The 113,989-nt window shown below is 69.3% G+C and carries 99 protein-coding genes and 3 tRNA genes (1 of these 102 cut by a window edge); 42 read left to right on the top strand and 60 right to left on the bottom strand.

Annotation, left to right across the window (positions count from 1 at the left end; translation table 11 throughout):
* The 3 genes in view from B2515_RS04560 to B2515_RS04550 are tightly spaced (at most 51 nt apart) and all read left to right on the top strand, a layout consistent with a single transcriptional unit that may run on beyond the window.
* Positions 1-1,023 carry the 3' portion of an efflux RND transporter periplasmic adaptor subunit gene (locus tag B2515_RS04560; RefSeq protein ID WP_293874207.1) on the top strand. It extends 231 nt beyond the left edge of the window, so the window shows 1,023 of its 1,254 coding nt (coding positions 232-1,254); the start codon falls outside the window, past its left edge; the stop codon is at positions 1,021-1,023.
* Between the two features lie 51 nt (positions 1,024-1,074).
* A complete protein-coding gene (locus B2515_RS04555) occupies positions 1,075-4,257 on the top strand; it encodes an efflux RND transporter permease subunit (protein WP_293874204.1) in 3,183 nt (1,060 codons plus the stop codon).
* Positions 4,258-4,269: 12 nt separating this feature from the next.
* On the top strand, positions 4,270-5,664 hold the full coding sequence (locus B2515_RS04550) for an efflux transporter outer membrane subunit (protein ID WP_293874201.1): 1,395 nt from the start codon (positions 4,270-4,272) through the stop codon (positions 5,662-5,664).
* Positions 5,665-5,730: 66 nt separating this feature from the next.
* Here B2515_RS04550 and B2515_RS04545 read toward each other — a convergent pair whose 3' ends face one another.
* From B2515_RS04545 to B2515_RS04515, 7 genes are read right to left on the bottom strand one after another with little or no spacing between them, the layout of a single operon-like run.
* Positions 5,731-8,178 (bottom strand): glycoside hydrolase family 95 protein, encoded by a 2,448-nt coding sequence (locus tag B2515_RS04545; protein WP_293874199.1) that lies wholly within the window; start codon positions 8,176-8,178, stop codon positions 5,731-5,733.
* An 11-nt stretch (positions 8,179-8,189) separates the two neighbouring features.
* Complete coding sequence (locus B2515_RS04540; protein ID WP_293874197.1) at positions 8,190-9,005, bottom strand: rhamnogalacturonan acetylesterase; 816 nt, start codon at positions 9,003-9,005, stop codon at positions 8,190-8,192.
* A gap of 34 nt (positions 9,006-9,039) precedes the next feature.
* A complete protein-coding gene (locus B2515_RS04535; protein WP_293874195.1) occupies positions 9,040-11,661 on the bottom strand; it encodes a glycoside hydrolase family 3 C-terminal domain-containing protein in 2,622 nt (873 codons plus the stop codon).
* Positions 11,658-13,274 (bottom strand): family 43 glycosylhydrolase, encoded by a 1,617-nt coding sequence (locus B2515_RS04530; protein WP_293874192.1) that lies wholly within the window; start codon positions 13,272-13,274, stop codon positions 11,658-11,660. The genes B2515_RS04535 and B2515_RS04530 overlap by 4 nt, the downstream gene beginning before the upstream one ends.
* The gene (locus tag B2515_RS04525) at positions 13,271-14,530 is read right to left on the bottom strand and encodes a family 43 glycosylhydrolase (protein ID WP_293874189.1); all 1,260 of its coding nucleotides are present in this window, start codon (positions 14,528-14,530) and stop codon (positions 13,271-13,273) included. The genes B2515_RS04530 and B2515_RS04525 overlap by 4 nt, the downstream gene beginning before the upstream one ends.
* A 34-nt stretch (positions 14,531-14,564) precedes the next feature.
* Positions 14,565-18,128 (bottom strand): TonB-dependent receptor domain-containing protein, encoded by a 3,564-nt coding sequence (locus B2515_RS04520; protein WP_293874187.1) that lies wholly within the window; start codon positions 18,126-18,128, stop codon positions 14,565-14,567.
* A 29-nt stretch (positions 18,129-18,157) separates the two neighbouring features.
* Positions 18,158-19,231 (bottom strand): pectinesterase family protein, encoded by a 1,074-nt coding sequence (locus B2515_RS04515; protein ID WP_293874186.1) that lies wholly within the window; start codon positions 19,229-19,231, stop codon positions 18,158-18,160.
* A gap of 139 nt (positions 19,232-19,370) precedes the next feature.
* On the opposite strand from B2515_RS04515, the gene pelA reads away from it, so the two are divergent.
* From pelA to B2515_RS04500, 3 genes are all read left to right on the top strand, one after another.
* Entirely contained in the window at positions 19,371-20,654 is a 1,284-nt protein-coding gene (pelA, locus tag B2515_RS04510; RefSeq protein ID WP_293874184.1) for a pectate lyase, read from the top strand.
* Positions 20,655-20,812: 158 nt separating this feature from the next.
* The gene (locus tag B2515_RS04505; RefSeq protein ID WP_293874180.1) at positions 20,813-21,751 is read left to right on the top strand and encodes a fatty acid desaturase; all 939 of its coding nucleotides are present in this window, start codon (positions 20,813-20,815) and stop codon (positions 21,749-21,751) included.
* Between the two features lie 6 nt (positions 21,752-21,757).
* The gene (locus tag B2515_RS04500) at positions 21,758-22,561 is read left to right on the top strand and encodes a phosphate/phosphite/phosphonate ABC transporter substrate-binding protein (RefSeq protein WP_293874177.1); all 804 of its coding nucleotides are present in this window, start codon (positions 21,758-21,760) and stop codon (positions 22,559-22,561) included.
* 22 nt (positions 22,562-22,583) lie between these two features.
* On the opposite strand, the gene glsA is transcribed toward B2515_RS04500, so the two are convergent.
* Entirely contained in the window at positions 22,584-23,528 is a 945-nt protein-coding gene (glsA, locus tag B2515_RS04495; protein ID WP_293874175.1) for a glutaminase A, read from the bottom strand.
* Between the two features lie 266 nt (positions 23,529-23,794).
* On the opposite strand from glsA, the gene yghU reads away from it, so the two are divergent.
* Entirely contained in the window at positions 23,795-24,688 is an 894-nt protein-coding gene (gene yghU, locus B2515_RS04490) for a glutathione-dependent disulfide-bond oxidoreductase (protein WP_293874173.1), read from the top strand.
* A 733-nt stretch (positions 24,689-25,421) separates the two neighbouring features.
* On the opposite strand, the gene B2515_RS04485 is transcribed toward yghU, so the two are convergent.
* From B2515_RS04485 to B2515_RS04475, 3 genes are all read right to left on the bottom strand, one after another.
* Positions 25,422-26,627 (bottom strand): glycerophosphodiester phosphodiesterase family protein, encoded by a 1,206-nt coding sequence (locus B2515_RS04485; protein ID WP_293874171.1) that lies wholly within the window; start codon positions 26,625-26,627, stop codon positions 25,422-25,424.
* Positions 26,628-26,721: 94 nt separating this feature from the next.
* Positions 26,722-27,846 carry a hypothetical protein gene (locus tag B2515_RS04480; protein ID WP_293874169.1) on the bottom strand — a complete coding sequence of 375 codons (1,125 nt, stop codon included), beginning with the start codon at positions 27,844-27,846 and terminating at the stop codon, positions 26,722-26,724.
* Complete coding sequence (locus B2515_RS04475) at positions 27,843-30,554, bottom strand: TonB-dependent receptor (RefSeq protein ID WP_293874167.1); 2,712 nt, start codon at positions 30,552-30,554, stop codon at positions 27,843-27,845. Before B2515_RS04475 ends, B2515_RS04480 begins: the two co-directional genes overlap by 4 nt.
* A gap of 168 nt (positions 30,555-30,722) precedes the next feature.
* Here B2515_RS04475 and B2515_RS04470 point away from each other — a divergent pair, with 168 nt between their 5' ends.
* A complete protein-coding gene (locus B2515_RS04470) occupies positions 30,723-31,838 on the top strand; it encodes an ROK family transcriptional regulator (RefSeq protein ID WP_293874164.1) in 1,116 nt (371 codons plus the stop codon).
* 1,769 nt (positions 31,839-33,607) lie between these two features.
* Here B2515_RS04470 and B2515_RS04465 read toward each other — a convergent pair.
* A tRNA-Ser gene (locus tag B2515_RS04465) sits at positions 33,608-33,697 on the bottom strand.
* Positions 33,698-33,875: 178 nt separating this feature from the next.
* Between B2515_RS04465 and B2515_RS04460 the strand changes: the two genes are divergently transcribed.
* Positions 33,876-34,613 (top strand): DUF1134 domain-containing protein, encoded by a 738-nt coding sequence (locus B2515_RS04460; protein ID WP_293874161.1) that lies wholly within the window; start codon positions 33,876-33,878, stop codon positions 34,611-34,613.
* Between the two features lie 103 nt (positions 34,614-34,716).
* Here B2515_RS04460 and pyrC read toward each other — a convergent pair whose 3' ends face one another.
* Entirely contained in the window at positions 34,717-35,742 is a 1,026-nt protein-coding gene (gene pyrC, locus B2515_RS04455; RefSeq protein WP_293874158.1) for a dihydroorotase, read from the bottom strand.
* 71 nt (positions 35,743-35,813) lie between these two features.
* Between pyrC and B2515_RS04450 the strand changes: the two genes are divergently transcribed.
* The gene (locus B2515_RS04450; protein WP_293874155.1) at positions 35,814-36,542 is read left to right on the top strand and encodes a folate-binding protein; all 729 of its coding nucleotides are present in this window, start codon (positions 35,814-35,816) and stop codon (positions 36,540-36,542) included.
* Here the strand turns inward: B2515_RS04450 and B2515_RS04445 are convergent.
* From B2515_RS04445 to B2515_RS04415, 6 genes are all read right to left on the bottom strand, one after another.
* Positions 36,521-37,834, bottom strand: coding sequence for a UDP-glucose dehydrogenase family protein (locus B2515_RS04445; protein ID WP_293874152.1), 1,314 nt, complete (start codon positions 37,832-37,834; stop codon positions 36,521-36,523). The genes B2515_RS04450 and B2515_RS04445 overlap by 22 nt on opposite strands.
* A 524-nt stretch (positions 37,835-38,358) precedes the next feature.
* Entirely contained in the window at positions 38,359-39,480 is a 1,122-nt protein-coding gene (locus B2515_RS04440) for an OmpA family protein (RefSeq protein ID WP_293874150.1), read from the bottom strand.
* A 114-nt stretch (positions 39,481-39,594) separates the two neighbouring features.
* Complete coding sequence (locus B2515_RS04435) at positions 39,595-40,098, bottom strand: DUF2793 domain-containing protein (protein ID WP_293874335.1); 504 nt, start codon at positions 40,096-40,098, stop codon at positions 39,595-39,597.
* Positions 40,099-40,100: 2 nt separating this feature from the next.
* Positions 40,101-41,498, bottom strand: a complete 1,398-nt coding sequence (locus B2515_RS04430) for a phage tail baseplate protein (RefSeq protein WP_293874148.1) — start codon at positions 41,496-41,498, stop codon at positions 40,101-40,103.
* Positions 41,499-42,069: 571 nt separating this feature from the next.
* Complete coding sequence (locus B2515_RS04420; protein WP_293874146.1) at positions 42,070-43,398, bottom strand: DNA-packaging protein; 1,329 nt, start codon at positions 43,396-43,398, stop codon at positions 42,070-42,072.
* Entirely contained in the window at positions 43,395-43,901 is a 507-nt protein-coding gene (locus tag B2515_RS04415; RefSeq protein WP_293874144.1) for a hypothetical protein, read from the bottom strand. Before B2515_RS04415 ends, B2515_RS04420 begins: the two co-directional genes overlap by 4 nt.
* Positions 43,902-44,187: 286 nt before the next feature.
* Here B2515_RS04415 and B2515_RS04410 point away from each other — a divergent pair, with 286 nt between their 5' ends.
* Entirely contained in the window at positions 44,188-44,892 is a 705-nt protein-coding gene (locus tag B2515_RS04410; protein ID WP_293874142.1) for a PAS domain-containing protein, read from the top strand.
* 27 nt (positions 44,893-44,919) lie between these two features.
* Here B2515_RS04410 and B2515_RS04405 read toward each other — a convergent pair whose 3' ends face one another.
* The 4 genes from B2515_RS04405 to B2515_RS04390 all read right to left on the bottom strand — a co-directional run bounded on the left by B2515_RS04405 (position 44,920) and on the right by B2515_RS04390 (position 47,147).
* A complete protein-coding gene (locus tag B2515_RS04405; protein WP_293874140.1) occupies positions 44,920-45,207 on the bottom strand; it encodes a hypothetical protein in 288 nt (95 codons plus the stop codon).
* 64 nt (positions 45,208-45,271) lie between these two features.
* Entirely contained in the window at positions 45,272-45,499 is a 228-nt protein-coding gene (locus B2515_RS04400; protein WP_293874138.1) for a hypothetical protein, read from the bottom strand.
* A gap of 106 nt (positions 45,500-45,605) precedes the next feature.
* On the bottom strand, positions 45,606-46,598 hold the full coding sequence (gene dapF, locus B2515_RS04395) for a diaminopimelate epimerase (RefSeq protein ID WP_414711360.1): 993 nt from the start codon (positions 46,596-46,598) through the stop codon (positions 45,606-45,608).
* 87 nt (positions 46,599-46,685) lie between these two features.
* Positions 46,686-47,147: a DUF6456 domain-containing protein gene (locus B2515_RS04390; protein ID WP_414711359.1), complete on the bottom strand. Its 462-nt coding sequence runs from the start codon at positions 47,145-47,147 to the stop codon at positions 46,686-46,688.
* A gap of 99 nt (positions 47,148-47,246) precedes the next feature.
* Between B2515_RS04390 and B2515_RS04385 the strand changes: the two genes are divergently transcribed.
* The 3 genes from B2515_RS04385 (at position 47,247) to B2515_RS04375 (ending at position 50,115) form a co-directional block, all read left to right on the top strand.
* Positions 47,247-47,810: a helix-turn-helix domain-containing protein gene (locus B2515_RS04385; protein WP_293874135.1), complete on the top strand. Its 564-nt coding sequence runs from the start codon at positions 47,247-47,249 to the stop codon at positions 47,808-47,810.
* Positions 47,811-47,840: 30 nt separating this feature from the next.
* A complete protein-coding gene (locus tag B2515_RS04380) occupies positions 47,841-49,685 on the top strand; it encodes an ABC-F family ATP-binding cassette domain-containing protein (protein ID WP_293874133.1) in 1,845 nt (614 codons plus the stop codon).
* Between the two features lie 115 nt (positions 49,686-49,800).
* A complete protein-coding gene (locus B2515_RS04375) occupies positions 49,801-50,115 on the top strand; it encodes an ArsR/SmtB family transcription factor (RefSeq protein ID WP_293874131.1) in 315 nt (104 codons plus the stop codon).
* A gap of 87 nt (positions 50,116-50,202) precedes the next feature.
* Here the strand turns inward: B2515_RS04375 and B2515_RS04370 are convergent, their stop codons facing one another.
* From B2515_RS04370 to B2515_RS04355, 4 genes are all read right to left on the bottom strand, one after another.
* Positions 50,203-50,478: a DUF3297 family protein gene (locus B2515_RS04370; RefSeq protein ID WP_293874129.1), complete on the bottom strand. Its 276-nt coding sequence runs from the start codon at positions 50,476-50,478 to the stop codon at positions 50,203-50,205.
* Between the two features lie 94 nt (positions 50,479-50,572).
* Positions 50,573-50,944, bottom strand: coding sequence for a hypothetical protein (locus tag B2515_RS04365; RefSeq protein WP_293874127.1), 372 nt, complete (start codon positions 50,942-50,944; stop codon positions 50,573-50,575).
* Positions 50,945-51,150: 206 nt separating this feature from the next.
* Positions 51,151-52,995: a translational GTPase TypA gene (gene typA / locus B2515_RS04360; protein ID WP_293874125.1), complete on the bottom strand. Its 1,845-nt coding sequence runs from the start codon at positions 52,993-52,995 to the stop codon at positions 51,151-51,153.
* A gap of 214 nt (positions 52,996-53,209) precedes the next feature.
* Positions 53,210-54,091, bottom strand: a complete 882-nt coding sequence (locus tag B2515_RS04355) for an AraC family transcriptional regulator (protein WP_293874123.1) — start codon at positions 54,089-54,091, stop codon at positions 53,210-53,212.
* Between the two features lie 537 nt (positions 54,092-54,628).
* Between B2515_RS04355 and B2515_RS04350 the strand changes: the two genes are divergently transcribed.
* The 3 genes from B2515_RS04350 to B2515_RS04340 all read left to right on the top strand — a co-directional run bounded on the left by B2515_RS04350 (position 54,629) and on the right by B2515_RS04340 (position 58,421).
* Entirely contained in the window at positions 54,629-55,852 is a 1,224-nt protein-coding gene (locus tag B2515_RS04350) for a toxic anion resistance protein (protein WP_293874121.1), read from the top strand.
* Positions 55,853-55,856: 4 nt separating this feature from the next.
* Positions 55,857-56,594, top strand: a complete 738-nt coding sequence (locus B2515_RS04345; protein ID WP_293874118.1) for a hypothetical protein — start codon at positions 55,857-55,859, stop codon at positions 56,592-56,594.
* Between the two features lie 84 nt (positions 56,595-56,678).
* Positions 56,679-58,421, top strand: a complete 1,743-nt coding sequence (locus B2515_RS04340; protein ID WP_293874115.1) for a histidine kinase famiy protein — start codon at positions 56,679-56,681, stop codon at positions 58,419-58,421.
* Between the two features lie 7 nt (positions 58,422-58,428).
* Here the strand turns inward: B2515_RS04340 and B2515_RS04335 are convergent.
* The 7 genes from B2515_RS04335 to B2515_RS04305 form a co-directional block, all read right to left on the bottom strand.
* Positions 58,429-58,504, bottom strand: a tRNA-Val gene (locus B2515_RS04335).
* Between the two features lie 58 nt (positions 58,505-58,562).
* A complete protein-coding gene (locus tag B2515_RS04330; RefSeq protein WP_293874112.1) occupies positions 58,563-59,555 on the bottom strand; it encodes a MarR family winged helix-turn-helix transcriptional regulator in 993 nt (330 codons plus the stop codon).
* Between the two features lie 132 nt (positions 59,556-59,687).
* The gene (locus B2515_RS04325) at positions 59,688-61,187 is read right to left on the bottom strand and encodes an NAD(P)(+) transhydrogenase (Re/Si-specific) subunit beta (RefSeq protein WP_293874109.1); all 1,500 of its coding nucleotides are present in this window, start codon (positions 61,185-61,187) and stop codon (positions 59,688-59,690) included.
* A 43-nt stretch (positions 61,188-61,230) separates the two neighbouring features.
* Complete coding sequence (locus B2515_RS04320; RefSeq protein ID WP_293874106.1) at positions 61,231-61,530, bottom strand: NAD(P) transhydrogenase subunit alpha; 300 nt, start codon at positions 61,528-61,530, stop codon at positions 61,231-61,233.
* A 9-nt stretch (positions 61,531-61,539) separates the two neighbouring features.
* Positions 61,540-61,989: an endonuclease domain-containing protein gene (locus B2515_RS04315; protein ID WP_293874104.1), complete on the bottom strand. Its 450-nt coding sequence runs from the start codon at positions 61,987-61,989 to the stop codon at positions 61,540-61,542.
* Positions 61,986-63,107 (bottom strand): NAD(P) transhydrogenase subunit alpha, encoded by a 1,122-nt coding sequence (locus B2515_RS04310; RefSeq protein ID WP_293874101.1) that lies wholly within the window; start codon positions 63,105-63,107, stop codon positions 61,986-61,988. Before B2515_RS04310 ends, B2515_RS04315 begins: the two co-directional genes overlap by 4 nt.
* A gap of 11 nt (positions 63,108-63,118) precedes the next feature.
* Entirely contained in the window at positions 63,119-63,241 is a 123-nt protein-coding gene (locus B2515_RS04305; protein WP_293874098.1) for an aa3-type cytochrome c oxidase subunit IV, read from the bottom strand.
* A 157-nt stretch (positions 63,242-63,398) separates the two neighbouring features.
* Between B2515_RS04305 and B2515_RS04300 the strand changes: the two genes are divergently transcribed.
* Both B2515_RS04300 and B2515_RS04295 read left to right on the top strand, forming a co-directional pair.
* Positions 63,399-64,820: a sigma-54-dependent transcriptional regulator gene (locus B2515_RS04300; RefSeq protein ID WP_293874096.1), complete on the top strand. Its 1,422-nt coding sequence runs from the start codon at positions 63,399-63,401 to the stop codon at positions 64,818-64,820.
* 38 nt (positions 64,821-64,858) lie between these two features.
* The gene (locus tag B2515_RS04295; RefSeq protein ID WP_293874093.1) at positions 64,859-65,605 is read left to right on the top strand and encodes an SDR family NAD(P)-dependent oxidoreductase; all 747 of its coding nucleotides are present in this window, start codon (positions 64,859-64,861) and stop codon (positions 65,603-65,605) included.
* Between the two features lies 1 nt (position 65,606).
* Here the strand turns inward: B2515_RS04295 and B2515_RS04290 are convergent, their stop codons facing one another.
* The 7 genes from B2515_RS04290 to glmM all read right to left on the bottom strand — a co-directional run bounded on the left by B2515_RS04290 (position 65,607) and on the right by glmM (position 72,277).
* Positions 65,607-66,491, bottom strand: coding sequence for a bestrophin family protein (locus B2515_RS04290; protein WP_293874090.1), 885 nt, complete (start codon positions 66,489-66,491; stop codon positions 65,607-65,609).
* 71 nt (positions 66,492-66,562) lie between these two features.
* A complete protein-coding gene (gene folP, locus B2515_RS04285; protein ID WP_293874328.1) occupies positions 66,563-67,612 on the bottom strand; it encodes a dihydropteroate synthase in 1,050 nt (349 codons plus the stop codon).
* 35 nt (positions 67,613-67,647) lie between these two features.
* Complete coding sequence (locus B2515_RS04280) at positions 67,648-68,802, bottom strand: site-specific DNA-methyltransferase (RefSeq protein WP_293874087.1); 1,155 nt, start codon at positions 68,800-68,802, stop codon at positions 67,648-67,650.
* 174 nt (positions 68,803-68,976) lie between these two features.
* Positions 68,977-69,645 carry a ribonuclease HII gene (locus B2515_RS04275; RefSeq protein WP_293874084.1) on the bottom strand — a complete coding sequence of 223 codons (669 nt, stop codon included), beginning with the start codon at positions 69,643-69,645 and terminating at the stop codon, positions 68,977-68,979.
* A 3-nt stretch (positions 69,646-69,648) separates the two neighbouring features.
* Entirely contained in the window at positions 69,649-70,413 is a 765-nt protein-coding gene (gene thiD, locus B2515_RS04270) for a bifunctional hydroxymethylpyrimidine kinase/phosphomethylpyrimidine kinase (RefSeq protein ID WP_293874081.1), read from the bottom strand.
* Positions 70,414-70,712: 299 nt separating this feature from the next.
* On the bottom strand, positions 70,713-70,937 hold the full coding sequence (locus B2515_RS04265) for a DUF1272 domain-containing protein (RefSeq protein ID WP_293874079.1): 225 nt from the start codon (positions 70,935-70,937) through the stop codon (positions 70,713-70,715).
* On the bottom strand, positions 70,937-72,277 hold the full coding sequence (gene glmM, locus B2515_RS04260) for a phosphoglucosamine mutase (protein ID WP_293874077.1): 1,341 nt from the start codon (positions 72,275-72,277) through the stop codon (positions 70,937-70,939). Before glmM ends, B2515_RS04265 begins: the two co-directional genes overlap by 1 nt.
* A 57-nt stretch (positions 72,278-72,334) precedes the next feature.
* Between glmM and B2515_RS04255 the strand changes: the two genes are divergently transcribed.
* Positions 72,335-73,564 (top strand): dicarboxylate/amino acid:cation symporter, encoded by a 1,230-nt coding sequence (locus B2515_RS04255; RefSeq protein ID WP_293874074.1) that lies wholly within the window; start codon positions 72,335-72,337, stop codon positions 73,562-73,564.
* Positions 73,565-73,616: 52 nt separating this feature from the next.
* Here B2515_RS04255 and B2515_RS04250 read toward each other — a convergent pair whose 3' ends face one another.
* Entirely contained in the window at positions 73,617-75,218 is a 1,602-nt protein-coding gene (locus B2515_RS04250) for a peptide MFS transporter (protein WP_293874071.1), read from the bottom strand.
* A 127-nt stretch (positions 75,219-75,345) separates the two neighbouring features.
* On the opposite strand from B2515_RS04250, the gene B2515_RS04245 reads away from it, so the two are divergent.
* Positions 75,346-75,924 (top strand): nitroreductase family protein, encoded by a 579-nt coding sequence (locus tag B2515_RS04245; RefSeq protein ID WP_293874326.1) that lies wholly within the window; start codon positions 75,346-75,348, stop codon positions 75,922-75,924.
* Between the two features lie 51 nt (positions 75,925-75,975).
* The gene (locus B2515_RS04240; protein WP_293874069.1) at positions 75,976-76,332 is read left to right on the top strand and encodes a GntR family transcriptional regulator; all 357 of its coding nucleotides are present in this window, start codon (positions 75,976-75,978) and stop codon (positions 76,330-76,332) included.
* A gap of 41 nt (positions 76,333-76,373) precedes the next feature.
* Here the strand turns inward: B2515_RS04240 and B2515_RS04235 are convergent, their stop codons facing one another.
* Positions 76,374-77,192 carry an arylamine N-acetyltransferase family protein gene (locus B2515_RS04235; protein ID WP_293874066.1) on the bottom strand — a complete coding sequence of 273 codons (819 nt, stop codon included), beginning with the start codon at positions 77,190-77,192 and terminating at the stop codon, positions 76,374-76,376.
* Between the two features lie 80 nt (positions 77,193-77,272).
* Positions 77,273-78,991 carry an acyl-CoA dehydrogenase gene (locus tag B2515_RS04230; protein WP_414711358.1) on the bottom strand — a complete coding sequence of 573 codons (1,719 nt, stop codon included), beginning with the start codon at positions 78,989-78,991 and terminating at the stop codon, positions 77,273-77,275.
* Between the two features lie 33 nt (positions 78,992-79,024).
* Here B2515_RS04230 and B2515_RS04225 point away from each other — a divergent pair, with 33 nt between their 5' ends.
* Positions 79,025-79,951: an L-threonylcarbamoyladenylate synthase gene (locus B2515_RS04225; RefSeq protein ID WP_293874060.1), complete on the top strand. Its 927-nt coding sequence runs from the start codon at positions 79,025-79,027 to the stop codon at positions 79,949-79,951.
* Positions 79,952-80,056: 105 nt separating this feature from the next.
* On the opposite strand, the gene B2515_RS04220 is transcribed toward B2515_RS04225, so the two are convergent.
* From B2515_RS04220 to B2515_RS04210, 3 genes are read right to left on the bottom strand one after another with little or no spacing between them, the layout of a single operon-like run.
* Complete coding sequence (locus B2515_RS04220) at positions 80,057-80,452, bottom strand: acyl-CoA thioesterase (RefSeq protein WP_293874057.1); 396 nt, start codon at positions 80,450-80,452, stop codon at positions 80,057-80,059.
* Complete coding sequence (locus B2515_RS04215) at positions 80,449-81,015, bottom strand: DedA family protein (RefSeq protein WP_293874055.1); 567 nt, start codon at positions 81,013-81,015, stop codon at positions 80,449-80,451. Before B2515_RS04215 ends, B2515_RS04220 begins: the two co-directional genes overlap by 4 nt.
* Positions 81,016-81,019: 4 nt before the next feature.
* Positions 81,020-83,095: a S9 family peptidase gene (locus B2515_RS04210; RefSeq protein WP_293874053.1), complete on the bottom strand. Its 2,076-nt coding sequence runs from the start codon at positions 83,093-83,095 to the stop codon at positions 81,020-81,022.
* Positions 83,096-83,233: 138 nt separating this feature from the next.
* Between B2515_RS04210 and B2515_RS04205 the strand changes: the two genes are divergently transcribed.
* The 4 genes from B2515_RS04205 to B2515_RS04190 all read left to right on the top strand — a co-directional run bounded on the left by B2515_RS04205 (position 83,234) and on the right by B2515_RS04190 (position 86,486).
* A complete protein-coding gene (locus tag B2515_RS04205; RefSeq protein ID WP_293874051.1) occupies positions 83,234-84,163 on the top strand; it encodes a DUF808 domain-containing protein in 930 nt (309 codons plus the stop codon).
* 148 nt (positions 84,164-84,311) lie between these two features.
* Positions 84,312-86,114, top strand: a complete 1,803-nt coding sequence (locus B2515_RS04200; protein WP_293874049.1) for an aminopeptidase P family protein — start codon at positions 84,312-84,314, stop codon at positions 86,112-86,114.
* Positions 86,081-86,221, top strand: a complete 141-nt coding sequence (locus B2515_RS04195) for a hypothetical protein (protein ID WP_293874047.1) — start codon at positions 86,081-86,083, stop codon at positions 86,219-86,221. The genes B2515_RS04200 and B2515_RS04195 overlap by 34 nt, the downstream gene beginning before the upstream one ends.
* Positions 86,222-86,411: 190 nt before the next feature.
* Positions 86,412-86,486, top strand: a tRNA-Thr gene (locus B2515_RS04190).
* A 64-nt stretch (positions 86,487-86,550) separates the two neighbouring features.
* Here the strand turns inward: B2515_RS04190 and B2515_RS04185 are convergent.
* Entirely contained in the window at positions 86,551-86,820 is a 270-nt protein-coding gene (locus tag B2515_RS04185) for a hypothetical protein (protein WP_293874045.1), read from the bottom strand.
* Positions 86,821-86,873: 53 nt separating this feature from the next.
* Positions 86,874-88,457 carry a Na+/H+ antiporter gene (locus B2515_RS04180; protein ID WP_293874043.1) on the bottom strand — a complete coding sequence of 528 codons (1,584 nt, stop codon included), beginning with the start codon at positions 88,455-88,457 and terminating at the stop codon, positions 86,874-86,876.
* Positions 88,458-88,643: 186 nt separating this feature from the next.
* Here B2515_RS04180 and B2515_RS04175 point away from each other — a divergent pair, with 186 nt between their 5' ends.
* Positions 88,644-89,021 (top strand): response regulator, encoded by a 378-nt coding sequence (locus tag B2515_RS04175; protein ID WP_293874041.1) that lies wholly within the window; start codon positions 88,644-88,646, stop codon positions 89,019-89,021.
* A 34-nt stretch (positions 89,022-89,055) separates the two neighbouring features.
* Here the strand turns inward: B2515_RS04175 and B2515_RS04170 are convergent, their stop codons facing one another.
* On the bottom strand, positions 89,056-89,778 hold the full coding sequence (locus tag B2515_RS04170) for a Crp/Fnr family transcriptional regulator (protein WP_293874039.1): 723 nt from the start codon (positions 89,776-89,778) through the stop codon (positions 89,056-89,058).
* A 181-nt stretch (positions 89,779-89,959) separates the two neighbouring features.
* Between B2515_RS04170 and B2515_RS04165 the strand changes: the two genes are divergently transcribed.
* The gene (locus B2515_RS04165) at positions 89,960-90,235 is read left to right on the top strand and encodes a hypothetical protein (RefSeq protein WP_293874036.1); all 276 of its coding nucleotides are present in this window, start codon (positions 89,960-89,962) and stop codon (positions 90,233-90,235) included.
* 51 nt (positions 90,236-90,286) lie between these two features.
* On the opposite strand, the gene B2515_RS04160 is transcribed toward B2515_RS04165, so the two are convergent.
* Positions 90,287-90,664, bottom strand: a complete 378-nt coding sequence (locus tag B2515_RS04160; protein ID WP_293874034.1) for a hypothetical protein — start codon at positions 90,662-90,664, stop codon at positions 90,287-90,289.
* Positions 90,665-90,755: 91 nt separating this feature from the next.
* Between B2515_RS04160 and B2515_RS04155 the strand changes: the two genes are divergently transcribed.
* From B2515_RS04155 to B2515_RS04145, 3 genes are all read left to right on the top strand, one after another.
* Positions 90,756-90,932, top strand: coding sequence for a hypothetical protein (locus B2515_RS04155; RefSeq protein ID WP_293874032.1), 177 nt, complete (start codon positions 90,756-90,758; stop codon positions 90,930-90,932).
* Between the two features lie 100 nt (positions 90,933-91,032).
* The gene (locus B2515_RS04150; RefSeq protein WP_293874030.1) at positions 91,033-91,782 is read left to right on the top strand and encodes an outer membrane beta-barrel protein; all 750 of its coding nucleotides are present in this window, start codon (positions 91,033-91,035) and stop codon (positions 91,780-91,782) included.
* A gap of 167 nt (positions 91,783-91,949) precedes the next feature.
* Positions 91,950-92,408, top strand: coding sequence for a hypothetical protein (locus B2515_RS04145; RefSeq protein ID WP_293874028.1), 459 nt, complete (start codon positions 91,950-91,952; stop codon positions 92,406-92,408).
* 48 nt (positions 92,409-92,456) lie between these two features.
* Here B2515_RS04145 and B2515_RS04140 read toward each other — a convergent pair whose 3' ends face one another.
* The gene (locus B2515_RS04140) at positions 92,457-94,259 is read right to left on the bottom strand and encodes an ABC transporter ATP-binding protein (protein WP_293874026.1); all 1,803 of its coding nucleotides are present in this window, start codon (positions 94,257-94,259) and stop codon (positions 92,457-92,459) included.
* Between the two features lie 247 nt (positions 94,260-94,506).
* Positions 94,507-95,397, bottom strand: a complete 891-nt coding sequence (locus tag B2515_RS04135) for an EamA family transporter (protein WP_293874024.1) — start codon at positions 95,395-95,397, stop codon at positions 94,507-94,509.
* Positions 95,398-95,480: 83 nt separating this feature from the next.
* Here B2515_RS04135 and B2515_RS04130 point away from each other — a divergent pair, with 83 nt between their 5' ends.
* Complete coding sequence (locus B2515_RS04130) at positions 95,481-95,963, top strand: Lrp/AsnC family transcriptional regulator (protein ID WP_293874022.1); 483 nt, start codon at positions 95,481-95,483, stop codon at positions 95,961-95,963.
* Between the two features lie 26 nt (positions 95,964-95,989).
* On the opposite strand, the gene B2515_RS04125 is transcribed toward B2515_RS04130, so the two are convergent.
* A complete protein-coding gene (locus B2515_RS04125; RefSeq protein WP_293874020.1) occupies positions 95,990-96,898 on the bottom strand; it encodes a LysR family transcriptional regulator in 909 nt (302 codons plus the stop codon).
* A gap of 96 nt (positions 96,899-96,994) precedes the next feature.
* On the opposite strand from B2515_RS04125, the gene B2515_RS04120 reads away from it, so the two are divergent.
* Complete coding sequence (locus B2515_RS04120) at positions 96,995-98,158, top strand: MFS transporter (protein ID WP_293874018.1); 1,164 nt, start codon at positions 96,995-96,997, stop codon at positions 98,156-98,158.
* Between the two features lie 15 nt (positions 98,159-98,173).
* Here the strand turns inward: B2515_RS04120 and B2515_RS04115 are convergent, their stop codons facing one another.
* Complete coding sequence (locus tag B2515_RS04115) at positions 98,174-99,238, bottom strand: LLM class flavin-dependent oxidoreductase (RefSeq protein ID WP_293874016.1); 1,065 nt, start codon at positions 99,236-99,238, stop codon at positions 98,174-98,176.
* Between the two features lie 191 nt (positions 99,239-99,429).
* Between B2515_RS04115 and B2515_RS04110 the strand changes: the two genes are divergently transcribed.
* Together B2515_RS04110 and B2515_RS04105 are read left to right on the top strand one after the other, a co-directional pair.
* A complete protein-coding gene (locus B2515_RS04110; protein ID WP_293874013.1) occupies positions 99,430-99,648 on the top strand; it encodes a hypothetical protein in 219 nt (72 codons plus the stop codon).
* Entirely contained in the window at positions 99,645-100,226 is a 582-nt protein-coding gene (locus tag B2515_RS04105; protein WP_293874010.1) for a hypothetical protein, read from the top strand. Before B2515_RS04110 ends, B2515_RS04105 begins: the two co-directional genes overlap by 4 nt.
* Positions 100,227-100,233: 7 nt before the next feature.
* Here B2515_RS04105 and B2515_RS04100 read toward each other — a convergent pair whose 3' ends face one another.
* On the bottom strand, positions 100,234-101,331 hold the full coding sequence (locus B2515_RS04100; protein WP_293874007.1) for a PLP-dependent cysteine synthase family protein: 1,098 nt from the start codon (positions 101,329-101,331) through the stop codon (positions 100,234-100,236).
* A gap of 154 nt (positions 101,332-101,485) precedes the next feature.
* Between B2515_RS04100 and B2515_RS04095 the strand changes: the two genes are divergently transcribed.
* On the top strand, positions 101,486-102,757 hold the full coding sequence (locus B2515_RS04095; RefSeq protein ID WP_293874005.1) for a dicarboxylate/amino acid:cation symporter: 1,272 nt from the start codon (positions 101,486-101,488) through the stop codon (positions 102,755-102,757).
* Between the two features lie 34 nt (positions 102,758-102,791).
* Here the strand turns inward: B2515_RS04095 and B2515_RS04090 are convergent, their stop codons facing one another.
* Positions 102,792-103,385, bottom strand: coding sequence for an NADPH-dependent FMN reductase (locus tag B2515_RS04090; protein ID WP_293874003.1), 594 nt, complete (start codon positions 103,383-103,385; stop codon positions 102,792-102,794).
* A gap of 148 nt (positions 103,386-103,533) precedes the next feature.
* Here B2515_RS04090 and B2515_RS04085 point away from each other — a divergent pair, with 148 nt between their 5' ends.
* Entirely contained in the window at positions 103,534-105,708 is a 2,175-nt protein-coding gene (locus B2515_RS04085; protein WP_293874001.1) for a transglycosylase domain-containing protein, read from the top strand.
* Positions 105,709-105,781: 73 nt separating this feature from the next.
* A complete protein-coding gene (locus tag B2515_RS04080; RefSeq protein ID WP_293873999.1) occupies positions 105,782-106,492 on the top strand; it encodes a hypothetical protein in 711 nt (236 codons plus the stop codon).
* A gap of 7 nt (positions 106,493-106,499) precedes the next feature.
* Here B2515_RS04080 and B2515_RS04075 read toward each other — a convergent pair whose 3' ends face one another.
* Positions 106,500-108,302: a DUF885 domain-containing protein gene (locus B2515_RS04075; RefSeq protein ID WP_293873997.1), complete on the bottom strand. Its 1,803-nt coding sequence runs from the start codon at positions 108,300-108,302 to the stop codon at positions 106,500-106,502.
* A 92-nt stretch (positions 108,303-108,394) separates the two neighbouring features.
* On the opposite strand from B2515_RS04075, the gene B2515_RS04070 reads away from it, so the two are divergent.
* Positions 108,395-109,396, top strand: a complete 1,002-nt coding sequence (locus B2515_RS04070; protein ID WP_293873995.1) for a threonine aldolase family protein — start codon at positions 108,395-108,397, stop codon at positions 109,394-109,396.
* The gene (locus tag B2515_RS04065; protein WP_293873993.1) at positions 109,393-110,310 is read left to right on the top strand and encodes a DMT family transporter; all 918 of its coding nucleotides are present in this window, start codon (positions 109,393-109,395) and stop codon (positions 110,308-110,310) included. Before B2515_RS04070 ends, B2515_RS04065 begins: the two co-directional genes overlap by 4 nt.
* Here the strand turns inward: B2515_RS04065 and B2515_RS04060 are convergent.
* Positions 110,220-111,038 carry an NAD(P)-dependent oxidoreductase gene (locus B2515_RS04060; RefSeq protein ID WP_293873990.1) on the bottom strand — a complete coding sequence of 273 codons (819 nt, stop codon included), beginning with the start codon at positions 111,036-111,038 and terminating at the stop codon, positions 110,220-110,222. The two genes, B2515_RS04065 and B2515_RS04060, sit on opposite strands and share 91 nt — an antisense overlap.
* Positions 111,039-111,155: 117 nt before the next feature.
* The gene (locus B2515_RS04055) at positions 111,156-112,889 is read right to left on the bottom strand and encodes a M28 family metallopeptidase (protein WP_293873987.1); all 1,734 of its coding nucleotides are present in this window, start codon (positions 112,887-112,889) and stop codon (positions 111,156-111,158) included.
* Positions 112,890-113,014: 125 nt separating this feature from the next.
* Here B2515_RS04055 and B2515_RS04050 point away from each other — a divergent pair.
* A partial coding sequence (locus B2515_RS04050; protein ID WP_293873984.1) for a M1 family aminopeptidase occupies positions 113,015-113,989 on the top strand: 975 nt, incomplete at its 3' end.

The raw sequence follows: 113,989 nt of genomic DNA, 5'->3' as shown, positions 1-113,989 counted from the left end.
GAACCGAGCCGCAGCGTCGAGGTGCGCCCGCGCGTCTCCGGCGCGGTGACCGCGATCCACTTCACCGACGGCGCGATCGTGCGGCAGGGGCAATTGCTCTTTACCATCGATCCGCGCCCCTTCGCCGCTGCATTGGCAGAGGCGCGCGCCGGCCTCGCCAGCGCGCAGAGCGACGTCGCGCTCGCCCGCGCCAACCTCGACCGCGCCAACCGGCTGGTCGCGGACGATGCGGTATCGAAGAGCGACGTCGACCAGCTCAACGCCCGGCTGCGTGCCGCCACCGCCTCGCTCGCCGCGGCGCAGGCGCGGGTGCGGGCGCGCGCGCTTGACATGGAGTTCACGCAGGTGCGCGCGCCGATCGCGGGCCGCATCTCCGATCGCCGCATCGATGCGGGCAATCTGGTCGCGGCGGGCGACGCCAACGGCACGCTGCTGACCACAATCAACGCGCTCGATCCGATCTACTTCAGCTTCGACGGGTCGGAGGCACTGTTCCTCAAGACCAGGCGCGCCGCCGCCTCGGGCGCCGACGTGACCCCGGTCGAGGTCCGCCTGCAGGACGAAGGCGATTATCGCTGGAAGGGCCGGCTCGATTTCACCGACAACGGGCTCGATCCCAAGTCCGGCACGATCCGCGGCCGCGCGGTGCTCGCCAACCCGGACTTGTTCCTGACGCCGGGGATGTTCGGCAACATGCGGCTCGGCAGCGGCGGCACGGTGCGTGCGCTGCTGGTCCCCGATTCGGCGGTACAGACCGATCAGGCGCGCAAGACCTTGCTCACCGTCGCGCAGGACGGGTCGGTGACCGCCAAACCGGTGCAGCTCGGCCCGGTCCTCGGCGGCCTGCGCGTGATCCGCGCCGGCCTGTCGCCGAACGACCGCGTCGTCATCAGCGGCACGCAGATGGCGATGCCGGGGGCGAAGGTCACCGCAAAGCCAGGCCGCATCGCCCCCGTCGGCGACGTGGCGCCCCCCGGCGGCGGCACCGCGCCGGCCGCGGGCGAGGTCACCTTCGCACCGTAACGGCCGATCGCCCTCGCCTGCCGAACTCCATCCTCTTCCGGGGAGCATATCATGCGCTTTTCGCGCTTCTTCATCACGCGGCCGATCTTCGCCGCGGTCATCGCGGTCATCATCACGATCGTCGGCGCCATTGCCTATTGGGGCCTGCCGGTGTCCCAATATCCCGACATCGTGCCGCCGACGGTGACCGTCACCGCGACCTATCCCGGCGCGTCGGCGGAAACCGTCGCGGAGACGGTCGCCGCCCCGATCGAGCAGGAGATCAACGGCGTCGACAACATGCTCTACCAGAGCAGCCAGTCGACCGGCGACGGCACGGTGACGATCACCGTCACCTTCCGCCTCGGCACCGATCTCGACGCCGCGCAGGTGCTGGTGCAGAACCGCGTCGCGGTCGCGGTGCCGCGCCTGCCGCAGGAGGTGCAGCGCTTGGGCGTGGTGACGCGCAAGACCTCGCCCGACTTCCTGATGGTCGTCAATCTGATCTCGCCCGATCATAGCCTCGATCGCGGCTATATCTCCAACTATGCGCTGACGCAGGTCCGCGACCGGCTGGCGCGGATCGAGGGCGTCGGCGACGTGCGGCTGTTCGGCGCGCGCGACTATGCGATGCGGGTGTGGATCGATCCCGGCCGCGCCGCCGCGCTCAACCTCACCGCGGGCGACATCGTCCAGGCGTTGCGCGCGCAGAATGTACAGGTCGCCGCCGGCACGCTCGGCCAGCCGCCCTATGCCAATGGCAGCGCCTTCCAGCTCAACGTCGAGACGCAGGGTCGCCTCGTCGATCCGGCGCAATTCGGCCAGGTCGTGATCCGCACCGATGCCGACGGCCGCCAGGTCCGCGTCGCCGATGTCGCGCGGGTCGAACTGGGTGCCGCCGATTACGCCTCCAACACCTATCTGTCGGGCGAACCCACGGTGATCGCCGCGGTGTTCCAGCGTCCCGGCTCGAACGCGCTCGCCGCCGCCGAGGCGGTCAGCGCCGAGATGGAGGCGATGGCGAAGGACTTCCCCAAGGGGCTCGCCTATCGCGTTATCTACAATCCCACTGAATTCATCGCCCAGTCGATCGACGCGGTGAAGCATACGCTGATCGAGGCGATGATCCTCGTCGTGCTCGTCATCCTCGTCTTCCTGCAGAAATGGCGCGCGGCGATCATCCCGATCGTGGCGATCCCGGTGTCGCTGATCGGCACCTTCGCGGTACTGGCGGCCCTAGGATACAGCCTCAACAATCTGTCGCTGTTCGGCCTCGTCCTCGCAATCGGCATCGTCGTCGACGACGCGATCGTCGTGGTCGAGAATGTCGAGCGCAACCTCGAACGCGGGCTGACCCCGCTCGAGGCGGCGCGCACCTCGATGGACGAGGTGTCGGGCGCGCTGGTCGCGATCGTGCTGGTGCTGTGCGCGGTGTTCGTGCCGACGCTGTTCCTCACCGGCCTGTCGGGTGCCTTCTACCAGCAGTTCGCGGTGACGATCTCGACCGCGACGATCATCTCGCTGCTGCTGTCGCTGACGCTGTCGCCGGCACTCGCCGCGCTGCTGCTCAGGGCGCACGACCGCGACCATACCGGCAATCGCCTGACGCAGGCCGTGCGCCGCGCCGGCGACGCGTTCAACCGCGGGTTCGAGCGGATGAGCGCGGGCTATGCCACGCTGACCGCGGCGCTGGTCGCGCGCCCGAAGCGGATGATGACGGTCTATGTCGGCCTGATCGCCGCCACCGGTGCCCTGTTCTGGGCGACGCCCTCGGGCTTCATCCCGGCGCAGGACCAGGGCTATTTCCTCACCGTCGTCCAATTGCCCTCCGGCGCCTCGGTCGAGCGTACCGACGCGGTCGTGCAGAAGGTCGCCAAGCGCATCCTGCCGCTCGCGGGCGTCAAGGGCGCGGTCATGCTCGCCGGCTTCGACGGCCCGTCGCAGACGCTCGCCCCCAATGCCGCCGCTGCCTATATCCCGCTGAAATCGTTCGAAGAGCGCGAAGCGCTTGGCGTCACCCTCGCCAGCATCATGGCGGAAGCACAAAAGGCGACCGCCGACATCGACGAGGCGCGCATCTTCGTGATTCCGCCGCCGCTGATCCAGGGCATCGGCTCGGCCGGCGGCTATCGCCTGATCGTGCAGGACAAGAATGGCGGCAGTTACCAGAAGCTCGGCGAGGAGACAGGCAAGCTGATCGCTAAGGCGAACCAGACCGAGGGGCTGGCGCAGGTCTTCACCTTCTTCGATTCCGCCACGCCGCGCATCTTCGCCGATATCGACCGGGCCAAGGCCGACATGCTCGGCGTCCCCCCGGAACGCGTGTTCGAGGCATTGCAGGTCTATCTCGGCTCGGCGTTCGTCAACGACTTCAACCTGCTCGGCCGCACCTATCGCGTCACCGCACAGGCCGATGCGCCATTCCGCGCGACCACGGCGGACATCGCCAACCTCAAGACGCGGTCGAACTCCGGCGCGATGGTGCCGATCGGATCGGTGTCGACCTTCCGCGACAAGACGGGGCCGTATCGCGTTACCCGCTACAACCTCTTCCCTGCGGTCGAGGTGGATGGCGACACCGCGCCCGGCTATTCCTCCGGCCGGTCGCTGGTCGCGATGGAGAAGGTCGCCGCCGAAACGCTGCCTGCGGGATACGGCACCGAGTGGACCGGCATCGCCTTCCAGCAGAAGGCGGCGGGCAGCACCGCCGCCATCGTCTTCGCGCTGGCGGTGGTGTTCGTCTTCCTCGTGCTGGCCGCGCAATATGAAAGCCTCGTGCTGCCGCTGTCGATCATCCTGATCGTGCCGATGTGCCTGCTCGCGGCGATGATCGGCGTGAACCTGCGGGGCATGGACAACAATGTCCTGACCCAGATCGGCCTCGTCGTGCTCATCGCGCTCGCCGCGAAGAACGCGATCCTCGTCGTCGAATTCGCCAAGCAGGCGGAGGAGCAGGACGGGCTATCGCCAGTCGAGGCCGCCGTCCGCGCCGCGCAGGACCGGTTGCGGCCGATCCTGATGACCAGCTTCGCCTTCATCCTCGGCGCGGTGCCGCTGCTGATCGCGACGGGCGCCGGCGCGGAACTGCGGCAGGCGCTCGGCACCGCGGTGTTCTTCGGCATGATCGGCGTCACCGGGTTCGGCCTGCTGTTCACGCCCACCTTCTACGTCGTGTGCCGCGCGCTGGGCGATCGCCTCGCCCGCCGCCGGCACGCCGCCGCCGCCGCCGCGCCCCACGCGCTGCCGGCGGAATAAGGAGCTTCTGATATGCGTGCCATCCTTGCCACCGTCTCCGCGCTCGCCCTGGCCGCCTGCGCGACCGGACCCGATTATGTCGCCCCGCCGACGCCGTCTGCCGCCGCCGGGCCGTTCCTCTCGACCAGCATCGCGGTCGATCCCACGGCCCCCGTGGCGGCCCGCTGGTGGCAATTGTACGACGATCCCGTGCTCGACGGCCTCGTCACCGACGCGCTCGCGGCCAACACCGACCTGCGCGTCGCCGCCGCCCGCCTCGCCCGGGCGCGCGCCGCGCTGCGTGAGGTCCGCGGCGACCGCCAGCCGCAGGGCGAGGTCAGCGCCAGCGGCAATTACGGCCGCGTCGCCGCGATCCAGACCGTCCCCGGCGTCGATCGCGAGGGCTGGCGGATCGATGGCGGCCTCACCGTCTCCTATGAAGTCGACCTGTTCGGCCGCATCAGCCGCAACGTCGAGGCGGCGCGCGGCGACGTCGGCGCGGCGCAGGCCGATCTCGACGCGGTGCGCGTCTCGATCGCCGCCGAAACCGCGCGCGCCTATGCCGACGCCGCTTCCGCTGCGGAGCGGATCGCCGTCGCCGAACGCATCGTCGCGCTGATCGACCGATCGTTGACCGTGACGGCGCACCGGGCCGACGTCGGCCTCACCACCCCGCTCGACACCGCGCGCATCGCCGCGTTGCGCGACCAGCGCCGCGCCGACATTCCGGCGATCCGGGCGCAGCGGCAGGCGGCGCTGTTCCGCCTCGCCACGCTCACCGGCCGCGCGCCCGCGGCGTTGCCGCCGATCGCCGCCGAACGCACGACGACGCTGCGGCTCGACCGTCCGATCCCGATCGGCGACGGTGCCGGCCTGCTCGCCCGCCGCCCCGACGTGCGCGCCGCCGAACGCCGCCTCGCCGCCGCGACCGCGCGGATCGGCGTCGCGACCGCGGACCTATACCCGAAGATCAGCCTCGGCGGATCGATCGGCCAGACCAGCACCGGCCTCGGCGACCTGTTCGGCGGCGGGCCGCTGCGCTGGCTGCTCGGACCGCTCATCAGCTGGAACGCCAACCCGACCAAGGCGCGCGCGCGGATCGCCGGGGCGGAGGCGGACACGCAGGCCGCACTCGCGACCTTCGATGGCACCGTGCTGCAGGCGCTGGAGGAGAGCGAAACCGCGCTCTCCGCTTATGCCAACGCGCTCCAGCGCCGCACCGCGCTGCAATCCGCGCGCGACCAGGCCGCCGCCGCCGCGCGCATCACCCGTGCGCAGCAGCGCGAAGGCCAGATCGACAGCCTCGTCGCGCTCGACGCTGAACGCACGCTGGCGGACACGGAGGCGACGCTGGCGCTGGCGGACGCGCAGATCGCCGACGCGCAGGTCGACCTGTTCCGCGCGCTGGGCGGGGAATGGAGCACCTGACGGTACGCGCCGGCCATGACGCGAATCCGCATGCCGCTCCATCGTAGCGCCGACCGACAATTCGCCTCAGGCTATCGACAGAGTCGGCCCGGTTAACCGGACGGGCCGGCGCGCCGTCATCAGTACGGTTCGCACCAGGCTGCCCAGACGAATGGCGACCGTTCCGTCATGGGTCGGGGTGATCGTCGCCGACACCAGCCGGCCGCCGGCCCAGGACAGAGCGACTGTATGCCCGCCACGCGCGCGCAGGCCGGTAACCTGCCCCGTCGGCCATGCATCGGGCAGCGCGGGCAGCAACGCTATCTCGTCCCGGCGGCTGCTCACCAGCATCTCGGCGATGGCCGCGGCACCCCCGAAATTGCCGTCGATCTGGAACGGGGGGTGGGCGTCGAAGAGGTTGGGGTAGGTGCGCTTGTGACCAATCAAGTATTGCATGATGCGGTGGGCGCGGTTGCCGTCGCGGAGGCGGGCCCAGAGCGCGACGCGCCAGGCGGTTGCCCAGCCCGTCGCCTCGTCGCCGCGGGTGTCGAGCGAGCGGCGCGCGGCGGCGGCGAGCGCGGGCGTCGCGACCGTATCGATCTGATGCCCCGGGAAGACGCCGTAGAGGTGGCTGACGTGACGGTGGTGGAGGTCGTTCGCACCCGCGTCCCAGTCGGCCTGCCATTCCTGCAGCTGCCCCTGCCCGCCGATCCGGTACGGCGCCAGCCGGTCGCGCGTGGCGAGGAACTGCCGCGCGAGATCGGGGTCGCGGCCGAGGATCGTCGCCGCCTCCGCCGCCTGACCGAACAGGTCGCGCAGGATCGCCATGTCCATCGTCGGGCCGGCACAGATCGATGAGCCGTGGCCATGGTTGTTCTCGGGCGACAGCGACGGGTTGGTCACCAGAAAACCGGTGTTCGGGTCCTGCTGCAACGTGTCGACGAAGAACAGCGCGGCATCGCGGATCAGCGGATAGACCGAGGCGAGGAAGGCCGTGTCGCAGCCATAGTCGTAATGGTCCCACAGATGCGTGCACAGCCACGCCCCGCCCGTCGGCCACATGCCGAACGCAGGGCCGTCGATCGGCGCCGTCGCCCGCCACAGATCGGTGTTGTGATGGCAGACCCAGCCGCGCGCGCCGTACATGACGCGGGCGGTGCGCGCGCCGGTGACGGCGAGGTCGCGCACCATCGCGACGAGCGGCTCAACGCATTCGGGCAGGTTGGCCGGTTCGGCCGGCCAATAGTTCATCTGGGTATTAATATTGATCGTGTATTTGCCGCCCCAGGGCGGGTTGGTGCTGTCGTTCCAGATGCCCTGCAGATTGGCCGGCTGGCTGCCCGGGCGCGAACAGGCGATGAGCATGTAGCGCGCATAATTGAAGTAGAGCGTGGCGAGCGAGGGATCGTCGCTCGTCTCGCCGCCACGGATGCGGTGGTCGGTCGGCAGCTGCGCCGCCGCGCCGCGGCCGAGATCGAGCGAGACGCGGCGGAACAGCGTGCGATGCGCCGCAGTCGTGTCGTGCGCGATGCGGCGATAGCCGCGCCGGGCGGCGGCATCGATCTGGCCGCAGGTGATCGCGGTCGGATCGCCGCCGACGTCGTCGAAGCGGCGATAGCTGGTCGCCATCGCGACGAGGACGACGAGTTCGCGCGCGCCGCGCACGACGAGGCGCCCGCCGTCGCGCCGCACCTGCCCACCGCTCGCGGACACGCGGACCCGCGCCTCGTAGCGCAGCGCGCCGGGGATGCCGTGCGCCGCCTCGTTGCGGCCGGACAGAAGGATCTCGCCATCGCCGCGGCCGGCCGTCACCTGCGCCTGCTTGACCGGCGTCGTCAGCGACAGGTCGACGTCGATCGTGCCGCCGGGCGCGGCGGTCAGCCGGATGGCGATGACCTGATCGGTCGGCGAGGCGATCACCTCGCGCCGGTACGCGACGCCGCCCGCCGACCAGCGGGTGCTGGCGATCGCGGTGTCGAGGTCGAGTTCGCGGCGATAGCCGGCGACGGGGCGGGAGGGTTCGGCGGGGGTGACCTCGCTCCGCAATCCCTTGGGCGCAGGGGCAGGCGCGGCGGCCGCGGGCGCACCGGCGCGGTCGATCACGAGCGTGCCGATGGTGCCATAGGGCATCTGCCGGAGCGGGCGCGCCATCACCGCCTCGCCGACCAGCGCCTGCGCCCTGGCAAATTCGCCGGCGAAGACCAGCCGCCGCACCTCGGGCAGGGCCGCGAGCGCGTCCGGACTGGCGGGCGCATACGGCCCGCCCGCCCACAAGGTATCCTCGTTGAGCTGGATATATTCGTGGTCGATACCGCCATGGACCATCGCGCCGATCCGGCCATTGCCGACGGGCAGCGCCTCGACCCAGCTGGCAGCCGGCTGCGCATACCACAGGATGGTCGAGGCGGGATCGCTCGCCGCGGGCCGCGCGGCGGCAGCCGCGGCGGTGGCGGCGGGGACGGCGAGCGTGGCGCCCGCCGACAGACCCGCGATCGCGTCGCGGCGGCTGATGCCCGGTCCTGTGTCTCGCGTCATCATTTTGTCCTTCATGGAACCAGCAGCGGGCGCATGTCGGGCACCGCGTCCGCCAGTTCCTTCGTCACGATCGTCGCGAAGAAGGCGGCGCCCTGTTTGCCGAGGTGGGTGTTGTCGAAGGACAGTTTCGGCACCGCGAGCGGCTGCACCTGCACCTCTGTCGCCGCCGGCGGCGTGGCGGCGGGTGCGAGCGGCTGCGATCCGGCGGGCAATTGCGCGAACATCTGCGATGCCGCCGGCCCCATCGCCTGGACGATCGCGGCGCTGTCGGCATGGAGGTCGAGCAGCGGCACCTTGAGCTCGGCGGCGACCTGCCGGGTCGCGGCGGCCCAGGGCGCGAGATCGTCGACCAGCCGGCCGTCGGCGAAGATGCGCCGGGTCAGCGGCGTCACGAGGATCGGCTTCGCACCGAGCGCGCGCGCCTCGCGCACGTAGCGGCGCAGGTTTTCGGGGAAGCCGGTCGCAAGGTCGGTCGAGCGGCCGGGCTTACCCGGCTGGTCGTTGTGGCCGAACTGGATCAACACCCAGACCGTACGATAGCCCGGCACGCGCATTTCGTTCCGCGCGACGTCCCACGACCCTTCCCACCGGTAATTGCCCGAGCTGCGCCCGCCGCGCGCGAGGTTGATGCAGGCAAGGAACGAGGTGACGTGATCGGCACAGAAGGCAGGCCCCCAGCCGCCGATCACGGCCGTGGTCGAATCGCCGACGAGGATGACCTTCGACGGTTCGATCCGGCGCACCGGCGGGCTGCCGGGCGGCGGCGTCATCTGCGCGGACGCCGCGCCGGCGGTCGCCCATGCGAGCAGAGCAAGAAAACGGATCATGGGACGATATCCTCTCTGCGGCCGTGCCGGCCGGTCAGTCCAAAGCCCGCGTGCCGGCGATCGTCAGGCGCGCGGCCGCGCCGGGTGCGGCCTTGCCTGCGCCCGCCGCGGGCGGCTGACCGCCGCCGATCCACAGGTCGACGACGCCGGGCGCGACGCGGCGACGGCCCGCCGGATCGACGATGCTCATCGCCCGCGGATCGATGGACAGCGCCACGTCCCGGCTCTCGCCCGGCTTCAGGTGGATGCGCTGGAAGCCCATGAGCGCGCGCAGCGGTGCGCCGGGCGCGGCCTGCGACCCGTAGAGCTGGACGACCTCGTCGCCGGCGACCGCGCCGGCGTTGGTGACGCGGACGGTGAGCGTCGCCGTCTCGCCGGCACGGATCCGCGACCGGGCGAGCCGCGGCGTGCCATAAGCGAAGCGCGTGTAGCTGAGCCCGTGACCGAAGCGGTACAGGGGATCGCCGGCGAAATAGCGATAGGTCCGGCCCGCCATCGCATAGTCCTTGAACGGCGGCAGCTGCCCGGCGTCGCGGTAGAAGGTCACCGGCAACCGGCCGGCGGGGCTGAAGTCGCCGGCGATCAGCTCCGCCACCGCCTGCCCGCCCTCGCCGCCCGGATACCAGGCCTCGACGATCGCGGGGACGTGGCGGTCGGCCCATGTGACACCGAGCGCGCTGCCGTTCATCAGGACGAGCACGAGCGGCTTGCCCGTCGCCTGCACCCGTTCGAGCAGATCCTGCTGCGGCGCGGGCAGGTCGAGACTGGTGCGATCGCCCCCGGCGAAGCCCGGTGCGCGGACGCGCATCTCCTCGCCCTCCAGCCGGGCGGTCAGGCCGGCGACGAACACGACGAGGTCGGCATCGCGCGCCGCGGCGACCGCCGCTTCGCCCCGCGCGCCGAAATTGCTCCAGCTCAGGCTCTGGTCGCCGCGCGGGCCGGTCTGGATCGCCTCGACGACGATCGGATAGCGCTGGCCGGCGGTGAGCGTGATCTCGCCGTCCGCGATCGACGCGGGGTCGGCCGCATCCCATGCATCGACGACGGTGCGGCCGTCGACGCGGATGCGATAGCCGCCGTCGCCGTCGAGGCGGAAGCGGTAGGGGCCGGTTTCGTCCGCGGTCAGGAAGCCGGTCCAGCGGATCGAACTGGCGCGCTCGCGCCGTTCGGGCCGGCCCCAGCCGAAGCGGACGGCGGGCGTGGTTTCGGTCCGTACCGCCCGGCCCGCCAGCGCGGTGCCGGCGAATTCCTCGACGCGCAGGCCGCGGGTGGTGCAGGCGCGATCGACGCACAGCGCCCCGGCGGGAATCGCCTTGAGCGGCGCACCGATCAGGCCGGTGCCCTCGACGACCTGAACCCGCGCATCGGGATAGCGACGGCGCAGCCCGGCGACGACGGTCACCGGTTCGGAGGGCGTGCCGTTGTAATTGCCGACCAGCGCATCGGTGGAATCGGCGTTGGGACCGATGACGGCGATGCGGCGGGGCGTGCCCTTGATCGGCAGCAGGCCGTCGTTCTTGAGCAGCACCAGCGACTTGCGCGCCGCATCGAGCGCGGCGGCGCGATGCGCGGGGGTATCGAAGTCGGTCGCGACGATCGTGCCGAAGCGACCGCCGTCGAGCAGGCCGAGACGGATGCGCGCCTCGAACAGGCGCGTCACCGCGCGGTCGAGCGTGGCGGGGTCGAGCATTCCCTGCTCGACCGCATTGACGACGACCTGCGGGTCGGCGCCCTTGTCGCGGCTGAATTCGGCGCAGATCAGGTCGGTGCCCGCGGTGACCGCGGCGGCGACCGCGCGCTCCGGCGTCGGCACCCAGGCGTGCGAGGTCGGCAGGAACAGGTCGGCGATCGCGGCGCAATCCGACACGATATGGCCGGCAAAGCCCCATTGCGTGCGCACCCGGCTCTGCATGAGCGGGCTGGCACAGGCCGGCACGCCGTCCACGGCGTTATAGGCGCACATCAGCCCCTGTACCTTCGCCTCGGTCACCGCCGCACGGAAGGCGGGGAGATAGGTATCCTCCAGATCGTGCGCGCTCGGGTGGATATCGTCGCGATGGCGGTCCGCCTCCGGCCCGCTGTGAACCGCGAAATGCTTGACCACCGCGAGCGTCTTGGGCCGGGCGGGGTCGCTGCCCTGCAGGCCGGTGATGAACGACACGCCGAGCCGCGACGTCAGATAGGGGTCCTCGCCGAACGTCTCCTGCCCCCGCCCCCAGCGCGGGTCGCGGAAGATGTTGACGTTGGGGGACCAGACGGTGAGCCCGCGATAGCGGTCGGAACTGCCGTCCGGATGCCGGGCGGCGAGATATTTGGCGCGGAATTCGGTGGCGATGATGTCGGCGGTGCGATGGACGAGCGGCGCATCCCATGTCGCCGCCAGCCCGATCGCCTGCGGGAAGACGGTGGCGTTGCCGGCGCGCGCGACGCCGTGCAGCCCCTCGCTCCACCACGCATAGGCGGGGATGCCGAGCCGCGGGATGGCGGGGGCATTGTCCTTCAGCTGCGCCGCCTTTTCCGCCAGCGTCATCCGCGCCACCAGATCGGCGGCGCGTCGCTCCGCGGGCAGGCGTGCGTCGCGCCAGGGCGCGTCCTGCGCCGCGACGCCCGCCGCCGATGCCGCCGCGAGCAACAGCGCACATGCCAGCCGCCTCACAGCGCGCGGAACCGGAAGTCGCGGAAGCGCGCCTCGCCCGTGCCGGCCGAATAGAGGCCGGGCCGCAGCATCAGGAAGCCGCCGCGGACATTGTGGTGATAGCCCGACACTTCCATGCCGCGGTCGAAGCGCTGCCACGTCCTGCCGCCGTCGCCGGAGGTGTGGATCGCGACGATATGCCGTTTGTTGGCGATGCGGATCAGCATGCGGCGGCCGTGCGGGTTGGCGGGACGGCCGCGTTCGATGCCATATTGGTGCGTGACGAAGCGCGTCTCGTCGAAGCCGAGGCCGCAATAGAGCTTGTCGTCGTAGAACAGCACGAGGCCGGCGGTGCCGCCCGGCGCGATTTCGATATCGCACTGGAATTCATAGGCCCGATCGCCGGCGATGAGCATCAGCGGTGCGGAATCGACCGGCGCCTTGCCGCTGGCCTTCAAGACCAGCGCGCCCTTGTCCAGCCGGATGCGATCGCGCTCGGCGGGGCCGGGGCGGAAGAAATTCCATTTGGCGCCGAGCTTGAGCGGCTGCGTGAAATCGTCGCTGAGCGGCTGGCCGTGGGCGCCGCTTTGTCCGCCCTTCGGTTTCGGCAATGGCTTCGACAGGTCGCCGCCGGTCATCCGGAACCAGCCGTCCGCGGTCCAGCGGACGGGATCGAGCAGCACCTGCCGCCCCAGCGTCCAATAGCCGTTCTCATAGCCGTGATAGACCGACCACCAGCTGCCGTCCGGCGCCTCGACCAGGCTGGCATGGCCGCGCGACCACCATTTCTCGTCGTTCGAGACGGTGCGGACGATCGGGTTGCCGGGATCGTTGACCCACGGCCCATGGATCGAGCGCGAGCGGGCGACGATCACCATATGGCCGGTGGGCGGGCCGGCGGTGCCGCCGACCGCGGTTATCATGTAGAACCAGCCGCCGTGGCGGTGGATCTTGGGGCCTTCGGGGCTGAACCCCTCGACGTCCCAGTCGTCGGGATAGCGCCAGGGATCGTAGACATGCTCGACCTTGCCGACCGTCTTCAGCCCGTCGTCGGACAGGCGGATGCGGTCGCCGCCCGACAGGAACAGCCAGCGCGAGCCGTCCTCGCCGACCGCGTGGCAGGGATCGATATGGCTGTGCAGGCCGAGGCTGACCGGGTCCGACCACGGGCCGTCGATATGGTCGGCGTGGATGACGAAGATGTCGTTCTTCGGGCTCGCCTTGACCGGGATGTAGAGGAAATAGCGGCCGTCGTGCTTTTCGAGGCTGACCGCCCAGACCGAGCCGATGTTGCGGGTCAGCGCGGCGGTGCGCGGGCGCCAGTTGACGAGGTCGCGGCTGTGCCAGATCGTCAGCCCGGGGTAGCTGTCGAAGCTGGAGAAGGTCATGTAATAATCCGCGCCGTCCTTGAGGATGGCGGGATCGGGCCGGTCGCCGCCGATCAGCGGGTTGAGGAAGCGCCCGTCGCCGAGGTCGGCGATCCGCTGCCCCTCGAAGCCGCGGCGCCAGCTGGCGTCGAACGGGCGGACGCAGCCCTTGTCGGCGACGGCGGCCTGCGCAGGCGCGCCGGGGATCAGCGCAGCGCCGCCGGCGAGCGCCAGCCCGAAGGCGTCGCGCCTGTTGAACTCGGTCATGCGGGCTCCTGGATCAGAAAGGGCTGGTCGCGGTGGACGACGACATGGCCGCGCGCGTCGAAGTCGATGCGGACGAGGCCGGGCTTTTCGCGGAAATGGCTCGCCTCGTCGTTGCCGAAGAAGGTCTGCCACCAGCGGCCCTGCCGGTCGCGGAAGATGTTGCCGCCGCCGCAGCAGGGCGCGCCCTCGTGCGGTTCGCGCCACGGACCGGTGGGGGCGTCGCTCATCCAGATGCGGAAGGAATAGCGGCCCTCGTAGCGGTCGACGACGCCGAGATAATAGATGCCGTCGCGGGTGAACATCGTCGCGCCCTCGTAGCCGAGCTTGCGACAGCCCTCCGGGGCGCAGGGGGCGCGGTGGTGGCGCGGGTCGTTGTCCCATTCGGTCGCGGTCATCGGCTGCCAGTCGCCGGCGAGGCCGGACAGATCGTCCTTCAGCCGGACGATCTCGTTCGCCGAGCCATAGGTCAGCCAGACCGCCTTGCCGTCGTCGAACAGCGTGGCGTCGATGCTGCGCCGGATCGGCGCGTCGGGCGAGAAGGCGTGGACGTACGGTCCCTCCGCCTTGCCGGTCGTGCTGCGCAGCACCGCGAGGCCGGCGCGGCTGATCGAATGGCAGATGTAGTAATTGCCGCGGATGAAGTGGATTTCGGGCGCCCAGAGCGCGCGGAACGGCACGCCGGCGCGCATCCGCCAGCTCTTTTCCCATGTGCCGTCGCGCTCGATTCCCCAGACGAGACCGCGATACTCCCAGCTGTCGAGGTCCTTCGACCGCCACAGCTCGACGCCGTCGTTGACCGCCCAGATGTTGTCGCCGGTCGATCCGGTCATGTAATAATAACCGTCGCCGCCGGGGCAGACGATCGTGTCGCGGATATGGACGTCATGGAGCGGGCGGATGCGCGGGAGAAGCCCCGCCTTGACCGCAGTGCCGGCGTCGGAGGCGTTCCACGGCGCGACCGGATAGCGCGGGCGGCCCGGCCCCTTGTAGCGGACGTCGGGCATGCCGCTGGTCCAGCCGCCGCTGGCGCTGGCCGCGGTGGCGCGGCGGCCGGGGCCGCTGACGCCGCTGAACGACCAATAGTCCTTCGGCGGCGGCGGCACGATGCGGCCGCTGTCGTCGGCATCGGCCGCCCGTTTGGTGCCGGGCAGCGGCGCCGGGCCATAAGGCAGGCCCGACGCCGTCTGGAGCAGCGGCCGTGCCGCCGCACTGCCCGCGATCGCGAGCCCCCCGATCAGCAGATCGCGTCGTTTCATGATCGTCCCCCGGGGAATGCGCCGCGAACCGGCATCAGAAGCTGAACCGCGCGCCGAGGCGATAGACGCGGCCCGAGCTGCCATATTGCGACACCGCCTCCTGACCGTCGTAGGCGTAGCGGTTGCTCGTCTGGTTGGTGAGGTTGAGCCCTTCCGCCGAGATCGACAGGCCCTGCATCAGGTTGATGTTGATCGAGGCATCGACGTTGGTGGTCGAGCGGCTGAAGCCGAAGTCGTTGATGAGCGGGCTGTCGCAGCCCACCGTCTCGACGACCGCGCCGTTGACGACGTTGCCGCCGACGGTGGTGAGGCCCGGGCTGCACGACCCCGCCGCGAGCGGATAGGTGGTGCTGTACCCGGCACGCTGCGCCACCGAGACGCGGGCGCGGAACGCCTTGGTCTCGTAGAACAACGTCGCGTTGATCGCGTCCGGCGACACGCCGAGGAACGGCCCCTGCCCCAGCACCTGCGGCCGGGTCTGCACGCCCGCGGCGCTGACCGCACCCGGATCGAGGATGTAGTTCAGCTCCGACTTGATGTGCGTGTAATTGAGCAGCACGCCGAGGTTGCGGAACGTCCAGGGCAGGAAGGTGAGGTTCTGCTGGAAGTTGACCTCGATCCCCTTGATGTAGCCGCCCGGCGCGTCGCGATACTGGCGGGCGATGAACGGGAAATTGGCGTCGAGATAGGCGAGCTGGTTGACGTTGGTATATTGCGCCCGGATCGCGGCGCGGGTGGCGTCGTCGACGAATTGCGACAGTGGCGCGGCGAACAGCACCGTCTGCGGGAAGTTGGCGATATCCTTCTGGAACGCCGCGACCGAGAACAGGCTGCTGCGGGTGAAATACCATTCGGCGCTGAGATCGATGTTGCTCGAGCGGAACGGCGCGAGCTGCGGATTGCCGATGGTGAACGAGGCGCCCTGGTTGTCGCCGTTGTTGGGGATCGAGATCGAGGTGATCGTCGGCGACAGGTTGCCGAGCAGCGGCCGCGCCATCACCTTCGACGCGCCGAGGCGCAGGATCAGGTTCGGCACGATCTCGTAGTTGAGGTTCAGCGACGGCAGCCAGTCGGTATAGTTGTTCCGGCCGACGATCGGGCGGCCCGCCTGCGAGGTGCCGTTCGAGGTGACGCCGGTGAAGGCGACGCGGGTGCCGGCATTGCCGCGCAGCGACCGGCCGAAGATCTCCGTGTTGAAGTCGAACTGGAGGTACAGGCCCTTGTCGTATTCATCGACGCCGAACGTCGCCGAGCCGCCGTTGCGCTTGGTGGTCAGGCGCCAGTCGCCGTATTTGTTGATGCAGTCGCACTGGAAGCCGAGCAGGTTGTTAAATTTGGCGAGGTCGGGGACGAGGAAGCTCGACACCGTGCCCGCGGGCGTCTGCAGCCCCTGTCCGAACGGCACCACCTTGCTGTTCGCCGCGGTGGTCGAGCCCGCCTCGAGCAATGTCGGGTTGAGCGTGTCGGTGTTGCGTTCGCCCTGCGAGGTGGAGAAACCGAAGCGGCGCAGCGTGCCGCCGAAGCCGATGTTGAACTGGTCGTTGACCCGCCAGTCGAAATCGGCGCGCACCGATTCATAGGTGTTGCTGACGTAGCGCTGATAGTGACGGATCGCCGAAAAGCCCTTCACCGTCTGCCAGTTGGCGGGATCGGCGACGTCGAAACCGAAGTCGAGCAGCGGCATGTTGCCGCCGGCGCGATCGTCGAAGGTGAAGGTCTGCGGCGAATCCATCCGGTTGAATTCGACCAGCAGGCCGGTGGAGCGGTTCACCGACTTCGACCGGCCGTAGATTGCCGTCATCTTGAAATTGTCGGCGAATTCGTGGTCGAGGCGGAAGGTCCCCTGCCAGAACTTGGTCGTATATTCCGAATAGTCGACCGCCGAGCGCATATCGACGTTGCGCAGCTTCAGATAGTCGGCGAGCCCGTTGGTGACGTTGGCATCGAGCACGTCGACGCCCGGCCGCCCGATCAGCTGGCCGCGATAGGCGAGGCCGTTGCTGGACGGGATGTAGCCGACCGAATTGGGGTTGTTGTAGTAATCGTACGGATCGAGATTGAACGGGTTGGTCGAGAAGATGTTGGCGTTGGCGGGATTGACGCCGCCCGGCACGATCGCCGCATTGCCGAGCACCGACGGCACCAATTGCCCCTGCGCGTTGAGCGCGGTGCCGAAGGCCGGCGTGGTGCCGTAGAGCGACTGGCCGCAATCCTGCGACACCGCGATGTCGCTGCCCGCGGCGGGCGTGCAGAGGCCGGGATAGGCGGCGCGGGCGTTGATCGGGGTCAGCCGGCCGCTGGCGGTGTTGTAGGCGGCATTGGTGTTGTTGCGGTTGAGGCCGACCGGCGACAGCTGGTTGTTCTCGCTCTCGTTATGGAAGCGCGAATAGAGGCCGTCGATCGAGACGCGCGTCTTGTCGGTGACGTCCCATTGATAGGCGCCGGTGAGGCCGAGGCGCTGGTTGCGCACCACCTGATGGGTCAGCGCGGGGAGCGCGGGGATGCGGACGGTGGAATCGTCGAACCGGCCCGGCGTGTTGTACGGCGCGCCCGGATACAGCTTCGCATAAGCGGCGGGATCGGAGCCGGTCTGGAAGGCGGTGGCATCCGGGTTGGCGTAGTTGAGCGTGCCGACGGGTGCGGAGAAGCCGGCGCGCTGCGTCGCGCCCTCGCCGACGAACTGGCTGCTGCGATACAGATAATCCGAGGCGCCGACGCCGCGGTTATACTGGTCGATGATGTTGACGGTCTTGTTGTACGCCCCCGAGAACAGGAACCCCATGCGCTTGTCCGCGCCGAAGCGGAACGAGGCGAGGCCGGCGAGGCGCGGGTTCGTCTTCTTGCTGTTCTCATTGTAGCTGGCGGTCGCCGAACCGCCGATGCGGGTGCCCTTGAAGTCGAACGGGCGGCCGGTTTCGAGGTCGATCGTCGCGCCGAGCGAACCCTCGTCGGTTTCCGCCATCGGCGTCTTCTGCACCTTGAGCGAGCTGAACAGTTCGGAGGCGAAGGTCGAATAGTCAAACGAGCGGCTGCGGTTGGGGCTGGTGCCCGAATCGTTCGATCCGGCGGTCGACAGCGCCTCGATGCCGTTCAGGCGGGTGCGGTTGAAGTCGCCGCCGAGGCCGCGGACGGTGATGCCGCGCCCTTCGCCATTGTCGCGGTCGATCGACACGCCGGGCAGGCGCTGGAGCGATTCGGCGAGGTTGGCGTCGGGGAAGTCGGCGATGTCCTGCGCATTGATCGCATCGATCTGCACGTCCGAATAGCGCTTGTCGTTGAGCGAGCTCTGGATCGACGCGCGGAAGCCGGTGACGACGATGTCCTGCGCGCCGTCGGCCGCATCGGTATCGACCGCGCTGTCCGCGGTCTGCGTCGTCGCGGGACCGGTCTCGACCGCGCGCGACGGGCCGTCGGCCGCCGGCGTCAGCGTCGGATTGCCGCTGGTATCGACCGCGGGGTCGGAACCGGCGGGGCGCGCCGGGCTCGCCTGTGGCGCGGTCTGGTCCTGCGCCAGCGCGGCGGGGGCGAACAGGCTCGCCAGCGCCAGTGCGCCGAGCGAGGTGCCCAGCTTCGCCAGCGCGGTCGTCGAATAGGTCATGATGCTCTCCCTTGGATTGGCCGGTGCGTTCACGACGCCCAGCCTTGTAGAATGGCGGTCGGGGTGAAGGCCGCGGCCTCCCCGTCGGTCAGCCGGCGGCGCGTCGGCCCGGCGGGCGCGGCGCCCGGCCCGGTCGAGCGCCATTCGAACAGGCGCGCCTGTTGCGGCTCGAGCATGCGGCGGATGCGGGCGGGATCGGTGAACCCCATCGCGGTCCAGCCCGCCGCCTTGATATGCGCGTCCATCCGGCAGCGCAGGAACACCGCACTGCCGAGGATCGCCATGTTGCCGCCGGCACGCCATGGCCGGCCGAGCCAGGTCGATCCGTCCGGCACGCCCGCCTCGCGCGTCAGGTGGCAGCGATCGAACACCAGCCCGAACCGCTGGTCGGCAAGCGTGCTCGGCGCGGCGATATAGCCGGATTCGAGCGCGCCGGGGACGTGGCGGGTGACGATCGTGCAATGGTCGAACAGCGCCGCCGCGCCGCCGAAGATGAAGTCGACGCCACCGACGATCCGGCAGCGGCGGAAGTGCGAGCGGGCGTTGACGTAGAGCGTGTCCTGATAGCCCTCGATCGTGCAGCGATCGACGCGGATACGGTCCGCGGTGCGCGCGAGTGATAGCGCTACTGCCTGCGCACCGTTGCTGGCGTGGGAGACGGTGTCGGCGATGAAGTCGAAATCGTTGGCGATGGTGAGGCCGCGCAGGGTGACGCCCGTAGCCTCGACCGTCAGCGTCGCGGTGCGGCCGGTACCCCAGGGCTTGCCGTCGGGCGCGATATGGCCCGCCGCGACGCCGTAGACGATCGTCACGCCGGGCGCGGCGGCCGCGAGCGTGACGTCGGGCACCGTGACGGTCAGCTTTTCGCGATAGACCCCCGGCGCGATCGCGATGACGACCGGACCGGGCAGCGTCGCCGCCTTTGCCAGCGCCTCCGCGATGGTCGTGATACCGGTATCATTTTTGGCGACCCGGAGCGTCGTTTTGCTCGGTGCGGCAATGGCCGGACCGGTGGCGATCAGCGCTCCCGTCGCGCCCAGCAGCGTGACGGACTGTCGCCGCGATTGGATAAGCCCCAGATTAGACGTCGAAAATACCGACACATCCCCTCCCTGTCCCACCGGTTCTATCGAACTCTGTGATAGCGCTAAATTTACGCGATTTCTTGCCACTGGCAAGCGGATATTGCTACCGGTGTCATCAGCGGTGCGACGATGCCGTGTTTGAGGGAAGGATGCGCTGATGCGACGGACGACGGGCTTTCTTTTGGGTGTGGCCGGCCTTGCCGCGCCGGTTGCGGCAGCGGTCGTCGGGCAGATGACGCCGCCGCCCTCGCTGACCGTACAACGACTCGCCGTGCTGCCGGCGGCGGCGCGGCCGGCGTGGCAGGCCTATATCGGGCGCTCGACCGCGGCGATGGCGCGCGACAAGGCGGCGCTCGCCGCGGAACGCCGGGGCCTCGCGACAATCCCCACCCCGCCCCCCGAATCGAAGGCGGAGACGATGCCGCTCGACCGCGATCCCGCCTGGTATGCGGGGCCGGAGGCGCAGGCGATCGCCGACAATATCGTCAGCTATCAAACGCCGACCGGCGGCTGGGGCAAGAATCAGGATCGCAGCGCACCGCCGCGGGTCCGGGGCCAGATGTACCTGCCGTTCGACGGCAAGGCGGGCATCTATGCCGCGCAGGACGGCGCGGGCGGCTGGAGCTTCATCGGCACGCTCGACAATGATGCGACGACCAGCGAACTCGCCTTCCTCGCGCGGGTGCAGGCGGCACGGCCGGGCGCGGCGGGCGAACGCTATCGCACGGCATTCGCCAGGGGCCTGCGCTATCTGCTCGCCGCGGAACTGCCCGGCGGCGGCTGGCCGCAGGTCTATCCGTTGCAGGGCGGCTATCACGACGCGCTGACGCTCAACGACGACATGATGGTGAAGGCGACCGCACTGTTGCAGAAGACCGCGGCGGGCGACGGCGACTATGGCTTCGTGCCGACGGATCTGCGCACCGCTGCGCGCGACGCCGCGGCGCGATCGGTCGCGACGATGCTGGCGACGCAAGTGCCGTCCCAGGGGCGCCCGTCGATCTGGGCGCAGCAATATGATCCGCTGACGCGCACGCCGGTCGGCGCGCGCAACTTCGAACCGATCGCGCTAGCGACCGCGGAGAGTGCGGCGCTGCTGCGTTTCCTGATGGCGCAGCCCGATCCGAGTCCTGCGGTGAAGCAGGCGATCGCCAGCGGTGCCGACTGGTTCGCCACGCATGCGCTGCGCGACGTGGCGTGGACGCGGCCGGCGGGCGCGGACGGGCGGCGGCTGGTGGCGGCGCCGGGTGCGGGGCCGCTGTGGGCGCGCTTCTACGATCCGGCGACCGGCAAGCCGATCTACGGCGACCGCGACCGGTCGATCCGCGACGACGTCAACGACGTGAGCCTGGAGCGGCGCAACGGCTATTCCTGGTTCAGCACGTCGGGGATCGGCGTCGCGACCGCCTATGCCAAATGGCGGCAGCGCCACGGCGGGTGATCGCGCCGCATGCCCCCGGACGCGCCGCTGTTCCGCGACGGTCCGGGGGACGATGCCGCTGAACCGGCGAGACAATCCTAACTCCTATCGATATAGTATAGATTTGCCCGGTACGGGGCGGCTGCGCATCCTGCCGCCATCCCCGCCCGGGCGAGGACATGTACTTCGCGGCGGAGGGACGGCAGTTGGTCCAGCAGGCAGTGCGCGACACCGGCGCTTCGCGGTCGATCGAATGGCCGACGATGGCGCTGGCGGTGGTGATCTACGCCGGCTGGCTGCTGCTCATCGCCCTGCACGCGCGGCTGCCGGCGCCGGTCGTGATCGCGGCGGGGGCGTGGCTGATCGCGTGGCACGGGTCGCTCCAGCATGAGACGATCCACGGCCATCCTACCCGCTGGCGCCGGATCAACGCGCTGATCGGCGGCGTGCCGCTGGCGCTGTGGCTGCCGTTCGCCTGTTACCGGCGCGACCATATCGCGCATCATGCGACCGATCATGTCACCGATCCGCTGCGCGATCCCGAATCGCGCTATGCCCGGCGCGCGACCGGCATGCGGGGCAGGATCCGGCTCGCGCTGACGGCAGCGCAGGCGCCACTGCTCGGGCGGCTGATCCTGGGGCCGGCGGTGGCGATCGGCGGCTTCCTCGCCGGCGAGATGCGCCGTGCGGTGGCGTCGCCCGCCATGGTCCTGCGCGACTGGAGCGTGCATCTGCTCGGCGTCGTCGCGATCCTCGCCTGGCTGCGGCTGTGCGGCATGGGCATCGGCAGCTATCTGCTGATCGTCTATGCGGGGACGTCGCTGACGCTGCTGCGGTCCTTCGCCGAACATCGCGCCGCGCCGGTATCGGATCACCGCGTCGCGGTGGTCGAGCAGGCCGGGCTGTTCGGCATCCTGTTCCTCCACAACAATCTGCACGCCGCGCATCATCGCGCCCCCGCCCTGCCCTGGTATGCGTTACCGCGTTTCTATGCGGACCACCGGACCGACCTGCTGCACGACAATGGCGGGCTGCTCTATCGCGGCTATGGCGAGGTGTTCCGCCGCTATGCGCTGCGCCCGCACGACGTGCTGGTGCATCCCGACCATGCGCATTGACCGGTCATGAGCCGGGTCGCCTCGCTGGGGATGTACGACCAGCCGCCGCTCCACGCCGCGAACGACCGGCTGTGGCGCGCGATCGCGGAGCGACTGCGGCAGGCGGGGGTGGCGGGGGTTCCCGACCGGCTGGACCGCGACCGGTCGCTCGAGGCGATCTGGGACGATCCGACGCTGCTGCTCGCGCAGACCTGCGGCTATCCGCTGACGACGCGGTGGCGTGATCGGCTGACCTATGTTGCGACGCCGCTCTACGCGGCGCCGGGGTGCGAGGGCCATTGCCACCGCAGCCGCTTCGTCGTCCGCCGCGACGATGCCGCCACCGACCTCGGCGCGCTCGCCGGGCGCCGCGCCGCGATCAACGACGCGACATCGAACACCGGCATGAACCTGTTGCGCCGGGCGGTGGCGCCGCTCAGCGTCGGCCGCCCGTTCTTCGCCGGCGTCGTCGTGACCGGGTCGCACGCATCCTCGCTGGACGCGGTGGCGCAGGGCGCGGCGGACGTCGCCGCGATCGACGCGGTCACCTTCGCGCATCTTGCAGAGCAGCAGCCCGCTAGGACGGCGCGGGTCCGGACGATCGGGTGGAGCGTGCCGGTCCCCAACCTGCCGTTCGTCACCAGCCGGTCGACCGACCCGGCCCTGGTCGACCAGCTAAGACGCGCCGTGGACGACAGCATCCTGGCCGAACCCGAAGCCGCACGGGCGCTGCGGCTGCGCGCGAGCCGGGACATCGGCCTTGCCGCCTATGATCGTGTTACCGAAATCGAGGAAGCGGCGTGCCGGCTCGGCTATCCGGCCCTGCAATGACGCGGGCGACGCTCCCCAAGCGTCAGCCGACACCGTCCGTCAGCGGCGGGCCGAACACCGACCAGCCGGTCCGGTCGCACAGCATCTCGAGCGCGCGGACGCCGAGGATGCTGTTGCCGTGCTGGTCGAGGTTCGGCGACCAGACTGCGACCGAGGCGATGTCCGGCACGATCGCGAGGATGCCGCCGCCCACGCCGCTCTTCGCCGGCACGCCGACCCGCAGTGCGAAATCGCCGGAGCCGTCGTAATGGCCACAGGTCATCATCAACGCGAGCACCCGTCGCCGGCGGCGCGCGACGGCGTCGGCGTCCGCGTCCTCCGGATGGCGCCGCGTCGCGCTGAACGGCAGGCCGGCCCGCGCCAGCCCGCAGCAGTCGAGGACGATGGCGCATTGCTGCACATAGGCCTCCATCACCGCGTCCGGGTCGGAGTGCAGATTGCCGTGGTGGCGCATGAAGCTCATCATCGCGCGATTGAGGTCACCGCCCTCCTGTTCGGAGGCGAGCACCTTCGCGTCGGCGACGATCCGGTCGAGCCCGGCGCGGCGGCGCACGTCCTCCGCCACCGCGCTCGCCTGCCAGTCGTCGGCAAGCGCCTCGACCAGCATGTCGACCACGACCAGCGCGCCGGCGTTGACGAACGGATTGCGCGGGATACCCTCGGTCCGCTCGAGGTCGACGATCGAGTTGAACGGATCGCCCGACGGCTCGCGCCCGACGCGGTCGAACAGCGCGTCGCCCTTTGCGCCAAGCGCCATGTCGAGCGCGAAGACTTTGGAAATGCTCTGGATGGGAAAGCCGGTCTCCGCGTCGCCGGCGGTGACGATCGCCCCGGAAGCCAGTGCGACGGCGATGCCGAACGGCCCGGGCGCGACGTCCTCCTTGCGATCCGCCGCGGCCTCGATGGCGGCGGCGTCCCGGCGGATCGTCGCGGCGATATCGGTGACGATCCCGGCCAGCGCACTCATCGTCGCGCCGCCGCGCCGCGGGTCGACGGACCATCCGACGGGGCATCGCCCCGACCGCGTTCCCTATGCACTGCCATCATGTCTCCCGGTGCCGCGGCAGACGTCCGCGGTGTCCGCAGAAAGCCCGGGCCATGGCGCATGTTCCCGCGCGGCTGCCGGCTCGCGCGTGATCCGCACCTTGCCGATGGCAAGCCTCTCCCTAGATCGGCCCTGCCCCGAGCGGATGGCCGCATGTCGTCCGACCCTGCCCCAACGAAGGATCACCGATGAGCAACGATCCCTACACGCCCCCCGCCGTCTGGACCTGGGACCGGGAGAGCGGCGGCCGCTTCGCCAACATCAACCGGCCCATCGCCGGCGCGACGCATGACGCGCCGCTACCGGTCGGCCGGCATCCGTTCCAGCTCTATTCGCTGGGCACGCCGAACGGCGTCAAGGTCACGATCCTGCTCGAGGAATTGCTCGCGGCCGGCCATGCGGAGGCCGAATATGATGCCTGGCTGATCCGCATCGGCGAGGGCGACCAGTTCGGCAGCGGCTTCGTCGCCGCCAACCCCAATTCCAAGATACCGGCGCTGGTCGATCGCCGCAGCGCCGAGCCGGTGCGCGTCTTCGAATCCGGCGCGATCCTGGTCTATCTTGCCGAGGCGTTCGGCGCGTTCCTGCCGCCGGCCGGCCCGGCGCGCGCCGAATGCCTGTCGTGGCTATTCTGGCAGATGGGCAGCGCCCCCTTTCTCGGCGGCGGCTTCGGCCATTTCTATGCCTATGCACCCGAAAAGCTCGCCTATCCGATCGACCGCTATGCGATGGAAACGAAGCGCCAGCTCGACGTCCTCGACCGCCGCCTCGCCGAAAGCGCATTCGTCGCCGGCGCAGACTATACGATCGCCGACATGGCGATCTGGCCCTGGTACGGCCAGCTCGCCCAGGGCGCACTCTATGGCGCAGGCGACTTCCTCGCGGTGCAGGACTATCGCAACCTCCAGCGCTGGACCGAACAGATCGCCGCCCGCCCCGCCGTCCAGCGCGGCCGGATGGTCAATCGCGTGACCGGCGAACCGTCCAGCCAGCTCCACGAACGCCACGACGCGAGCGATTTCGCCTCGCGGACGCAAGACAAGGTGATTGGCGCCCACCCTGCACCGGTCGGAGGAGCGTAGGCATCTCGGTTCAGGACAATGTCCAGCAAAGCCACTTTGGCGTCAGAACGCGGCGCATACGGGGCTGTCCACCGAAGAGCCAATGACTCTGCTATTGGTCTTGTACCGGATAGCGGAATATTGCCTGCTGGCTAAACTAGAGGCCAAGTCGTCCCGGGACAAATATTCTGGCCGACATGAAGGTGAAGGCCATCAACCCCACCAGACAACGGCAAAATCGGAACTTCGTCAGAGCCATCCAAGGGTCTCCCATACTGGCCCCCGAACATCCTGGCAGGCCTAAAGACATTCCATGACAGGTCACGGGGCCCAGGCGGGCGGCGTAGAATCCGACGAGGCGGTCGGTACGTCCGAAAGCGTTTGCGTCGGCGGTACGGCCATGCCCTGCCGCCGTTCCAAGCTCCGCCGACGGCTGTTCGCGACATCGTCCTCCAGCAGACGGCGGAGGCGGGTTTCCAACTCGGGATCGGGCGTCTCGACCGGGACATCAGCATCTGCGATCGGCGCCGGCGTCGGGGCCCCCTGCTTCGCGTCTGCCCCGGGAACGACGCGGACCGCCCCGGTCTGCCGTCCCGGCGTGCTGTCGCGGCGTGCATGCCAGACAAGGGCGCCGACGCCCGTACACGCCGCCGCGACGCCCGCGCCCCCGATCAGGATCGTCCGTCTGTTGTGCAATGGGGTCATCCCCGATGGTCCTTGTCCGGACACGGATTGCTCCGTGTCCGGCAAATGTTCAGCACAGATTGGCGGTGTAGGTGGCGAAATCGGCGTGATAGGTGTTGCGGGCGTAATCGCCCATCACGTCATATATGACATAGTCCGGCCTGACCGACGGATCGGCGGCGAATCCCGCCTTGGATTGACGGGCGCGCATCGGAAACTCGATCGCACTGACGTCGTTGGCCTGGAAACTGAACAGGGCGCAGCCGCCGTTTATCAGGCGACCGGCATCGGGATTGGGAACGATCGTCATCGTCTTGCGGCCATGCGTCTGCGCCCAGCGGATGGCAGTATGGGCGCCGGCCGTCGCTGCGGCCGTGGCCCGGCCGTTGTCCGCGGGAACGCTGGCGCTGACGATCGGCATCTTTGCGGCATCGGCATGTTGCGCCTGCGCATCCGCCCAGCACTGCAGATATTGATCGATCGTCAACCGTGTCTGAAAGGCAAGGATGCCGGCGTTGTCATTCTCGTTGATGTCGAGTTCGCCGTCGTTGACCTGTGGAATGACGTTCAGCCCGGTCAGATTCTGGTCCTTGGCGTAGACGTAGCAGGTATCGGCGCCATTGTAGCGGTACTTCGGAGCGTTATACAGCGCCTTGGTTGCGAAGAATTTCAGATAGAAATGGTTCTCAACGCCGAACGCCTTGATCTGGTCGGCGGCAAGCTTCAGGATCTTGGGGTCCTGAATGTCGAGCACGACCATGAAGCCGGCGTCGTCCAGGATCTGCCTGCGATAGTTCTTCAGGTTGTTGAGCAACGAATACAGGCTCTGGATATGCGCGATATCGCCGGTCACGCGCGTGTTGTTGATGAGCTGCGCGTTGCGACCATAGTTCTTGAGGTAGACATTGCCCCACGTCGCCGACGGGTGCGCCGCGAAATGGACCGCCGGGGGCGGCGACTGAAGGCGGAGCCGGACGTCCACCGCGTTCATCTTCCCGCCCGCGCCGTCATAGGTGGTCGCACGGTTCGCCACGAAATCATGCACGACGAGCAGATTGTCGCTGGCATCCAGACGCAGGTCCAGCTCGATGCCGCGCAGCCCCATCTCGTGCGCGCGCACGACCGCGTAATAGGAGTTTTCCGACAGCGTCTGGTTGGTATCGACGTCGTGATAGACGCCGCGGTGGGCGATCACCTCCGATGCCCATCCGGCACTCGGCACCAGCATGGCCGCGACGCAGGCGAAGATACCGGTCATTCTCGTCAGCAATGTCATCCGTCAGTCCTTCATCGATGGTGTCGCATGGCGTTGGCAGGCGCAGGTCATCAGCCGCTGGGCATGCCGGCCTCCTCTCGCAGCGTCGAAGGGTTCAGCGTTCGGGGACGAAGACCGAGGGGACGGGCGGTGGCGCGTCCCGCGGTGCTATCAGCGCGCCGGTGTCGGGGTCGTAGCGGAAGGTTTCGCGGATCGTGTCGGTATCGACGGTGAGGATGCCGTGCGCGATATCGTCGTCCACCGTGATGCGCCGCACGGAATGGCCGGGGCAGGCGATTGTGGCGCCGGCGTCGAACCCGCCCGTGCCGATCGGCCGGATCAGGCACGGCGCCTCCCCCGCGCGGCCGAGATCGAGCCAGCCTTCGGGCGTGATGCGATGGGTGTAGAACGCCCGACCGTCCGGCGCGATCGTCGTGAAAGGCTGTCCGCGATCGTAGCGGAGCGGTGCGCCGGCAAGACCGCTGGCTCCGGCGAGATTGTGCGTCAGCAGGCCGTCGGCGCCGATATAGTAATGGCCGATCTGCGTCCCCGTATTGGCCGGCCAGCGCAGGTGCATGTGCATGTGCGGCGGGGAATCGATGTGGGCATGGGGGGCATTGGTGTCGAAGCCCATGATCTGGATCCGCCCCAGATGTTCGCGTTCGGCCTCTTCGCCGAGGCCGAGCGTCCGCACCACCTCGCGCTGCGCGAATTCCAGCGCGTTCGCCGCGCGGCGCTGGACGACGGGGAAATCACCGGTGGCATAATCGCCGGCCCGCCGCGCGGGATCGGCATGTTCGAAGCGCAGCACCATGCCCGGTTCGACGATATGCGTCGCGACTTCCGCCGCAGTGATGGCATCCCGCGCGAGCGGTGGCAGCGGCACGATCGTGCGGTCGCCCTCGCTGCGGAAGGCGATGTCGCCGCCCTCCAGTATCACGCGGCGAACGGACGCGGGCGATCCGGTGAACGCCAGTTCCAGCGACCGCCGCCGTGGTACGCTGAGCGCGATCACCGTCTCGCGCGCGTTCTCGGCATTGAACAGCGGCGTCGCGATCGGCGTGCACGCGGCACAGGACGCCGGGTCGAAGCGCGCGACCGGCCGCCCGGCCGATCCGCGCTTCACGAACTTGAGCACGACGCGCACGCGATCGGCGGGCGCGCCCTGTCCGGCCGAAGCCGGTGCGGCGGAGAGGCACAGCATTGCTGCGATCGCGGCGATAACGGCGGGCGCCCTCACAGCTTCGGCTTCCACGACAGGCCCAGCCACAGGGTGCGGCCGACGGGGAAGAAGTAGTTGAGGTATGCGCGGCCCGGCCCCTGACGGACGACGAACGGTTCCTTCGTCAGATTCTGCACCTGTCCGACCAGCTCGACACCCTCCTGCACCGTGAACCGGGCCTGCACGTCGACCTGCTGGCGGGGCTGCTGATACAGATCGCGCGTCGGCGTATCGCCGTCCGCCGATTGCAGCGCGCGGCCGATCCGGTTGTACGATGCGCGCAGCTCGACCGGACCGGTCGCATAGAACAGCGTCATGTTGGCGATATAATCCGGCTGCTGGATCAGCCCGCTGGTCTTGCGCGTGGCGGACAGGCCCGATGCGATGCCGGCGGCGCTGACCGGCTGACGATAGGAGCCGTCAAGCAGGGTGAAATTGGCGTTGAAGCCCAGCCCCGGGACCGCGGCGATGCGGTCCATCGTATAGCCGACCTCCAGCCCCTTCACCTTCGCCCCGGCGGCGTTGCGCGGGGTGCTGACGAACACCGTCTGGTAGGTGACGCCTTGAAAGGTCGTCGCCGGGCCCTGCTGGCTGCTCGTGAAGATCTCGTTCCGGATGTCCTTCGCGAAGGCCGCGACCGAGATCATGCCGGCGGGCATGTACCATTCGTAGGAGAGGTCGTAGTTCCACGCCTCGCGCGGCTTCAGGTCGGGATTGCCGGTGCTGACCGTCAGCGTGCCGTCGGTGCCGATCCCGAACGACGTGCGCGCGGCATATTGGCTGTAGTCGGGCCGGCCGATCGTCTTCGAGATACCCGCGCGCACCCGCATGCCGTCGCCGAGTTGATAGGTGGCAAGTGCAGAGGGCAGCCAGTAATCATAATCGGTCTTCCGCCGAACCGCCTCATAGGCCGTCGCGCCGCGGATGGTCGGCGCCTGGTTGGTATCGATGACGAGCTTCGTCGCGTCGTAGCGCACGCCTGCCTGCACATCGAAACGGTCGGCGCGGAACAGCGCCTGGGCATAGGCGGCTTTGGTCGTCTCCAGATCGCGGAAGTCGTCTGCCGCATTGTTGGCGATCTGGTTGGACATGGTGAATGCGCCGCGGTTCGCCCCGAACCGCTGCCATGCCGCCTGCCGGTCGATCAGCAGATACGGCACCGCCGGCGTCAGATAGGCGGGCGGCTGCTTGCCGTGGAGGATGCCGCGCATCGTCCCGATCGTCGCGAGGCCGGCGGCATTGGCAGAGACATATTCGGCATAGCGCTGGTCGTAGGACAGATCCGTGCGCGTCACCGCCGCGCCCATGTTCGCGCCAAAACCGCGATCCTCGGCCGCCGCGTTGATGCCGAGATTGACCTTCGCGAAATCGACGGTGAAATCGAGGTCGCGATTGATACTGCGGAAGTAGAGCGCGCGATAGCTGTCGGGATTGCTCGCCGCCGCGGTATCGTTGAGCGTCAGCCGCGGGCGCCCGTCGGCGATGGTGTAGCGATATCCGAATGCCGGCAGGAACCCGGCCTGCGCGGTGCCGGGGCGCGGGTTGGTGTCGTATTTTATCATCTCGCGCAGTTCGCGATATTCCGCCTTCGAGCGTGCCAGCGTCGTGTCCAGCACCACGCCGCCCCCGAAATCGTGCCGCCCCCTGGCATCGATCAGCCAGGTGTCGCGCGTGACCGGCTGATAGGTCAGCCCCTGTTGCAGGTCGCCCTGCGCGAACGCGCCGCTCGTGGCGGTGACGGCGGTCGGCGCGCCGGTCGGCAGCGTCAGGATTTCGTACCGGGTCTCGGTATCCTTGTCGTGGTAATAGCCGCCGAACAGCGACAGCTCGGTCGCGTCGTCGGGCCGCCATTCCAGCTTCAGATTGCCGCTGAGCCGGGTGCGCATATTCTCGAAGAAATAATCCTGGTTGCGCACCGGCATCAGCAGGCCGGTCGACCGGTTCGGGAAGGGCGTGCGGGCGCCGGTGGCGGTGAAGTAGGACCAGCCTGCGCCGTTGCTGTCGCCGGGCAGCTCGGCACGCGCGGTGGAGGGCAGGCGCTGATATTCGACCGAAGCGACGATGCCGAAATCCCGGTTCGCACCGAACCGCATCGCGCCGGTCGCATCCGCGCGGATCGCGGGGCCGCCACTGCGGACCAGCTTGCCGGCGGTGTCGTTGTAACCGCCATTGGCGTTGACGACGAAGAAGCGGTCGTCACGCCCGTCGAACGCGCTTTTCGACACGATGTTGATCTGCCCGCCCAGCGCATGGGGATCATATTGCGCGGTGACGCTCTTGATCGCCTCGATCCGCGAAACCAGCGAGGAGGGCAGCATGTCGAGCCGTGCGCCGCGGAACACCCAGTCGGGCGAGGCGAGCGGGATGCCGTCGATCGTCACCAGATTGTATTTCGGGTCGAGGCCGCGGATCGTTGCGCGCTGGTAGATATCGCGATTCTTGGTCGGATCGGCCCCGCCGACCACCGACACGCCGGTGATGCGCCGGCTTGCCTCGACGATGTTGAGGTCGGGCAGCCGGCCGACGTCATCCTGCGACACCGCGTCGAGGATGACCGCCGACTGCCGTTTTGCTTTCGTCGCCGACCGCTGGGACGAGCGGAAACCGGTGACGACGATCTCGCCGCCTTCGTCCGTGGCGTCCGGTTGCTCCGGCATGGCCGTGGTGGCGGTCACCTGCGGCCGGGCCGATGCGGGTGCAACGATCAGCAGCGTTCCTGCGAGCATCGTGCCGGTGAGCAGGCCGCGCTTACGTGTCGAATATAGCATATCGAGTCGATTCCCCCTGTACGGGGCCTTTATATACCCTCTTGTATGATATTAATTTGACAGTCGGCGATCATTGGCGGAATTTGATCGCGGCCGTTAATCACGGCGGATGAAAAGGGACCTTCGATGAAGACCGCCTCCGTTTCCGCCCGGGCGCGTATTGTTCTCGCTGCGATCCGGCGACACGGCAGCGTGTCCCGATCGGTCCTGATCCGCGAGAGCGGCCTGTCGGGCACCGCGATCTTTCGTGCGACCGAGGAACTGGAGGCTGCCGGACTGGTGCGGACCGGCGATACCGTCGCCATCGGGCGGGGACAGCCGAGCAACGTCATCCATATCGTGCCGGACGCCGCCTTCGCGCTCGGCTTGTCGGTGATGACCGATCGCGCCGACGTCGTGTTGCTCGACCTGGCGGGACAGGTGCGGGCGCGGCGTGAAATCACGCTACCGGGGATGCCGCGCGCGGCCCTGCTGGATGCCGCGGTCGCGTTCGGCACCGCGACGGTCAGGAATCTGGGTGTGGAACCGGCGCGGCTGCAGGGATTGGGCGTCGCGGTCGCCGGCTATTTCGTCGCGCCCGATACGGTCAATCCCGCCGCCGAGCTGGACGACTGGGCGCTGGTCGACCTGCAGGCGGCGGCCACCCGCCAGATCGCACTGCCGGTCGCCATCGAGAATATCGCCAGTGCCGCGGCGGTAGGCGAACGGTTGCTGGGCACCGGATCACGCTACGCCAGTTCCTGCTACGTCAACGTCGCGGCCGGCTTCGGCGCGGGGATCATCGTCGACGGTGCGTTGATGCGCGGACGGCATGGCAATGCCGGCGAGATAGCCGGCCTGTTCGCCATGACGGGACGCGCCACCCCGAACCTGACGACCTTGCGCGACACGCTGACGGATCACGGCGTCGTGACCAACGGGATCGCCGACATGGTGGCGCGGTTCGATCCGGCATGGCCCGGCGTCCAGCAGTGGCTCGACCGGCATAAGGCCAGCTTCTCCTACCTGTTCGGCGCCTTGCGCTACACGCTGGACTGCGAGGGGATCATTCTCGGCGGCCGGCTGCCCCGCGTCCTGGCGCACCGGATCATCGAGGCGGTCGATTGGCCAGAGCGGCAGTTGCCGGTCCGCCGCGATCGACCGGCACCGGCAACAATGCTCGACGTCGCCGTTCTGGCCCCCGATCTTGCCGGCCCTCTTGGCGCCGCCGCCCTCGTATTTCATCGCAACCTGTTCGACTGACGCGCGGTAACAGCACCAATACCAGCGCAATGCCCCCGATCGCCACGAGGGACAGGACCATCAGCACCGATACGGGTGAATGCGGATCGGCCAGGGTCGTGCGATAGGACGAGCCCGTCAGCGCCCGGCCGAGCACCAGCATCGCCGTCGCCTGCGAGAGCTTCGACACGGCGGTGAACGATCCCACATAACCGGTCGCCCGCCCCGCGGCGGCATGGTTCATCATCGCCGCCCACAGGATGAGCGACAGGCCGCCGGTCGCGATGCCGAACCCCAGGCCGGCCAGCACCACACCCGGCGCGGCGGGCCAGAGCAGTCCGGCTCCCGCCACGCCCGCTACGACGGTCATGAGGATGAGGGTGCCGGTCGCCGGCACCCACCGCCGCGCGACCAGCCACAGCGGCTGGCTGGTGATGCCTCCGATCGCCGCCCACAACATCAAATCCGCGCCGTGGCGGGTAAATGCGGAATAATAGGGCTCCAGCGTCCTGAACAGGGCGACGGCCGTCGTCAGGACGACCAGCGCGGCGAGTACGCCGACGAACGACAGGGACGGATCGGGCTCCCGTATGGCCGTCCGCGTTCCGTTCATGACGACGGTGCGGTATCGCGTCAGCCACCATGCCGTGCCGCACGTCGCACCGGCAGTACCTGCGGACCAGATCAGCCAGGCCATCGGATTCCACATGCGAACCAGCATCGGCGCGACCATGCCCGCAACGGTGACGGCCGCGAGACCCGAGACGACGTTTCGCCAGGCAAGCAGCGCGAACCGTTGGTCATCCGTCAGGTCGGATTGGGCCACCAGCGCGTTTTGCGCCACATCGATCAGCGGATAGCTCGCCCGGAAGCCCAGCAGCATCGCCAGCGCCCAGAACGGCCGAACGACAATGCCGACCACCGGCGTCGCACAGAACAGGAAAAAGAACAGGCCAGTGATCGCCGCGCCCCACACCTGGAGGCGAAGGGTGACGTCGGGACCGACCCGGCGGCCGCTCCAGCGCCGACCCAGGACGGCGTCGATCAAGCCGTTGAGCGCCAGCGAGGCGGCGAGAATGACGCCCATCGCCGCAGCGCCGATCATACAGATCTCGGTCAGGAAAAACGCAAACAGCAAGGTACTGGCATGCCAGATCTGGCTCTTGCAGAAATGCGCCGCAAGATAACTGATCTGTGACGCGACCGGCCATCTTGCGCCTGCCAGGGCCGACAGGGCACGCATTCTCATCGGCTTCTGCCGGGAGTGGTCCGCCGTGTCGCCCATCATCACCCAAGCATTAGCGCCATTGTATGCCGGTTTTGTGAAGGCTTCGGTCTTTGACGCCATTGATCGTCACCGTTCCCCTCTGTCCGACAGGCGATCTTCGTGTTGCGTGTTTCGGCCGGCCGTCACGTCAGGACCGGTCGCTGCGCGCGTCGCGATCTGCGCGTGTCGACGTACCCCGCCTCGCTATAGCGCCTCACCGCCGCGGGAGACGGCGGAACCACGCACCGGACGCTGGCAGGGGCTTCAAGATCGAACGGTCCGCTGCCTGACCGTCAGGGTCCGGAGACACGCCTGCGGTATTGTTGCCAGCCCGCCATTCCATCGATGGTTCGCGCCCTCCAGTCTGCGGCTTTACTGATTGTGCTGGCGCCAGCTTCCGTTGCCGGTGGTGGCCAAGAGGAAGCGGTTGGCGTCGATCAGCTCGCAGGATGTCTCACGCGGCCGTCGGGACCCCGGGGAACGTCGATATCGATGGACTTCACGGACCCTGCGGCGGGACCAATGGCGGAGACGGAGGGATTCGAACCCTCGGTACGGTTTCCCGTACGACGCTTTAGCAAAGCGTTGGTTTCAGCCACTCACCCACGTCTCCGGTGCGGCAGAAACGGGGCTATAGCGGCGGTCGGCGGCCCGATCAACCGGGCTGGCACCTGCGATCGAACGTAATTTCGCGGCACATCGGCGTTCGTTCATTGCCGGGCAAGCGCGAGGCTGGTTAACGTCGCCCCGCCGGCGCGGTCGCGGGGGCCGGAGTTGCGAAGGGGGACGGCATGCGTGTGATCGGATTCGGGATAGCCTTGGCGGGCCTGCTTGCCGGGAGCGCGCCGGCGCAGGTGACGACGATCGATCCCAATCGCGCGATCGACGGCGACCTGTCCGCCCCGGTCCGCCCGGCGCCGCGCGCCACCACGCCCGCGCCGGACCGGCAACAGCCGCCCGCCCCCGCCTTCGAATCGGCCCCCGTCCCCACCGTCGCCTCGCCCGCGCAGCAGGAGGCGCGCGCCGAGGCGACCAGCCAGGCCGCCGCGACCTATCAGCGCGAGGACCTGCTCGCCGCGGGCGAGGGCGTGTTCGGCAAGGGCGCCGCCGGGCTCGCCGGCATGCTCGAAAAGGTGCTGAAGGATCAGGGCCAGCCCAATGCCTATATCGCCGGGCGCGAGGCGGCGGGCGCGTTCGTCATCGGCCTGCGCTACGGATCGGGCATCATGAGCCACAAGGTCGAGGGGCAGCAGCCGGTCTACTGGACCGGCCCCTCGGTCGGCTTCGACGTCGGCGGCGACGCCAACAAGGTGTTCGTGCTGGTCTACAACCTCTACGACACCGAAGAGCTGTTCCATCGCTTCCCGGCGGCGGAAGGACGGCTGTACCTCGTCGGCGGGTTCGCCGCGACCTATCTGCGACGCGGCAACATCGTGCTGATCCCGATCCGCCTCGGCGTCGGCTATCGCGCCGGCGTCAACGTCGGCTATATGAAGATCACCCACACCGCGAAATGGATGCCGTTCTAGGCTGAGCGCCAGGGCGGCCACGTCCGCCCGCCCGGCGCCAGCCCGGCCGGCGGGCAAGGCCCGTCCGACGACGCGGGCCTTGCCCGCGGCGCCACCCCCACCTCTACCCCGCGAACCGCCACCCCAGCGTCTCGCCCGCCAAAAACGGCACCACCTCGCCGATCCGGTCCGGCACCACGACCGTATCGCGCACCAGCGTCACCGTGCCGTCGTTGAGCGGGAGCCCGTAGAAGCGCGCGCCATGTTCCGCGGCGAACCCCTCGAACCGGTCGAGCGCGCCCTCCTCGTCGAACACGCGCAGATACGCCTCCAGCGCGAACGGCGCGTTGAAGATCCCCGCGCAGCCGCAGCCCGATTCCTTCGCGCCGACCACGTGCGGCGCGCTGTCCGTGCCCAGAAAAAAGCGCGGACTGCCCGACACCGCCGCGCGCCGCACCGCCAGCCGATGCGCCTCGCGCTTCAGCACCGGCAGGCAATAGGCATGCGGCCGCAGCCCGCCGTCGAAGATCGCGTTGCGGTTGATGAGCAGATGCTGCGGCGTGATCGTCGCCGCGATCGGATGCGCCGCCTCGGCCACGAACGCCGCGGCTTCCGCGGTGGTGATATGCTCGAGCACGATCTTCAACGCCGGATAGTCGCGGGTCAGCGGGGTCAGCACCCGCTCGACGAACACCGCCTCGCGATCGAAGATGTCGATGCTGCGATCGGTCACCTCGCCATGGATCAGCAGCGGCATGCCGATCCGCTGCAGCGTCTCGAGCACCGCGGTCAGCGTCAGGATATCGGTGACGCCGTGCGCGGAATTGGTCGTCGCATGCGCCGGGTACAGCTTGCACGCGGTGAACACCCCCGCCGCATGGCCCGCGGCGATCTCCGCCGGGTCGCTGTGATCGGTCAGGTAACAGGTCATCAGCGGGGTGAAGTCGATGCCCTCGCCCACCGCCGCGCGGATGCGATCCCGATACGCCGCCGCCATCGCGACGTCGGTTACCGGGGGCGTGAGGTTGGGCATGATGATCGCCCGGCCGAACTGGCGCGCGGTATGGCCCGCCACCGCCTGCAACATCGCGCCGTCGCGCAGGTGGACGTGCCAGTCGTCGGGGCGGCGGATGGTCAGGCGGTCGGTCATGGCGCCCTCCTACCGATCGCATCGGCGCACCGCCACCTTGGAAAATGCGCCGCGACACCTAGGTGCAGGACATGCACGCCACCACGCTCACCGATCGCGCGATCGTCCGCCTGTCCGGAGAGGACGTCCGCGGCTTTCTCCAGGGCCTCGTCACCAACGACGTCCTCGGGCCGCTGCCGGTCTGGGCGGCGTTGCTGACCCCGCAGGGCAAGGCGCTGTTCGACTTCATCGTCTGGGCGGACGGGGACGACGTGCTGCTCGATGCCGAGGCGGCGCAGGCGGACGCGCTGGCTCGTCGCCTCACCCTGTACCGGCTGCGCCGCGCGATCGCCATCGCCCGCGACGACACGCTGGCGGTGCACTGGTCGCGCGACGGCGACGAAGGCGTACCAGACCCGCGCCTGCCCGCGCTCGGCCGCCGCTGGATCGCCCCCTCCTCCGCCCCGGCGCAGGGCTGGCGCGAACACCGCCTGTCGCTCGGCGTCACCGAAGGCGTTGGCGAGCTCGGCAATGGCGAGACGCTCTGGCTGGAATGCAACGCACGCGAGCTGCACGGCGTCAGCTTCACCAGCGGCTGCTATATCGGGCAGGAGAATACCGCGCGCATGCACCACCGCGCCAAAGTGAACCGCCGGCTGGTCGTCGCGCCGCTGACCGAAGCGGGCAACCGCACCCGCGCGACCTATCCCGACCTCGGCCTGATGATCGAACACCGCCGGGTCGAGGCTCTCGGCGACGCCCTGATCCCCGACTGGCTCGCCGCCGCGCTCGCCGACGATCAGCGCCCGACGGCGGTATAGGCGAAACCCGCCGCCTCGACATCCTCGCGGCGATAGACGTTGCGCAGGTCGACCAGCACCGGCGCCGCCATGATCGCCTTCAGCTTGGCGAGGTCGAGCGCGCGGAATGCATCCCATTCGGTGACGATCACCACCGCATCCGCCCCGGTCGCCGCCTCATAGGCATCCCTGCAATAGGTCAGCTCGGGCATCATCCGCTGCGCCGGTTCCATCCCCTCGGGGTCATAGGCGCGCACCGCCACCCCGGCATCGGTCAGCGCCTGCGCGATTGCGATCGACGGCGCGTCGCGCATGTCGTCGGTGTTGGGCTTGAAGGTCAGGCCGAGCAGGGCGACGGTCCTGCCCTTCGCCTCGCCGTCGCCATCCGCGGTCAGCGCGTGCAGCACCTTGCGGCCCATCGCGCGCTTGCGGCTGTCGTTCACCTTGACCACCGCCTCGACGATATGGACGGGGCTTTCGAAATCCTCGGCGGTCTTAAGCAGCGCCAGCGTGTCCTTGGGAAAGCACGAACCGCCATAGCCGGGGCCGGCGTGGAGGAACTTCTTGCCGATGCGGTTGTCGAGCCCGATCCCGCGGCTAACGTCCTGCACGTTGGCACCGACCGCCTCGCACAGATCGGCGATCTCGTTGATGAAGGTGATCTTGGTCGCGAGGAACGCATTCGCGGCATATTTGATGAGCTCGCTGGTCCGTCGCCCGGTGAACAGGATCGGCGATTCGTTGAGATAGAGCGGCCGGTAGACGCCGCGCATCACCGTGCGCGCGACTTCGTCGTCGGTGCCGATCACAATCCGGTCGGGGCGTTTGAAGTCGCCGATCGCGGCGCCCTCGCGCAGGAATTCGGGATTGGAGACGACCTGGATGTCGACGTCGGGGCGCGCCTCGCGCAGGATCGCCTCGACCTTGTCGCCGGTGCCGACCGGCACGGTCGACTTGGTGACGACGACCGTCGGCCCGGTCACCGCCGCGGCAATATCCTCGGTGGCGGCAAAGACATAGCTGAGGTCGGCATGACCGTCGCCGCGGCGCGACGGCGTGCCGACCGCGATGAAGATGGCGTCAACGCCCGCGACCGAGGCGGCAAGATCGGTGGTGAAGGTCAGCCGCCCCGCCGCGACATTGCTCGCGACCAGTGCCTCGAGGCCCGGTTCGTAGATCGGCATCCGCCCCGCCTTCAGCGCGGCGATCTTGCTCTCGTCCTTGTCCACGCAGATCACGTCGTGACCGAAATCGGCGAAACAGGCGCCCGACACCAGGCCGACATAGCCCGAACCGATCATCGTGATGCGCATCGATACCTCTTGGCGACGGGACGAACCCCGGACCGCCGCTCTCTACCCCAACAGCCGCGGATTGCCAGCATCCCGCATCTGCAACGCGCGCAAAGGGTGCGACCGGAAGACAATCGACACGCCGCGAGATCCACCCACATCCCCTTCAGCGCACCATCGTCGCGCCTTCGCGTCTTCGCGCGAACCTCTTCCGGCCAGCGGATCCGGTGACCGGCGGCAGGTTGTGTTCACGCGAAGACGCGAAGAGAAACGGGGAGAAAGCTTTGGTTCGCGCGGAGGCGCGGAGGACGCAGAGAGAGTGAGCCCGCCGCGGCGCGGCCCGTCCTGTCGGACCGCGAAGATGACAGAGCCGCGCAGCCCGAGGCGGCACACCTCCGCGTCCTCCGCGCCTCTGCGCGAACACAATCTACCGGCGTCATTCACGCGCCATAGAATGCGCACTCCCGCCCGCGCCGCAGACAAACAAAAAGGGAGGCCGGCACGTGCCGACCTCCCGATCTGTATTCCAACGGTAGACGTAGGTCTTACTGACCTGCGCCCGGACCGTAGGTGACTTCCACGCGACGGTTCTGGACCTCGCGGACACCATCGGCGGTGTCGACGCGCGGACGGCTCTCGCCGAACGCTTCCGTCGAGATCACACCATCGGGGATGGCGTGCGACGTGAGATACGCCTTCACCGAGTCCGCGCGACGCTGCGACAGGCCGACGTTGTACGATGCCGAACCCGACTTGTCGGCGTGGCCGGCAAGCATGACCTGCGCGTTACCGCAGCTCTGGTACTGGCTGACGGCGTTGTCGAGGATCGAACCGGCCTCAGGCGTGATGTCCGACTTGTCCCATTCGAAGAACACGATGAACGGACCAGGCGAGCAGACCGGAGCTTCCGGAGCCGGCGCGGGCGCAGGCAGCGGAGCCGGCGGCGGCGTTTCGACCGGCGGCGGCGGCGGAGGCGTCGGCGAACCGAAGTTGTACGTCACGCCACCCAGGATGCTGTGCGAACGGAACCGGCCCTCGAAGGTACGGTTGGTCACGTCCACCAGCTTGACGTTGTCGGCGTTGAAGAAGCGATACTTCAGCGTCGCGTCGATGTGGTCGGTCAGCGGAGCGCGCACGCCCGCCAGGCCCTGCCAAGCGAACACGGTGTCCGAATCGTCGACGAAGTTGCCGCGCGTGGTGAGCGCGTAGTTCGCCTTGACGCGAGCGACACCGACACCGCCGCCGACGAAGCCCTGGATGCCGTCATCGTCGCCGAAGTCGAGCAGGCCGTTCAGCATGAAGCTGAGCGCCGAGGTCTTGCCACCGGCATAGTCATAGGTGCCGGCCGGGGTCGCGACGATCGCGCCGGCTGCGTTGTAGCGCGGCGTGGTCAGCGTCGAGCTGTAGCCATCGACGGTCGCGCTCTTGTAGCCGACTTCGGTCTCGACGCGGAAACCGCCGAAATCGTAGCCGATGACGCCATCGACGTCATAGCCATAGTCGTGATCGACAGTGGCCGCATTGTTGGTTGCACCGATATCATAATCGATGTCTTCGACGATCATCGCACCGCCTTCGATGCCAACGTACCACGACTTGTCGCGGGCGAGGGCAGGAGTGGCGAGTGCGGTGGAGGCCAGTGCCAGAACGACGGCAAGCTTCCGCATAGAAGTCCCCTTTCTTGAGTGTCACTACGGACAGCGCAAACTCACTATCCCGGGGTTGGTTTCCACGCAAGCACGCAAAAGTCCGGACCTGTGGCAAGGATACAACACTTCGGGTCAGCTTGCGATGAGCCCGTGTTGTCGCAATGCGCCCAGGATCGCCGCAACCGTCTGCCGTGCCGCTTCGTCCACCACGGTGCCACCGGCGGGGTCGGCGATCCCTGCGCCCCGGGCGCCCACCACGGCCTTGCCGCCGACGATCAGGCGATCGGCGAACACGTCACCTTCCTGCCACAGACCATTGTGGTAAGCTATTGGTTTAGCAGTCGTAATACACCAGGCGGCGAAGCCCTCGCGCGGCACCGCGAACCGCCATCCGCCGTCGGTCCAGCCCGCCAGTTCCGCGCCATGGCCGACCCAGGCACCGGTGGGGGTGTTCCCGACGATCCAGCATTGCCCGGGGGTCGGCGCGGCCGGCGGCTGGTCGACGCCGAGCGCGATCACCGCGGGCTGGACGAGCAGGTCCAGCCGCGCCAGCGCCTCGTTGTGCGTCAGCTCCTTCTCCGCCTGCCCGGCCGCGAGCAGCGGCATCGCGAGTCGCGCGGTCGCCGGTTCGGTCATCGTCATCCTCCTGCATCGAAAGTGAATTCCGCCGCCGGCGAGGGCGCCAGCGTGCCCTGCTGGACGATCCGCACCGTCGCCATGCCATGCGGCCGCTCCGCCGCGGACAGCGCCAGCTGCGGCCCGGTCACGTCGAACGTCCGCGCGCCGGCGTCGGCCGTCAGCGTCACGCGATAGCGTTCCGCCTCCTCGGCGAGCGGCACGTCGGCGCCATCGCCCCACGACCAGCCCGCCCGGCTCCGCCGCACCCAGCCGATCGCCAGCCCGCCGTCCGGCTGCGCCACGACCGTGCCATGTACCGGCGCGGGCGGCGCCACCGACGCGCCCGTCACCATCAGCGACACTTCCACCGGCGCCGCATCGTCGCCCGTCCCGCTCGCAAGGATCCGCAGCGGGCGTCCGATCGCCGCGACCGGCAGCTCGATCGTCGCGACCGCATCCGCCTCGATCAACGCGAACCGGTCCCCCGGCCGCTGCGTGCCGATCGCCGCCTCGGTACCGCGCAGCCCGCGCCGCAAATCGGTCAGCGCCCAGCGCCCGTTCCCCAGCGGTTCCGCCCGCGCGAACTGGACCAGCTCGTCGCCCAGCAGCGCGAGGTTCGTCCCCTGCGCCAGCGCCGCCGCATCGGCATCGCCCGGCATCATGTCCGGCCGCGCCATCGCCACCACGACGCGGCTGCGCCGGTCCACCAGCCACGCCGACGCGACGTCGGGCGCGACCTCGATCCGCCCGATCGCCGCCGGCGCGGCGGTGCCGCCCGCCGCGGTCCAGCTCGCGCCGTCGTCGAGGCTGTAGAGCAAGGCCGCCTGCCGCCACCCTGCCCCCTCGCCCGCCGCCAGCACGCAGATGCGCGGGGCGGCGAGCGGCCCCTCGCCCAGCGCCGGCAGCTCCGCGGCGACCAGCAGCGTCCGTCCCGCGGTCAGGTCGGGCGCCCCGCTGACCTGTCCGCTGCTCGCCGCGCCGGCGATCGGCACCGCCGCCAGCGGCACCAGCTCCAGCGTCGTCGCCAGCCCGACCGTGCTGCTGGACGCCACCCGCCAGCGCCCCGTCTCGCCCGCGACCGTCACGATCTCCCCCGGCGCCACGCCCAGCCCCTCGACCCCCAGCGTCACCCGCCGCCGCGTCCGCTCCGCCTCGCCGCGCGCGACCAGCGCCCCCGCGACCGCCTTGGCGCTTGCCGCATCGAGCACCGCGGGCAGCTCGACCCGGTCGATCCGCTCCCCCGCCCCCGGCCGGCGCACCCGCTGCACGCCGATCTGATAGTCGCGCGCCGGATCGTGATGCGCCACCGCCACCTCGCGCGGCGCACTCGCCAGCGCCGCCACCGTCCGCCGCCGCCGCGCCGCGCCGACGCCCGCATCCGTCACCGCCAGCGCCGGCCCCGCATCGTGCCGCCGCACCAACCGCGCAGCCGACCCCCTCCGCGACCAGCTTCATCGCCCGCTGCGCTATCGCATTGCCCGCAAAGCCGTCGCGCACCTGCGCCTCGTACGACCGCGGCCACTCCCCCAGCGCGACGCCCGACCCGCCACGCGACAACGCCGGCCGCCCGCCCTCGCGGGGTGCCTTCCACCCGAACAACCGCATGATGATCTCCCGTTTGTCATCTCTGGTGTCACGCCAGGCCGCGAAGAAGGGGTTCGCGCGGAGACGCGGAGACGCGGAGAAGAAGGAAAAGAGAGCCCCCCCACCCGTCACCCCGGACCCGGTCCGGGGTCCACCCCGCGGCGAGGAGAACGGCCGGAGCCCCCACCCCCGCCCCCACGGCCCGGCAGACCCCTAAAACCAGTTCGCGGTGACGATGGGCGAGAGGCCCGCCCCCGCACCCGAACGCCTTCGCGCCTTCGCGCGAAACCCCCTTCCCATCTTCTCCGCGTCTCCGCGCCTCCGCGCGAACTCCCTTCTTCTCCGCGTCTCCGCGCGAACCCCCTTCTTCCCGCCTCCCGGCTCACCCCCCACCCGAAACCCCGGCTACAACCCCCGCACGCCCGCAGCGCCACGCCGCCCCAGGCACAATTCCGTCAGCGCCCACACCAAGGCATCCGCCCGGTCCGGCGAGCGCCCCGGCCCCTGATAGCCGCCCCCCGCGACCAGCCCGCACAGCTCGTCCTCCAGCGCCGGGAAGCGCCCGCCATGCCGCACCCGCCCGCGTTCGTAGAGCGTCGCCACCGGCTCCGCCCGCGCCACCTTGCCGCGGCTCGCGCGCACCAGCCGCACCGGCAGCGTCACGTCCGCCGCCAGCAGCACCGACCGCACCATCGCGCCGCCCTGGTTCGCCTCCGCCACCACCCGGTCGGCGCGATGTTGCGCCGCGCAACTCGCCACCGCCCGCGCCCAGCCTTCGGGCGAGGCCGCCGCCACGCTGGCGTCGGCGAGCACATACGCCATGCCGTCACCGTCCAGCCCGACCGCGACGATCCCGCAGGCATCGCCCGCGCCGCCCTCCGCGACCGCCCCCGCGGGCGGGTCGACGCCGACCACCACGCGCACCAGATCGCCCGGCGCATCGCTCCGGCACGCCTCCAGCATCGCCCGCGACCACAGCGCGCCGGTCAGGTCGCCGATCATCTCGCCGTCCAGCTCCTGCCGCCCCAGCGCCGTCCCGCCATAGGCCTCCTCGACGTGGTCGACGAAGGCGTCGGGCAGGAACGGATTGTCGCGCGTCCGCCCGCGCGTCTCGACCAGCCCCCGGGCGCGCAGCACGCGCTTCATCAGGTTGGTCGGCCGCGGCGTCGTCGTCACCAGCACCCGCGGATGCGCGCCGCGCCGCATCCCCATCATCAGATTGTCCCACGCCGCATCGCCGCGCCGCCATTTGGCCAGCTCGTCGCACCAGGCCGCATGATGTTCGGGCCCGCGCAGCTGGTCGGGCACGTCCGCCGAATAGACGAACGCCCGCGCGCCGTTGGGCCAGCGGATCTCGCCGCGGCTGGTCGAATAGGCCGGGATCTTGCCCGTCTTGGCGACCGCGCGCAGCCCGCTCGGCCCCTCGATCATCACCCGCCGCACGTCCGCCGCGGTCGCGCCGACCAGCGCGATCAGCGCCTCGGGGTCGTCGGCGAGTCCCGTCACCCATTCCGCCCCCGCCCGCGTCTTGCCGAAACCGCGCCCCGCCCGGATCAGCCAGATCCGCCAGTCGTCCCCCGCCGGCGCGACCTGCCCCGGCCGCGCCCAGCCGCCGCCCCAACGCTCCGCCAGCTCGCGCCGCTGCGGCACGCTCAGCGACCGGATCGCCGCCCGCCGCTCGTCCTCGGGCAGCGCCGCCAGCAGCGCGACGACGTCCGGCCGGTCCGCGCTCATGCCCCCTCTCCCGTCGTCGCCCGTGCCCGCCTGCCCGCCTTGCGCGCGGCGATCATCGCCAGCCGCCGCAGGATCACGGCATCGGTCTCGTCTGCGGTCGCGACCTGCCGTTCCCGCCCGCCCCGCGCCACGCCACCCTTCAGATAGGCCGTCCGCTGCGTCAGCATCCGCAGCGCCTTGTCCCAGTCGAACGTCTCCGCGGTGAGCATATGCTCGATCATCCGCGCCTCGATCGTGCGATAGCCCGCGTCGAGCGCCTGTTCCCATGCCGCGGCGAAGGCGGCGTTGGTGCGATGCCGGTAATAGACTGCGGACAGGCTCACCCCGATCGCCCGTGCCGCCGCCGAGATATTGCCCGTCGCGCTGACGTGATCGAGGAAACACCCCTCCAGCTCGCGCGTCCAGCGCACGAAGGCGATGGGACCGCGCCCCGGCTTGGTGCCCGCGCCGCCGCTCTCGCCGCCCTGCCTGCCGCCATCGGCGCGCGTCGCATCCTCGTCCATGTCCCGCCCCTTCCCCCGGACGCGGATCGGGCCGGCAGCGGATCGGGGCGTTCACCCCGGCCGCTCCGGCCCGACTCGCAATTCTTCAGCGTTCCTGTTATGTACCTAAACAGCGTCGCGCTGTCAAGCCTGATGTACCATATCGGTTAACGCGTAGAAAACGCATGATCCGGTTCGATACGCATTTGCCATACAACACCGTCGTATAGGGCCAATTCGGACTTGATTTTGCGCAAGGAAGGTTTCTACAGATGCGCCTCCATCGCTCGAACAGGCGACGACTCACATGTATCCAGCCGCGGGACCGATCGCCCATGCCCTGGTCGACGCCGATCTCGGGATCACCGATCTCGATTCGGCGTACGAAGCCCTGCTCGGGCTGGAGCCGGATGCCGGGCTCGGCCGGCCGGTGCTCGACGTCGTGCATCCGCACGACCGCTCCGCCGTCGAACTGCTCCTGCGCCGCGTCTGGGACGAGGGCACGACGCTCGCCGCGACGCAGCGGCACCAGCATGTCGACGGTCGCGCGATCTGGGTCAATATCTACGTCTCCCGCCTCGGCCGGGGCGACGGCCGCCGGCTCGTCATCACCTGCCGGCCGCTGCCGCCGGAGGGCGAGCGCCCCTCGACGATCGAGGCGCAGTGGAAGGTCGCGCGCCTGCTGCTGGAGGCGATCAACGGCGGCAAGCGCGCGTTCGGCGACACGCTGATCGGCAGTCCCGCGACCGAGATCCTGCTCGTCGGCTATGTCGCGGAGGCGGAGGCACGGACGATCTCGGCGGAGGATATCTCGGGCCGGATCAACGTGTCGTGGCCGCTTACGCAGCGCTGGCTGCACGCGCTGGTCGACGCCGGCTTCATCGAGGCGGAGCTGCCCGGGCCGATCGACCGCGACACGCCGATCCGCCTCGGCGTCCGCGCGCTCGCCATGCTGGAGGTGATCTTCGGTTCGCTCGTCGCCGTCGTGCAGGGGCCGCTCGTTCCCGCCTGACCCGTCCCGCGCCCGCCGTGCCGGCCGTCAGGCACGCCACGAGCGCACGGCGCGCGGCAGCGCCGATCGCATCCGCGCCAGCCAGCCGATCCGCGGCGGCGGCGTCAGCGTCGTCACGATCGGCTCGAACTCATGCGGCTCGAACGGCACATGCGCCAGATCGAGCATCAGGCCGGTGACGTCCTTGCTCAGCGTCGCATGGTTGTCGGCGTCGAAGGTCGCGCGCAGCGCCTGGCCGACCGGATAGAGCTTCGCGCCCTGCCGGTGCTGCAGCGCCTGCTCGTCGTTCTCGTCCCTGCCGACCCCATCCGCCATCGCGACCCTCGTTCCGCCGCTTCAACGAACGGCCGCGCCAAGGGTTCATGGCAGTATTTCGCCCCTATCCTGCCGTCGGTTCGTCGTCGCCATCCCCGTTGGCCGTCACCGCACCGCCAACGACCCCGTCATCGTCGTTGCCCGACAGCGTCGGCGCGCCGCCGTAGCAGCGGTCGAGATAATGGTTGGCGATGATGTAATGCGCCCGCACCGCCAGCGGGTGGGTGGCGCGCTGCGCCAGTTCCAGTTCGGTTTCCGCCCGCTCGTAGAAATAGATCTCATCGTCACGCATGTTCTGCACTTCTGTATGTCTTTCCAGGGGGATAGCCTGCCCGCTCCGCCCCCGCCCTCACGTGGATCACCCTTCGGCATAACGCGCCGCCGCCCGGCCTGTGCCGTTACCGGCCCGCGCTGTCGGCGATCCGTGCCCAGGCTGCGATCTCGGCGTCGGCATGGGCGTGGACGATCAGGTCGCCGGCGCGTTCGGCGGCGATGTCGACTTCGACCGACCCGTGCCATTCCCAGGTCGCATTGCCCGACAGGCTGACCATCGCATCGCGCGCCACCGCGGCGCGCACCAGTCCGCCCTTGTTGAACACGGTGATCGGCGCGTCATAGGCCAGCCGCCCGGTCAGGCAGGCGGCGAAGGCCGATGCCGCCATCGCGCTGCCGCAGCTGTCGGTCAGCCCGACGCCGCGTTCGAAGGTGCGCACGAACAGCGCCTGCCCGGGCGCCGATCCGGCGTCCTGCCCGCGCAGCTCGACGAACGACACATTGGCGCGGTTGGGCAACCAGTCGGGTGCCGATTCGCACGTCGTACCGATCGCGACCAGCTCCGCCTCGTCGATCCGCTCGACGAAGGCGACCAGATGCGGATTGGGCATCGCCACCGCGGTGAACGCCCGGTCGCTGCCCAGCGGCGGCACCGGCGCGTCGACGATCTGCTCGATCCCGGCGCCCTCTCCTCCGGCATGCAGCGGCCATGCGCGCACGTCGAGCCCTGCCGGCCCCGCCGTCTCGCGCACCGTATAGACCCCCGGCGCCACGTCCGCATCGCGCTCGGCCAGCGCGCTCGACGTCTTCAGCTTCACGCGGGCGTGGTCGATCCCCAGCGCCTCGAACCCCATCCGCGCGACGCAGCGCAGGCCGTTGAGGCACGTCTCCGCCTCGCTGCCGTCCGCATTGTACATCGCCATCGCGAAACGGTGGTCGGCGTCGCCCGCGCCCAGCAGCAGCAGCCCGTCGCCGCCGACCGGCCCGCGCCGGTCCGCCAGCGCCCGCGCCACCGCCGCCCATTCGGCCGGCGACAGCGCGATGTCGCGCGCGTCGATCAGGGGAAAATCGTTGCCGGAGCCATGGCATTTCACGAAATCGAACCGCACGTCGCTCATCCTCTGCGGTCCGCATGGCCCGCTTATGTTCTCGTCTGTCGCGCCGTTACACCCCGCCCCCCGGTGTCGGCAAACGATAAAGCCGCGTCACGGCAGGCGATAATGATCCGCCAGCCGGTCGAGCGCCAGCGTCAGCACCAGCCGCCCCGCCCGCGCCGGCCATCCCAGCCCCTTTTCCGCCACCGGCAGCGCCTCGCCGGCACAGATCACCCGCCATGCGATATCGGCGAGGCCCGCGCCCGCTGCCGCCATGGCGGCATCGAACCGCGCCTTGGCCGCGATCTGCGCGGTCGTCGGGTCCAGCCCGCCGCCGCCGCCGCCATCGACCCGCGCCGCCCAGCGCATCGTCACCCGCGGTCCCAGCGCCGCCGTCTCGTAATCGCCGCGCAGCCGCTCGCCCGCCTCGCACTGCCGCGCATCGACCAGCCCGCGCGCGCGCAACCAGCCGAGCGGCGATTCGGCGACGTTCACGCTCACCCGCCGCCCGGTTCCGCCCTTCCCGCCCGTCCCCCCCGCCCCGACGATCGTCCGCTCCACCATCTCGCGCATACGCCTGCCTCCCGACCCAGCCTTCCGAATCGGCTCCGGACTTGCCACAACGTCAGCTTTGTAGGACAGGGCAATAACCGCAGCGGTTAAGGACAAACGATGATTACCGCGATACGAGAGGTACGTAGGGCTCGGAACATGACGCTGGAGCAGGTCGCGCTGCGCTGCTCGCCTCCAACGACCGCGCAGACGATCGGCCGGCTCGAAACCGGCACCCGCACCGTCTCGGTCGCGTGGCTCAACCGCATCGCCGCCGCGCTGGAGGTCGCACCCGCCGATCTCGTCACCCTGCCCGACCGCGCCGCGCTGCCCGTCGCCGCCACGCTCGATGCCAACGGCGCCCATGCGCTGCGCCAGCCGCAGACGCTCGTCCCGCCTCAGCCTGCGTCCGGCGGCATCGCCCTCGTCGTCACCGGCAGCATCGCCGACTATCGTAGCGGCGACCAGCTGTGGTGCGACCTGCGCCCGCCCGCCGCCTTCGCGCTGGCGCTCAACCGCGACGTCCTCGTCCCCCTCCCCGCCGGCCGCTTCCTCTTCGCCCGCCTGATCGGCATCGACGGCGACGCGCTGCTCCTTCTGCCCCTCACCCCCGGCGCCCGCCCCACATCGGTCGCCGCGCCCCCCTGGCTGGCGCAGGCCACCCGCCTCATCCGCACGCTTTAGCTGCACCGCAACATCTGCTAAGGCCACGTCATGCTCAACCTCAACGGCATCACCGTGCGCCTGGGCGGCCGCACGATCCTCGACGGCGCATCCGCGGCCTTGCCGCCCGGCAGCCGCGTCGGGCTGATCGGCCGCAACGGCGCCGGCAAGTCGACGCTCGTCCGCGTCATCGCCGGCATGCTCGAACCCGACGACGGCACCGCCGACATGCCGCGCGGCGCCCGCCTCGGCTATATCGCGCAGGAAGCGCCCTCGGGCACCGCCACGCCGTTCGACACCGTCCTCGCCGCCGACACCGAGCGTGCCGCGCTGATGCTCGAATCCGAAACCAGCGAGGACCCGGACCGCCTCGGCGACGTCTACGAGCGCCTGATCGCGATCGACGCCTACACCGCCCCGATGCGCGCCGCGCAAATCCTGCTCGGCCTCGGCTTCGACGAAACCATGCAACAGCGCCCCCTCGACAGCTTCTCGGGCGGCTGGAAAATGCGCGTCGCCCTCGCGGCACTGCTCTTCTCGCAACCCGACCTGCTGCTCCTCGACGAGCCGTCGAACCACCTCGACCTCGAGGCGGTGATGTGGCTTGAGGATTTCCTCGTCGGCTACAAGGCGACGATCGTCGTCGTCAGCCACGAGCGCGACTTCCTCAACAACGTGGTGGATCACATCCTCCACCTCCAGAACGGCAAGATCACGCTCTACCCGGGCGGCTACGACAGCTTCGAGCGCCAGCGCGCCGAGCGCATGGCGCAGCTCGCCGCGGCCAAGGCGAACCAGGATATCCAGCGCGCCAAGCTGCAGGATTACGTCGCCCGCAACTCCGCCCGCGCCTCCACCGCCAAACAGGCGCAGAGCCGGCAGAAGATGCTCGCGAAGATGCAGCCGATCGCCGAGCTGGCCAACGATCCCTCGCTGTCGTTCGACTTCCCGGACCCCAGCGAGCTCCGGCCCCCGCTCATCACCCTCGATATGGCGAGCGTCGGCTATAGCGAGACGCCGATCCTCAAGCGCCTCAACATGCGCCTCGACCCCGACGATCGCGTCGCGCTGCTCGGGCGCAACGGCAACGGCAAGACGACGCTCGCGCGCCTGCTCGCCGCGCAGCTCGCCCCGATGGACGGCGAGATGGCGTCCTCGGGCAAGATGAAGGTCGGCTATTTCACCCAGTATCAGGTGGAGGAACTTGACGCCGACGACACGCCGCTCGAACATATGACCCGGATCATGAAGGGCGCCAGCCCCGCCGCGGTCCGCGCCCAGCTCGGCCGCTTCGGCTTCTCGGGCGACAAGGCGATCGGCAAGGTGGGCCGCATGTCCGGCGGCGAGAAGGCGCGCCTCGCGCTCGCACTCATCACCCGCGACGCGCCGCACATGCTGATCCTCGACGAACCGACGAACCACCTCGACGTCGACGCGCGCGAGGCACTGGTGCAGGCGCTCAACGCCTATACCGGCGCCGTCGTCCTCGTCAGCCACGATCGCCACATGCTGGAGATGACCGCCGACCGCCTCGTGCTCGTCGACAACGGCACCGCCAGGGAATTCGACGGCACGCTCGACGATTACATTGCCTTCGTGCTCGCTGGCGACAAGCAACCCGAGCCCAAGGCCAAGAAGCCCAAGGGCAAACCGATCGACCGCGATGCCGACAAGCTGCGCCGTAAGACGATCCGCGACACCGAGGCGGAAATCGCAACGCTGACGACTGATCGCAACGCGATCGACCGGGCGATGTTCGATCCGAAGACCGCCGAACCGCGCTTCGCCAAACTCGCGATGAGCGACCTGATGAAGCGCCGCGCCGACGTCCAGGCGCAGATCGAAACGCTCGAAGCGAAATGGCTCGAGGCTACCGAGGCGCTGGAAACCGCGTGATATCGGGCGACGCAACCTCAAAGTTGCGCATCTCCACGTTCCGAGGCATAAGCAACTACGAGGTTGCGTCCTGAGCAACCGGCTGGTTGCATCGCTCGCAACCGAAAGGTTGCCGATGCAGAAGCCCGTCCAAGCCGCCCGCCTGTTCGCCGCGCTCGCCGATCCGACCCGTCTCGCGCTGCTCGTCATCCTGCGCAGCGGAGCGCCCCGGTCAATAGCCCGCCTGTCTGCCAATGCCGGCATGACCCGCCAGGCCGTTACCAAGCATCTGCGTGTCCTTGAGGACGCCGCTCTTGTGTCTGTCACGCGCGACGGCCGCGAAACCCATTACACTTACCGGCCCGGCGCGCTCGATACCGCACGGACCGCGCTCGACGCGATCGCGGGCAATTGGGACGCCGTCACCGCGCCGGCGCCCACGGGCCGCTGACGCCCCGCGCCACCCGGCCCGCACGGCAACGAAAAAAGGCGCGAAGCCGAAGCCCCACGCCCTCGTAAATCCCGGGACAGGCCGGCCTCAGCCCGCCGCGTCGTCCTCGCCCGCAGCATCCGCTGCCGGCCGCTCGAACCACGCCTCGACCTCGCCGTTAAGCTTCAGCGTCAGCGGCCGACCATGACGGTCGACCTTCTTGCCCAGCGCGACGCGGATCCAGCCGGCGGGGCGGTCATATTCCTCGACGTCCTTGCGCTCGACACCCTTGAAGCGGATGCCGATGCCGCGCTCCAACGCGGGCTGGTCGAAATAGGGGCTCGACGGATCGGTCGACAGGCGATCGGGGGGCGTATCGGTCATGCGGTCCGCTTAACCGCATCCCCGCGGCCCCGCCACGAAAAAGCGGCACGGACCGAAGCCCGCGCCGCCTTCCCGACGAAACCCGTGTGTCGGCTCAATAACCGTAGCCATATCCGTAGCCGTCGCCGTAACGGGATCCGTAATCATAATAGCGCTCACGCACGACCACGCGCGGCGGCGGGGGCGGCGGTGCATAATAGCGGTCGCGATACACCACCCGCGGCGGGGGCGGCGGCGCATCGTAATAATAGCCGCGGTCGTAATAACGGTCGCGGTTGCTGCTCGCGACCGCCGCACCGATGCCCAGCCCGACCAGCCCGCCGAGCAGTGCACCCGCCGCGACGTCGCCGCCACCGCGATGGTGGCGATAGCCGCCCCAACGCTGCGCCTCCGCCGGGGCCGCCGCGGTCAGCGCGGTGGCGGCGAGCGCGATACCCAGACCAGCCTTCTTCATAAACGCATTCATGACGCGAACTCCTCATCACAACGCTGGAAGGGGAAACGCACATCGATCCAGGCGTGTTGCATGCGGATTAGGCGAGTCGCCCTGAACCCATCCGGAATGCGGCGTTCATGCGCGGTTTAACCACCCATCGCCCTCACCGGACGCCGCAAACGCAAAAAGGGGCGCCCGATCCCCCGGACGCCCCCTTCAAACCCTCAAACGACGACTTATGCCGCCATCTTCGCCCGGCTCGCCTTCTTACGCTCGTGCGGATCGAGGTGGCGCTTGCGCAGGCGGATCGACTTCGGCGTCACCTCGACCATCTCGTCGTCGTCGATATAGGCGATCGCCTGCTCCAGCGTCGCGCGCTTCGGCGGCGTCAGGCGCACCTGGTCGTCCTTGCCGCCGCTGGCGCGGAAGTTGGTCAGCGCCTTGGTCTTCATCGGATTGACCTCGAGGTCGTCCGGCTTGGCGTTCTCGCCGACGATCATGCCCTCGTACAGCGCCTCGCCATGGCCCACGAATAGGATGCCGCGCTCCTCGAGCGGCCCCAGCGCATAGCTGTTGGCCTCACCAGCGCCGTTCGAGATCAGCACGCCGTTCTTGCGGCCTTCGATCTTGCCCTTGTGGGGGCCGTACTTCTCGAACAACCGGTTCATGATGCCGGTGCCGCGCGTGTCCGACAGGAACTCGCCATGGTACCCGATCATGCCGCGCGACGGCGCGGAGAAGGTGATACGCGTCTTGCCACCGGTCGACGGACGCATGTCGGTCAGCTCCGCCTTGCGCAGGTTCATCTTCTCGACGACCGTGCCCGAATGCTCGTCGTCGACGTCGATGATGACGGTTTCGTACGGCTCGGTCTTGTTGCCGTTCTCGTCCTCGCCGAACAGCACGCGCGGGCGGCTGATGCCGAGCTCGAAGCCCTCGCGGCGCATCGTCTCGATCAGCACGCCCAGCTGCAGTTCGCCGCGGCCCGCGACCTCGAAGCTGTCGCGGTCCGACGCTTCGGTCACCTTCACGGCGACGTTCGATTCGGCTTCGCGGAACAGGCGGTCGCGGATCATGCGGCTCGTCACCTTGCTGCCCTCGCGCCCCGCCATCGGCGAATCGTTCACCGCGAACCGCATCGACAGCGTCGGCGGATCGATCGGCTGCGCATGCAGCGGCTCGCTGACGGTCGTGTCGGCGATCGTGTTCGCCACGGTCGCGATGGTCAGGCCGGCGAGGCTGATGATGTCGCCCGCCTTGGCTTCGTCGACCGGCACGCGGTCGAGGCCGCGGAACGACATGATCTTCGACGCGCGACCGGTTTCGACGATATTGCCGTCGTTATCGAGCGCGTGGATCGGCTGGTTGGTCCGGACCGTCCCCGAATTGACGCGGCCGGTGAGGATGCGCCCGAGGAAGTTGTCGCGGTCGAGCAGCGTGACGAGGAAGGTGAACGGCACGTCCTCCACTTCCACCTTCGGCGCCGGCACGTGGCTGACGATCGTCTCGAACATCGGGATCAGCGTGCCTTCGCGCGCGTCCATGTCGGTCGAGGCATAGCCGTTGCGGCCCGAGGCGTAGAGCACCGGGAAGTCGAGCTGTTCGTCGTTGGCGTCGAGCGACACGAACAGGTCGAACACCTCGTCGAGCACCTCCTGGATGCGCGCGTCGGGGCGGTCGACCTTGTTGACGACGACGATCGGCTTCAGGCCGAGCGCCAGCGCCTTGCCGGTCACGAACTTGGTCTGCGGCATCGCGCCTTCCGACGAATCGACCAGCAGGACGACGCCGTCGACCATCGACAGGATGCGCTCCACCTCACCGCCGAAGTCGGCGTGGCCGGGCGTGTCGACGATGTTGATGCGGATGCTCTCGCCGCCACCCGGGGGCGCCCAGTCGACCGAGGTCGGCTTCGCCAGAATGGTGATTCCACGCTCTTTTTCGAGATCGTTCGAATCCATCGCGCGCTCTTCGACGCGCTGGTTGTCGCGGAAGGTGCCGGACTGGCGGAACAGCTGGTCGACGAGCGTGGTCTTGCCGTGGTCGACGTGCGCGATGATCGCCACGTTGCGGAGGCTCATGGGAATTCCTGATGTGATAGGGTATTGGGCGCGCCCATAGCCGAAATGTTGCGTCGCGGGAAGGGGGGCGGCGGAGAGGGACGTTCGAGGAACGGCCTGCATGGCCGATCGGTTGACCAGCAGGTTTCGATGAGCGGCCCATTTTGCCGCAAGCGATCGGGTTTTGGGAAAGGGCGGCCTGTTCGCTACGGCGCCATGCCGCCCCTGCACCAATCTATTTCAGCGGCAGGAACAGTTCCGCGATCGCTTCACGTTCCGGCACCTCAGGAAAGAAGGTGATGCGCTGGCAGTAGAGCGGGAAGTCCCGCGCTTCCTCGCCGCTGGCCGGTAGCCAATCGCGGTAGAGGTATAGACCAGCAGGCTCCAGATTGTCGGTGTTGCCGACGACGCGCAGCACCGCACAGCGGCCGCCGGGAATGGTGCCGGCCTCGATCCGCTCACCATGCGCCTCAATCGGGCGGTCGGTACCGACGCACAGGTCCATGCGGTATTCGGCCGGAGGCGTCGTGCGCGGATCGGAGTGGAAAACGTTGAAGGTCGGGCTGGCCTTCGGCGACAGCCCGGTTGCTTTACGCCAAGCGATGAACCGCTGGATGGTCGCGCCGATCGTCGCCGGGTCGCCGCGATGTTCCATGATTGCCACCGGCGTCGGGGTCACGTTGCGGATCGTCACGTCGTCAGGGGTATAGGTCGTCTGCATGAGCTTGCTCCTCGCATTGTTGAGAGGCCCGAAGGCCGCAAGCCACGGCTCCCAATCGGGAGCTCTCCTGAACGACGACGGCGACTGCCCGAACCGTTGCCGAAAGGCGCGGGCGAAGGCATCCGGGGCATCGTAACCGGCATCCATCGCTATGTCAGTGACGCTCTGAGCGTCCCGATAGGCCAGCCGGTGGGATGCCCGCTTCATGCGGGCGAGCTGGATATAGCGATGCACGGACAGCCCGAAAGTCGCCGTGAACTGTCGGTGGAAATGGTATTTCGAGAAGGCCGCGATGCCGCTTACCGCATCCAGGTCCAGATCATCGTCCAGATGCCGGTCGATATGATCCAGCACTCGCTGCATCCGGGCATGGTAATTGTGAAGCGCCGCCTTCATCGTCCTATCCTCCGTGGCGACACCAGCTAGGCGCTCACGGATATGATGCGCTCGATCGATCTTGCGATTCTAGCATAGCCCGATGGACATTCCCGAAAACGAACGCACAAAAGCAATTCCGCCGCGCCGATCGCGCTGACGGTCGCCTTCGGAGTCCGCTGTCCCGAAACCTGTTCTTGATTGCCTTTTCCCGAAACGGCCTGTGCGCCATGGGAAAAAGGGAATGGCAGGACGGTCCGGTTGGCGGCAGGCGGCGATGGCCGGATCGCCGCACCCGCCGCTGTCCTGTACGCCCCCGATCCGCTATACCGCCGCCATGGCCACGCCCACCCTCGCCCTGCCCTCTGCCGGCCGGCGCCGCATGGGGGGCATGTCCGGACGGGACCGACCCTCCCCTTTCGTCCACGGCCCGAACGTGGCGCGGATCATTGCTCGCACACCGCGCCGGCGTATTATTCAAATGACACACTTGAACCCCGCCCCCGCAACCGGCACATTGCGGGCGACGACCGGGCCGATGCCCGCTGGAGGACGATGATGGCGACGACCGCCGATACGCTGACTGCGCAGACGACGGGGCAACCGGGGCTGGTGCTGACCCCGCCCGATCCCGTGCCGACCGTTCAGGCCGAGCGCGCCGCCGGCCTCGTGCCGATCGACGACGCCAAGAAGACGCAGCTCGAGACGCGCGTCGACACCTTCGTGCGCGATCTCGTCGCCGAGGACGTCAACAGCCCCGAATTCGGCCGCCGCGTCGATGCGATCACCGCGATGGGGGCGAAGGAAATTCGCGAGGCGGCGGGCCAGTCGAACCGTTTCCTCGACCGCCCGATCCGCGCGATGGACAAGGACAGCGGCGTCGGCGCCGATCTGGCGCAGTTGCGGCGGGTGATCGAGGATCTCGATCCGGGCCGGAAGGGCGCGCTGTCGGGACCGAAGAAGATCTTCGGCATCATCCCGTTCGGCTCGAAGATGCGCGACTATTTCGAAAGCTACCAGTCGTCACAGACCCACATCAGCGCGATCCTGAAGAATCTCGCGTCCGGCAAGGACGAATTGCTGATGGACAATGCCGCAATCGACACCGAACGCGCCAATCTCTGGTCGGCGATGGGCCGGCTCGAACAGATGATCCACCTCAGCAAGGCGATGGACGCGCGGCTGGAGGACACGGCCAACGAACTCGACCATACCGATCCCGCCAAGGCCAAGGCGATCCGCGAGACGGCGCTGTTCTACACGCGTCAGCGCACGCAGGACCTGCTCACCCAGATGGCGGTGACGGTGCAGGGCTATCTGGCGCTCGACCTCGTCAAGAAGAACAACGTCGAGCTGGTGAAGGGCGTCGACCGCGCCTCCACCACCACCGTATCGGCACTGCGCACCGCGGTGACGGTGGCGCAGGCGCTGACCAACCAGAAGCTGGTGCTCGAATCGATCACCCAGCTCAACACGACGACCGCGAACATCATCGATTCGACCGGCAAGCTGCTGCGCTCGAACACCGCGGCGATCCACGAACAGGCCGCCGCCTCGACGATCCCGCTCGAGACGCTGCAGCGCGCCTTCCAGAATATCTACGACACGATGGATGCGATCGACACGTTCAAGCTGAAGGCGCTCGATTCGATGAAGACGACGGTCACCGCGCTCGGCAGCGAGGTGGAGAAGTCCAAAGGCTATATCGCGCGCGCCGAGGGCGCCAGCCAGGGCGCGCTGAAGGGGCCGGGCGGCGACCCGTATCGCCTGGAATCGGTGTGACCGCATGACCGAGGTCGACCAGCAGATCGAGCGTGCGCGCGCCGCGATGGCGCGGATCAGCCAGGATTATCGCGGCCAGGTGAGCACGCAGTATCGCGCGCACGGCAAGCGGCTGAAGCGCAAGGCGACCAGCGTCGGCACCCGGCTGGCGATGATCTGCGCGATCAATGCGATCATCCTGATCGCCGCTGCGGTGCTCGGCATGGTCGTTCCGCTGGGGCTGTTCGGCGGGCTTGCGGTACTGCTGCTCATGGCGGCGGTGACGATCGGGATCGCCATCGCCCCCGCCGCCCGCGCGCCGAGCGAAAAGGTGCTGCGCGAGGTCGATATCAAGGCGTTGCCCGCCAAGACCGAACGCTGGCTCGAGGCGCAGCGCCCCGCTCTGCCCGCTCCCGCCCGCGGGCTGGTCGACCAGATCGGCGTGCGGCTGGAAACGCTCTCGTCCCAACTCGGCCGTATCGAGGGGCGCGAGGAGGAGGCGTTCGAGGTCCGTCGTCTGATCGGCGAACAATTGCCGGCCTTCGTCAAGGATTACGCGCGCGTTCCCGAGCCGTTGCGCCGGGTCGAGCGCAACGGCCGGACGCCGGACGCCGAACTGGTCGCCGGCCTCCGGCTGATCGAGCAGGAGATCGCCGACATGACGGCGCGGCTGGCACAGAACGACCTCGACAGCCTGTCGACGCGTGGCCGCTATCTCGAGATCAAGTATCGCGATGAGACGGGCACCACGCCGGGACAGTAATGCGCGGATTTTAGCGTTGACCTGAAGCAACTTGCCTGGCGCGGGTCTTGCCTGATCGGCCGGGCTGCGCCATTCCACCGCTTCATGGCGACGAAAGACGACGGGCAACAGCGGGATGGCGATCCCGGCAGAGAGGCCGGGGGCGTGCCGGCCCGGGGGACGATCGACAGCGGTCACGACGATCCGATCGGCCGCCCCGGCCTCCATCACTGGCGCGAAAGCACGATCACCCGCCCCGGCCTCGACGATCGCGGCAGTGTGTTCTTCGCCGCGATCGAGATGACGCGGATGCCGATGGTGCTGACCGACCCCAATCTCGACGACAATCCGATCGTCTTCGCCAACAAGGCGTTCCTCGACCTCACCGGTTACGAGGAGAACGAGGTGGTGGGGCGCAACTGCCGGTTCCTGCAGGGCGCGCAAACCGATCGCGGCGCGGTCGCCGAACTGCGCGACGCGATCGAGGCGCATCAGTCGATCGCGCTCGAGCTGCTCAACTATCGCCGCGACGGCACACCCTTCTGGAATGCGGTCTTCATCGGCCCGGTCTACGACACCGGTGGGACGTTGCTCTATTTCTTCGCCAGCCAGCTCGACGTCACCCGCCGCCGCAACACCGAACAGAGCTACCGCCAGGCGCAGAAGATGGAATCGATCGGCCAGCTCACCGCCGGCCTCGCGCACGACTTCAATAACCTCCTCCAGGTCGTAAACGGCAACCTCGACCTGCTCGCCGCGGTGACCGAAAGCGAGCGCGCCAAGCGCTATGTCGCCGCCGCGCAATCCGCCGCCGAGCGTGGCGCCAAACTGACCCGCCAGCTGCTCGCCTTCGCCCGCAAGACCCGGCTGGAACCGCGGCCGGTCGATTTGAGCCACCTCGTCACCGAATTCGGCGACGTCATCGAAAGCTCGGTCAACAAGCGCGTCGAGCTGCACTTCAGCCTGCGCCGCAGCCTCGCGCATGTCGTCGTCGATCCCGACCAGCTCGAGATGGCGCTGCTCAACATCGTCAACAATGCCCGTGACGCGATGCCGCAGGGCGGCGTGGTGACGATCGCGACGCTGCCGCTGCGGCTCGACGACACCAGCCGCGACCTGGAGCCCGGCAGCTACGTCATGCTCGAGGTCCGCGACGAGGGCACCGGCATGCCGCCCGAGGTACTGGAACGCGCGGTGGAGCCGTTCTTTACGACCAAGGGCGTCGGCCAGGGAACGGGGCTCGGCCTCGCCATGGCGAGCGGGTTCGTCCGCCAGTCGGGCGGACGACTGGAGATTGACAGCGATCCCGGCCACGGCACGACGGTGCGCATGATCTTTCCGATCGCCCGCGACAGCTTGGCGGAGGCGGAAGACGAACCGGTGGAATCGACCGCGGTCGCACCGACCCCGCCCAGCGGCTATGCCGACCATGTCCTCGTCGTCGACGACAATGAAGAAGTGCTCTCACTCGCCAGCGAGATCCTGACCAGCGCCGGCTATCGCGTCACCACCGCGATCAGCGGCGAAGACGGGCTGAAGGCGTTCGAGCGGGTCCATGCCGACGACCACGTCGACCTGTTGTTCACTGACCTCGTCATGCCCGGCGGCATGAACGGGCTGATGCTGGCCGATGCGGTGATCGAGCATGATCCCACCGTCTCGGTGTTGCTGACCACCGGCTATAACGAGGAACTGGTCGTCAACGGCCCGCGCAAGCGCGCGACCGACGTGCTCAGCAAACCCTATCGCCGGTCCGAACTGCTCGACCGCGTGCGCCAGGCGCTCAACCGGCGCGGCAGCGGCGGACCGCGACGCCAGCGCTCGGACTTCGGCGCGGCGGAAGCATGACGGGAAATGGTGGGCGCTGACGGGTTCGAACCGCCGACCTACTCGGTGTAAACGAGCCGCTCTACCAGCTGAGCTAAGCGCCCCGGCACGGGGAACGCCGCTCCTGCCAAAGCGCGGTGCGATCCGCAAGGGGCAACCCGGCTACATCTTGCGGACCGCGACCATATAGCCGCGCATCGCCTCGCTGGCGCGGGGCGACAGCGCCATGAAGGCGCGGCGCCGGTCGACGGGGTCGGGATGGCGGATGAATAGCGCCATCTCGGTCATCTTGGTGATCCAGCGCAGCGCGGTGGTCGGGGCGACGCCGGCGGCGATACACAGGCTCGATACGCTGACCCGCGTTCCCTCCAGCTCGGCGGCGTAAAGGTCGAGCAGCATGTCCCAGGCCGGGTCCTCGAACAGCGCCTCGCCGCCGAACTGGCCGAAGAACAGGCCCCGCTTCTGGCGCAGCGCGATCAGGCGGCGCACCTCCTGCGCGCGCACCTGCGACGTCAGGGCGGGCGATGCCGGCTCCGCGCCATAGCCGGGCCGGCGGTCGGCGACGTCGCTGGCGGCGAGGTGGACGTCGCGGCTGAGGTCGCTGACCAGCCGTGCGATCTCCGCGACGCGGACGTTCAACCGGTTCAACGGTTCGCCGGGCAGCACGGACCGCTCGTGGCCGAACGGGTCGCGATCATGTTCCTGCACGCGTTCGGGCAAGGGGTCGTGCAGCACCGGGATCGGCGGCGCTGCCGCGGCGATCAACGTCGCGACCCGTTCCGCCATCGTCGGGGCGCAGAGCCAGTGGATGTTCGCCCCGGGCAAGTAACCAGTGACCAGATCGATCTGGTCCGCCGTGATCGCGACGACGACGGGCATCGCTGCCGCATCGGCGTAATGGCCCAGGATCGGCAGCACGGCGTCGAGCCGGTCGTCATCGATCCCGCTCGCCTCGACCACCAGCACCGGCCAGCCGGCGAGCTGCGGCAGCGTGTCCTCCACCGCCGCCCACGGCACCCGCCGCATCAATCGCCCGCCGGCCTGCTCGATCGCCGTCTCTAACGGCCCGGCTGCATCGGCGATCAGCAGCATGGCGCTGCCCACCACCGTATAGGGACAGGCCGCGCCTGCCGTCGTCCTGCTCCCGTCAACCATCGCCATCCGCATGGTGACAGGATAGGGAAGCTGGCCGCCGGATCGCGCCCATTCACCTCCATTTCAGCGGCGACGGCGTACGCCGAAGCATGCTGGTCGACATGACATCTCCGAAATGGAGGAAACGCAATATCAGTCGAGCGACTTGACGATCTCCTCGACCATCTTCTTGGCGTCGGCGAGCAGCATCATCGTATTGTCCATGTAGAACACGTCGTTGTCGACGCCGGCATAACCGACCCCGCCCATCGAGCGTTTAATGAACAACACGGTCTTCGCCTTCTCGACGTCGAGCACCGGCATGCCGTAGATGGGCGAGGTCTTGTCGGTCTTGGCAGCGGGGTTGGTGACGTCGTTGGCGCCGATGACGAAGGCGACGTCGGTCTGTGCGAATTCGGAGTTGATGTCCTCCAGCTCGAACACCTCGTCATACGGCACGTTCGCCTCGGCGAGCAGCACGTTCATATGGCCCGGCATGCGGCCCGCGACCGGGTGGATCGCATATTTGACGCGGACGCCATGTTCCTTGAGCTTGTCGCCCATCTCGCGCAGCGCGTGCTGCGCCTGCGCCACCGCCATGCCATAACCCGGCACGATGATGACCTGTTCGGCCTGGCTCATCAGGAAGGCGGCGTCCTCCGCCGATCCGCGCTTCCACGGTCGGTCGATCTTGGCGCCGTCGCCGCCACCGCCGCCGCTCTCCGCACCGAAGCCGCCGGCGATGACGCTGATGAAGCTGCGGTTCATCGCCCGGCACATGATATAGCTGAGGATCGCGCCCGAGGACCCGACCAGCGCACCGGTGATAATCATCGCGCTGTTGTGCAGCGTGAAGCCCATCGCGGCGGCGGCCCAGCCCGAATAGCTGTTGAGCATTGACACGACGACCGGCATGTCGGCGCCGCCGATCGGGATGATGAGCAGGAAGCCGATCGCGAAGCTGAGGATCGTGACCGTCCAGAAGATCCAGGGGCTCTGGTCCTGCGTGAAATAGGCGATCAGGATCAGGATCGCGGCGAGCACGCCCAGATTGATAACGTGGCGGCCGGGCAGCATGATCGGCTTGCCGCCCATGTTGCCGTTCAGCTTGAGGAAGGCGATGACCGAGCCCGAGAAGGTGATCGCGCCGATCGCGACGCCCAGCCCCATCTCGATCCGGCTGACCGGGCGGATGACCGCAAAGGGTTCGCCGATCATCGGGATCACCATGTCGGCGATGCCGAAGGCGACCGGGTTGAGATAGGCGGCACAGGCGACCAGCACCGCGGCGAGGCCGACGAGGCTGTGGAAGGCGGCGACCAGCTGCGGCATGTCGGTCATCGCGATCCGGCGCGCGGTGACGATGCCGATGATCGCGCCGATGCCAATCGCGGCGACCAGTTCGATGACGGTCAGATAGTCGACCCGCGCCAGCAGCGCGGTATAATCCGCGCCCTGCACCACCAGCCGGTCGACCGGCACGTGCGTCACCAGCGTCGTCACCACCGCGATCGTCATGCCGATCATGCCGAAGCGGTTGCCGCGCTGGCTGGAGGTCGGCGACGACAGGCCGCGCAACGCGAGGATGAAGCACACCCCCGCCACCAGATAGGCCAGCGCCGCGAACGAGCTGCCTGTGCTTACGTGTTCCATCCTACCCCCAGATCATCGAACGACGACGGTCATCCCCGGCACGTCAGTGCTTCGCGGGCGCCGGCCGGTCCTTCTTCTTGTACATCGCCAGCATGCGGCTGGTGACGGCGAAACCGCCGAAGATGTTGATGCTCGCCAACACCACGCCGAGCAGCCCCAGCCATTTCGACGAGGCACTGCCTGCCGCCGCCCCCGCGATCAGCGCACCGACGATGATGACCGACGAGATCGCGTTGGTCACCGCCATCAGCGGCGTATGCAGCGCCGGCGTGACCGACCAGACGACGTAATAGCCGACGAAACACGCCATCACGAAGATCGACAGGATTGATACGAAGTCCATGGGCTACTCCTAATCCTCCCCGGAGCGGGGAGGGGGACCATCCGCAGGATGGTGGAGGGGGGTGGCCACGAGCGACGCAGTCGCGGCGGCCACGGAATCGGCATTGCGCACCATATCGGTTGCCGTGATCGGCATCACGCGAGAGCCATCGTCTTTCCGAAAACGGTTCCGCGATCGATCGTGCCGTTGCGCTGCCGGCTGGGCATGGGTCTCGCCGTCCACTGCGATGGTGAGCCGCGCGTCCGGGCGATGGAAATCGGCCACATAGGGGCCGACAGGATGCCTCCTGAGGAAGCGAAGCCCCGTCGCGCCGCCACGCAACCGTTGCCCCAACAGCACTTCGGGATACCTCATCGACCGCCGCAAGGCGCGGGCCAGCACGACCTCGGGCCGCAATATCCGGCGCACGCCCCCTCCACCGCCTTCGGCGGTCCCCCTCCCCTTGCCGGGGAGGATCATGTCAGAAGCCGTGCGCTGACGACCTGTCCGTTGCGGGTCAGGCGCACCGCGTCGCCGATCTCTTCGTCGAGTACCGGCTTGCCCGCATCCTTGTCCCAGAAGGTCGACAGGAAATTGTACAGGTTGCGGCTGAACAATGCCGAGGCATCGGCGGGCAGGCGCGAGGCGACGTTGCGGTGGCCGACGATCCTGACGCCGTGGCGCGTCACGATCTCGCCCGCGACCGCGCCCTCGACGTTGCCGCCCTGCTCCACCGCCAGATCGACGATGACGCTGCCTGGCTTCATGCTGGCGACCTGCGCGTCGCTGATGAGCCGGGGCGCCGGTCGACCGGGGATCAGCGCGGTGGTGATGACGATGTCCTGCTTGGCGATATGCGCCGAGACCAGCTCGGCCTGCGCCGCCTTGTATTCGTCGCTCATCTCGCCGGCATAGCCGCCGCTGCCTTCGCCCTCGATGCCCTTGACGTTCTCGACGAAGATCGGCTTGGCGCCAAGCGACTGGATCTGCTCGCGCGTCGCCGAGCGGACGTCGGTGGCGGACACCTGCGCGCCCAGCCGGCGCGCGGTCGCGATCGCCTGCAGCCCGGCGACGCCGACGCCCATCACGAACGCCTTGGCGGCGCTGACCGTCCCTGCGGCGGTCATCATCATCGGAAAGGCGCGGCCATATTCCGACGCGGCGTCGAGCACCGCCTTGTAGCCTGCCAGGTTGGACTGCGACGACAGGATGTCCATCGACTGCGCGCGGGTGATGCGCGGCATGAACTCCATCGCCAGCGCCTCATAGCCCGCCGCGGCGTACGCATCGACGCGAGCGCGATCACCGAAGGGATTGAGGCCGGCGACGATCCAGGCGCCCGCGGCGGCTCCGGCCAGTCCGGCGGGGTCGGGGCCCTGCACGCCCAGCACGATATCGGCGCCCGCCAGCGTCGCGGCCCGGTCGCCGACGCTGGCGCCGGCATCGCGATAGGCCTGGTCGGCATAGGTGGCGGCGTCGCCGGCCCCCGCCTCGACCGCGACCGCGGCGCCCAGGGCGATGAATTTCTTGGCGGTTTCCGGCGTCGCGGCAACGCGCCTTTCGCCGTCGGCATGCTCCTTGAGGACGGCGATCTTCATGCTGGCGGCGCTTACGAGATCAGCCAGATCACGAGCACGGCGATCACCGCACAGGCGATCGTGCCCCAGAACATCATTTTCGTCACGCTCGAATAGGTCGCCTCATGCGCCTTCAGGTCACCATTGCCGGCCATCATCCAACCCCTATCTGCCCGCGGCGCCGTGCGCCTTTGGCGGGTTACCTGCCCGCAAAGATCCGTTGCCGTCAAGGCAAGCAAAGAGTGGGGCGCGCTTAAGCCCGCCTTTACCGGTCCATTGTATCACCTGCCCCGAACCGGGACGGGAAAAATTATGACGCGCAACGGGCAGCGCCTGCTTCTGCTGATCGACGACGAACCCGCGCAGCGCCGATTGGTGTCGGCGCTGGCGGCACGGGCCGGCTGGCGATCGATCTTCGCCGCCGATGGCGAAATGGCGCTCGCCCAACTGGGCACGCAGGACGGGATGCAGCTGGATGCGATCCTGCTCGACCATTGGGCACCCGACGCCGATGCCGCGCCGCTGATCGCCGAACTGCGCGAACGTCGCCCCGCCCTACCGATCCTGATGCTCACCGCCAACGGTTCGGTCGCGCATGCCGTCGCCGCGATGCGCGCCGGCGCCACCGATTTCCTGGTCAAGCCGCTCGCGCCCGAACGGCTGCTTGCCGCGCTGGAGGCAACGGTCGCCGGTACCGCCGCGGGCGAATTGCGCCCGCTGACCGAGAAGATCCCGGCGCTGCTCGCCTTCGACGAGATCGTCGGATCGTCGCCCGATTTCCGCGCTGCGCTGGCGATCGCGGCGAAAGCGGCGCGCGCCCGCGTGCCGGTGCTGGTCGAGGGGGAGAGCGGCGTCGGCAAGGAGGTGGTCGCCGATGCGATCCACGCCGCCAGTCCGCGGTCCAAGAAACCGATGGTCACCGTCAATTGCGGTGCGATCCCCGCCAATCTGGTCGAATCCGAGCTGTTCGGGCATGAAAAGGGCGCGTTCACCGGCGCGTTCGAACGCAAGATCGGCAAGTTCGCCGATGCCGACGGCGGCACCATCCTGCTCGACGAGATCGGCGAGATGCCGCTGGAGACGCAGGTCAAGCTGCTGCGGGTCCTGCAATCGGGGGAAATTCAGCCGATCGGCGCGCGCCATGCCCGCGAGGTCGACGTCCGCGTCATCGCCGCGACCAACAAGAAGCTGCTTGAGGAGGTCGAGGCGGGGCGCTTCCGCGAGGACCTCTATTACCGACTCAACGTCGTGCAGGTCACGATCCCGCCGCTGCGCGAGCGGCTGGGCGACGTGCCGGCGCTGGCCCGACACCTGCTGGCACGGATCGCGCAGCAGCCGGGGCTGCGTCCGCTCGGCATCACCGACGATGCGCTGGCGTTGCTGGTGCAATACGACTGGCCGGGCAACGTCCGCCAGCTTCAGAACGCGCTCTTCCGCGCGGCCGTGCTGTGCGAAGGCGCGGCGCTGACCCGCGCCGACTTCCCGCAGATCGCGGCGCTGGGCGACCGGCGTACCGGCGTGATCGGATCGGCTGCAGTCTCGGGCGGGGGCGTCACGCTGTTCCGGCCGGACGGCAATCTGCGTCCGCTCGAGGACATCGAGGCGGACGTCATCCGCCTTGCCATCGGCCACTATCGCGGCCGGATGACCGAGGTCGCGCGGCGGCTGGGGATCGGCCGGTCGACGCTCTATCGCAAGCTGGGCGAGCTCGGCATCGACAACGCCGCCGCCTGACCCTGCCATCATCGCGATCCGGTGCTAGGGTGCCGGGCATGTCCTTCGCCGATCGCCATATTCTCGTCACCGGGGCCGCATCCGGAATCGGCCTCGCCACCGCACGCCATCTCGCCGACGCCGGGGTCGCGCGTCTGGTGCTGGTCGATCGCGATGCGGCGGCGGTGGCGCGGATCGTGCTGCCCTGCACGCTCGACCTGCTGCCCGGCGACGTCGCCGACGAAGCCTTCTGGGACAGCGCCGCGCCCTATCTGGTCGGAATCGACGGCGCAGTCGTCAATGCCGGCGTCGCCGGTGCCGGTGCGATCGTCGATCTAGACTTCAGCGAATGGCGGCGCATCCTCGGCGTCAATCTCGACGGCGCGTTCCTGACGTTGCGCGCGGCGATGCGGGCGATGCCCGGTGGCGGTGCGATCGTCGCCACCGCTTCGGCCGCGGGGATCAAGCCGGAGGTCGGCGTCGCCGCGTATGGCGCGTCCAAGGCGGCGCTGATCCATCTCGTCAAGGTCGCCGCCAGAGAGGGGGCCGCCACCGGTATCCGCGTCAACGCGATCGCACCCGCCGGGGTGGAAACGCCGGTGTGGGACGCGGTCCCGATGTTCGCCGATCGGGCGGCCGCGATCGGCCGCGATGCCGCCTTCGCCGAGCTGGCGGCGCTGGCGACCCCGCTCGGCCGCTATGCCAAGCCGGAGGAGATCGCCGCGCAAATCGCCTTCCTGCTGTCCGACGCCGCCGCGCTCGTCACCGGCGCCTGCTTGGTCAGCGACGGCGGCTACACGCTGTAACTTACCAGAGCACGCCCTTGTGCGGCGTGATCGGGCCGGGCGCCTGATCGCCGATCGACTGCAGCAGGTCGATTTCGATCGTCCGGCACATCGCGGTCAGGGGTACGTCGTGCACGGTGTTGGCGAACGGATCGACCAGATCTTCGCCGATCTGCAGCACCGCGAGGAACATCAGCCCCGCCACCGTCGATCCCAGCGGCGTCGCGAAGCCCAGCGTCTCGACCAGACCGATCGGCAGCAGGATGCAGAAGACATGGGTGAACAGGGTCGGGAAGAAGCGATATTGATTGGGCAGCGGCGTGTTCTTCAGCCGCTCCATGCCGCCCTGCGCGTTGGCGATATCGACCAGCGTCGATTCCATCCGCGACTGCTGGATGGTGTCGATCCAGCCGGCGCGGCGCGCATCGTCGATGCGGCGCCCGGTGCCGTCGAGCAGGCCGTTGGCGATATTGGTCCGCGCCAGCGCCGGCTCCGCCTCGCCGCGTGACAGATATTGCAGCACCTGATCGTCGACCGGCTGGCGGCGCAGCTGGCAGCGCAGGGCATTCACATAGGCGATCTGGCGCAGCACGATCGTGCGGCGCATGTCGTGCGCCTCGCCGATCGGCAGGAAGTTGCGCGCCTCGCGGCTGAGGCTGCGCGAGGCGTTAATCATCGATCCCCACAGCACCCGCCCTTCCCACCAGCGCTGGTAGGCGGAATTGTCGCGGAAGCCGATCAGCAGCGCCAGCACCGTACCGAACAGCGTCAGCGGCAGCGAAGGCGCCCTGAACGGCAGCAGGTAATAGGTGACCGTGACGATGACGTCCCAGATGAACAGGACGAGCAGCGGCTTCCAGACTTCGGAGACGATGCGGGTGAGGCGAGGGGTGGATGCGACGATCATAGCGTGTCCAGATGGTGTCGAAGCGGCCCGAACGCATCAACAATCAAGATGCTGCAACGCAAAATCACGATTCAGTCACCGACCAGCGCACGATCGCGCATTCCGCGCCACACTTTCAGTGCCTGCACGGTCGCCGCGACGTCATGGACCCGCAGGATCTGGACGCCGGCCTCCGCGCCTTTCAGTGCCAGCGCGAGACTGCCGCCGAGCCGTGCCGACACCGGCGCTTCATTGTCGAGCGCACCGATCATCCGCTTGCGGCTGACCCCGAGCATGATCGGGCAGCCCAGACCGTGGAACAGCGCTATCCCGTTGATAAGGGCAAGGTTGTCGGACAGCGACTTGCCGAAGCCGATGCCGGGATCGACGATGATCCGCGACCGGTCGATGCCGGCGGCGACGACCGCGGCGATCCGCGCCTCCAGCCAGTCGAACACTTCGATCGCCACGTCGCGATAGCCCGTGCGGGCATGGCCGCCGTCCTTGGGGTCGGGCGAGTGCATCAGCACGACCGGGCAGCGCGCGCGCGCCACCACCTCCACCGCGCGATCGTCCCACAGCAGCGCGGAGACGTCGTTGACGATGTGCGCGCCCGCCGCCAGCGCCGCTTCCATCACCGCCGCCTTGCGGGTGTCGATCGACACCGGCGTGCCGCTGCGCGCGAGCCGTTCGACGACGGGGACGACGCGGGCGATCTCGTCGCCCTCCCACACCGCCGCGGCACCGGGCCGCGTCGATTCGCCGCCGAGGTCGACCAAAGCAGCCCCCGCCGCCGCCATGTCGACGCCCGCCGCGGCCGCCGCGGCGGGATCGTCGCCGTGCCGGCCGCCGTCCGAGAAGCTGTCGGGCGTGACGTTGAGGATGCCCGCGACCAGTGGCTGGTCGAACCGCAGGGTGCGCGCACCCAGCTGCAACGCCGGACGCGGCGCGGTGATGGCGGCGTGCAGCTGTACGGCGCGGGAACCGAGGGCGGCGACGTCGGCGACCGGGATCGTGCGGCGCGTGCCGGCCTCGATCACCTCATAAGCGGCGAACCATTGCATCCCGCCGGCCAGCCGCGCAACGCTGCCGTCCTCGTGCGTCACGGGGGTATCGACGAACTGGACGGGGCGCAGGTGCATCATCGTCTCCCCCCTCCCCGCAAGGGAGGAACGCGTTACGGTTGCGTCGCCAGCAGGTAGGTCTGGCGCAGGGTGTCGATCGGCTGCAGCTTGCCCGCGGCTTCGTGGTGCCAGAAGGTCCAGCCGTTGCATGCCGGTGCGCCCTGCAACGTCGCGCCCAGCTTGTGGATCGACCCGGTCGCGCCGCAGTCGCTGAGCAGGCTGCCGTCGGCGCGGATCGTCACGCGGAAGCGGCGCTTCGCATCGGTCAGCACCGCGCCGGGCGTCAGGTAACCGTTCTCGACCAGCACGCCGAACGCCACCTTGGGCTGCTGGCGCGGGCTCTGCATCGTCGCGAGCGCCGATTCGTCGAGCGGCAGCGCGGCGGCGATCCGCTCCTCCGCCGCCGCGATATAATCGCCCTCGCGCTCGATGCCGATCCAGTGACGGCCGAGACGCTTCGCCACCGCGCCGGTGGTGCCGGTGCCGAAAAACGGATCGACGACGATGTCGCCGGGCTTCGTACAGGCGAGCAGGATGCGGTACAGCAGCGCCTCCGGCTTCTGCGTCGGATGGACCTTCACCCCGCCCTTCTTGAGCCGCTCGCCGCCGCCGCAGATCGGAAATTCCCAGTCCGAGCGCATCTGCAGCTCGTCGTTCAGCGTCTTCATCGAACGATAGTTGAAGGTGTATTTCGCGCCCTCGCCCTTCGAGGCCCAGATCAGCGTCTCGTGCGCGTTGGTGAAGCGGGTGCCGCGGAAGTTCGGCATCGGATTGGCTTTCCGCCAGACGATGTCGTTGAGGATCCAGTAGCCGAGGTCCTGCACTGCCGCGCCGACGCGGAAGATGTTGTGATAGCTGCCGATCACCCAGATCGTGCCGTCATCCTTGAGGATGCGGTGCGCCTCGGCCAGCCAGGCGCGGGTGAAGGCGTCATAGGCGGCGAAGGTGTCGAACTTGTCCCATTCGTCGGTGACCGCATCGACGTGGCTGCCGTCGGGCCGGAACAGTTCGCCGCCCAGCTGCAGGTTATAGGGGGGATCGGCGAAGACCATGTCGACCGACTTGTTGGGCAAGGCCCGCATCGCCGCGATGCAATCGCCGCGGACGATTTGGTCGAGCGGCAGCGGGCCGGCGGGCGCTTTGGCGGGAGTCGCCACCGCTGCGCGCGCCGCGATGCGCGGCTGCCTGACCTTGTCGATTACTGGCATGACGTCCCCCTTGTCCGCCTATTCGCGTCGAACAGGGGACTCGCGTCAAGCACGCATTGGTTAACGCCGCTGCCACGACGGCGGCCGACGGCCGCCACCGTCGCCCGTCCCGCCCAAGATATGGGGAAGGCGATTCCGCCCCTACCCCAGCACTGGGGGTGTGACTCAAAAGACTCAGGCGGCAAAATGCTTGGCGTCCAGCGGCAGTTGCGGCGCCGCAGGCGCGGTATCCGCCGTGATTCGGGCGTAGGCAGCGGCGACGGGTGCAAAACTGCGGCGGTGAATCGGCGTCGGCCCATGGTCGCGCAGCGCGGCGAGATGGTGCCTGCAGCCATAGCCCTTGTTCGAATGCCAGTGATATTGCGGATGTGCGGCGGCATGGTCGAGCATGATGCCGTCGCGCAGATGCTTGGCGACGATCGAGGCCGCGGCGATCGACAGGCTGTGCGCGTCGCCGGACACGATCGCGGTGGCGGCATAGGACCAGCGCGGCAGGCGGTTGCCGTCGACCAGCACATGCCCCGGATCGCAGCCGAGCCGCGCCACCAGCGCATCGACGGCCAACGTCATCGCCTTCATCGTCGCCCAATAGATGTTGAGCGTGTCGATCTCCGCCGGCTCGACGATGCCGACGCCATAGACGCCGCGCGCCTGGATCAGCCCGCACAGGCGCGCGCGCTCGGCGGCGGAGAGCTTCTTGGAATCGTCGATACCGCGCGGCACGCCTTTGGCGGGCAGCACGACGGCGGCTGCGACCACCGGCCCGGCGAGCGGACCGCGCCCCGCCTCGTCCACCCCGGCAACGGGCGGCAGGCAGGATTTTTCGTGGTTCAGTCCGGGCATGCGTCAGGTCCGATCGTCGAACGGCACGCGGCCGAGCGCGTGCCCCATCGGCCCATGCCCTGCCCCGAGGCCCGGTGCCGCCGCAAGCGCCGCCTGCACATAGGCGATGGCCCGCCCCACCGCGTCGGCGAGCGGCAGGCCGGCGGCGAGTCCCGTGGCGATGCCGCTCGCCAGCGTGCAGCCGGTGCCGTGGCTGTGGCGGGTGTGGATGCGCGGATGCGTCCAGACCGTTTTGACGCCGTCGGCGGCGACCAGTCGGTCCTCGACGATGTCGCCTTCGCCGTGCCCACCCTTGACCAGCAGCGCCGCGCCGCCGGCGCGCACCGCATCCTCGCCGCCGAGCGCGGCGAGTTCGGGCAGGTTGGGGGTGACGACCGCGGCCTGCCGCATAAACCGCGCGAACGCCGCGATCGTGTCGGCATCGGCGAGCACCGATCCGCTGGTCGCGATCATCACCGGATCGAACACGACCGGCACCGCGAGCGTGTCGAGCACATCCGCCACGGCGCGTGCGGTGGCGGCCGATCCGATCATACCGATCTTCACCGCATCGACGCCGAGATCGTCGATCACCGAGCGCATCTGCGCGACGACGATATCCGTGGGTATCGGGTGGACCGCCTGCACGCCGAGCGTGTTCTGCGCGGTGATCGCGGTGATCGCAGTCATGGCATGGCCGCCGAGCATCGTGACGGTCCGGATGTCCGCCTGGATACCCGCGCCGCCGCCCGAATCGGACCCGGCAATGATGAGGATGCGGGGGATCATGACGCGGGTCGCGACAGCGGCGCGGATCGGGCGCTTGGGGTTGGGCGCTGCATGGGTTCGGTCATGGCATCTCGCGGGCAGGCGGGACAGAAGGTTTGTTCACGCGGAGACGCGGAGAAGAAGGTATGAAGGGGAGAGCGTCGCTCTCACAATCATCACTCCGGCGCACGCCGGGACCCACGGACCCGCGACATCGGACTGTGCGCGCCAGCCGCCGACACCGAAACCATGGGTCCCGGCGTTCACGGGATGACGGTTGAGGGTCGGGCGCCTTCCCCTTCGCGCCTCCGCGTGAACCGTCAGCTCTGGAACCGGCGCTCGGTCGATGCGGGGTTGCCCTGCAGCGCCTTGCCGACCCGGGTCGGGCGATCCATCAGTTCGCCCGCGCAATTGGGGCAATGTTCGTCGAGCGCCTCGGCGCATTCGGCGCAGAAGGTGCACTCGAACGAGCAGATGAACGCGCCGGGCGCATCGGCCGGCAGGTCGGCACCGCAGCGTTCGCAATCGGGGCGCATCGCCAGCATCAGGCGGCGGCCTGACGGACGGCGTCGCAGATGCGATCGACGAGGGTTTCGACCTGGCGGGCGTCGTCGCCCTCCGCCATCACGCGGATCACCGGTTCGGTGCCGGACGGGCGGATGACGAGGCGGCCGGTGCCGGCCAGTTCCGCCTCCGCCGCGGCGATCACCGATTTGACAGAGTCATGTTCGAGCGGCTTGCCGCCGGCGAAGCGGACGTTCTTGAGCAATTGCGGCAGTGGTTCGAACCGGTGGAGCACCTCGCTCGCCGGCGCGCCCGACCGCTTGAGTTCGGCAAGCACCTGCAACGCCGCGACCAGCCCGTCGCCGGTGGTGCCGTAATCGGTCAGGATGATGTGGCCGGACTGTTCGCCGCCGACGTTATAGCCGGAGGTGCGCATCTTCTCGAGCACGTAGCGGTCGCCCACCGCGGTGCGGACGAGGCCCAGCCCCTGCGCCGACAGATGCCGTTCGAGGCCGAGGTTCGACATCACCGTCGCGACCAGCCCGCCGCCCGCCAGCCGGCCGGCGCGCGCCCAGCTGGCGGCGATCGTCGCCATCAGCTGGTCGCCGTCGACGATCCGGCCCTGTTCGTCGACGATGATGAGCCGGTCGGCATCGCCGTCCAGCGCGATGCCGATATCCGCGCCCGCGGCGACGACGGTTTCGGACAGGGTCTGCGGCGCGGTCGAACCGACGTCGCGGTTGATGTTGGTGCCGTTGGGGGTGACGCCGATCGCGACCACGTCGGCGCCCAGTTCCCACAGCGCCATCGGCGCGACCTTGTAGGCGGCGCCGTTGGCGCAATCGATCACCACGCGCAGCCCGTCGAGCCGCAGGTTTTCGGGGAAGGTCGCCTTGGCGAAGTGGATGTAGCGCCCCTGCGCATCCTCGATCCGGCGAGCGCGGCCGATTTCCGCCGAGGGGGCGAGCGGCACGTCGCTGTCGATCAACTGCTCGATCGTCAGCTCCGCCTCGTCGGAGAGCTTGTAGCCGTCGGGCCCGAAAAGCTTGATGCCATTATCCGCGAAGGGATTGTGGCTGGCGGAGATCATCACGCCGATGTCGGCGCGCATCGACTGGGTCAGCATCGCCACCGCCGGGGTGGGGAGCGGCCCGACCATGATGACGTCCATGCCGACGCTGGTAAAGCCCGCGACCAGCGCCGATTCAAGCATATAGCCCGACAGGCGCGTGTCCTTGCCGATCAGCACGCGATGCTTGTGGTCGCCGCGCTGGAAATAGGCGCCCGCCGCCATGCCGACCTTCATCGCCATGCCGGCGGTCATCGCGCCGGCGTTGGTCGCGCCCCTGATGCCGTCCGTACCGAAATATTTCCTTGCCATCGCGTGCGATCCGTTCCGCTATGCCGTCCGTATCCCTCCGTTGCGCCAAGGAAACCGATGTCGCAAGCCACCCGTATCCTTCTGGCGCTGGTCGTCGGCATCGCGCTCGGCATCGCCGCGGTGGCGCTCGACAGGGACTGGGCGCTGCGCGCGACCAGCGTCACCCAGCCGATCGGCGAGGCGTGGCTGCACGGCTTGCAGATGGTGATCGTGCCGCTGATCGTCGGCCTGCTGGTGACCGGCATCGCCGCGACCGCGGAGGCGGCGAAAGCGGGACGGATCGCGGGGCGCGCGGTGGCGCTGTTCGTCGTGGTGCTGTGGTGCACGACGCTGATGTCGGCGGCGGTGATGCCGCTGCTGCTCGATCTGTGGCCGCTGCCCGAGGCGTGGTCGGCGGCGCTGCGGGCCGCGCTGACCGGCGCGGCGCCGCTCGGCAAGGTGCCGACGCTCGCGGATTTCTTCAACACGATCGTGCCGACCAACGTCGTCGGCGCGGCGGCGGGCGACGCGTTCCTGCCGCTGACGGTGTTCACGCTCGCCTTCGCCTTCGCGATCACCCGGCTGGAGGACGAATCGCGACGGCGGCTGACCGACCTGTTCCGCAGCATCACCGATGCGATGCTGGTCATCATCGGCTGGGTGCTGAAGCTGGCGCCGATCGGCATCTTCGCCCTGGCCTATGGCGTCGGCGCGCGGACCGGGGCGGCGGCGTTCGGCGCGCTGGTCCATTACATCGTGCTGGTGTCGGCGATCGGCTTCGTCGTGCTGCTGGCGGGCTATCCGGTGGCACGGTTCGGCGGCGGCGTGCCGTTCCGCGCCTTCGCCAGAGCGGTGGCGCCGGCGCAGGCGGTGGCGATCAGCACGCAAAGCTCGCTCGCCTCCCTGCCGGCGATGCTCAAGGGATCGGCGGAGATCGGCGTCGCGCCGGCGACCGCGGGGATCGTGCTGCCGGTGGCGGTGGCCATCTTTCGCGCGACCAGCCCGGCGATGAACCTGGCGGTGGCGCTGTACGTCGCACACTGGCTGGGGGTGCCGATCGGACCGGGGCAGCTCGCCGCCGGCGTCGCGACCGCGGCGATCACCACCATGGGGTCGGTCTCGCTGCCCGGCACGATCAGCTTCTTCGCCAGCGTCGCGCCGGTCGCCTTTGCGATGGGTGTGCCGATCGAGGCGCTGGGCCTGCTGGTCGCGGTGGAAACGGTGCCGGACCTGTTCCGCACCGTCGGCAACGTCACGATGGACGTTGCGGTGACCAGCGTGGTGGGGCGGCGGACGGACGCCTCGTAATCCTTGCGCTCCCCCTCACCCTGCCGGCGCCGGCAGGGTGAGGGCCATGCCGTCAAGGCCGCGGGCGCTGTTCGCCCCGCGTATCGACGCCCGCCGCCGCGGGTTCGCCGATCGCCGCCTCGCCCGCCAGCGCATGGTCGGGCGCGTCGCCGATCGTGTCGAGGTGCATCAGCCGGGTCACGAACGGCGCGAGCACCAGCACGACGATGCCGATGCCCATCGAGAACCAACCGATGCGGCCATAGACGGCGAGAACCTGCGCCGGGCCGGCGCCCTCGCCGCCGGTCGCCTGCGCGATCAGGCCGGCGAGGAAGTTGCCCGCTGCGGTGGCGAGGAACCAGGTGCCCATCATCAGCCCGGTCATGCTCGCCACCGACAGCCGCGTCATCGACGACAGGCCGATCGGCGAGAAGCAGAGCTCGCCCATCGAATGCAGCATGTACAGCAGGATGACGAAGATCGCCGGCGTCAGCCCTTCGGCGGGCGCGCCGAGGATCACCGCGAAGAAGCCCGCGCCGACCAGCACCAGGCCGATGCCGAACTTGAACGGCGCCGAGGGTTCGATGCCGCGCTTGCCCATCGCGGTCCAGAGCAGCCCGAACAGCGGCGCGAGCGTGATGATGAAGAAGGCGTTGACCGACTGGAACCAGGAGGCCGGCATCTCCCAGCCCAGTACCGTGCGATTGACCGACTGGTCGGTGTAGGTGTTGAGCGACGACCCGGCCTGTTCGAACAGCGCCCAGAACAGCGGCGACAGGGCGACGAGGAACAGCGCGGCGAAGATGCGGTGGCGCTCGACCCGCGGCAGCACCCGGAACGAGGTGAGCAGGATATAGCCGACGGTAAGCAGCGATCCGGCGATCAGGACGATCCCGACCGCACCCTGGTTGCGTACCAGCCACCATGCCACGCCGACCGCGACGAGCGCGCCGGCATAGATCGCCCATTCGATCGACAGGCCGATCGGCGTGCGCCTCTGCAGCGCGCCAGCGACCGGCGGTTCGCCGACGTCGTACAGCTCGCGCCGGAACAGAACGAACACGACCAGCCCCAGCGCCATGCCGACCCCCGCCGCGCCGAAGCCGTAGGACCAGCCCATCCGCTCGCCGAGATAGCCGATCAGCAGCGGGCCGATGAAGGCGCCGGTGTTGATCCCCATGTAGAAGATCGAGAAGGCGCCGTCGCGCCGGGTGTCGTCGCGCGGATAGAGCTTGCCGACCAGCACCGAGATATTGGCCTTCAGGAAGCCGGTGCCGACGATGATGAAGGCGAGCGCGAGGTAGAAGCCGTTGAGCGCGCTGCCCTGCACGCCGGCCGGCGCCTCGACCGCGGCGATCAGCAGATGGCCGACGGTGATGAACACGCCGCCGGCGAGCACCGCCTTGCGTGGCCCGAGATAGCGGTCGGCGATATAGCCGCCGATGATCGGCGTGACGTAGATGAGCGCGGTATAGGCACCGTAGATGGCGTAGGCGGGTTGTTCGCCGAACAGGAAATGCTTGGTCAGGTAGAAGACCAGGATGGCGCGCATCCCGTAATAGGAAAACCGTTCCCACATCTCCGCGAAGAACAAGGTGAACAGCCCGAGCGGGTGTCCGAGAAAGGTGCGGGCATGGGCAGGTACGCCGCCCCCGCTCGCCGATGCGATTGCCATAGGCTCTTGTGACTCCAACGATATCCGGCGCCGTCCGGGCGGACCGGCGAATGGCGGGCAACGTAACGGCTGGACACCTGCTGTAAACATCGCGGGCGGTGCCTATGTGTCGCGGATGACCGAAACGATCTTCAACGACACCGCCACGCCGCTGACGCTGCTCGCCACCCGCCGCTCGGGCAAGCCGCGCGATCTGGTCGGGCCGGGGCCGGATGCGGCGCAGCTCGACCAGATGATTGGCATCGCTGCGCGCACCCCCGATCACGGCAAGCTGGCGCCATGGCGCTTCGTCGTGATCGACGATCGCGACGCGCTGTCGCAGCTGATCGTCCAGGCCTATCGCGCCGAACGGCCGCAGGCGGCGCGGGCGGAGCTCGACTCGCTCGACCAGTTCGCACGCCAGGCGCCGGCGCTGGTCGTCGTGCTGTCGTCGCCGAGCCGGACGAGCCATATCCCTTTGTGGGAGCAGGAACTGTCGGCGGGCGCAGCGACCATGAACCTGCTGCATGCCGCCCATGCGATGGGGTTCGCCGGCGGCTGGCTGACCGGCTGGCCGAGCGTGTCGCCCGCGGTGCGTGATGCACTGGGCGATGCGCATGAAACGATTGCGGGTTTCGTCTTTATCGGCACGCCGGGCCGACCGCTGGACGAACGGCCCCGCCCGGACATGGCACGGATCGTCTCGCACTGGCCTAAAGCGGGATAGTGCCGGCCGGTTGGGAGTGGACCTTTTCGTCCATTGCTGTATTAAACCAGCATGACAGCGCTCAGCAACGAGGATAGCCCGGTCTATATCCGGCTGCGGGGGACCATCGCGGCGGGCATCCTGCGCGGCGATTACCGGGCGGGCGACCAATTGCCCTCGGTGCGCGCCTTCGCCGCCGAACATGGCGCCAACCCGCTGACCGTGGCAAAAGCCTATCAGAGCTTTCAGGATGACGGCTACGTCGAGGTGCGGCGCGGCGTCGGCATGTTCGTGCTGCCCGGCGCGTCGGACAAGCTGCGCGCGGCGGAGCGGGCGAACTTCGTCGACAACCAATGGCCGCGCATTCTCGGCTACATCGACCTGCTCGGCCTGAACGCTGCCGACCTGCTGGAGCGCGAGCGGGCCTGATCGCGGCGGCGCGAGCGACTGATGCTCGCGCGCACGCCCCGTCAGAACAGCCCGAGTTGCACGACCTCCTCGGGGGTCAGGTCGATGCCGAACATCAGCGACATGCGCATGCGATAGACGCGCGGATCGGTGATCTCCGCTTCGGACCGGTTGTCGCCGGCGCGGCGGTGATAGCGGCGATCGGTAAGGCCGGCGAGGCCGTGCGGCAGGACGATGCTGGCGATCGTCACCTGCGTGAAGCGGCTGGCGGGCGCGGTCGACGTCCAATGATTGGACAGCGCGAGGTCGCCATCGAACACCTCGGTCTCGTGAAAGCTGTATTGCGGCTGCCAGCCCGGCCCGGTGCCGCGCCCGTCGGTGGAGCCGGCGTCGCCCTTGCGGTGGAGCATCCAGCCGTGCCGCGGATCGCGATCGAGGCGGAACCACGCGCCGTCCGGCGCCTCGGCTTCCCAGCCGTCGGCGAGCGCCATCACCGGGGCATAGCTGCCGCCGAAGCCGGCGTCGGCGATCCAGTCGCGATCCCCGATCGTCACCAGGCTGAGCGTGTGGGTCAGCGGCGGCGTGTCCGCCACGCCCAGCCAGACGCGGGCCAGCAGGGGGCGGACCCGAAAGCCGAGCGCAGCCAGCGCGTCCATGAACAAGCGGTTGTGTTCGAAACAATAGCCGCCGCGCTTGGCGGTGACGAGCTTGGCGAAGACGCTGGCCGAATCGATCGCGATGCCGCGGCCGAGCCGCACGTCGAGATTCTCGAACGGGATCGCCAGGCGATGTTCGCGCTGCAGCCGGCCGAGCCCCTCCGCATCGGGGGTGACGCGGGCGGGCAGGTTGATGCGGGCGAGATAGGCGTCGAGATCGAACATCGCGCGGTGTTGCCCGCGACGGGACGCGGAATGCAAGCGCCTAAAAGCCCCCTCCTTTCAGGGAAGGGGCTTTCGGCAGGTCAGGCGGCGAAGGCTTCCGCAGGGATCGCGTAGAGCACCTCGGCGCTGGCGGTCGCCGCCGCCTTCAGGCCGAGCGCTTCCGGCACGATCTGATCGAGGTAGAAGCGGACCGCGGACCGCTTGACCACCGCGAATTCCTCGTCGCCCTGCGCGTGCCGCCCCTCGCGCTCCATCAGCCAGCCGCACACCGCGACCGCTGTCATCGTCAGGAACGGATAGCTGGCGGCGAGCCGGTCGTCGGCATCCGCGGTGGCGAGGCGGTGGGCGATGGCGTCGACGGCGTCGATCAGCGCGACGAGCTCGGGATGCTCCGCCTCGGCGCGCATGTCCGCGACCAGCGCAACAAAGGCGCCACCGTTGTCGAGGCCGAGCTTGCGCCCGACGAGGTCGGCGGCCTGGATGCCGTTGGTGCCCTCGTAGATCGGGGTGATCCGCGCATCGCGGAAATATTGCGCCGCGCCCGTTTCCTCGACGTAGCCCATCCCGCCATGCACCTGCACGCCGAGGCTAGCGACCTCGTTGCCGATGTCGGTGCCATGCGCCTTGGCGAGCGGCGTCACCACCTCCAGCCGGTTCCTGGCGGCGTCGTCGCCGAGGCCGGCGCGATCGACCTGCCCCGCGGCATAATAGACCAGGGCGCGTGCCGCCTGCGTCTGCGCCTTCATCCGCAACAGCATACGACGAACGTCGGGATGGTCGACGATACGCACCGGCGCCTTGTCCGGCGAACCGGCGCGCGCCGACTGGACGCGTTCCAGAGCATAGCCGACCGCCTTCTGCGTCGCGCCCTCGGCGATCTGCACGCCCTGCAGGCCGACGTTGAGCCGGGCGTTGTTCATCATCGTGAACATCGCGCGCATGCCGCCATGCTCCGCGCCGATCAGCTCGCCGACGCAATCGTCGTGATCGCCGAAGCTCAGCACGCAGGTCGGCGAGGCGTGGAGGCCCATCTTGTGCTCGATCGACACGACGCGGACGTCGTTGAAATCGCCCGGCGTCCCGTCGTCGTTGAGTCGGAACTTGGGCACGAGGAACAGGCTGATCCCGCGCGTACCAGCGGGCGCGTCGGGGGTGCGCGCGAGGACGAGGTGAACGATATTGTCCGCCATGTCGTGGTCGCCGAACGAGATGTAGATCTTCGTCCCCTTGATCGACCATCTGCCGTCGCCCAGCGGCTTTGCGGTGGCACGCAGCGCGCCGACGTCGCTGCCCGCCTGCGGTTCGGTGAGGTTCATCGTCCCGGTCCAGGCGCCGGTCGCGAGATGCGGCAGGTAGAGCGCCTGCTGTTCGGCGCTGCCGTGGTGGATCAGCGCCTCGATGGCGCCGACGGTGAGCGTCGGGCACAGCGCGAAGCCCATGTTGGCGCTGCCCAGCGTATCGAGCACCGCGGTCTGGATCGCGAACGGCAGCCCCTGCCCGCCGAAATCCTCCGGTACGCCGATCGTTCCCCAGCCGCCCTCGACGTAATCCTTGTACGCCTTGATGAAGCTCGCCGGCATATGGACGCCGTCGGGCGACCATTTCGCGCCGACCGTGTCGCCCTCGCGGTTGAGCGGCGCCCATTCGCCGCCGGCGAACTGGCCGACCCCCTCCAGCACCGCATCGACCACGTCGGGACTGGCCGCGGCGAATCGATCCGTCGCGGCGAGTTCGTCGATCCGGACGATGTGATCGAGCACGAAACGCTGGTCGGCCACGGCGGCGGTGAAGGGCATCATTCTCTCCTGCTGTTGCCCGCGATATAGCCCCTGATGATGGCCGATCCAAACCTGCGCATCTTACGTTACGGCATGGCCGCAATCACCGAAGCGGCGGCGCGAATCACCCGCGGCGAATGCGTCGCGGTGCCGACCGAGACGGTCTATGGCCTCGCCGCCGATGCCGGCAATGCGGCGGCGGTCGCGGGCATCTATGCCGCCAAGGGCAGGCCGAGCTTCAACCCGCTTATTGTGCACGTGCCCGATCTGGCGGCGGCAGAGGCGCTGGCGGTGTTCGACGACGATGCGCGGGGGCTGGCGGGGGGGTTCTGGCCGGGACCATTGACGTTGGTTGTGCCGCTGCGGCCGGAGGCGCCGATCGCGTCGCTGGTGACGGCGGGGCTGGCGACGATCGCGATCCGGGTGCCGCGGCATCGCGCGATGCAGGCGCTGCTGGCGGCCTGCGGGCGGCCGCTGGCGGCGCCGTCGGCGAATGCGAGCAACGGCATCAGCCCGACCCGCGCCGCGCATGTCGCGCTGAGCCTGGGCAACCGCGTGCCGCTGATCCTCGACGACGGCGCGACCGAGGCGGGGCTGGAATCGACGATCATTGCCGGCCGCACGATCCTGCGGCCGGGGCCGATCGTGGCGGCGGACCTGCCCTTCCCGGTCGTGCCGCGACAGGCCGATGCGGCGATCACCGCGCCGGGGCAGCTCGCGACGCATTATGCGCCGCGCAAGCCGTTGCGGCTCGATGCAACGGCGGCGGCACCGGACGAATGGCTGATCGGCTTCGGCGCGGTCGCCGGCGACGACACGCTGTCGGCCGGCGGCGATCTGCGCGAGGCGGCGGCACGATTGTTCGATGCGCTGCACCGCGCGGATGCGAGCGAGCGCCACGGCATCGCGGTGGCGCCCGTCCCTCAGGACGGGCTGGGCGAGGCGATCAACGACCGGCTGGCGCGCGCCGCGCATCGCTGAGGGAGGTATCGCGGCTGCCCTCACCCTTCGCCGTCGTCGGCGTCTTTCCCTCTCCCGATGGGAGAGGGAGGAAGGCGCGGAGCGCCGGACGGGTGAGGACGGCCCTTAGTTCAGAAACGGCGCCGCCACCTCCGGCCGGACGCGCAGCAGCCGGCCGGTAGCGCGCTCCAGCAGCGCCCAGGTGGTCACCGCCTCCACCTTCACGCGGCCGTCCGCGCCGGTGAAGCGGACGTGGCGGTCGAAGCGCGCGCCCTTCGGCGGCTCCGGCACCCAGGTCTCGCCGGTCACCGTCTCGCCGGCGGCGACGTTGCCGCGATAGTCGATCGCGTGGCGGGTCACGACCCAGACGAAGGCGTCGACATGCTCGGGCGGGGCGACCGCCTGCCAGTGCGCGACCGCGATGTCCTGGATCCAGCGCACCCAGACCGCATTGTTGACATGGCCGAGCTCGTCGATGTCCGCGGGCTCGGCGGTGATCGTCAGCGTGAAGCGCGCGCTCATTCCCTCCTCCTGCGCCACCAGCGGAAGGCCCCGAATACCAGACCCAGCACCACCGCCGCCAGTGCCACCCACAGCCATTGCCGCCCGTGCGGGCGATAGCGGCCGAGCAGTTCGGCGATGCCGGTCCCGAAGACGTAGCCAAGGCCGGTGAACAGGATCGCCCACAGTACCGCCGCCGCGGCGTTGAGCCACAGGAAGGTGCGCGTCGGCACATGGCTGGTCCCGATCGCGATCGGGCTGACCGTGCGCAGGCCGTAGAGGAAGCGGAAGGCGAAGATGAAGCCGATCGGATGGCGTTCCAGCGTGTCGAGCGCCTTGGCGAAGGCGGGCTTCGCCTGCGCCCGCTGCACCCAGCGATGGTTGCGGAACCGCCGCCCCGCCGCGAAGAAGCATTGGTCGGCGACGAACGACCCCGCCGCCGCTGCCAGCGCCGCACCGGGCAGCGACAGCATCCCCTCGTGCGCGAACAGGCCGCCGGCGAGCACCATCGTCTCGCCCTCGATCCCCGCCCCCAGGAAGATCGCGGCAAGGCCATAGTCGCCGATGAGCGACTCGATCGTCACGCGATCAGGACTCGATCCCCAGCTGCCACAGCACGAAGGCATGCTCCTCCGCGGCCTCGCGCAGGCTCTCGAACCGGCCGGACTTGCCGCCATGGCCGGCGCCCATGTTGGTCTTGAGCAGCAGGATGTTGTCGTCGGTCTTCATCCGGCGCAGCTTCGCCGCCCATTTCGCCGGCTCCCAATAGGTGACGCGCGGATCGTTGAGCCCGCCGGAGATGAACATCGGCGGATAATCCTGCGCGACGACATTGTCGTACGGGCTGTACGAGCGGATCAGGTCGAACGCCGCCTTGTCCTCGATCGGATTGCCCCATTCGGGCCATTCGCCCGGCGTCAGCGGCAGATCGGCGTCGAGCATCGTGTTAAGCACGTCGACGAACGGCACGTCGGCGATCACCGCGCCCCACAATCCGGGGTCGGAATTGACGATCGCCCCCATCAATTCGCCGCCCGCCGAGCGACCGGCGGTGGCGATCCGCCCGGCGCTGGTCCAGCCGCCGTCGATCAGCCCCTTCGCGACGTCGACGAAATCGTTGAACGTGTTGGTGCGCTTGGCGAGCTTGCCGTCGTGATACCATTGCTGGCCAAGGTCGTCGCCGCCGCGGATATGCGCGATGGCATAGGCGAAGCCGCGGTCGAGCAGCGACAGCCGCCCGGTCGAAAAGCCCGGCGGGATCGCATAGCCGTAGGCGCCATAGGCGTAGAGGAACACAGGCTGCGACCCGTCGCGCCGGAACCCCGCCGGATAGACGATCGACACCGGCACCTCGGTGCCGTCGCGCGCGGTGATCCTGAGCCGTTCGGTGGCATAGCCGGCGGCGTCATAGCCGGCCGGGATCTCCTGCACCTTCAGCACGGTCAGATCGCCGGTGGCGACGTCGTAATCGTAGACCGTGCCGGGGGTCACCATCGATTCATAGCCGAGGCGCAGCGTGTCGACCGCATATTCGGGGTTGTCGCCCAACCCCGCGGCGTAGCTCGCCTCGGGGAAGGTGATGCGCTGCGGCACCGTCGGCGCGTCGTAACGGTGGATCGCGATCTGATCGAGGCCGTCCAGCCGCCCCTCGACCACGAAGAAGTCGCGATAGCATTCGACCCCGGTCATGTAGAAATGCGGGTCCGCCGGGATCAGCTCGCGCCACTCGCCGGGCGCGTCGACGCTCGCGGTGCACAGCCGCCACATCGGATCGGTGTCGTTGGTGTGGATGAACAGGGTGCCGTCGTGCGCGTCGACGTCATATTCGCGGCCCTCCTTGCGGGGCGCAACCAGGATCGGCTCGGCAAAGGGATCGTTGGCGGGCAGCAGCCGCACCTCGCTGGTGACGTGGTCGCCGGTGCCGATCACCAGCCACTGCCGGTCGCTCGTCTCGGCGACCGCGACGCGATAGCCCTCGTCCTCCTCGTGGAACAGCTCGATGTCGTCGCTCACCGGCGTGCCGAGCCGGTGGAAGCGCGCATTGTCGGTCCGCCACTGGTCGTTGGCGAGGCCGTAGAGGAAGCCGGCATCGTCGCCGGTCCAGACGATCTCGGACAGCATGCCCGGGATCACCTCGGGCAGGTGCTCGCCCGTGTCGAGGTCCTTGACCCGCACCTCGAACCGCTCGGCACCGCTGTCGTCGATCGCATAGGCGAGGTAGCGCGCGTTGTTGCTGATCGCGAAGGCGCCGAGCCGGAAATATTCCTTGCCAGCCGCCAGCGCCGGTTCGTCGAGCAGCAACTGATCGTCGCCCCCCGCCCCATCGCTGCTATCGGCGGGCTTGCGCCACCATTTGCGATATTGCCCGCCGGTTTCGAACGCGGTCCAGTAGATCCAGTCGCCGTCCTTCTGCGGCACGGAGGATTCGTCCTCCTTGATCCGCGCCTTCATCTCTTCGTAGAGCCGGTCGACCAGCGGCTGGTGCGGCGCCATTACGCGCTCGAAATAGGCGTTCTCCGCCTCCAGATAGGCCAGTACGTCCGCATCGCCGACCTCGGGATAATCGGGGTCCTTCAGCCAGGCATAGGGATCCTCGATCGTCGTTCCGTGCAGGGTGAAGCTGTGCGGGCGGGTGGCGGCGACGGGCGGGGTGAGATCGGTCATCCGCCCGCCTTAGCCGCCCGCATGGCGGTCGTCATGCCCTTCTCAAGCCTCCCGCAACCAACGAGAAACACGAGGACAGTTGAACCGCCGCGACGCTGCGGCCATGGCTGGGGCGGGACAACGGGGAGACACGAGGACATGGCCGGCGGACTGGTCGCACTGCTCGACGATATCGCGGCGATGGCAAAGCTCGCCGCCGCCAGCCTGGACGACGTGGCGGGCGCCGCGGGCCGCGCCGGCGCCAAGGCGGCGGGGGTCGTCATCGACGACACCGCGGTGACGCCGACCTATGTCGTCGGCCTCAGCCCGGCGCGCGAGCTGCCGATCATCTGGAAGATCGCGCGCGGATCGCTGCGCAACAAGCTGCTGTTCCTGCTGCCCGCCGCGCTCGCGCTCAGCGCCTTCGCGCCGTGGCTCATCACGCCGATCCTGATGCTGGGCGGCGCCTTCCTCTGCTTCGAGGCGGCGGAGAAGATCATCGGCGCGATCACCGGCCACGGCCATGGCGAGGAAGCCGCCGCGGTCACCGATCCGCAGGAGCTGGAGGACCGCCAGGTGTCGGGCGCGATCCGCACCGACCTGATCCTGTCGGGCGAGATCATGGCGATCGCGCTCGGCGAACTCGCCGACCAGAGCCTCGTCAACCAGGCGATCGCGCTCGCCATCGTCGGCCTCGCGATCACCGCGGGCGTCTATGGCGTCGTCGCGCTGATCGTGAAGATGGACGACATCGGCCTGCACCTCGCGCAAAAGCCAGGTGCCGGATCGCAGGCGTTTGGCCGCGGCCTCGTCGCCGCGATGCCGAAGGTGCTGAAGGCGCTGTCGCTGATCGGCACCGCCGCGATGGTCTGGGTCGGCGGCGGCATCATCGTCCACGGCATGGAAAGCTTCGGCCTCGGCGCGATCCCGCATGCGATCCACGGTGCCGCCGAAGGCGCGGCGCATGCGATCGGCGTGCTGCCCGGCGTAATGAACTGGATCGTGACCGCGATCGGATCGGGCATCGTCGGCCTGATCGTCGGCAGCGTCATCGCCGGCGCGCTCCACCTGCTGCCGAAGAAGCACTGATCGCCCATATCCTCTCCGGCACGGGGACGTGACGCCGCTCGAACGGTGACTGAGGGTGCCGGGGCGCCCCCTCCCCGTCTCCCCCCTGTCCTCCCACGGCCCCCTGTGCCACGGTCGCGCCAGCCATCGACCGACACGGACCCGTTTCATGACCGACCATTCCGCCCGCCTCGCCGCGCTTCGCGCCGAACTCGCCCGCATGCAACTGGACGGCTTCGTCGTCCCGCTGACCGACGAACATATGAGCGAATATGTCGGCGCCTATGCGCAGCGGCTCGGCTGGCTGACCGGCTTCGGCGGCTCGGCCGGCACCGCGGCGGTGCTGGGGGCCGAGGCGGCGATCTTCACCGACGGCCGCTACACGCTGCAGGTGCGCGAACAGGTGTCCGCAGCCGACTGGGCCTATGTCCCGGTGCCGCAGGAGAGCGTTACCGGCTGGCTCGCCGCCCACGCCGCCGCGGGCCAGCGCATCGGCTACGACCCGTGGCTGCACACCAGCGGCTGGGTGAAGGACACCGCCGCCGCGCTCGCCGATCGCGGCGCGACGCTGGTCCCGGTCGCGGCCAATCCGGTCGATGCGATCTGGACCGACCGCCCGGCGCCGTCGGACGCCATGCTCACCGTCCACGACGACGCGCATGCCGGCCGGTCGTCCGCCGCCAAGCGCGCCGAGATCGCCGACTGGCTGGCGGCGCAGGAGGCCGATGCGGTCGTCCTCACCGCGCTCGATTCGATCGCCTGGGCGCTCAACGTGCGCGGTGGCGACGTCGCGCACACGCCGGTCGCGCTTTCCTATGCGATCGTCGGCAGCGACGGCACCACCGACCTGTTCGTCGCGCCGGAGAAGATCGACGATGCGGTGCGCCAGCACCTCGGCAACGCCGTCCGCCTGCACGACCGTGCCGCCTTCGCCGCGGCGCTGGCGGGCTATGCCGGCAAGCGCGTCGCCGCCGACCCGGAACGCGCCGTCGCCGCGATCTTCGACGCGCTCGCCACCGGCGGCGCGCGGGTGCTCGCCGTCCGCGATCCGGTCGTGCTCGCCAAGGCGCTGAAGAACCCCGCCGAGGTCGACGGCCACCGCGCCGCCTCGATCCGCGACGGCGCCGCGCTGAGCCGCTTCCTGCGCTGGGTCGAGACGCAAGGCCCGAAGGGCGGCGAGACCGAGCTGTCCGCCGCCGCCCGGCTGCTGGCGTTCCGCGAGGACACCGGCTGCCTGCTCGACACCTCGTTCGACACGATCTCGGCGACCGGCGCGCATGGCGCCAGCCCGCATTATCACGTCACCGAGGAATCGAACGCGCCGATCCTGCCCGGCCAGCTGTTCCTGATCGATTCGGGCGGGCAATATGCCGACGGCACCACCGACGTCACCCGCGTCATGCCGATCGGCGCGCCGAGCGACGAGATGCGCGACCGCTTCACCCGCGTGCTGCAGGGGCATATCGCCATCGCCACCGCGATCTTCCCCGACGGCACCTGCGGCGCGCAGATCGACGGCTTCGCCCGCCGGCCGCTGTGGGCGGCGGGGCTCGATTTCGCGCATGGCACCGGCCACGGCATCGGCAGCTATCTGTCGGTGCACGAAGGGCCGCAGCGGATCGCCGCGCCCAATTACCCCGGCGGCGCGGCGCTGGAGCCGCTGCGCGCCGGCATGATGCTGTCCAACGAGCCTGGGTATTACAAGGCCGGCGACTATGGCATCCGCATCGAGAACCTGCTGCTGACCGTGCCGGTCGAGGTGCCGGGCGGCGACCCCGATCGCGCCATGCTCGGCTTCGAGACGCTGACCCTCGCCCCGATCGAGCGCGATCTGATCGATACGGCCCTATTGACGGACACCGAGCTGGCGTGGCTCAATGCCTATCACGCCAGGGTCGCCGCAACGATCGGCCCGGTGCTCGAAGGGGATGACAGGGCATGGCTCGAATCAAAATGTTCGGCAATGGGGTGATCGCGGTCGGCGCGGTGATCGGGCTATTCTCGCTCGGCTCCGCCGTCTCCTACGCCGCCGCCAGCGGCATCCTCGCGGTCGGCGTCATGGTCGGCGCCCTGCCCTGATTCGCCTCGCGGCACGGCCGCCCCGGCCCGCGCTTGCGCCTTGCGGCGATGCAGGTTGGCCCGCAGCTGCGCGGCCAGCCGGGCGGCGCGTTCGTCCTTGTCACTCATGCCGTTCTGCCTAATCCCCTGCGTCAACGCTTGACAATGCGCCCGCGGTCGTCTCTAGGCGCGCTTCGCTCGAAAGGGCAGTGCTGCCGTAGCTCAGTGGTAGAGCGCATCCTTGGTAAGGCTGAGGTCGTGAGTTCAATCCTCACCGGCAGCACCATTTTTTCCATGACCTGACCGACAGACGGCCGCTCCCGACTGGGGGCGGTCGACCGGCAGGGGCCTCACCCTCCCCTGTCGTCGCATTCGGTCAGTTCGACGATCTCTAACGTATAGCTCCGCCAGCCGCGTTGCACCGCCGCCTCGGCAGCCGCGGCCTGCTTGCCGGCCGCGTCCTTGCGGGACGGGGCATGCCCCCAGAACACGTCCGTCTTGCCATTCTGCAGGGTCGCGACGATCCGCCAGAAGTGGGTGAACGGGGCATGGGTGGGACCGATCGTCTTCACATAGCCGTCGGCCATCACCGCGGTCAGGTAACGCTTTTTCTTGGCCATCGCCCCGCCCTAGCCTGAATTCCCACCGGCGGTCAGCCGCGTCGCGACCCGTTTCAGCCCTTTGCCGCCACCGCGGCGAGCTCCTCGAGATCGAGGTCGTGCTCGAGATCGTGGAGCGTCTCGTCGTCGATGCGGCCGGTCCGGTGCAGGCGGACGAGCGCGTGGCGACCCGCCGTCACGGCGGCGATAATCACGTCGAAATGGCTGGCGATCGCCGCATGGCGTTCCTCCGCAGTGCCGTCGAACGCATCCGCCGCGGTCGCGCGCGTCCGGTAGCGCCGCAGCAGCTGCGGATGGACGACCTTGCCCGTGGCATCGATCGCCTGCGCCTCCACGACGCGCAACTGCGCCTGGAACATCAGCGTCTCGGCGGCGTGCAGGTCGAGCGGCGGCCGCGTGCCGGCGTCCTCAGGCGGCGTCACCCGGCGGATGACCCAGCCCAGCGACATTCCCTGCATCAGAACGGTGACGAGGATCACGACGAAGGCGGTGACGAGCATCAGGTCGCGCGCCGGCATCGTCTCGGGCAGCGAGAGCGCGACCGCCAGCGTCACCACACCCCGCATCCCGGCCCAGCTCATCACCAGCGCGGCACGCGCGCCGAGCGGCTGCCGGCGGGTCCAGCCGATGCGGCGAACCACAGCGAAGCCCGCATCCACGCCGAAGATCCACAGGAACCGCGCGACGACGACCGTGAGGACGATCAGCAGCACCGGCTGCGCCATCGTGTCGACCACCATGCCGATCCCGCCGACTCGGTCGAGCAGGCTGCGCAGCGAGAGGCCGATGAGCAGGAAGACGGCGGCTTCGAGCAGGAAGACGAGTACCTGCCAGAACGCCAGCGCCCGGATACGCACGCTCGCGCTGAAGACGACGTGCTGATACCAGCCGCAGGTCAAGCCCGCAGTGACCACGGCGATGACGCCGGAGACATGGAGCAGCTCGCCCGCGATATAGGCGCTCCAGCAGACCAGGACGGTTGCCGCGATCATCACCGTGTCGTCGCCGAGGCGGCGGAGCAGCAACACCCACAGGCCGCCGATCGCGGCGCCGACCGCGATGCCGCCGGCGACCAGCAGGGCGAAGGTGCCGGTCGCCGCGCTCAGGCTGAAGCTGCCGGTCAATACCGCCGCCACCGCGAACCGGAACAGGACCAGCCCCGCGGCGTCGTTCAACAGGCTCTCGCCCTCTAGCAGCGTGGTCAGCCGGCGCGGCAGCCGGACCCGTTGCAGCACGGCGCGGGCCGAGACCGCATCGGGCGGCGACAGGATCGCCCCCAGCGCGACGCAGGCTGCCCAGGGCAGTCCGGGGATGAGCAGCCGCGTCACGATCGTCACGCATGCAGTGGTGAAGAAGACCGCGCCGACCGCGAGCGACAGGATACCGGCCATATGACGCCGGAACGGCGCGATGGCGGTGAACCACGCGCCATCCATCAGCAGGGGCGGCAGGAACAGGACGAGGACCAGTTCGGGATCGATCGCGATCCCCTGCACGCCCGGGACGAAGGCGACCGCACAGCCGCCGACGATCAGCGCCGCGGCGGGCGGCAGCGACAGGCGACGCGCGAGATAGTGGAGGCCGAGCACCACCACGACCATGCCGATAATCAGTTCGAAGTTCGCCGCCGGATGCACGAAGCCTCCTGTCCCGCTCGCCGGTGCCCGCTGTGCAGGCTGCCCCGGATGCCGTCAATGCGATCGCCGTCCCGCCAGCCCGCCGGGCATCACGGGCGTGTCCGGCACTCAGACCCTATGCCGCTGATGGTACGACGAAATTTCGCGGCGCGCCGGGCCGTTGTCGGGCTGGCGCGTTCACGTTTGATGACCAGCACCAACCCGCCGCTCCTGATCGTCGAAGACGAGATGTTCATCCGGATGATCGCCGTCGATGCGCTGGAGGACCGGGGATTTGCCATCGTCGAGGCCGGCGATGCGCGCGAGGCGCTGGCCATCCTCGAACGGACGCCCGAGATCGCGCTGATCTTCACCGACATCAACATGCCGGGCGACATCGACGGGCTCGATCTGGCGACGGAGGTGGCCGCGCGCTGGCCGCATATCGAGATCATCGTCACGTCGGGCGGGGTGCGCCTCGGCGCGGCGGAGGTCCCCGATTCCGGCCGGTTCCTCGCCAAGCCCTATTCGATCGACCACCTCGTCACCCTCGTACGCGAACAGCTGGCGCGGCGGCGACCCTGACCGCCCCTGATCGTCCATCCGGACGATTGCGGCGTCACGCCTCGCCGTTGCGCATCCGTCGGTGCAGATAGCCATCGTCGAACCCGGCGATCCGGACGAGCTTCGCCGGATCGCTGACCTCGAGGCTGCCGCGGTGCAGCGTCATCGCGCCGGCCATGCGCAGCTCCTTCAGCACGCGGTTGATGTGCACGCTGGTCATGCCGAGCGAATCCGCCAGCAGGATCTGCGACAGCGGCAGCGGCAGCGGCGCCTCCCCGGCCATCGAGTTGCGCGACCGCAGATAGAGTTCGCACATCAGGTGGGCGACCCGTTCGATGCTGGTCCGCCGCCCCATGCTGGTGATCCAGGCACGCATCGTACCCTCGTCGACGAGCTGCGCGATATACATGGCGCGCGCGACCGCGGGGCGACGCGCCATCAGCATGTCCATGTCGGTACGGTCGATCGTCGCCACGCGGGCGGGCGTGATCGTCTGGATGTTGTGATCCATCTCGGCCAGCAGCCCGATGTGAAGATCACAGGCGTCGCCCGGCATGAGGAACGCCAGCACCTGTCGCGCGCCGCTCGGCAAGATCTTGTAGCGGCATGCCCACCCCTCGATCATCCCGAAGACGGGGCCGGGCCGATCGCCCTCGCGGATCAGATCGTGCCGCGCCTTTACGAGGCGCGGGCGCGCGGTGAGGGCGAGCAGCCCCGCCACATCTTCCTCGTCAAGCGCCGTATATTCGCGGAGTTTCTCGACGAAGCGGTTGGTCATGATCCATTATCTCACAGGACCCCAACCGGACATATTGCCGAATGTTATAGTCCTATATTGATTTGGGTGGAGATGCACGGCGGCGAAGCTGCTACACGGGGGCATCGTCGGCCATCGTTCAGGGCTCCGACGGCTGCGAGGAACTGGGAACTCGCGCCTGATCGCAGTGGATATGGACCCGATGACCAGCGCCAACAGAGAGCCCCTCCCGGTCGCCACGCCGGACGCCCCGGATGCGCATGGCCAGGCGGCGATGCTGCTCGTCGAGAGCCTGATCCACAGCCTCGTCACCCGCTCGGTCTTGACCGCCGGCGACGCGATCGAGATCGTCACCGTCGCCATGGATGCGAAGGTCGAGATCGCCGCCGATGCCGGCGCCATCGACGACAGCCGGGACAGGGCGCTGGCGCTCCTGTCGTCCGTCCGTGCCAGTCTCAGCATGCAGGCCGCCGACTGAGGTCGCACGACGATTGCGGGACGAAGCCGGATCGGAACCGCCGCCGCGCCGTCAGTCGAGTTGACGCTGCACGGCGAAGACGTTTTCCAGCACGGTCACGACCGTCGTATAGCCATGGTCGCTGAGGGCGATGAGGCACCCCTGTCGCTCGATCAGGTCAGCCCCCTCCAGCGCCGCCACCCAGCGCTGCCGGACCGGCAGCGATGCGTATCCGGTCAAGCCGATCTGCTCGACGCCGAGATAGCGACCAGCCTCCTCGGCGAGATAGATTTCGAGCAAAATGGTCATCGGCGATGTCGCAGCAAAGCCGTGGGGCAGCACCGCATGCACCACGCCGGCCGCGGCGAGCATCCGTTCCGCGAGCTTCGTGGTCGTCGTCGTCCCGACCACGCGGGCCGGACCATCGGGTGCGATCAAGGTGCGCGGCATAGCCCATCTCCACTTTCGTCAATGAAGATTGTTGAAGATCAAAAAGCAAGCGGGTTGATTGCCTTGGCATGCTTGCAGAACCGGCCCGGCCATGGTGTTCTGGCGCATGCCGCTCCGCAATCTCAGCCCCGTTCAGCGACTGCGCGAGCATCTCGAGGACGCTCTGGCAGAAGCGGATGCGATCGAGGAAGCCCTGGTCGCGGCGCTGATCTGCGACGCGCTGGACATGCTCGACAGACAGGCGCGCCCGCAGCCCGATCAGGTGTGATCGCACGCCCGCGGCCGGGCCGTCGCGCCTGTGGGCGGGCGGTGCCGGAACCGATCGGAGCGCATTTCATTTTCCCGTCACAACAGGGGAAAGAGAGATCATGGTGCGTATCCTGCCGTCGATGCTGGGCATCGCGACCGCGGCGCTCGTCGCCACGCCTGCATCGGCACAGATATTCGTCGATGTCTTTGCGGGTCGGTCCATGCCCGAAACCACCGCCGCTACGGTGCGCGCCGACGAGGCGCGGGTGAACGACATGATCGTCCCGGCCCAATTGCGGATCGATATCGAAACGCTGCGGCCGACGCATTCGACGATCTTCGGCGGCCGTATCGGCTATTGGTCGGGCGCCGTCGGTCTGGCGGTCGATGCCTCGACGCTCGATCCCGACGTGCGGCGCCAGACCATCCGCGCCACCGGCAACCTGCGGTTCGACGACGCGGTGTTCGGCGAGCGCGTGGTCATCGATCCGGGCCGGTCGGTGGCGGTCGACATCCCGCGCATCACCGTGCCGACCACCGCGACCTTCGCCGCGCTCGCGATGCTGCGGCTGCCGCCCGGGCCCGGGACGCGGGTGACGCCCTATGCCTTCGCCGGGCCGGTCTATCTCGTGACCGACACCGACATCAGCGGCGACTGGGGCCTGCGCGCAGGTGCCGGGCTGCGCATCCCGGTGTCGCGCAGCGTCTCGCTGTTCGGCGAATATCGCTACACCAACGTGGCGGCGAACGCGGTCGCCGGGCGGATCGGCGGGGAGGCGATGGGCGTCCGCGGTTCCACCGGCGACATCCGCGTCGACCTCGATGTCCGCAACCATAGCGCCGTCGGCGGCATCGGCTTCAGCTTCTAGCCGCCGCCGGGATCGGCGCACGATCCGGTCGCGGTGGCGGCACGACGCCGACCCGCGCGTCGACCTCGCCGGGACGCAGTTTCGCCAGACGCTCCCCTGTTGCCGGAGGCGTTGCGCGTCCTATACCAAGGGGGAGCAACCGGGGCGGGCGAATGATGACGGCGGCAATGGTGCTTCTCATGGGCTGGGTCATGCTGACGGTCGCCGGCAACACGCCGGTCGGCCGCTGTATGCATCGCGTGCTGGTGGCATGGCCCGCCGCGGCGCTGAACCGCCTCGCTCCCGCGCATATCGCCCTCGCCATCGTCGTGACGGTACTGATCGTCGTGCACCTCACCGCCGGCGACGCCGACCCGATCCGCATGGTCGCACTGTTTGCGCCGGAGATCACCCTGTGGCTCGCCAGCGTCGAGCTGGGCGCCCTTGGCGAGGCAGTGGTCGCAGTGGCGGCGGTGGCCTCCGCCTTGCGCCGGGCAGGTCTTGCCGCGGCGCTCACGACCCTGTCGCCGCGCCTGCCGCGACACCGCAAGAACAAGACCGGCCGCGCCCGGAACGGCCCCCGCCCCGGCCGTAAAGCGCCCGCCAACGACGACGGGGACGACGCCGGGCTGGCGCTGGCCAGCTGAACCATCGCGCATCGGCGGCCGCCCACGGGACCCGGATGTCGCATCGCCCTAGCCGACGATCTCCGGCGTCCCGGTCCCCGCCTGACGTTCGAACAGCCGGCGATAATGCCCGTCCGTCGCGAGCAGCAGCGCATCGTGCGGGCCGTCCTCGACGATCCGGCCCTCCGCAAAGACCAGGATGCGATCGAGCGCGCGCACCGTCGACAGGCGGTGGGCGATGACGATCGCGGTGCGGCCGACGATCAGCCGCTCCATCGCCTGCTGGATCGCCGCCTCGCTTTCGGAATCGAGGCTGGAGGTCGCCTCGTCGAGGATCAGAATCGGCGCATCGACCAGAAAGGCGCGCGCGATCGCCACCCGCTGGCGTTCGCCGCCGGACAGCTTCACGCCGCGCTCGCCGACCGGCGTGCGATAGCCCTTCGGCAGGGCGGCGATGAAGTCGTGCGCGTTGGCGAGCCGGGCGGCCTGCTCGATCTCCTCCTGCGTCGCGCCGAGGCGACCATAGCCGATGTTCTCGGCGAGCGTGCGGTGGAACAACACCGGCTCCTGCGGCACGATCGCGACCTGCCGGCGCAGCGACCCTTGCGTCGCCGACGCCACGTCCTGCCCGTCGATCGTCACTCGCCCGCCGTCCACGTCGTACAGGCGCTGGATCAGCTTGACGAAGCTGGTCTTGCCCGATCCCGACGGCCCGACCAGCCCGACGCGCTGCCCCGACGGAATGGCGACGGACAGATGCGCGTAGAGCGGGCGGTCCTGCCCGGCATAGCGAAAGGTCACATCCTCGAAGCGGATCGCGCCCGCGGTGATCGCGATGGCGCGTGCATCGGCGCGATCGGCAACGCCCGGCGGTTCGTCGTGCAGCGCGACAAGCTCCTCCATCTCGTTCACCGCCCGCTGCAGCTGGTGGACATATTGGCCGATGTCGCGAAGATAGCCGTTCAGCACCAGGTAGCTGGTGACGACATAGGCCATGTCGCCCGCGCTCGCCTGCCCGCGCGACCACAGCCACAGGGCGCCGCCGGTCGCGACGATGCGGATCAGCCACAGCAGCGCGAGTTGTCCCGAGCCCGCCCAGGTGAAGGCCATCCAGGTGCGCAGCGTGCGCCGGCGCCATTTGGCGACGACGCGGGCCAACAACGCCTCCTCGCGCGCCTCGCCGCCGAACGCCTTGACCACGGCGTTGGTCCCGATCGCATCGGCCAGCACCCCGCCCATCGTCGTGTCCCACCGGTTCGACAGGCGCGCGATCGGCGCCAGCACGCGCGTCGCCAGCACCACCGTCAGCGCGATATAGGCGAGCGCGCCCGCCCCCATCACCAGCCCGAGCAGCGGCCAGTGCAGCGCCAGCAGGACGACCGTTCCGACCAGCACCGTCAGCGCCGGCAACAGCGACAGCAGCAGCACGTCGTTGAGCGTGTCGAGCGCCCACATGCCGCGCGTGATTCGCCGGACGGTGGAGCCGGAAAAGGCGTTGGCGTGCCAGTCGGCGGAAAGCCGCTGGACGCGCGCGAACGCCTCCTGCGTCACGTCGCGCATCATGTTCAGCGTCAGCGGCGTGATCGCCCACCAGCCGAGGTGGCGCAGCACCACCATCGCCCCGCCCAGCGCGGCGATGGCGGCGAACGCGCGCCATGCCATCGCCGGATTGCCGCCGCCGACGGCGTCGATCATCCGGCCGGCGTAGAGCGGCACGAACACCTCGGTCAGCGTGGCGAGCAGCATCGCCGCGGCGCAGGCGGTGGCCAGCCACGGCGCCCGCCCCCACAGGCGCAGGGTGAAGGCCAGCACCTTACGCAATACGGAGGCGCGGGGAAACAGGTCGTCGTCGTCCGGGGTGTCGTCGATCATGGCAAGCGTGTCCGCACGTCGGCGTGCGGTCCTCGTATCAGCGATGGCAGGCGTCGGTCTCGTGCGGGACCGAAGGCGTCAGTGGCGCAGGGTCCCGCCGACGGCGGCTGCGCCACAGGCAAGCCGGTGGATGGGCCGAAGGGTGGCCCCGCGGGCGGGCATGGTGCGATCGATCATCTGGCCCTCCCTTTCCCGTGAGTCGCTGGACGTCCCGCCCGTAGCCGATTCCACCGCCGAAAACCACCCGTCAGGCCGGCGCCGCCGTCCTGCCCGTCAGCACCATGCCGATCGATGCGCCAACGACGAGCGCGACCGCGAACCATTGCACGCCGGTCAGGATCTCGCCCAGCACGCTCGCGCCGATGATCGCGCCGACCGCGGGCTCGATGCTTAACAGGACGCCCAGCGTGCTGGCCGGGATGGCCTTCAACGCGACCATCTCGAGCGAATAGGGAATGGCGCTCGACAGCAGGGCGGCGACGAGGCCCATGGCGATCCACCCCGGCGTCAACAGCGCCGCGCCCGCCTGATGGATGCCGATCGGGACGACGACGAGCGCGGCCGATACCATGCCGAGCGCGACGGTCTGGCCGGACGGCAGGTGCGCGGTCCGCTGGCCGAGCAGGATGTAAAGCGCCCAGCACAGCGCCGCCGCGAGTGCGAACAGGATGCCGCCAAGGTCGAGCGCATGGTCGGTCAGGCGCCACGGCAGCAGCAGGAGCAGCCCCGCCACCGCCAGTCCGACCATCGCGAACTGGAGCGGCCGGCGCGAATGGAGCAGCGACACGGTCAGCGGGCCGAGGAATTCGATCGCGATGGCGAGGCCGAGCGGCGTGGTCCGCAACGCCAGGTAGAAGCACAGGTTCATCGTGCCGAGTGCGACGCCATAAGGGACGATCCGCAGCAGGTCGCGGCGCTCCAGCGGCGTCTGCCACGGCCGCATGACGGCGAGCAGGATCAGCGCCGCAAAGCCGACGCGATAGGCCGTCGTGCCCTCGGCACCGACCAGCGGGAACAGCGACTTGGCGAACGAGGTGCCGAGGCAGAAGGTCAGGATCGCCCCGAGCAGCGCCGCATAGGGGAGGATGCGATGGCCCGCGAAGGCCTGCGTCGCGGCGGCGGTGGTCGGTATGGTCATGCCGCCAGCATAGCGGCGGGGTCGCGACGGCGGGCGGCGCGTTGTGGCGTCCCGCGCCCGAATCCGTCATCATCGCGCTCATCATGACGGAAAGCGCCGACCTCGATATCTTCGACCATCGCATCATCGCGGCGGTACGACGCAACACCCTCGAACCTGCGCGGACGATCGCCGGGCGCGTCGGCCTGTCGGAAAGCGCGGTGCTCCGCCGCCTGCGCCGGTTGCGCGCGACCGGGGTCATCGTCGCCGACGTCGCGGTGATCGATCCGGCACGGTTGCAGCCGACGATCACGATCCACGTGCTGGTCGAGCTGCACCAGAGCAATTTGCGCGCCGAGCAGGCGTTCGCGCAGAAGATGCAGCGGCAACCCGAGGTCGTCGCCGCGTGGAACGTCACCGGGCGCACCGACTTCCTGCTGATCGTCGCGGTCGCCTCGATCGAGGACTATCAGCGCTTCTCGGACGAGATCCTTGCCGCGGACGATGACGTGCGCATGTTCGAGACGTTGGTCAGCCTGCGCGAGATCGTCCGCTTCGACCCGCTGCGCGCGGACCGGCTGGTCTGAGGTCGCCGCAGCCCGCCCCGAGATCGTCAGGCCATCGCCGCGGACGGACCGATACGCTCGGCAAGAAAGTCGACGAACACCCGCACCCGCGCCGGCATCGTCGAACCGCCGACGAACAGCGCATGGAGCGGCTCGCGGTCCTGCGGGTTGAACGCCTCGAGCAGCGGCACCAGCCGCCCGCTGGCGAGGTCGTCCGCCACCGCGAACCGCCCGACGCGTGCGATCCCGACGCCGGCGCGGGCGAGCTGCGCCAGCGATTCGCCGTTATTCGCCTCGATCGATCCCGTCACCGCCAGCGCCCGGTCGCGCCCGTTCTCGCGGAACGGCCAGCCCGGTTCGGCGCGGCGGAAGTTGAAGCTGAGGCAATTGTGGCCGAGCAGGTCGTCGGGCACCCGCGGCGTGCCGTGCCGGTCGAGATAGGCGGCGGACGCGACCACCACCCGTCCCGTCTCGCCCAGCTTGCGGGCGGTCAGCGGACTGTCGGCGAGCTGGCCGAAGCGGATCGCGACATCCGCCTGCCCGCCGAGCACGTCGACGATCCGGTCCGACAGATTGAGGTCGACGAGGATGCCCGGATAGCGCGCGGTAAAATCGCCGAGCAGGGGCACGATATAGAGCCGCCCGTGCGCCAGCGAGGCGGTGACGCGCAGCCGGCCGCGCGGGCTTGCCTGATCCGCGATACTGCCCTCCACCTCCGCCAGGTCGGCGAGAATGCGGCGCGCGGCGCGCAGATAGGCCTCGCCCTCGCCGGTCAGCGCCAACGCGCGCGTCGTGCGCACCAGAAGACGGACGCCCAGCCGCGCCTCGATCCGCGCGACGATGCGACTGACCGCCGACGGTGTCAGCCCGAGCGCGCGCGCCGCCGCCGACAGGCTGCCCTCCGCCACGATGCTGGCGAACACCGCCATCTCTCCCGATCGACCGCCGACGTCCATCTGTTCCTCCGGAGCACAGCTCCTGGTCCCATTCTGCGCCTACCCGGCGGGCGCGCAAGCCATCATCTCGGCGGAGGCAACAAAGGAACGTCCGTCATGCGCCTCAACCTCCCCCTGCTCGCGCTCGCCATCGGCGCGTTCGGCATCGGCGTGACCGAATTCGCGCCGATGGGGATGCTGCCCGGCATCGCGACCGACCTCGGCGTGTCGATCCCCGCCGCCGGGCTGCTGGTCAGCGCCTATGCGATGGGCGTGCTGATCGGCGCACCGCTGATGACGCTGGCCACGGCGCGGATCGACCGGCGGACCTTGCTGGTCGGGTTGATGGGCATCTTCACGCTCGGCAACGCGCTGTCGGCACTGGCGGAAGGATACTGGACGCTGATGATCGCGCGGGTCGTCACCTCGTTCAACCACGGCGCCTTCTTCGGCGTCGGATCGGTCGTCGCCGCCGGACTCGTCCCCGCCGACAGGCGTGCGGGCGCGGTCGCGGCGATGTTCACCGGGCTGACCGTCGCGACGATCGGCGGGGTGCCGCTCGCGACCTGGGCGGGCGAAATGCTCGGCTGGCGCACCGCCTTCGCCGGGATCGCCGGCGTCGGCGCGATGGCGATGCTGTCGCTGCGGCTGGCGCTGCCGTCGCTGCCGGTCACGCAAGACAGCGACATGCGCGCCGAACTGCGCGTGCTGACGCGCGGTCCGGTGCTGGCGGCGCTGGCGCTGACCGTCGTCGGGGCGAGCGCGATGTTCACCGTCTTCACCTATATCGTCCCGATCCTGCGCGAGGAGACGCAGGCCTCGACCGGCTTCGTCACCGCGATGCTGGTGCTGTACGGGATCGGGCTGACGATCGGGAACACGCTCGGCGGACGGCTCGCGGACCGGTCGATCGAGCGGACGCTGGTCGGCAGCTTTGCGACGCTCGCCGCGGTGCTGGTGGTGTTCGCGGGGGTCATGCACTGGCCGCTCCCCGCCGCCGCTGCCATCCTGATCTGGGGCATCGCCAGCTTCGCGATCGTGCCGCCGCTGCAGATGCGCGTCATGGAGGCGGCCGCCGACGCGCCCAACCTTGCCTCGGCGATGAATATCGGCGCGTTCAACCTCGGCAATGCGATCGGTGCGGCGCTGGGTGGCGGGGTGATCGGCGCGGGGCTCGGCCTGCCCACGGTATCGCTGGCGGGTGCGGCGATGGCGGCGGCGGCGCTGGTCATGCTGCTGGCGGTCGGACGCCGCCGCCGGCCGGACGCCTGCCCCGCCTGACGCCCGACCCGCGGATCAGCGCCAGCCCAAAGCCGGCGCGACGTGCCGCAGCAGCCCCTCGATCAGATGCGCGTTATACTCGACGCCCAACTGGTTCGGCACCGTCAGCAGCAGCGTATCCGCTTCCGCGATCGCTTCGTCGCCGCGCAGCTGTTCGATCAGCGCCTCGGGCTCGTCGGCATAGGAGCGGCCGAACACCGCGCGCATATTGTCGATGATGCCGATCTGGTCGCTGCTGTCGCCGCGGCCGAAATAGGCGCGGTCGCGGTCGTCGAGGATCGGGAAGATCGACCGCGACACCGACACCCGCGGGCTGCGCGCATGGCCCGCCGCCTGCCATGCGGCGCGATAGGCGCGGATCTGCTTCGCCTGCTGGATGTGAAAGGGTTCGCCGCTCTCGTCCGCCTTCAGCGTCGAGCTCTGCAGGTTCATCCCCAGCCGCGCCGCCCATTCCGCGGTCGCATTGTTGGCCGATCCCCACCAGATCCGGTCGCGCAGCCCCGCGGCGAACGGCTCCAGCCGCAGCAGCCCCGGCGGGTTGGGGAACATCGGGCGCGGATTGGGCTGCGCAAAGCCCTCGCCCTTGAGCAGGTCGAGGAATATCTCGGCATGCCGGCGGCCCATGTCGGCATCGCTCTGCCCCGCGGCGGGGACGAAGCCGAAATGGCGCCAGCCGTCGATCACCTGTTCGGGCGAGCCGCGGCTGAGCCCGAGCTGCAGCCGGCCGCCGCCGATCAGGTCGGCCGCGCCGGCATCCTCGACCATGTAGAAGGGGTTTTCGTAGCGCATGTCGATGACGCCGGTGCCGATCTCGATCCGGCTGGTCTTCGCGCCGACCGCGGCGAGCAGCGGAAACGGCGAAGCGAGCTGGCGCGCGAAATGGTGGACGCGGAAATAGGCGCCGTCCGCGCCCAGGTCCTCGGCCGCGACCGCGAGGTCGATCGACTGCAGCAGCACGTCCGCGGCGGAGCGCGTCGCCGATCCGGCGGTGTCGGACCAATGGCCGAACGAAAGGAAACCGATGCTCTTCATGATGATGCCGATCCCGAATGTCACCGGATAGCTGGCGCGGCCCGGCACGCCCCGCAAGGCCGCGGTCGGAATGGCAGCGTTTCCGCACCTGTACCGGTCGACCCGCTTCGCCCCCGGGTTGCGTATTAGCCGCATAAAGCCCATCTATGGCGTTCACCGGTCGCATATCGACGTTTGGCGCGCCTCGCCGCGCGCCGCCGCCCTTCCCTGCCTCTCTCCTTCCGCTGACGAGGTTCCCGATGTCCAGCGACGCCACATTCTTCCGCAAGCAGGCCGATCAGGAGCGCAGCAACGCGTCCGAAGCGAGCCTCGACAATGTCCGCGACCGTTGCGAGCGTGCCGCGCGCTCGTGGGAAGCGATGGCGGCACGCGCCGAGCGGACCGAGGCGATGCGCGATCAGCGCGCCGCCGCCACCCGTGCCGCAAGTGCGCTGGCGACGGTCAACGACGGGGCGTGATCCACGGCCGCGTCACGCCGCTGCGGGGGGCAGCGGCGGCGCATGAAACCTTGACCCGCGGTGCGACCTTCCTCGCCGCGCTCGCCGAGCGTCCGGTCATCGCCGGGGGCTGGCCGGAGGGGCGGCAGGCGCGCGTGCGTGCGCGCTTCCTCGCCAATTGCCTGCGCGAACTCGATCGTTTCCTGCACGGGCTGCTCGACGAACTGGGCGCGTCGGCGGGTCATGTCGTGCGCGAGGATCAGCGCAACACCGCCAACAAGCTGCGCGCCTATGGCGTGCCGGTGGCGGGCCCGGTCACCACTGGCGGCCTGCTGGTGTCGGCGGACGAGGCGCGGCTGCGCGCGCTCGGCCGGTCGAGCGCCTGCCTGATCCATTGCAACGGCTGGGTGCGGCGCCCCGACGTCGCCGGCGGCGATACGATGACGGTCGGCTGGCGCGAGGCGTCCGGCCCCGCGCTCGCCCGCTATCCGCTCGGCACGCGGCTGGTGCCGGGCACGGCGGAGATCGTCGACGTCTGCGGCTTCTATGACCGGCTCGGCCACCGCCTGCTGCTCACCCCGCCGGCCGGGGCGGCTTAGGAACGGCTCAGCCGCGCGGCCCCAGCAGCGTCCGCATCGCGCGCGCCGCCTCGTCCCAGACGACTTCATGCTCGCGGCACCAATTGTCGTCGTAATAAGTACAGGCGTAGCGATCGCCGCCGTCGCACAGCAGGGTGACGATGCTGCCCGTCTCCCCCGCCGCCGCCATGTCGGCGACGATCCGCGCGCAGGCCTGCAGGTTGGTGCCGGTCGATCCGCCGACGGTGCGGCCCAGCACATCCGACAGCGCGCGCATCGCGCCCAGGCTGTCGGCATCCTCGACGGCGATCATCCGGTCGATCACCGACGGTACGAAGCTCGGCTCGAGCTGCGCCCGCCCGATCCCCTCGACCCGCGACGCGCAGCCGTCGGGCAAGGCGGTGACGCCGCGATCGGCGAAGTGGCGGTGGAAGACGGAGTTCACCGGATCGGCGACGCACAGGCGGGTCGCGTGCCGCTGATAGCGAATGAACCGCCCGATCGTCGCCGAGGTGCCGCCGGTGCCCGCGCCGCAGACGATCCAGCGCGGGATCGGATGCTCCTCGTGGGCCATCTGCGCGAAGATGCTCTCGGCGATATTGTTGTTGCCGCGCCAGTCGGTCGCCCGCTCGGCATAGGTGAACTGGTCCATGTAATGCCCGCCCGTCTCCGCGGCGAGGCGGTGCGCGGCGGCATAGACGGTGCGCGGATCGTCGACCGCATGGATCTCGCCGCCGTGAAAGCGGATCGCGTCCAGCTTCGGCGCCGCAGTCCGCGCCGGCACCACCGCGATGAAGCGCAGCCCGAGCATCCGCGCGAAATAGGCCTCGCTCACCGCGGTCGATCCCGACGACGCCTCGATCACCACCGTATCCGGCCCGATCCAGGCGTTGCACAGCGCATAGAGGAACAGCGAGCGCGCCAGCCGGTGCTTCAGGCTGCCGGTCGGATGCGAACTCTCGTCCTTCAGGTACAGGGTGATGCCGGGGAAGCGGGGCAGTTCCAGCCGGATCAGATGCGTGTCGGCCGAGCGGTTGTAATCCGCCTCGATCCGCCGCACCGCCTCGGCATGCCACTGGCGATCGGTGGCGGGGGCCGTCGGGGCGCGGGAGATATCCTGAATCATGGCCGCCCCCTACACCGGGAGCCGCATCCGCAACACCTGCGTCGACGGCGTGGAGACCGCCCCCGCACCCGGCTTTAGCCGCACCCACCATTTCTTGTGTCGCACCGGCGCCGCCACGCCCCTACATTCCGGCGATGACCAGGATAGTCCAACCATGACCCGCCCGTCGTTCGGCGTGCAGGTGTTCGTCGGCATGGCGATCGGCCTCGCGCTCGGCTTCGTCGCGCGCAGCTATGGCGTCGCCGGCCTCGCCGACGGGCTGAAGATCGTCGGCGACATCTTCGTCCAGCTGCTCAAGGCGCTGGTCGTGCCGCTGGTGTTCACCGCGATCGTCGCCTCGATCGCGGCGCTGCGCGATCTCAACAACGCCGCGCGTCTGGTCGCGGGCACCTTCATCTGGTTCGGGATCAGCGCGCTGATCGCGGTGTCGATCGGACTGGCGCTTGGCACGATCCTGCAACCCGGTGCACATGCCGGAGTCAGCGCCGCCGCCGCGGTGCGGCCGGACACGGCGGGGTCGTGGCTCGATTTCCTGCGCGGGCTGGTGCCGGTCAACATCCTCGGGCTGGAGGCGTCGACCCGCATCGCCGACGGCGCGGCCAAGACCAGCCTGTCGTTCAATGTACTCCAGCTGATCGTCGCCGCGGTCGCGATCGGCGTCGCCGCAGTCCGCACCGGCGAGGCGGGCGCGCCCTTCCTCGCCTTCAACGCCTCCGCGCTCGCGATCTTCCGCCGCATCCTGCGCTGGGTGGTGCGGCTCACCCCGATCGGCACCGGCGCGCTGCTCGGCAGCGCCGTCGTCCGCTACGGCTGGCAGTCGCTGTCGGCACTCGGCACCTTCGCGATCGCCATCTATATCGGCCTCGCGCTCGTCCTGTTCGTCGTCTACCCGCTGCTGCTGCTCGCCAACGGCATGAGCCCGCGGCGCTTCTTCGCCGCCGCCTGGCCCGCGATCCAGCTCGGCTTCGTCTCGCGTTCGTCGATCGCGACGCTGCCGGTCACCGAACAGGTCGTCGAACACGGCTTGGGCGTACCGCGCAGCTATGCCGCCTTCGCCGTCCCCTTCGCCGCGACCACCAAGATGGACGGTTGCGCCGCCATCTATCCCGCGATCGCGGCGCTGTTCGTCGCGCAATATTACGGCATCCCGCTGCACGGCACCGATTATCTGCTGATCGTGCTGGTGTCCGTACTCGGTTCGGCGGCGACCGCGGGGCTCACCGGCGCGCTGGTGATGCTGACGCTGACGCTGTCGACGCTCGGCCTGCCGCTGGAGGGCGCCGGACTGCTGCTCGCGATCGATCCGATCCTCGACATGGGCCGTACCGCGGTCAACGTCGCCGGCCAGGCGCTGATCCCCGCGATCGTCGCGAAGCGGCAGGGGCTGGTCGCCGAACCGGCGGCGGCCGAGCCCGTCCTCGCCTGATCGCTGCCCCTCCTCGCGCGGGGAGGGGACGGCGTCACCCCATCGTCAGCGGCGCGAAGCGGGCGACCTGCCGGCCGATCAGCCCGAGCTGCTCGACCACCGCGGGGTCGCTCGCGCCGCCCTCGGCATCGAATTTGGTGACCTGCGTGTTGATCGCCGCGGCGAACGGCGTCGGCCAGCCGCGCAGCGCGTGGACGATCGAGCGCAGCGCCGCGATCGTCGATCCGGTCGCCTGCCAGCCGTAGGCGGTCGCGATCAGCCCAACCGGCACGTCGGCGAGATACGGTCGCGCGTCGCGGGCGGTTTCCTCAAGCAGGTCGAGCGCGTTCTTGACCACGCCCGAGATGCTGCCGTGATAGCCCGGGCTGGCGATGATGACCGCAGACGCCGTCCGCACCGCCTCGACGAAGGCCCGTTCGTCGGGCGTCCGCGTCGTCGCCTTGGGATCGTAGAGCGGCAGCCGCGCCATGTCGGCCCCGCCGAACATGCGCGTGCGGAACCCCTCGCGTTCGGCGGCATCCAGCGCGATGCGCAGCGCGCGCTCGGTCGAGGACACGCCGCCGATCGTGCCGCCGATACCGACGACCAGGGGAGCGACGGATGAAGGAGCGTTCAGTTCAGCGGCCATACACCGGCGATAGCGTCATGCAAGCGCGCACGCCAGCCGCTGGCGTTCGGCGAACCGCCGCGGTAAACCACAGGACGATCACGCACGCCCTTGCGCCAGCTGTTTTAGGATTGTAACACACCCCATGGCTGACCGCTGGGACGAGCCGATGCGTCATGAACCCGTCGATACCAACCGCCGCACCCCGATCGGCCAGCGCTACCAGCTGGACGACGATCCCGCCGCGTCCGCGCGCCGCGATCGGCCCTATGATCGCGACGACCGGCTGAGCGGGCGCTTCGACGCCTTCGTCGACGACGACGACGGTCCCGGCGGCGCCGGGGGCGGCGAACCGCCGCGCCGTCCGCGCAACATCGGCCGCTGGGTGCTGCGCGGGATCGCCGCGGGCATCGTCCTGCTGGTGCTCGCGATCGGCTGGCTCGCGGTCACCGCGCCCTTGAGCAAGTCGCTCCAGCCGCCGACCCCGCCCTCGATCACGCTGACCGCGGACGACGGCACGCCGATCGCCCGGCGCGGCGCGATCATCGGCGCGCCGGTCGACGCCGCGAAGCTGCCGCCGCACGTCACCGAGGCGTTCATGGCGATCGAGGATCGCCGCTTCCGCTCGCATTGGGGCATCGACCCGCGCGGCATCCTGCGCGCCTTCGTCCACAATGTCGGGTCGGGCGGGGTGCGCGAGGGCGGCAGCACGATCACGCAACAGCTCGCTAAGAACGCCTTCCTCGATTCGGACCGCACCGCCGCGCGCAAGATTCGCGAGGTCATGATCGCCTTCTGGCTCGAGGCATGGCTGTCGAAGGACGAGATCCTCTCGCGCTATCTGTCGAACGTCTATTTCGGCGACAACGTCTATGGCCTGCGCGCCGCCTCCAAACATTATTTCGGCCGCGAACCGGAACGGATGAACGTCGGACAGGCGGCGATGCTGGCGGGCCTCGTCAAGGCGCCCTCGCGGCTTGCGCCGACCGGCAACCTGGAGGGTGCGCGCAAGCGCGAGATGCTGGTCGTCGCCGCGATGGTCGACGCGGGCTTCCTGACCAAAGCGGAGGGCGCCGCGGTCCAGCCGCAACGCGTGCTGCCGAGCCGCCCGACCGCTTTGCCCAGCGGCACCTATTTCGCCGACTGGGTGCTGCCCTCGGCGCGCGATCAGGCCGGCGAGATCAAGACCGAGGCGAGCGTCAGGACCACGCTCGACCGGCGCCTGCAACGCACCGCCGAACGCGTCATCCGCCAGGCGGGGCTGCGCCAGGCGCAGGCGGCGATCGTCGCGATGCACCGCGACGGCCGCGTGATCGCGATGGTCGGCGGCAAGGATTACGGCAAGAGTCCGTTCAACCGCGCCACCCAGGCACGTCGCCAGCCCGGATCGACCTTCAAGCTGTTCGTCTATCTCGCCGCGATGCGCGCCGGCATGACCCCCGACACGATGGCCGACGACAATCCGGTCGAGATCGCCGGGTGGAAGCCCAAGAACGACGACGGCCGCTATCTCGGCCAGATCCCGCTGCGCCGTGCTTTCGCCCGCTCGTCCAACGTCGTCGCCGCGCGGCTGACGCAGGAGGTCGGCGTGCGCAACGTCATCAAGGCGGCGCGCGACCTCGGCATCTCCACCCCGATCCCGAACGAGGCCACGATCGGCCTCGGCACCGCGGAGGTGTCGCTGCTCGAACTGACCGCCGCTTATGCCGGCGTCGCCAACGGCACCTACCCGGTCCAGCCGCGCGGGCTCGAGGAAACGCAGGCGAACAAGAGCTGGTATCAGTCGCTGACCGGCGGCAGCCGCAAGATGCCCGACGACATCCGCGAAAAGATGCTCGACCTGCTGTCGTCGTCGCTGCGCGGCACCGGGCGCGAGGCGGTGCTGACCACCGACGCCTATGGCAAGACCGGCACGTCGCAGGCGAACCGCGACGCCTGGTTCATCGGCTTCGCGGGCGACCTCGTCGTCGGCGTCTGGGTCGGCAACGACGACAGCTCGCCCAATCCGGGACTGCACGGCGGCGGCATCCCCGCGCAGATCTGGCGCAATTTCATGGTGTCCGCACTCAACATCGCCCCCGTCGCCGCGCCGGTGGTGGTCGAGGAGGATGCGATGGACCCCGAGGCGTTCGACAATGGCGAGATGATCGAGGACCCGGCCGGCGAAGTGATCCCGCAGGTCGAGGGCACGCTCGACGGCTTCGGGTTGCAGATGAAGATGGGCCGCGACGGCAGCATCAGCATCACCCCCGGCGGCGGCCGCGACCGTCGCCCGCCGCCGCCCGAACCCGCCGCCCGCGACCGTCGCGAAGGTGGCGACGACGGCGACGAGGGCGCGTTCTAGGCAAGCGCCGTCCCCTCGGCCTAGACTGGCTCCCGCGCGACACGATCGTGGCTAAAGGCGCGGGGAGAGGCAGATGCGGTTCGATGCGACGCGGGCTCTGATCGTCTATGCGGGCGGGCTGACGCTCGCGGCGGGATGGATGCTGGTGACGGGCGCGGCGGCGCCGACACGGGTCGACACGCTGGACGTCCGCCGGATCAATGTGCGTGAGGCCGACGGGACGATCCGCATGGTGATCGCCGCGCGCGACCGCTTTCCCGGGCTCATCGTCCGCCGGCACGAACAGCCGCATCCGGGCCGCACCGATGCCGCCGGCATGCTGTTCTACAATGACGAGGGCACCGAGAATGGCGGGCTGATCTTCGGCGGGCAGGCGGTGGCCGGTAAACCCACCGCCTTCGGCCACCTGAGCTTCGACCAGTATCAACAGGATCAGGTCGTCGCGCTCGACCAGAGCGAGGCGGACGGCCGCCGCAGCGCCGGCCTGCGCATATCGGACCGGCCCGACGCGGCGCTCGACGTCGCGGCGATCCGCCGGCTCGACGCGCTGCCGCCCGCCGAACGCGAGGCCGCGATCGGGCGGATGACCGCAAGCGGCGCGTTCGGCCAGTCCCGCGCCTTCTTCGGCAAGGACCGCGACGGCGATGCCCTGCTCGACCTCCACGACGGCCTTGGCCGCACCCGGCTGCGCCTGCGCGTCGGCAAGACGGGGGAGGGAGCGGGAGCGGCACGGATCGAATTCCTCGACGCCGCCGGCGCGGTGACGCGGACGATCGGCGCCTGACCGGCCGCTACCGCGCCGCCATCCAGCCCCGCACCTTTGCCTCCAGCACCGGCATCGGCAGCGCGCCGCTGTCGAGCACCGCGGCGTGGAAGGCGCGCGGGTCGAACGCCGCGCCCTGCCCGGCCTGCGCCTCCGCCTTCAGTCGCAGAATGGTCAGCTGGCCGATCTTGTACGCCAGTGCCTGCCCCGGGATCGCGATATAGCGCTCCACCTCCGCGGTCGCGTCGGTCTTCGGCATCGGCGAGTTGGCGAGCATATAGGCGATCGCCTGGTCCCGGCCCCAGCCCTTGGCGTGGATGCCGGTGTCGACGACCAGCCGCATCGCGCGCAGCATCTCGTCGTTGAGCCCGCCCATCCGCTGGTACGGATCCGTCTCCATGCCGAGCGGCTTCCACAGCGTCTCCGCATAGAGCGCCCAGCCCTCGACATAGGCGGTGTTGCCGCCGAAGCGCATGAACGCGGGCAGCGCCTCGTTCTCCTGCGCCAGCGCGATCTGGAAATGATGCCCCGGCACCGCCTCGTGCAGGTACAATGTCTCCATGCCCCAGGTGTAGCGGCTCGGCAGGTCGTAGGTGTTGTAGTAGAAGACGCCGGGCCGCTTGCCGTCGGGCGTGCCGTCCTGATAGCTGCCCGCCGCATCACTCTTGGCGCGATAGTCGGGGACGGGGCGGATCTCGAGCGGGGTCTTGGGGATCAGCGCGAACTGTTCGCGGACGCGCGCGTCGATGCGCTTGCCGATCGCCTCGTAATCGCGCCGCACCGCGTCGGCGCTGCTCGGCTGGAAGCGCTTTTCGGTGCGCAGATAGTCGAAGAACTGCGGCAGCGTGCCCTTGAAGCCCGCGGCCGTCTTCTGCGCCTCCATCTCCGCGGTGATCCGCGCCACCTCGGACAGGCCGAGCCGGTGCACCGCCTCCGCCTGCAGCGGCAGCGTCGTGCTCTGCTCGATCCGGTAGGCGTAGAGCGCCGCGCCGCCCGGCATCGCCGACAGGCCCACCGTCGCCCGCGCCCTGGGCAGATAGTCGGTCTTCAGGAAATCGCGCATCCGCCGGTGCGCGGGGGTGATGACGTCGCGAATCTGCGCGGCATAGGCAGCGGTCAGCCGCTGGCGGTCGGCGGCGGGCACGTCGGCGGGGAACATCGTCACCGGCGCGTAGAACACCGATCCTTCCACGCCCTGCGCGATCAGGTTATCGAACTGCGCGATCATGTTCTCGACCACCAGCCGCGGGTGGACGATCCCCTTCGCCATGCCTTCGCGGAAGCGCGCGATCGCGCGATCGTACAGCGCGGCATAGCCGGCGTTGCGCTTCAGATTGTTGTCGTAATCGGCGACCGTCCTGAACGGCGCGCCGCCCTTGCCGCTGGCGAAATCGGGATAGAAGGTCTGGAAGCCGCCGAAATGGTTGATCGGCAGCAGCCGCGTCACCGACTGGATCGCGGGGTCGTAGCCGCGCAGGTTCACCGATGCCGTGTGGCGGAACACGTCATAGGCGAGCTGGTCGACCCGGGTCAGCTTCGCCCGGTCGATCGCCGTCAGCGCGGCGAGATCGGCCTCAAGATTGCGCTTCTCGCGCGCCGTCGCCGCATCGGTCAGATAATCGCCGAACCGGTCCGCATAGCGCATGTCGCCGCGCAGGATCGCGCCGATCGGGTCGAGCATCAGATCGCGTTCGTCGCTGTCGTAGAACAGACGCTTCAGCCGCGCATCCTCCGCCCCGTCGCCGGGCAGTGGCACCGGCGGCGGCAGCGCCTGACCGAGCGCGGGTGTCGAAACGGCGGCGAGCAGCAGGCTCGCGATCAGATGGCGCATAGATGATCCCCTTTGCGCCCCGCTTAGCAAGCTGCACGGCGATGGCGATAGGCCGGTTGACGCTGCACGCGGGCGGCAGCAGAGCGACACCCATGCGTTTCTTCTCCGACAATGCCGCCCCGGTCCATCCCAAGGTCATGGCGGCGCTGGCCGAGGCCAACGGGCTCGACACCGCCTATGACGGCGACGCGCGCTCGCAGGCGCTCGACGGCCGTTTGTCGGATCTGTTCGGCACGCAAGTGACCGCGATCTGGGTGCCGACCGGCACGGCGGCCAATTGCCTCGCGCTTGCCGCGCTCTGCCCGCCGCATGGCGGCATCGTCTGCCATCGCGACGCGCATATCCAGAACGACGAGGGCGGCGCCCCCGAATTCTACACCCATGGCGCCAAATTGTACCTCGCCGACGGCGAGGGCGCGAAGCTGACGCCCGACACGATCGCCACGGTGATCGATGCCATCGCCAACGACGTCCATCGCGTGCAGCCGCATGCCGTCTCGATCACCAACGCCACCGAATATGGCCGGGTCTACACCCCCGACGAGGTCGCCGCGATCGGCGCGCTGGCACGCGAGCGCGGCCTCGGCCTGCACATGGACGGCGCGCGCTTCGCCAATGCCGTCGCCACATTGGGCTGCACGCCGGCCGAGGTGACGTGGCAGGCGGGTGTCGACGCGCTCAGCTTCGGCTTCGTCAAGAACGGCGCGATGAGCGCGGAGGCGCTGGTGTTCTTCAAGCCCGGACTGGCCGGCGCGACGCTGCACCGGCGCAAGCGTGCCGGGCTGCTGGTTTCCAAGGGCCGCTATCTGGCGGCGCAGGTGCTTAGCATGCTCGACGACGACCTGTGGCTGGACAACGCCCGCGCCGCCAACGCCAGCGCCGCCACCATCGCCGCCGCGGCCGGTGCGCGGCTGGTCCATCCGGTCGAGGCGAACGAGGTCTTCCTGCGCGCCACCCCCGACGAGGCCGCCGCCCTGCGCGCGCAGGGGTTCGACTTCTACGACTGGGCGGCGGGCGAGATCCGGCTGGTGACCGCCTGGGACAGCCCGGCGGAGCAGGTCGCGCTGCTCGCGCAGGCGATCACGCAACTGTGACGCAGGCGCCGCCGCCCCGGTCGACGCGCGCGGCGATCCTCGTCCCCTTCGCGCTGGTCACGCTGATCTGGGGGTCGACGTGGCTGGTGATCCGCGACCAATTGGGTGTCGTGCCGCCGAGCTGGTCGGTGACCTATCGCTTCATCGTCGCCGGCCTCGCGATGGCGGTGGTGGCGATGGTGAAGCGCGAACGCTTCGTGCTGGACGGGCGCGGCTGGGTGTTCGCCGCGGCGATCGGCCTGCTGCAATTCTGCCTCAACTTCAATTTCGTCTATCGCGCCGAACATCACATCACCTCGGGGCTGGTCGCGGTGGTGTTCGCGATCCTGCTGGTGCCGAACGCTTTGTTCGCACGGGTGCTGCTCGGGCAGCGGATGGGCGGGCAGCTGATCGCGGGGTCGGCGGTGGCGATGGCGGGAATCGCGCTGCTGTTCGTGCACGAGGCGCGGACCGGACCGGCCGGCACCGCCGCAACGCTCGCCGGCATCGGCTTCACCGGCATGGCGATCCTCGCCGCGTCGATGGCCAATGTGCTGCAGGCGACGCCGACCGCCAAACGCTATCCGATGATGGCGACGCTGGCGGTGGCGATGCTGATCGGCGCAGGGCTCGACGGCGCGATCGCTTGGTGGCTGACCGGCCCGCCGGTGATCGAGATGCGCACGGGCTATTGGGCGGGCATCCTCTATCTCGGGCTGGCGGGATCGGCGCTCGCCTTCCCCCTCTATTATCGCGTGCTGCGCGTGATCGGCCCGGCCAAGGCGGCCTATTCCAGCGTCATCGTGCCGGTGATCGCGATGCTGCTGTCGACCCTGTTCGAAGGCTATCGCTGGTCGCCGCTCGCCGCCGCGGGCGGGGCGCTGGCGGGCATCGGGCTGGTCATCGCGTTGAGGGCGCGCAGACCCAACCGATAGGTCGGCCACGCCGGCCGCCAGCCGAGCACCCGCTTCGCCTTGCCGTTCGCGACGCGGCGGTTCTCCGCATAGAAACCGCGCGCCATCGGCGACAGCGTCGCGATATCGACCAGCGGCGGCGGCGGCAGGCGCAGCAGCTGCGCGGCATAGGCGACGACATCGTCCTGCGCGCACGGCAGATCGTCGGCGAGGTTATAGGCCCCCGCCGGCGCGTTGAGCGCGGCGAACACGCCCGCGACGATATCGTCGACATGGACGCGGCTGAACACCTGATCGGGCAGGCCGACGCGATGCGCCCGCCCCGCGCGCACCCGCTCCAGCGGCGAGCGGCCGGGGCCATAGATGCCGGGCAGGCGAAAGACGCGGGCGCCGCGCTCCAGCCACGCCGCATCGGCGGCGGTGCGCGCCGACCGGCGGCCCGTGCCGGTCGGCGCGGCCTCGTCCACCCATGCCCCGCCGGCATCGCCATAGACGCCGGTCGACGACAGATAGCCGAGCCATCGCCCGTCCAGCGCATCGCCGTAGCGGGCCAGCACGGGATCGACATCGCCCTCCGGCGGCACCGACGACAGGATATGCGTTGCCGCCGCGATCGCGGGCCGTACCGCGGCCGCGTCGTCGAAGCGCAACGTGCCGTCCCGCCCGTCGCGCGTCGTCCCCATCGTCACCCCCGGCCACGCCGCGGCGATACGGCCGGCGGTATAGCCGAGCCCGAAGATCAGGAGCATCCAGCTCTCCGCTTGTACAGATGACCCATGGTTCGCTCCCCTTCGTCACCCCGGACCCGTTCCGGGGCCCACCCTTCCGCACGGCCGCCGTTCGCGTTTATGACCGCGTGCCTCCGCCTATTTCGCCATCGGCCCCTTGTAGGTCGTCCCGAAATAATCGCCCGTGTTCCACACCGGGCGTGCCGCGCCGTCGGCGATCTCGCGCGCGATGGCGTAATTGGTCGCGACGAAGCGCACGCCCTGATCCCACAGGATCGGCTGCGTCAGGTCGTCGCCCGGGCGGTGATAGCGGTTGGCAAGGAAATCCTCGAACGGCGCGCGCCCGGCGCCCTTGATGCCGGGCCACAGGAACACCGACGGAATCCCCTTGCGCACGAAGTTGAAATGGTCGGACCGGGTGAAGAACCCCTGTTCGGGCATCGGATCGGGCGACAGGCCGACGCCGACGCCGTTCACCGCCTTGGTGACGATCGGCCCCAGCGTCGACCGCTGCGCGCCAAAGGCGATCATGTCCTCGAACCGGTAGAGCAGCACCGGCATGTCGAGGTTGACGTCCGCGACGATGCTGGCGATCGGCACGGTCGGGTGATCGACGAACCAGCTCGATCCCACCAGCCCCTTTTCCTCGCCCGTCACCGCCAGAAATATGACCGTCCGCTTCGGCGGCGTACCGCTCGCGGTGAAGCGCTTTGCCTCCTCGATCAGGCTGGCGATGCCGATCGCATTGTCGAGCGCGCCGTTGTTGATCCGGTCGCGGTCGGGCGCATCGCCGGCGGCTGCGGGCGAGACGCCGATATGGTCGAGGTGCGCCGACAGGATGACGACCTCCTTGCCGACCACCGGGTCGCTGCCGGGCACGATACCGACGACGTTGCTGCTCGCCGCGGCGACGAAGGCGGTGCGCGTCGTCGCGGTCAGCGATCCGGCGAGCGGCGTCGCGGTATAGCGGGGATTGTCGGTCTTCGCCTGGGCGACGATCGCCGCCCAGGGCGTGGCGCTGCCCGCGAACAGCTTCGCGGCGCCCGCCTGGCTGAGCGTGCCGAGCACCGGCGTCGACGGAGCGGGGCTGCTGCCGGTGCCCGCCGGCGTCGCCCAGGTCATGCGGGGATTGGCATAGCCCGCCGCCAGCGCCGAAAACGGTCGTTCGCGGCCGCCGGGGCGGGGCGCGTCGAGCATGACGATGCCGACCGCACCGCGCGCCGCGGCGATCTGCGCCTTGGTCGCCGCCGATCCGAAATAGGACCGCTCCTCGCCGGGAAAGGTGGTCGGCGATCCGCCGAAGAGCGCGACGATCTTGCCGCGCACGTCGACGCCCGCATAATCGTCGACGCCCAGCTGCGGCGCGACGATGCCGCGCCCGGCGAACACCACCGGGGCGGAGACGACGGTGTCCGCGCGCGCCGGATTGGCGGCGGGAATGTAATCCTCGCCGAAGACCAGCGGCTGCGGCGCGCCCCTCGCCCCGGACCAGACCATCGCACCTTGGTCCGCCGCCTTGTAGGTGACCAGCGGCACGCGTTGCAGATAGCCGCCGTCGTCGCCGGCGGGGCGCAGGCCCGCGGCATAGAATTGCGCGGCGACATATTGCGCGGCGATGTCGAATTCGGGGCTGCCCGCCTCGCGCCCCTTCATCGCGTCGGACGCGAGGAACAGGACATGCGCCTTCATCGCCGCCTGATCGGCGGGCAAGGGTGCCGTCAGCAGCGCGTTGGTCGCCGCCGGATCGCGCGGCGCTGGGGCTGGAGCGACGGCCGGTTTGGCGGTTTGCGGCGCCGCGGTCTGCGGAATGGTGTGGGCGAACGCGGACGAGGTGAGCGCCAGCGCGGCGAGCACGCGCGAGATACGGATCATGCGACAGAGGGTCCCGATGTGGAGATGCGCCAGCGTACCAGCGCCGCCGTCCCGCGCAAGCCGCCGATCGCCGCCGGCCGGAACGAATGACTGGCAGCGCAGGCGCACGCTCCTATAAAGGTGTCATGCTCGACGTTTCGCAAGCCATCGCCTATCCCGCCCATGACGCCGCCGGCGCGATCAGCCGCCACGATTACCGGCCGCCCGCATGGCTGGTGCCGGACACGCGCCTCGTCTTCGATCTCGACGCCGCCGCCACCCGCGTCACCGCGACGCTGTCGGTGACGCGCAACGGCGACCATGACGAGCCGCTGCGGCTCGACGGCGCCGGGCAGCAGCCGCTGGCGGTCCGCGTCGACGGCGTCGCGGTCGACGACTGGCGGATCGAGGGCGAACAGCTCGTCATCCCGCTGCGCGGCGCTGCGCACGCGGTCGAGACCGAGGTCGAGATCGCGCCGGAGCGCAACACGCAGCTGATGGGCCTCTATGCCAGCGGCGGCAACCTCTGCACGCAATGCGAGGCGGAGGGGTTCCGCCGGATCACCTTCTTCCCCGACCGGCCCGACGTGCTGAGCCGCTACAGCGTCCGGCTCGAGGCGGATGCGCGGCGCTATCCCGTGCTGCTCGCCAATGGCGATCCGGTCGATGCCGGCCCCGCGCCGGACGGCCGCCACTGGGCGGAATGGAACGATCCCTTCCCCAAGCCCTCCTATCTCTTCGCGCTGGTCGCGGGCGATCTCGCGGTCAACCGCGGCACCTTCGTCACCGGTTCGGGCCGCGAGGTCGCGCTGGGCATCTGGGTCCGCGCCGCCGACATCGACAAGACGCATCACGCGCTCCACGCGCTCAAGCTGTCGATGGCGTGGGACGAGCGCGTTTACGGCCGCGAATACGACCTCGACGTGTTCAACATCGTCGCGGTCGACGACTTCAACTTCGGCGCGATGGAGAACAAGGGCCTCAACATCTTTAACAGCCGGTATATTCTGGCAGATCCGGACACCGCGACCGATTACGATTACGACGCGATCGCCGCGGTCGTCGCGCACGAATATTTCCACAATTGGTCGGGCAATCGCATCACCTGCCGCGACTGGTTC

The sequence above is a fragment of the Sphingomonas sp. UBA978 genome, assembly GCF_002292295.1.
In the GTDB taxonomy this organism is placed as follows: Bacteria; Pseudomonadota; Alphaproteobacteria; order Sphingomonadales; family Sphingomonadaceae; genus Sphingomonas.
This window is presented reverse-complemented; position numbering and strand designations above follow the sequence as displayed.

Excerpts from the sequence above, each read along its gene's own strand:
- B2515_RS04555 (WP_293874204.1), top strand. The coding sequence starts at position 1,075 with ATGCGCTTTTCGCGCTTCTTCATCACGCGGCCGATCTTCGCCGCGGTC.
- B2515_RS04550 (WP_293874201.1), top strand. The coding sequence starts at position 4,270 with ATGCGTGCCATCCTTGCCACCGTCTCCGCGCTCGCCCTGGCCGCCTGC.
- B2515_RS04545 (WP_293874199.1), bottom strand. The coding sequence starts at position 8,178 with ATGACGCGAGACACAGGACCGGGCATCAGCCGCCGCGACGCGATCGCG.
- B2515_RS04540 (WP_293874197.1), bottom strand. The coding sequence starts at position 9,005 with ATGATCCGTTTTCTTGCTCTGCTCGCATGGGCGACCGCCGGCGCGGCG.
- B2515_RS04530 (WP_293874192.1), bottom strand. The coding sequence starts at position 13,274 with ATGACCGAGTTCAACAGGCGCGACGCCTTCGGGCTGGCGCTCGCCGGC.
- B2515_RS04525 (WP_293874189.1), bottom strand. The coding sequence starts at position 14,530 with ATGAAACGACGCGATCTGCTGATCGGGGGGCTCGCGATCGCGGGCAGT.
- B2515_RS04520 (WP_293874187.1), bottom strand. The coding sequence starts at position 18,128 with ATGACCTATTCGACGACCGCGCTGGCGAAGCTGGGCACCTCGCTCGGC.
- pelA (WP_293874184.1), top strand. The coding sequence starts at position 19,371 with ATGCGACGGACGACGGGCTTTCTTTTGGGTGTGGCCGGCCTTGCCGCG.
- B2515_RS04505 (WP_293874180.1), top strand. The coding sequence starts at position 20,813 with ATGTACTTCGCGGCGGAGGGACGGCAGTTGGTCCAGCAGGCAGTGCGC.
- B2515_RS04500 (WP_293874177.1), top strand. The coding sequence starts at position 21,758 with ATGAGCCGGGTCGCCTCGCTGGGGATGTACGACCAGCCGCCGCTCCAC.
- glsA (WP_293874175.1), bottom strand. The coding sequence starts at position 23,528 with ATGAGTGCGCTGGCCGGGATCGTCACCGATATCGCCGCGACGATCCGC.
- yghU (WP_293874173.1), top strand. The coding sequence starts at position 23,795 with ATGAGCAACGATCCCTACACGCCCCCCGCCGTCTGGACCTGGGACCGG.
- B2515_RS04485 (WP_293874171.1), bottom strand. The coding sequence starts at position 26,627 with ATGACATTGCTGACGAGAATGACCGGTATCTTCGCCTGCGTCGCGGCC.
- B2515_RS04475 (WP_293874167.1), bottom strand. The coding sequence starts at position 30,554 with ATGCTCGCAGGAACGCTGCTGATCGTTGCACCCGCATCGGCCCGGCCG.
- B2515_RS04470 (WP_293874164.1), top strand. The coding sequence starts at position 30,723 with ATGAAGACCGCCTCCGTTTCCGCCCGGGCGCGTATTGTTCTCGCTGCG.
- B2515_RS04460 (WP_293874161.1), top strand. The coding sequence starts at position 33,876 with ATGCGTGTGATCGGATTCGGGATAGCCTTGGCGGGCCTGCTTGCCGGG.
- pyrC (WP_293874158.1), bottom strand. The coding sequence starts at position 35,742 with ATGACCGACCGCCTGACCATCCGCCGCCCCGACGACTGGCACGTCCAC.
- B2515_RS04450 (WP_293874155.1), top strand. The coding sequence starts at position 35,814 with ATGCACGCCACCACGCTCACCGATCGCGCGATCGTCCGCCTGTCCGGA.
- B2515_RS04445 (WP_293874152.1), bottom strand. The coding sequence starts at position 37,834 with ATGCGCATCACGATGATCGGTTCGGGCTATGTCGGCCTGGTGTCGGGC.
- B2515_RS04440 (WP_293874150.1), bottom strand. The coding sequence starts at position 39,480 with ATGCGGAAGCTTGCCGTCGTTCTGGCACTGGCCTCCACCGCACTCGCC.
- B2515_RS04435 (WP_293874335.1), bottom strand. The coding sequence starts at position 40,098 with ATGACCGAACCGGCGACCGCGCGACTCGCGATGCCGCTGCTCGCGGCC.
- B2515_RS04420 (WP_293874146.1), bottom strand. The coding sequence starts at position 43,398 with ATGAGCGCGGACCGGCCGGACGTCGTCGCGCTGCTGGCGGCGCTGCCC.
- B2515_RS04415 (WP_293874144.1), bottom strand. The coding sequence starts at position 43,901 with ATGGACGAGGATGCGACGCGCGCCGATGGCGGCAGGCAGGGCGGCGAG.
- B2515_RS04410 (WP_293874142.1), top strand. The coding sequence starts at position 44,188 with ATGTATCCAGCCGCGGGACCGATCGCCCATGCCCTGGTCGACGCCGAT.
- B2515_RS04405 (WP_293874140.1), bottom strand. The coding sequence starts at position 45,207 with ATGGCGGATGGGGTCGGCAGGGACGAGAACGACGAGCAGGCGCTGCAG.
- B2515_RS04400 (WP_293874138.1), bottom strand. The coding sequence starts at position 45,499 with ATGCGTGACGATGAGATCTATTTCTACGAGCGGGCGGAAACCGAACTG.
- dapF (WP_414711360.1), bottom strand. The coding sequence starts at position 46,598 with ATGAGCGACGTGCGGTTCGATTTCGTGAAATGCCATGGCTCCGGCAAC.
- B2515_RS04390 (WP_414711359.1), bottom strand. The coding sequence starts at position 47,147 with ATGCGCGAGATGGTGGAGCGGACGATCGTCGGGGCGGGGGGGACGGGC.
- B2515_RS04385 (WP_293874135.1), top strand. The coding sequence starts at position 47,247 with ATGATTACCGCGATACGAGAGGTACGTAGGGCTCGGAACATGACGCTG.
- B2515_RS04380 (WP_293874133.1), top strand. The coding sequence starts at position 47,841 with ATGCTCAACCTCAACGGCATCACCGTGCGCCTGGGCGGCCGCACGATC.
- B2515_RS04375 (WP_293874131.1), top strand. The coding sequence starts at position 49,801 with ATGCAGAAGCCCGTCCAAGCCGCCCGCCTGTTCGCCGCGCTCGCCGAT.
- B2515_RS04370 (WP_293874129.1), bottom strand. The coding sequence starts at position 50,478 with ATGACCGATACGCCCCCCGATCGCCTGTCGACCGATCCGTCGAGCCCC.
- B2515_RS04365 (WP_293874127.1), bottom strand. The coding sequence starts at position 50,944 with ATGAATGCGTTTATGAAGAAGGCTGGTCTGGGTATCGCGCTCGCCGCC.
- typA (WP_293874125.1), bottom strand. The coding sequence starts at position 52,995 with ATGAGCCTCCGCAACGTGGCGATCATCGCGCACGTCGACCACGGCAAG.
- B2515_RS04355 (WP_293874123.1), bottom strand. The coding sequence starts at position 54,091 with ATGAAGGCGGCGCTTCACAATTACCATGCCCGGATGCAGCGAGTGCTG.
- B2515_RS04350 (WP_293874121.1), top strand. The coding sequence starts at position 54,629 with ATGGCGACGACCGCCGATACGCTGACTGCGCAGACGACGGGGCAACCG.
- B2515_RS04345 (WP_293874118.1), top strand. The coding sequence starts at position 55,857 with ATGACCGAGGTCGACCAGCAGATCGAGCGTGCGCGCGCCGCGATGGCG.
- B2515_RS04340 (WP_293874115.1), top strand. The coding sequence starts at position 56,679 with ATGGCGACGAAAGACGACGGGCAACAGCGGGATGGCGATCCCGGCAGA.
- B2515_RS04330 (WP_293874112.1), bottom strand. The coding sequence starts at position 59,555 with ATGGTTGACGGGAGCAGGACGACGGCAGGCGCGGCCTGTCCCTATACG.
- B2515_RS04325 (WP_293874109.1), bottom strand. The coding sequence starts at position 61,187 with ATGGAACACGTAAGCACAGGCAGCTCGTTCGCGGCGCTGGCCTATCTG.
- B2515_RS04320 (WP_293874106.1), bottom strand. The coding sequence starts at position 61,530 with ATGGACTTCGTATCAATCCTGTCGATCTTCGTGATGGCGTGTTTCGTC.
- B2515_RS04315 (WP_293874104.1), bottom strand. The coding sequence starts at position 61,989 with ATGATCCTCCCCGGCAAGGGGAGGGGGACCGCCGAAGGCGGTGGAGGG.
- B2515_RS04310 (WP_293874101.1), bottom strand. The coding sequence starts at position 63,107 with ATGAAGATCGCCGTCCTCAAGGAGCATGCCGACGGCGAAAGGCGCGTT.
- B2515_RS04305 (WP_293874098.1), bottom strand. The coding sequence starts at position 63,241 with ATGGCCGGCAATGGTGACCTGAAGGCGCATGAGGCGACCTATTCGAGC.
- B2515_RS04300 (WP_293874096.1), top strand. The coding sequence starts at position 63,399 with ATGACGCGCAACGGGCAGCGCCTGCTTCTGCTGATCGACGACGAACCC.
- B2515_RS04295 (WP_293874093.1), top strand. The coding sequence starts at position 64,859 with ATGTCCTTCGCCGATCGCCATATTCTCGTCACCGGGGCCGCATCCGGA.
- B2515_RS04290 (WP_293874090.1), bottom strand. The coding sequence starts at position 66,491 with ATGATCGTCGCATCCACCCCTCGCCTCACCCGCATCGTCTCCGAAGTC.
- folP (WP_293874328.1), bottom strand. The coding sequence starts at position 67,612 with ATGCACCTGCGCCCCGTCCAGTTCGTCGATACCCCCGTGACGCACGAG.
- B2515_RS04280 (WP_293874087.1), bottom strand. The coding sequence starts at position 68,802 with ATGCCAGTAATCGACAAGGTCAGGCAGCCGCGCATCGCGGCGCGCGCA.
- B2515_RS04275 (WP_293874084.1), bottom strand. The coding sequence starts at position 69,645 with ATGCCCGGACTGAACCACGAAAAATCCTGCCTGCCGCCCGTTGCCGGG.
- thiD (WP_293874081.1), bottom strand. The coding sequence starts at position 70,413 with ATGATCCCCCGCATCCTCATCATTGCCGGGTCCGATTCGGGCGGCGGC.
- B2515_RS04265 (WP_293874079.1), bottom strand. The coding sequence starts at position 70,937 with ATGCTGGCGATGCGCCCCGATTGCGAACGCTGCGGTGCCGACCTGCCG.
- glmM (WP_293874077.1), bottom strand. The coding sequence starts at position 72,277 with ATGGCAAGGAAATATTTCGGTACGGACGGCATCAGGGGCGCGACCAAC.
- B2515_RS04255 (WP_293874074.1), top strand. The coding sequence starts at position 72,335 with ATGTCGCAAGCCACCCGTATCCTTCTGGCGCTGGTCGTCGGCATCGCG.
- B2515_RS04250 (WP_293874071.1), bottom strand. The coding sequence starts at position 75,218 with ATGGCAATCGCATCGGCGAGCGGGGGCGGCGTACCTGCCCATGCCCGC.
- B2515_RS04240 (WP_293874069.1), top strand. The coding sequence starts at position 75,976 with ATGACAGCGCTCAGCAACGAGGATAGCCCGGTCTATATCCGGCTGCGG.
- B2515_RS04235 (WP_293874066.1), bottom strand. The coding sequence starts at position 77,192 with ATGTTCGATCTCGACGCCTATCTCGCCCGCATCAACCTGCCCGCCCGC.
- B2515_RS04230 (WP_414711358.1), bottom strand. The coding sequence starts at position 78,991 with ATGATGCCCTTCACCGCCGCCGTGGCCGACCAGCGTTTCGTGCTCGAT.
- B2515_RS04225 (WP_293874060.1), top strand. The coding sequence starts at position 79,025 with ATGATGGCCGATCCAAACCTGCGCATCTTACGTTACGGCATGGCCGCA.
- B2515_RS04220 (WP_293874057.1), bottom strand. The coding sequence starts at position 80,452 with ATGAGCGCGCGCTTCACGCTGACGATCACCGCCGAGCCCGCGGACATC.
- B2515_RS04210 (WP_293874053.1), bottom strand. The coding sequence starts at position 83,095 with ATGACCGATCTCACCCCGCCCGTCGCCGCCACCCGCCCGCACAGCTTC.
- B2515_RS04205 (WP_293874051.1), top strand. The coding sequence starts at position 83,234 with ATGGCCGGCGGACTGGTCGCACTGCTCGACGATATCGCGGCGATGGCA.
- B2515_RS04200 (WP_293874049.1), top strand. The coding sequence starts at position 84,312 with ATGACCGACCATTCCGCCCGCCTCGCCGCGCTTCGCGCCGAACTCGCC.
- B2515_RS04195 (WP_293874047.1), top strand. The coding sequence starts at position 86,081 with ATGGCTCGAATCAAAATGTTCGGCAATGGGGTGATCGCGGTCGGCGCG.
- B2515_RS04185 (WP_293874045.1), bottom strand. The coding sequence starts at position 86,820 with ATGGCCAAGAAAAAGCGTTACCTGACCGCGGTGATGGCCGACGGCTAT.
- B2515_RS04175 (WP_293874041.1), top strand. The coding sequence starts at position 88,644 with ATGACCAGCACCAACCCGCCGCTCCTGATCGTCGAAGACGAGATGTTC.
- B2515_RS04170 (WP_293874039.1), bottom strand. The coding sequence starts at position 89,778 with ATGACCAACCGCTTCGTCGAGAAACTCCGCGAATATACGGCGCTTGAC.
- B2515_RS04165 (WP_293874036.1), top strand. The coding sequence starts at position 89,960 with ATGACCAGCGCCAACAGAGAGCCCCTCCCGGTCGCCACGCCGGACGCC.
- B2515_RS04160 (WP_293874034.1), bottom strand. The coding sequence starts at position 90,664 with ATGCCGCGCACCTTGATCGCACCCGATGGTCCGGCCCGCGTGGTCGGG.
- B2515_RS04155 (WP_293874032.1), top strand. The coding sequence starts at position 90,756 with ATGGTGTTCTGGCGCATGCCGCTCCGCAATCTCAGCCCCGTTCAGCGA.
- B2515_RS04150 (WP_293874030.1), top strand. The coding sequence starts at position 91,033 with ATGGTGCGTATCCTGCCGTCGATGCTGGGCATCGCGACCGCGGCGCTC.
- B2515_RS04145 (WP_293874028.1), top strand. The coding sequence starts at position 91,950 with ATGGTGCTTCTCATGGGCTGGGTCATGCTGACGGTCGCCGGCAACACG.
- B2515_RS04140 (WP_293874026.1), bottom strand. The coding sequence starts at position 94,259 with ATGATCGACGACACCCCGGACGACGACGACCTGTTTCCCCGCGCCTCC.
- B2515_RS04135 (WP_293874024.1), bottom strand. The coding sequence starts at position 95,397 with ATGACCATACCGACCACCGCCGCCGCGACGCAGGCCTTCGCGGGCCAT.
- B2515_RS04130 (WP_293874022.1), top strand. The coding sequence starts at position 95,481 with ATGACGGAAAGCGCCGACCTCGATATCTTCGACCATCGCATCATCGCG.
- B2515_RS04125 (WP_293874020.1), bottom strand. The coding sequence starts at position 96,898 with ATGGACGTCGGCGGTCGATCGGGAGAGATGGCGGTGTTCGCCAGCATC.
- B2515_RS04120 (WP_293874018.1), top strand. The coding sequence starts at position 96,995 with ATGCGCCTCAACCTCCCCCTGCTCGCGCTCGCCATCGGCGCGTTCGGC.
- B2515_RS04110 (WP_293874013.1), top strand. The coding sequence starts at position 99,430 with ATGTCCAGCGACGCCACATTCTTCCGCAAGCAGGCCGATCAGGAGCGC.
- B2515_RS04100 (WP_293874007.1), bottom strand. The coding sequence starts at position 101,331 with ATGATTCAGGATATCTCCCGCGCCCCGACGGCCCCCGCCACCGATCGC.
- B2515_RS04095 (WP_293874005.1), top strand. The coding sequence starts at position 101,486 with ATGACCCGCCCGTCGTTCGGCGTGCAGGTGTTCGTCGGCATGGCGATC.
- B2515_RS04090 (WP_293874003.1), bottom strand. The coding sequence starts at position 103,385 with ATGGCCGCTGAACTGAACGCTCCTTCATCCGTCGCTCCCCTGGTCGTC.
- B2515_RS04085 (WP_293874001.1), top strand. The coding sequence starts at position 103,534 with ATGCGTCATGAACCCGTCGATACCAACCGCCGCACCCCGATCGGCCAG.
- B2515_RS04080 (WP_293873999.1), top strand. The coding sequence starts at position 105,782 with ATGCGGTTCGATGCGACGCGGGCTCTGATCGTCTATGCGGGCGGGCTG.
- B2515_RS04075 (WP_293873997.1), bottom strand. The coding sequence starts at position 108,302 with ATGCGCCATCTGATCGCGAGCCTGCTGCTCGCCGCCGTTTCGACACCC.
- B2515_RS04070 (WP_293873995.1), top strand. The coding sequence starts at position 108,395 with ATGCGTTTCTTCTCCGACAATGCCGCCCCGGTCCATCCCAAGGTCATG.
- B2515_RS04060 (WP_293873990.1), bottom strand. The coding sequence starts at position 111,038 with ATGCTCCTGATCTTCGGGCTCGGCTATACCGCCGGCCGTATCGCCGCG.
- B2515_RS04055 (WP_293873987.1), bottom strand. The coding sequence starts at position 112,889 with ATGATCCGTATCTCGCGCGTGCTCGCCGCGCTGGCGCTCACCTCGTCC.